We start from the raw sequence: 114,761 nt of genomic DNA, 5'->3' as shown, positions 1-114,761 counted from the left end.
GTTGTGTTTTTTTTCTGCGTTGATCGCTGATCGCTCTTGTCAAAGGCTCGCGTTTTGCGTAATATTCGCGCCCTATTGTGAATATTTATAGCGCACTCTGAATCATACGAAGAGGTGCGCGGAAGCGGAGTTCTATATGTACGCGGTTTTCCAAAGTGGTGGTAAACAACACCGAGTAAGCGAAGGTCAAACCATTCGCCTGGAAAAGCTGGACATCGCAACTGGCGAAGCTGTTGAGTTCGCTGAAGTGCTGATGATCGCAAACGGTGAAGAAATTAAAATCGGCGTTCCTTTCGTTGAGGGCGGCGTAATTAAAGCTGAAGTTGTTGCACACGGTCGTGGCGAGAAAGTTAAAATCGTTAAGTTTCGTCGTCGTAAACACTACCGTAAGCAGCAGGGCCATCGTCAGTGGTTCACTGATGTGAAAATTACTGGCATCAGCGCCTAAGACCTGAGGAGAGATTTAAATGGCACATAAAAAGGCTGGCGGCTCAACTCGTAACGGTCGCGATTCAGAAGCTAAACGCCTGGGCGTTAAGCGTTTCGGTGGCGAATCCGTTCTGGCGGGTAGCATCATCGTTCGTCAACGTGGTACCAAATTCCACGCTGGCACTAACGTAGGTTGCGGTCGTGACCACACTCTGTTTGCTAAAGCAGACGGTAAAGTGAAATTCGAAGTTAAAGGCCCGAACAACCGTAAATACATCAGCATCGTTGCTGAGTAAGTTTTTCGTGGTCCGGTAACGGATTAAAGCCCCGCAACGTGTTGCGGGGCTTTTTACATTGAAAACCCGGAAAATTTTCTGCAGGGAAAACGGGCATGAAGCAGCAGGCCGGCATCGGCATTATTTTAGCGCTCACCACGGCGATGTGTTGGGGCGCTTTGCCGATCGCAATGAAGCAGGTTCTTGAAGTGATGGAACCGCCGACGGTGGTGTTTTACCGCTTTTTGATGGCAAGTATTGGTCTCGGCGCCATTCTGGCCATGAAAAGAAAACTGCCTCCGCTGCGTATTTTTCGCAAGCCGCGCTGGTTGATACTGCTGGTCATTGCGACGGGTGGTTTGTTCGGTAACTTCATTCTGTTTAGCTCTTCCTTGCAATATCTTAGCCCCACCGCTTCTCAGGTGATTGGCCAGCTGTCCCCGGTCGGCATGATGGTGGCCAGCGTTTTTATCCTTAAAGAGAAAATGCGCGGCACCCAGGTTGCGGGAGCGCTAATGCTGGTGAGCGGTCTGGTGATGTTTTTTAACACCAGCCTGATTGAGATATTTACCCGCCTGACGGACTACACATGGGGGGTAATTTTCGGCGTAGGCGCCGCGACGGTGTGGGTGAGCTACGGCGTCGCGCAAAAGGTGTTATTACGCCGTCTGGCATCGCAGCAAATCCTTTTTTTGCTGTACACTTTATGTACGATATCGCTATTGCCATTAGCAACGCCTTCACAGGTGCTGGCATTAAGCGACTGGCAGCTGGCCTGTCTGGTTTTTTGCGGGCTCAATACCTTGGTGGGCTACGGTGCGCTGGCGGAAGCCATGGCGCGCTGGCAGGCGGCGCAGGTGAGCGCGTTGATTACCTTAACGCCGTTATTTACGCTGCTATTTTCAGATTTATTATCACTGGCCTGGCCCGACGTTTTCGCCAGACCGCTGTTGAACCTGATGGGTTATCTCGGTGCGTTTGTCGTGGTTGCGGGCGCGATGTATTCCGCCGTCGGCCACCGTCTTTGGGGACGGTGGCGTAAGCGAGAAGCGGTTGTGCCGCTCCCCCGCTCAGGCGAATGATTTACGGAGAGTAAAATGAAGTTTGTTGATGAAGCTACGATCCTGGTCGTAGCAGGTGATGGCGGCAATGGTTGCGTTAGCTTCCGCCGCGAAAAATATATCCCGAAAGGCGGCCCCGACGGCGGCGACGGCGGCGACGGTGGTGATGTCTGGCTCGAGGCGGACGAAAACCTGAATACCCTGATCGACTACCGTTTTGAGAAGTCTTTCCGCGCCGAACGCGGGCAGAACGGCCAGAGCCGCGATTGTACCGGCAAACGCGGTAAAGACGTGACGGTGAAAGTGCCGGTAGGGACCCGCGTGATTGACCAGGGCACCGGCGAGACGATGGGTGATATGACCAAACATGGTCAGCGCCTGATGGTCGCCAAAGGCGGCTGGCACGGTCTCGGCAACACCCGTTTCAAATCGTCCGTTAACCGTACTCCGCGCCAAAAGACGATGGGGACGCCGGGCGATAAGCGCGATCTGCAGCTGGAGCTGATGCTGCTGGCGGATGTCGGAATGCTGGGGATGCCTAATGCGGGTAAATCGACCTTCATTCGCGCCGTTTCCGCGGCGAAGCCTAAAGTTGCTGACTACCCGTTCACTACGCTGGTACCGAGCCTCGGCGTGGTGCGTATGGACAACGAGAAGAGCTTCGTGGTGGCCGACATCCCAGGGCTGATTGAAGGCGCAGCTGAAGGCGCAGGCCTCGGCATTCGCTTCCTGAAGCACCTGGAGCGCTGCCGCGTACTGCTGCATCTCATCGATATCGAGCCGATTGACGGTTCCGATCCGGTTGAGAACGCGCGGATCATCATCGGCGAGCTGGAAAAATACAGTGAGAAACTGGCTTCAAAGCCGCGCTGGCTGGTCTTTAACAAGATTGACCTGATGGATAAAGCTGAGGCGGAAGAGAAAGCGAAAGCCATCGCGCAAGCGCTGGGCTGGGAAGATAAGTTCTATCTGATTTCCGCCGCCAGCCAGCAGGGCGTAAAAGACCTGTGCTGGGACGTCATGACCTTTATCATCGAAAACCCGATAGTGCATGCGGAAGAAGCGAAGCCCGCAGAAAAAGTCGAGTTTATGTGGGATGACTACCACCGTCAGCAGCTTGAAGAAGCTGAAGTGGAAGATGATGAAGACTGGGATGACGATTGGGACGAAGACGACGAAGAAGGTGTCGAATTCATCTATAAACGTTAATTCCGGGTAAACTAAAAGGGCCGCAGAAGATGCGGCCCTTTTGCTTAATTATTCTGATACAGGTCTTTATACAAGCGGCTTTCGAAGCGCACCAGCGGAATACGTCGGTTACGCTGGTCGGCCGGAGGCACGGCGTAGCCTGATAAATACTGCACGAACGCCATCTTCTGCCCGCTGGCCGTGGTAATGAATCCAGCCAGGTTATACACCCCCTGCAGTGAGCCCGTTTTCGCCGAAACTTTGCCGTCAACGCCTGCCTGATGCAGACCCGCGCGGTATTGCAGAGAGCCATCGTGGCCAGTCAGGGGCAGCATCGAGATAAAGTTGAGCGCGTTATCATGCTGGGCGATGTACTGTAGCACCTGCATCATCGTCGCTGGCGCGATCAGGTTATGACGCGACAGGCCTGAGCCATCGGCAATGATCGTATTCCCGAGATCGACACCGGCCTGCTGACGCAGGATCTGCCGTACGGCATCGGATCCGGCTCGCCAGGTTCCCGGCACGCCGAAGCGAGCATGGCCAATGGTGCGAAACACTGTATCGGCGATCATGTTGTCCGATTTTTTCAACATAATACGCAGCAAATCGTGCAGCGGCGCAGATTGCGTACTCGCCAGTACGGTACCCGGCTCGTTTGCCAGGGTCTGACGCAGCAGCGTACCGCTCCAGGTGATATCGGCGTCGGTCAGCTCCGCTTTCAGAATCGCGCCGGCATAGCTGGCGCCATCCTGAATGGCAAAAGCCAGCGGTAGCGGCTCGCTGCGCTGCGGTAGACAGCCGGTCAGGGTGTAACGGTTGAGATCGCCGGGAACCACGTCCAGCTCACAGTACTGTGCTTCAGAAGAGCCGCGAGCGAGGGTACGCACCTGGCTGAACATGGTCACCGGGTAATAAGACGCCACGCGGATAAACGCCAAATCGCCCGGCTTTTGCGCGCTATAAAGCGAGATGGAGAAACAGTTTCGATCGACAATCGCCGCCGCCGGAGGTGCGCTAAAGCACTGCGTCATATCGTTCCATGGCCAGCCTGGCGCTTTATCATGACTGGCGAAAATGGAGGTATCGATCAGAACATTGCCTTCAATTCGCTGGACGCCTGCTTTCTTCAGCGTGGCAACCATATTACGAATATCCTGGCGCTTGAGGGTAGGGTCGCCGCCAAAGCGCGCAATCAGGTCTCCTTTCAGGATGCCACCGCTGAGGCTGCCTTTCGTTTCCAGCGTCGTGGTGAAGCGGAAATCCGGACCCAGCTGCAGCAGTGCGGCCAGCGCGGTGATCACTTTTTGGGTGCTGGCGGGTAGCGCCATCTGCTGGCTATGGTAGTCTATCTCCGGCGTCGGGGAGCCTACCTTCTGCGCCATAAAGGCAAGGTTTGCGCCCGCAGGAAGCTGATTGATGTACTCGTCAATATTCGCCGCATGAGCGCTAATCGCTATACCGGCAGTCAATCCGATGATAAATCTGGGAAATCGCATAATCTCGCGCTAACAACCTGAAACCAGTCCGTCATACTACGGTGCAACGCCCTGTAAAGTAAACGATGACCCATAATGAACTTCGGGTTAAAATACGTATCAAATTGAAAATTGCTGCTGGCCTGGGGATCGCTTTCCGGGTCGGTTTTCTTTTGCTCCGGCCATGCTCAAGACTTGACCGGCTGCGGAGCAGCGGCGTCTGCTCCATGAAGGATCGATAAAGAGGTATAACAAATGCAAGCTATTCCGATGACCTTACGTGGCGCTGAAAAACTGCGCGAAGAACTGGATTTCCTGAAGTCCGTACGTCGTCCTGAAATCATCGCGGCTATCGCTGAGGCGCGCGAGCACGGCGATCTGAAAGAAAATGCTGAGTATCACGCTGCCCGCGAACAGCAGGGTTTCTGTGAAGGACGCATCAAGGATATCGAGGCGAAGCTGTCTAACGCGCAGGTCATCGATATCACCAAAATGCCTAACAATGGCCGAGTGATTTTTGGTTCCACAGTCAGCGTTCTGAATCTTGATACCGATGAAGAGCAAACTTATCGTATCGTCGGCGATGACGAGGCCGATTTTAAGCAAAATCTGATCTCTGTAAACTCACCGATTGCGCGTGGTTTAATCGGTAAAGAACAGGATGATGTTGTCGTCATCCGTACACCGGGCGGCGAAGTTGAATTCGAAATTATCAAGGTTGAGTACCTTTAATCCGAATTTAACGCTACGATGTTGATGGATTGTAAAGAAAGGAAAAAGGCCGCGTAGCGGCCTTTTATCAACGTCCGGAGCATGGCATTTTGCTCGTCTACCCGCAGAAAACCCTCGATTTACACAAAGTTGTGTCGATAACCAGGATATTCTTAGCGTGGCAGCGAGATTTTACGCTCTTTAGTCGGGCGGTACAGAACCAGCGTTTTACCGATGACCTGTACATTACAGGCGCCGGTTTCGCGCACGATAGCTTCCACGATCAAGGTTTTAGTTTCGCGATCTTCCGAGGCGATCTTCACCTTGATAAGTTCATGGTGCTCTAACGCTTGTTCAATCTCGGCCAGTACCCCTTCGGTCAAACCATTGTTGCCAAGCATAACTACCGGCTTGAGCGGATGTGCCAGACCTTTCAGGTGCTGTTTTTGTTTAGTACTCAGATTCATCGTATTTTTTTGCTTACGTTGGGATTGAAAACGGTTCATTCTACCGCCATCTCCCATATATCGCCAAACTACCGCGTCGATTTTTACGTCGCGAAGTACGATGAACCCGAAATGGGAATGTTAAATGACAGGTAAAAAGCGTTCTGCCAGCTCAAGTCGTTGGCTTCAGGAACACTTTAGCGATAAATATGTTCAGCAGGCACAGAAAAAGGGGTTACGTTCCCGTGCCTGGTTTAAACTTGATGAAATACAGCAAAGTGACAAGATTTTTAAACCGGGGATGACGATAGTTGACCTCGGCGCTGCACCCGGTGGCTGGTCGCAATACGCGGTTACGCAGATCGGTAACAGCGGCCGCATCATTGCTTGCGATCTTTTACCTATGGATCCAATCGTTGGTGTGGACTTCCTTCAGGGCGACTTTCGTGATGAATTAGTCCTGAAAGCGTTACTTGAGCGTGTAGGTGACAGTAAAGTACAAGTTGTCATGTCCGATATGGCGCCAAATATGTGTGGAACACCGGCGGTGGATATTCCCCGGGCCATGTATCTGGTGGAGCTGGCGCTTGGAATGGCTCGAGATGTATTAGCGCCAGGTGGTAGTTTTGTAGTGAAGGTGTTCCAGGGCGAAGGCTTCGATGAGTATCTAAGAGAGATTCGCTCCCTGTTTACGAAGGTCAAAGTTCGTAAGCCGGACTCTTCTCGCGCCCGTTCGCGTGAAGTGTATATTGTAGCGACCGGGCGTAAACCATAACCGGCAGATTTCAAACGAAAGTTTGAAAGACGCGGGATATAGAGTATCCTGACGCTGTTTTTAACACAGTTGTAATAAGAGGTTAATCCCTTGAGTGACATGGCGAAAAACCTAATACTCTGGCTGGTCATTGCCGTTGTGCTGATGTCAGTTTTCCAGAGCTTTGGGCCCAGCGAGTCGAATGGCCGAAAGGTAGATTATTCAACCTTCCTGCAAGAGGTCAATCAGGACCAGGTTCGCGAAGCGCGTATCAACGGACGTGAGATCAACGTTACCAAGAAAGATAGTAACCGTTACACGACTTACATTCCGGTTAACGATCCGAAGCTGCTTGATAACCTGTTGACGAAAAACGTCAAAGTGGTTGGCGAACCGCCGGAAGAGCCAAGCCTGCTGGCTTCTATCTTCATTTCCTGGTTCCCGATGCTGCTTCTTATCGGCGTCTGGATCTTCTTCATGCGTCAGATGCAGGGCGGCGGTGGCAAAGGCGCCATGTCGTTCGGTAAGAGCAAGGCGCGCATGCTGACGGAAGACCAGATCAAAACCACTTTTGCCGACGTCGCCGGTTGTGACGAAGCGAAAGAAGAAGTCGGTGAACTGGTTGAATACCTGCGTGAACCGAGCCGTTTCCAGAAGCTGGGCGGCAAGATCCCGAAAGGCGTCCTGATGGTCGGCCCTCCGGGTACCGGTAAAACCCTGCTGGCCAAGGCCATTGCAGGCGAAGCGAAGGTTCCATTCTTTACAATTTCAGGTTCTGACTTCGTTGAAATGTTCGTGGGCGTTGGCGCATCTCGCGTGCGCGACATGTTCGAACAGGCCAAGAAAGCGGCACCGTGCATCATCTTTATCGATGAAATCGACGCCGTAGGCCGCCAGCGTGGCGCGGGCTTAGGCGGCGGTCACGATGAACGTGAGCAGACGCTGAACCAGATGCTGGTTGAGATGGATGGTTTTGAGGGTAACGAAGGTATCATCGTTATCGCGGCGACCAACCGTCCGGACGTTCTTGACCCTGCGCTGCTGCGTCCGGGCCGCTTTGACCGTCAGGTTGTTGTTGGTCTGCCGGATGTTCGCGGTCGTGAACAGATCCTGAAAGTGCATATGCGTCGCGTACCGCTGGCGCCGGATATCGATGCGGCAATTATCGCCCGCGGTACGCCAGGCTTCTCCGGTGCTGACCTCGCGAACCTGGTAAACGAAGCTGCGCTGTTTGCCGCTCGTGGCAACAAGCGCGTGGTCTCGATGGTTGAGTTCGAGAAAGCGAAAGACAAAATCATGATGGGTGCGGAACGTCGCTCCATGGTGATGACGGAAGCGCAGAAAGAGTCCACCGCGTACCACGAAGCGGGTCATGCGATTATCGGTCGCCTGGTGCCGGAACACGATCCGGTGCACAAAGTGACAATTATTCCGCGCGGTCGTGCGCTCGGTGTTACCTTCTTCCTGCCTGAAGGCGACGCTATCAGCGCCAGCCGTCAGAAGCTGGAAAGTCAGATTTCGACCCTGTACGGCGGTCGTCTGGCTGAAGAAATTATCTACGGCGTAGAGCATGTTTCTACCGGTGCGTCTAACGACATTAAAGTCGCGACTAACCTGGCGCGTAACATGGTGACCCAGTGGGGCTTCTCTGACAAACTCGGCCCGCTGCTGTATGCCGAAGAAGAAGGCGAAGTTTTCCTTGGCCGCAGCGTCGCGAAAGCGAAACATATGTCCGATGAAACGGCTCGTATCATCGACCAGGAAGTGAAGTCACTGATTGAGCGTAACTACAATCGTGCACGCCAGCTTCTGAACGATAACATGGACATCCTGCACGCGATGAAAGATGCGCTCATGAAATATGAGACCATCGATGCTCCGCAGATTGATGACCTGATGGCTCGCCGCGATGTTCGCCCGCCAGCTGGCTGGGAAGAACCGGGTTCGTCCAACAATTCTGACAATAACGGCACGCCTCGTGCGCCGCGTCCGGTTGATGAACCGCGTACGCCAAACCCGGGTAATACCATGTCAGAACAGCTGGGCGACAAATAAGTTAGCCGTCATTGATGCTGTTGTACTTTTAAAACCCCAGGGCGTTTGCTCCGGGGTTTTTCTTTTTCAATCTTTCTCTGACTCAGGGACATAGCGATGAAACTTGAAGCCCAGGGTTCAACCCTCGATCTCTCCCACCCCCATGTAATGGGAATTCTTAACGTCACCCCGGATTCGTTCTCTGACGGCGGGACTCACAATACGCTGGTAGAAGCCGTTAAACATGCCAATCTGATGATTAATGCCGGAGCGACTATTATTGATATCGGTGGGGAATCGACGCGCCCGGGGGCCGCAGATGTCAGCGTTGAGGAAGAGCTTGCTCGAGTCATTCCGACGGTAGAAGCCATTGCCCAGCGCTTCGAAGTGTGGATCTCCGTTGATACCTCTAAACCGGAGGTGATTCGTGAATCAGCGCGCGTGGGGGCGCATATCGTCAATGATATCCGTTCGTTAACCGAACCGGGAGCGCTGGAGGCTGCGGCGGAAACCGGCTTGCCGGTGTGCCTGATGCATATGCAGGGCCAGCCCAAGACCATGCAGGATGCCCCTAAATACGCGGATGTCTTTGCTGACGTTGAACGCTTTTTTGTCGAACATATTGTGCGCTGCGAGCGGGCCGGTATCGCAAAAGATAAATTGCTGCTCGACCCGGGATTCGGTTTCGGTAAAAATCTTTCCCATAATTATGAACTGCTTGCCCGACTCAGCGAGTTCCATCATTTCGGTCTTCCGCTACTGGTCGGTATGTCGCGTAAGTCGATGGTAGGCCAGTTGCTTAATGTCGGGCCGAAAGAACGCCTGAATGGCAGCCTGGCTTGCGCAGTCATTGCTGCAATGCAGGGCGCGCAGATTATTCGCGTCCATGATGTCAAAGAAACGGTAGAAGCGCTGCGTGTGGTGGAAGCTACCCTGGCCGCTAAGGAAAATAAACGTTATGAGTAACCGCAAATATTTTGGTACTGATGGTATCCGTGGCCGCGTAGGCGATGCGCCAATAACGCCAGAATTTGTCTTAAAGCTGGGCTGGGCGGCTGGAAAGGTGCTGGCGCGCCACGGTTCGCGCAAGATTATTATCGGTAAAGATACCCGTATTTCAGGCTATATGCTGGAGTCCGCGCTGGAGGCTGGCCTGGCTGCCGCAGGGTTATCGGCTTCTTTTACCGGCCCAATGCCAACGCCGGCAATTGCCTATCTGACGCGAACCTTCCGCGCGGAGGCCGGAATTGTGATCTCCGCTTCGCATAATCCGTTCTATGATAACGGCATTAAATTCTTCTCTATCGAAGGGACTAAGCTCCCGGATGAAGTTGAAGAAGCCATTGAAGCCGAAATGGAAAAAGAGCTGACCTGCGTTGATTCCGCCGAGCTGGGCAAAGCCAGCCGTATCGTCGACGCCGCTGGTCGCTATATCGAGTTTTGCAAAGGCACCTTTCCGAACGAGCTGAGCCTCAACTCCTTGAAGGTGGTGGTCGATTGCGCTCACGGCGCGACTTACCATATCGCCCCGAGTGTTTTCCGCGAGCTGGGCGCTCAGGTGATCGCCATGGGCTGTGAGCCTGATGGACTCAACATCAATGAAGAAGTCGGAGCGACGGATGTTCGTGCTCTGCAGGCGCGCGTGCTGGAGGAAAAAGCCGACCTGGGTATTGCCTACGATGGCGATGGCGATCGGGTCATAATGGTGGACCATGAAGGCAATAAAGTCGACGGTGACCAGATCCTCTACATCATAGCTCGCGAAGGTCTGCGCCAGGGGCAACTGCGTGGCGGCGCCGTCGGGACGCTCATGAGCAACATGGGGCTTGAACTGGCGCTCAAACAGCTGGGTATTCCTTTCGTTCGCGCGAAGGTAGGTGACCGTTATGTGCTGGAAAAACTGCAGGAGAAAGGCTGGCGCATCGGTGCCGAAAACTCCGGCCATGTGATCCTGCTGGACAAAACCACCACGGGGGATGGGATTGTCGCCAGCCTGCAGGTGGTGGCGGCGATGGTGCGTAACCATATGAGCCTGCACGATCTGTGTAGCGGAATGAAAATGTTCCCGCAACTGCTGGTTAATGTCCGCTTTACCGAAGGTAGCGGTAACCCGCTGGAACATGAACACGTAAAAGCGGTCACGGCAGAAGTGGAGGCTGAGCTGGGCAATCGTGGCCGCGTCCTGCTGCGTAAATCAGGCACCGAGCCGCTGATTCGCGTTATGGTGGAAGGCGAGCATGAAGAAAAGGTGCACGAGTTCGCCCATCGTATCGCTGATGCCGTAAAAAGCGTGTAATTTGTCTGGCTAAGTAATTAAAAAGGCGACGCTTGCCGCCTTTTTAATCGACAAAAAATCGCTTTTTGCTGTTTTTTTCCGCACTTGATACAATGCGTTGAAATTGCCCTTGCGAAGGTCATTCGCTTTGGTTAGTATTCACACCCGCTTCAGTGGGAAACGTTAATACGTCCCGCTTTATTGGTCGAAGCACTTGGTATGCGGCGAATCCGCAAGGAACAGGTTGATTATGTACGAAGCTCTTTTAGTTGTTTTCCTTATTGTGGCAATTGGCCTTGTTGGTCTGATTATGCTGCAGCAAGGTAAAGGCGCTGATATGGGAGCCTCCTTCGGAGCAGGCGCTTCCGGCACTCTGTTTGGATCCAGCGGTTCTGGTAACTTCATGACCCGCATGACTGGTATCCTGGCTGCGCTGTTCTTCATCATCAGTCTGGCGCTGGGTAATATCAACAGCAACAAGACCAACAAAGGAAGTGAGTGGGATAACCTGAGCGCTCCGAAAACCGAGCAAACTCAGCCGACAGCTCCGGCACAGCCGAGCAGCGACATCCCGCACTGATAAGTAGTATCCGTACCGAGGTGGTGGAATTGGTAGACACGCTACCTTGAGGTGGTAGTGCCCTAACGGGCTTGTGGGTTCGAGTCCCATCCTCGGTACCAATTTCCTGAAAAAAGACGCTGAAAAGCGTCTTTTTTTTCGTCCAGAGAAAAGTGCGCAGTCGCATAAGCGGCTGATATTCCTCTTCAGTTGGGGGCGGGATTTCACAGCATAAAAAAGGCCGCTTGCGCGGCCTTTACTGTTTTCTCAGGGATGTTACTTAGCTTTATTTTCCAGGTTTTCCACCTGCGGCAAGCCGGTGGCGGAAGAGGCGGTCAGCAGTCCGGACTGAGCGTAGCCAAACAGCTTATCGCGGGTATCGGTGATATCCAGATTGCGCATTGTCAGCTGGCCGATACGGTCCTCAGCGGAGAACATTGAGTCGCCTTTTTCCATGGTCAGGCGTTCTGCTTTATAGGTCAGATTATCTGACACGGTATTCAGGATGGAATAGTCGTTGCCGCGACGCAGTTCAAGGGTCACTTCGCCGGTGATTTGGCTGGCCACCCAGCGCTGCAGGCCGTCGCGTAGCATCAGAGCCTGTGAGTCGAACCAGCGCCCCTGATACAGCAGACGACCCAGCTGACGACCGTGTGCGTGATATTGTTCGATGGTATCTTCATTATGAATACCGGTCAGCAGACGCTCATAGGCAATATGCAGCAGCGCCATCCCGGGGGCTTCATAAATGCCGCGGCTCTTCGCTTCGATGATACGGTTTTCGATCTGATCGCTCATGCCGAGTCCATGGCGGCCGCCGATGCGATTAGCTTCCAGCATCAGCTCAACGTCATCGCTAAAGGTCTGTCCATTCAGCGCAACCGGGTGGCCTTGTTCAAAGCGGACGGTGACTTCTTCCGCAGGAATTTTGACGCTTTCATCCCAGAACTTCACGCCCATAATCGGGTTCACAATCTTGACGCTGGAGTTCAGGAACTCAAGGTCTTTAGCCTCGTGCGTAGCTCCCAGCATATTGGAGTCGGTTGAGTAGGCTTTTTCAACGGACATTTTATAGTCAAACCCGCAGGAAATCATAAATTCTGACATCTCCTGGCGGCCGCCTAACTCGTCGATAAAGTCGCTATCCAGCCACGGTTTGTAAATTTTCAGCTCTGCGTTGGTCAGCAGGCCGTAACGATAGAAACGTTCGATATCGTTGCCTTTATAGGTACTACCGTCGCCCCAGATGTTAACGCCGTCTTCTTTCATCGCGGCAACCAGCATAGTACCGGTCACTGCGCGGCCCAGCGGAGTGGTATTAAAGTAGGTCAACCCGCCGGTGGTGTTATGAAATGCACCGCACTGGATTGCAGCAATACCTTCCGCAACCAGCTGCTTACGGCAGTCGATCAGACGAGCTCCTTCAGCACCATACTCTTTGGCACGACGAGGAATGGCTTCGTAATCGTCTTCGTCTGGCTGTCCCAGGTTAGCGGTATATGCATAAGGGACTGCTCCCTTTTTACGCATCCACAGCAGCGCGGCGCTGGTATCCAGCCCACCAGAAAAAGCAATACCAATACGTTGTCCTACCGGGAGATGCTTGAGAATCGTCGTCATAAAATAAAACCCTGCTAGAGAGACTGTGGTGAGTTTGACTCAACAATCTTTATTGCATGTTTATGCATTAATTGTGAGTTTTCATTTAATCATCTTTTGCTGGTGACAGGAAGAGGCGAAACCGCTTTTTACCAAAAAACCCTGAAATACCAGCACGAACCGAAACCCGCTATGTGAAATTCATGTTGACAAAATATATGAAGTATCAATACAATTCACTATGATTTTATGTCCCGTCTCTCGGTACCAAATCCCAGCAGTATTTGCGTATTTTGCTCAAAACGAGTAAAATATGCCACGTTTCAGGCGCGGGGTGGAGCAGCCTGGTAGCTCGTCGGGCTCATAACCCGAAGGTCGTCGGTTCAAATCCGGCCCCCGCAACCACTTTCCCATTAAGTACTTTTTCAAATATACTGTGAGGACCGGGTCCTTCGTAGACGAATTTGAAAGAATTCTTCTGGAAAGTGTTCCAGATCGCAGTTGCGATCTCAGGGTTCAGTTATCTAAAGCCCCGATTTATCGGGGTTTTTTGTTATCTGACTTCAGAATAACTGGGCTATACGCCCTTTTTTTATGTCTTGGGGGTGGGTTTGTCCACATTAGAGCAAAAATTAACAGAGATGCTCACAGCGCCAGTTGAAGCGCTTGGCTTTGAGCTGGTCGGCATCGAATTTATTCGCGGTCGCACATCCACACTGCGCATCTATATTGATAGTGAAGATGGCATCAATGTTGATGATTGTGCTGATGTGAGTCACCAGGTCAGTGCTGTTATGGACGTAGAAGACCCGATTACAGTCGCTTATAACCTGGAAGTTTCTTCCCCTGGTCTCGATCGTCCTATGTTTACCGCCGAACACTATGAGCGTTTCATCGGCGAAGAAGTTTCGCTGGTTTTGCGCATGGCGGTACAGAACCGACGCAAATGGCAGGGCCTTATCAAAGCGGTAGACGGTGAGATGATCACGGTAACCGTCGAAGGCAAAGATGAAGTGTTCGCGCTGAGTAACATCCAGAAGGCGAACCTGGTTCCCCACTTTTAACAGTCTGGATTGAGGTGAAAGGCCCCGATGAACAAAGAAATTTTGGCTGTTGTTGAAGCCGTTTCCAACGAAAAGGCGCTGCCGCGTGAGAAAATTTTCGAAGCGTTGGAAAGTGCGTTAGCAACGGCTACTAAGAAAAAATATGAACAAGAGATCGACGTTCGCGTAGAAATCGATCGTAAAAGCGGTGATTTCGACACATTCCGTCGCTGGCTGGTTGTGGAAGAAGTCACCCAGCCGACGCGCGAAATCACGCTGGAAGCTGCGCGTTTCGAAGATGAAAGCATGAATCCTGGCGATTACGTCGAAGACCAGATTGAATCTGTCACCTTTGACCGTATCACTACGCAGACTGCGAAGCAGGTTATCGTACAAAAAGTACGTGAAGCCGAACGCGCAATGGTCGTTGATCAGTTCCGTGAGCACGAAGGTGAAATTATCACGGGCGTAGTGAAGAAAGTGAATCGCGACAACATTACGCTGGATCTGGGCAACAACGCTGAAGCCGTGATCCTGCGTGAAGACATGCTGCCGCGTGAAAACTTCCGTCCGGGTGACCGTATCCGCGGCGTACTGTACGCAGTCCGCCCGGAAGCGCGTGGCGCGCAGCTGTTCGTGACGCGTTCCAAGCCGGAAATGCTGATTGAACTGTTCCGCATTGAAGTTCCGGAAATTGGTGAAGAAGTTCTCGAAATTAAAGCGGCGGCTCGCGATCCTGGCTCTCGTGCTAAAATCGCGGTTAAAACCAACGATAAGCGCATCGATCCGGTGGGTGCCTGCGTCGGTATGCGCGGCGCGCGCGTTCAGGCAGTCTCGACTGAACTGGGCGGCGAGCGTATTGATATCGTGCTGTGGGACGATAACCCGGCGCAATTTGTCATTAACGCCATGGCTCCGGCTGACGTCGCCTCTATCGTGGTAGATGAAGACAAGCACACCATGGATATCGCAGTCGAAGCGGGCAACCTGGCGCAGGCCATTGGCCGTAACGGTCAGAACGTCCGTCTGGCGTCTCAGCTGAGCGGCTGGGAACTGAACGTCATGACCGTTGATGACCTCCAGGCTAAGCATCAGGCTGAAGCCCATGCAGCGATTGATACCTTCACTAAATATCTTGATATTGATGAAGATTTCGCCACGCTGCTGGTTGAAGAAGGTTTCGCCACTCTGGAAGAACTGGCCTATGTGCCAATGAAAGAACTGCTGGAAATTGACGGTCTGGATGAACCGACCGTTGAAGCACTTCGTGAGCGGGCGAAAAACGCGCTGACCACGCTGGCGCTGGCCAAAGAAGAGAGCCTGGGAGACAGCAAACCTGCCGACGATCTGTTGAATCTGGAAGGTATGGATCGCACCCTGGCATTCACCCTGGCCGCCCGTGGTGTTTGTACGCTGGAAGATCTCGCCGAGCAGGGCATTGATGATCTGGCTGATATCGAAGGCTTGACCGACGAGAAAGCCGGAGAACTTATCATGGCCGCTCGTAATATTTGTTGGTTCGGCGACGAAGCGTAATAAACTGTAGCAGGAAGGAACAGCATGACAGATGTGACCATTAAAGCGCTGGCCTCAGAGATTCAGACCTCTGTGGATCGCCTGATACAGCAATTTGCTGATGCAGGGATCCGCAAATCGGCTGATGATTCTGTGACCGCGCAAGAGAAGCAAACCTTGTTGACGCACCTGAACCGTGAACACGGCTCAGCGCCCGACAAGCTGACGCTGCAGCGCAAAACGCGCAGCACGTTAAATATTCCGGGTACCGGTGGAAAGAGTAAGTCGGTACAAATCGAAGTCCGCAAGAAACGCACCTTTGTGAAACGCGATCCGCAAGAGGCCGAACGCCTTGCCGCGGAAGAGCAGGCGCAGCGTGAAGCGGAAGAGCAAGCCCGTCGTGAGGCAGAAGAAGCTGCCAAACGCGAGGCGCAATTAAAAGCTGAACGTGAGGCCGCAGAACAAGCGAAACGTGAACTCGCCGATAAAGCGAAACGTGAAGCCGCGGAAAAAGACAAAGTGAGCAATCAACAAACCGACGATATGACCAAAACCGCCCAGGCTGAAAAGCAACGCCGCGAAAACGAAGCTGCGGAGCTGAAGCGCAAATCGGAAGAAGAAGCACGCCGCAAACTTGAAGAAGAAGCGCGCCGTGTAGCGGAAGAAGCACGCCGTATGGCTCAAGAAAACGAAAAGAACTGGACTGAAGCGCCAGAAACGCCTGAAGAGACCACTGACTATCACGTAACAACTTCTCAGCATGCGCGTCAGGCTGAAGACGATAACGATCGTGAAGTTGAAGGCGGTCGCGGCCGTGGACGTAATGCGAAAGCAGCGCGTCCGGCTAAGAAAGGCAACAAACACGCTGAATCGAAAGCCGATCGTGAAGAAGCCCGTGCGGCCGTTCGCGGCGGTAAAGGTGGTAAACATCGTAAGGGTTCGGCTCTGCAGCAAGGCTTCCAGAAGCCGGCTCAGGCGGTTAACCGTGATGTTATCATCGGTGAAACCATCACCGTTGGCGATCTGGCCAACAAGATGGCCGTTAAAGGTTCTCAGGTCATCAAAGCGATGATGAAGCTGGGCGCTATGGCGACGATTAACCAGGTCATCGACCAGGAAACCGCACAGCTGGTTGCCGAAGAGATGGGCCACAAAGTTATCCTGCGTCGTGAAAACGAGCTGGAAGAAGCGGTAATGAGCGACCGTGACACCGGCGCTGCGGCGGAACCGCGCGCACCGGTTGTGACTATCATGGGTCACGTTGACCACGGTAAAACCTCTCTGCTGGATTACATTCGTTCAACGAAAGTGGCCTCTGGCGAAGCGGGCGGCATTACTCAGCATATCGGTGCGTACCACGTCGAAACCGACAACGGTATGATCACCTTCCTGGATACCCCGGGCCACGCCGCGTTCACCTCTATGCGTGCTCGTGGTGCTCAGGCGACGGATATCGTGGTTCTGGTTGTGGCCGCAGACGACGGCGTGATGCCGCAGACCATCGAAGCAATCCAGCACGCGAAAGCGGCGGGTGTGCCGGTCGTGGTTGCGGTGAACAAAATCGATAAGCCGGAAGCGGATCCGGATCGCGTTAAAAACGAACTGTCCCAGTACGGCATTCTGCCGGAAGAGTGGGGCGGTGAAAGCCAGTTCGTCCACGTGTCTGCTAAAGCGGGTACCGGCATCGACGAACTGCTGGACGCAATCCTGCTGCAGGCTGAAGTTCTGGAGCTGAAAGCGGTTCGTAAAGGTATGGCGAGCGGCGCGGTTATCGAATCCTTCCTGGATAAAGGTCGTGGTCCGGTTGCTACCGTTCTGGTACGCGAAGGTACGCTGCACAAGGGTGACATCGTCCTGTGCGGTTTCGAATATGGTCGCGTTCGTGCGATGCGTAACGAACTGGGTCAGGAAGTGCTGGAAGCGGGTCCATCCATTCCGGTGGAAATCCTCGGCCTGTCAGGCGTACCGGCTGCCGGTGACGAAGTGACCGTCGTTCGTGACGAGAAGAAAGCACGTGAAGTTGCGCTGTATCGTCAGGGTAAATTCCGTGAAGTTAAGCTGGCTCGTCAGCAGAAATCTAAACTTGAGAACATGTTCGCCAACATGACCGAAGGCGAAGTTCACGAAGTGAACATCGTCCTCAAAGCGGACGTGCAGGGTTCTGTGGAAGCGATCTCCGACTCCTTGCTGAAACTGTCTACTGACGAAGTGAAAGTGAAGATTATCGGTTCCGGCGTAGGTGGTATCACCGAAACCGACGCAACCCTGGCCGCTGCCTCCAACGCGATTCTGGTTGGCTTTAACGTTCGTGCTGATGCATCCGCACGTAAAGTTATCGACGCGGAAAGCCTGGATCTGCGCTACTACTCCGTCATCTATCATCTGATCGACGAAGTGAAAGCAGCGATGAGCGGCATGCTGTCTCCGGAACTGAAACAGCAGATCATTGGTCTGGCCGAAGTCCGTGATGTGTTCAAATCGCCGAAATTCGGCGCCATCGCAGGCTGTATGGTTACTGAAGGTACGATTAAGCGCCATAACCCAATCCGCGTACTGCGCGACAACGTGGTTATCTATGAAGGCGAGCTGGAATCCCTGCGCCGCTTCAAAGATGACGTTAACGAAGTTCGTAACGGCATGGAGTGTGGTATCGGCGTTAAGAACTACAACGACGTTCGCGTTGGCGATATGATCGAAGTGTTCGAAATCATCGAGATTCAACGTACCATCGATTAATCGTTTAGTAGGCCGGGGAAGCGCAGCGCCACCCGGTTATACAAAATTAAAGGGGGCCGCGTGGCCCCCTTATTTGTCTGGAGAATTTATTATGGCGAAAGAATTTGGTCGCCCGCAGCGCGTGGCTCAGGAGATGCAAAAAGAGATCGCAATCATCCTGCAGCGCGAAATTAAAGACCCGCGTCTGGGCATGATGACCACGGTTTCAGGCGTCGAGATGTCCCGCGACCTGGCCTATGCCAAAGTGTTTGTGACCTTCCTGAACGACAAAGACGAAGCCGCCGTGAAAGCGGGCATCAAGGCTTTGCAGGAAGCGTCTGGTTTTATTCGCTCGCTGCTGGGCAAAGCAATGCGCCTGCGTATCGTGCCGGAACTGACCTTCTTCTACGACAATTCATTAGTCGAAGGAATGCGCATGTCGAACCTGGTGACCAGCGTGGTGAAACATGACGATGAGCGTCGTGTGAACCCGGACGACAGTAAGGAGGACTAATGAGTCGTCCTCGTCGTCGCGGTCGCGACGTGCACGGCGTACTGTTGCTGGATAAACCGCAAGGCGCATCCAGCAACGACGTGCTGCAGAAAGTTAAACGACTTTATAATGCTAACCGGGCAGGGCATACGGGAGCGCTGGATCCGCTGGCGACCGGCATGCTGCCAATTTGCCTCGGGGAAGCGACAAAATTTTCCCAGTATCTGCTCGATTCTGACAAGCGCTACCGCGTGATTGCTAAACTTGGCCAGCGCACCGATACCTCTGATGCCGACGGCCAGGTGGTGGAAGAACGTCCGCTGACTTTTAGTCCTGAGCAGCTGGCAGCCGCGCTCGATGGCTTTCGTGGTGAAACCCAGCAGGTGCCGTCGATGTATTCGGCGCTGAAATACCAGGGGAAAAAACTGTACGAATATGCCCGTCAGGGGATTGAAGTACCGCGTGAATCCCGGCCGATTACGGTTTACGAGCTGCTGTTTATCCGCCATGAGGGGACGGAGCTTGAGCTGGAAATTCATTGCTCCAAAGGCACCTACATTCGCACGATTATTGATGATTTAGGCGAGAAGCTTGGATGCGGCGCGCACGTCACTTTCCTGCGTCGCCTGGCGGTCAGTAAATATCCCGTCGAACGGATGGTGACGCTGGAGCAGCTGCAGGCGCTGGTTGAACAAGCCAATGCGCAGGATATTCCCGCAGCCCAGCTGTTGGACCCGCTGTTGATGCCGATGGACAGCCCGGCTTCGGATTACCCGCTGGTGAATATTCCGGAAACCTCCGCCATCTACTTTAAAAACGGTAATCCGGTGCGGACATCGGGTGCGCCGCTGCAGGGGCTGGTTCGCGTCACTGAAGGTGATGACGAGAAGTTTCTTGGCATGGGGGAAATCGATGATGAAGGCCGCGTGGCGCCTCGTCGTCTGGTGGTTGAATACCCTGCCTGAGCGCTTTCCTTGCGATAAAAGGCTGCTGCGAGTAGAATATCGCCGCTTAACGTCCGCCAAAGTGTTTTAACATTTGCGAGCGTTATATCAGGGGTTGCTGAATTAGAGATCGGCACCCTTTCTTTCTTTTAATTTTGGAGTTCGAAAATGTCTCTAAGCGTTGAAGCTAAAGCAAAAATCGTTTCTGAGTTCGGTCGTGGCGAAAACGACAGCGGTTCTACTGAAGTTCAGGTTGCACTGCTGACTGCACAGATCAACCACCTGCAGGGTCACTTTGCAGAGCACAAAAAAGATCACCACAGCCGTCGTGGTCTGCTGCGCATGGTTTCTCAGCGTCGTAAACTGCTCGACTACCTGAAACGTAAAGATGTTGCACGTTACTCTTCGCTGATCGAGCGTCTGGGTCTGCGTCGCTAATTCTGCGAGTTTCAGAAGAAGGGGCCTCACGGCCCCTTTTTTCGACCGGGCGGCAGCAATTCATTAAAAACTCATGTATTGTTGCTATTAATGATCTTCATGCAGAGGTTCGCGCGGCTAATGAGAGGCTTGACTCGCAGGGGCGGGTAAAGGTTGTCATTAGTCGCGAGGATGCAGAAGATCGGGTCATACGATGTCTTATCGTGGATTTGACATCATCTATAGATAAAAGGATAGAATTTTGCTTAATCCGATCGTTCGTAAATTCCAGTACGGCCAACATACCGTAACGCTGGAGACCGGCATGATGGCGCGCCAGGCAACTGCCGCCGTTATGGTTAGCATGGATGACACCGCGGTATTCGTTACCGTAGTCGGCCAGAAAAAAGCGAAGCCAGGCCAGGATTTCTTCCCGCTGACCGTTAACTATCAGGAGCGTACTTACGCTGCTGGTAAAATCCCGGGTGGTTTCTTCCGTCGTGAAGGCCGTCCGAGCGAAGGCGAAACCCTGATTGCGCGTCTGATTGACCGCCCGGTTCGCCCGCTGTTCCCGGAAGGCTTCGTTAACGAAGTTCAGGTTATTGCGACCGTCGTTTCCGTTAACCCACAGGTTAACCCAGATATCGTCGCGATGATCGGCGCTTCCGCTGCGCTGTCTCTGTCCGGTATTCCGTTTAACGGCCCAATTGGCGCCGCGCGCGTGGGTTATATTAATGACCAGTACGTGCTGAACCCGACCCAGGAAGAGCTGAAGTCCAGCAAACTGGATCTGGTTGTTGCGGGTACTGAAGCCGCAGTATTGATGGTTGAGTCCGAAGCTGAACTGCTGAGCGAAGACCAGATGCTGGGCGCGGTCGTGTTTGGTCACGACCAGCAGCAGGTTGTTATTCAGAACATCAACGACCTGGTGAAAGAAGCCGGTAAACCGCGTTGGGACTGGCAGCCGGAAGTGGTTGATGCCGCGCTGAACGCGCGCGTCGCTGCGCTGGCTGAATCTCGCCTGAGCGATGCGTACCGTATCACCGACAAACAGGAGCGTTATGCTCAGGTTGACGTGATCAAATCCGAAACTATCGCGACCCTGGTTGCGGAAGATGAAACCCTGGACGCTAACGAACTGGGCGAAATCCTGCACGCAATCGAGAAAAACGTGGTGCGTAGCCGCGTACTGGCCGGTGAGCCGCGTATCGATGGTCGTGAAAAAGATATGATTCGTGGTCTGGACGTTCGTACCGGCGTTCTGCCGCGTACCCACGGTTCAGCACTGTTTACCCGTGGTGAAACTCAGGCGCTGGTTACCGCGACCCTGGGCACCGCACGTGACGCGCAGAACATCGATGAGCTGATGGGCGAGCGTACCGACTCCTTCCTGTTCCACTATAACTTCCCTCCGTACTCCGTAGGCGAAACGGGAATGGTCGGCTCTCCGAAGCGTCGTGAAATCGGTCACGGTCGTCTGGCTAAGCGCGGCGTACTGGCCGTGATGCCGACTATCGAAGAGTTCCCGTACACCGTACGCGTGGTTTCTGAAATCACCGAATCGAACGGTTCCTCCTCCATGGCTTCCGTTTGTGGCGCTTCTCTGGCGCTGATGGACGCAGGTGTGCCGGTGAAAGCCGCCGTTGCGGGTATCGCAATGGGTCTGGTGAAAGAAGGCGACAACTTCGTCGTACTGTCTGACATTCTGGGCGATGAAGATCACCTGGGCGATATGGACTTCAAAGTTGCGGGTTCCCGTGAAGGTATCTCTGCTCTGCAGATGGATATCAAAATTGAAGGTATCACCAAAGAGATCATGCAGGTTGCTCTGAACCAGGCTAAAGGTGCGCGTCTGCACATCCTGGGCGTGATGGAACAGGCGATTAACGCGCCGCGCGGCGATATCTCTGAGTTCGCACCGCGTATTCACACGATCAAGATCAGCCCGGACAAAATTAAAGACGTTATCGGTAAAGGCGGCTCCGTTATTCGCGCGCTTACCGAAGAAACCGGCACCACTATCGAAATCGAAGATGACGGTACCGTCAAAATCGCAGCAACCGATGGCGACAAAGCGCAGCACGCGATTCGTCGTATCGAAGAGATCACCGCTGAGATCGAAGTTGGCCGTATCTATAACGGTAAAGTGACCCGCATCGTTGACTTTGGCGCATTCGTTGCCATTGGCGGCGGTAAAGAGGGTCTGGTTCACATCTCTCAGATCGCCGACAAGCGCGTTGAGAAAGTGACCGACTATCTGCAGATGGGTCAGGAAGTGCCGGTTAAGGTTCTGGAAGTTGACCGTCAGGGCCGTGTCCGTCTGAGCATCAAAGAAGCAACTGAACAAACTCAGCCTGCGGCTGCGCCGGAAGCTCCGGCTGCCGAACAGCAGGGCGAGTAAGGTTGCCGTTTGCCCTCCGCATTGCGGAGGGCGCATTGCGGGCAGGAAGCCCTGTTTGCAGCCGGGGAACTGGACGTTCATCCAATCGTTGTCTTCGGGAGTGGGAAATGAAGCCTTTTTTGCGCTGGTGTTTCGTGGCGACAGCTCTCACGCTGGCAGGATGCAGCAACTCTGCCTGGCGTAAGGACGCAGTCCTCGCGGTGCCATTGCAACCGACTTTGCAGCAGGAAGTGATTCTGGCGCGCATGGAACAAATTCTTGCCAGTCGGGCTTTAACCGATGACGAACGCGCACAGCTTTTATATGAGCGCGGAGTGTTGTATGATAGTCTCGGTCTGAGGGCATTAGCGCGAAATGATTTTTCACAAGCGCTGGCAATCCGACCGGATATGCCTGAAGTATTCAATTACTTAGGCATTTATTTAACGCAGGCAGGCAATTTTGATGCTGCCTATGAAGCGTTTGATTCTGTACTTGAGCTTGATCCAACTTACAACTACGCGCACTTAAATCGCGGCATCGCTCTGTATTACGGCGGTCGTGCTAAGTTAGCGCAAGATGATCTGCTGGCGTTTTATCAAGACGATCCCAATGATCCTTTCCGAAGCCTGTGGCTTTATCTCGCTGAGCGTCAGCTCGATGAGAAGCGGGCGCTTGAAGCACTGAGACAGCGCTTAAACAAGTCGGACAAAGAACAATGGGGATGGAACATTGTCGGGTTCTACCTTGGCGACATTAGCGAAAAAGAGCTAATGGACCGTCTGAAGGCAGACGCAACGGATAACACCTCGCTCGCTGAGCATCTCAGTGAAACCAACTTCTATTTAGGTAAGTACTACCTAAGTCTGGGGGACAAGGACAGCGCTACGGCACTGTTCAAACTGGCGGTCGCAAACAACGTTCATAACTACGTTGAGCACCGATACGCATTGTTGGAATTATCGCTCTTGGGCCAGGAGCAAGATGACCTGGCAGAATCGGACCAGCAATAGCTGACGAACACATCAGCCCTTTTTTGATTGCCATCACCTTAGCGGGTGAGGGCGTTGTTGTTCGTTAATACACCTACTTTGAGCCGGTTCACACTTTTCAATGAAAATTACCGTAAATTTTCACGATGAGTTATGTAGACTGGCCGCCATTAATTTTGAGGCACACGTACTACATGGCTGAATTCGAAACCACATTTGCAGATCTGGGCCTGAAGGCTCCCATCCTTGAAGCGCTTAACGATCTGGGTTACGAAAAACCATCTCCGATCCAGGCTGAGTGCATTCCGCATCTGCTGGGCGGCCGCGACGTTCTGGGTATGGCCCAGACGGGTAGCGGTAAAACCGCAGCGTTCTCTTTACCGCTGCTGAACAACATTGATCCTGAGCTGAGAGCACCGCAGATTCTGGTGCTGGCACCGACCCGCGAACTGGCGGTACAGGTTGCTGAAGCAATGACGGAGTTCTCTAAACATATGCGCGGCGTAAACGTGGTTGCCCTGTACGGCGGCCAGCGTTATGACGTGCAGCTGCGCGCACTGCGTCAGGGGCCGCAAATCGTTGTCGGTACCCCGGGTCGTCTGCTGGACCACCTGAAACGCGGTACGCTGGATCTCTCTAAACTGAGCGGTCTGGTACTGGATGAAGCTGACGAAATGCTGCGCATGGGCTTCATCGAAGACGTAGAAACCATTATGGCGCAGATCCCGGAGGGTCATCAGACCGCTCTGTTCTCTGCCACCATGCCGGAAGCGATTCGTCGTATTACCCGCCGCTTTATGAAAGAGCCGCAGGAAGTGCGCATCCAGTCCAGCGTCACGACTCGCCCGGACATCAGCCAGAGCTACTGGACTGCTTACGGTATGCGTAAAAACGAAGCGCTGGTGCGTTTCCTGGAAGCGGAAGATTTTGATGCGGCGATTATCTTCGTTCGTACCAAAAATGCGACCCTGGAAGTGGCCGAAGCGCTGGAGCGTAGCGGCTATAGCAGCGCTGCGCTGAACGGCGACATGAACCAGTCCCTGCGTGAGCAGACTCTGGAGCGTCTGAAAGACGGTCGTCTGGATATCCTGATTGCAACCGACGTTGCGGCTCGTGGCCTGGACGTTGAGCGTATTAGCCTGGTGGTTAACTACGATATCCCGATGGATTCCGAGTCTTACGTTCACCGTATCGGCCGTACCGGTCGTGCGGGTCGCGCTGGCCGCGCGCTGCTGTTCGTTGAGAACCGCGAGCGTCGTCTGCTGCGCAATATCGAACGTACGATGAAGCTGACCATTCCGGAAGTTGAACTGCCGAACGCAGAGCTGCTGGGCAAACGTCGCCTGGAAAAATTTGCCGCGAAAGTTCAGCAGCAGCTGGAAAGCAGCGATCTGGATCAGTACCGCGCGCTGCTGGCGAAAATCCAGCCGTCTGCCGAAGGCGAAGAGCTGGACGTGGAAACGCTGGCCGCAGCGCTGCTGAAAATGGCGCAGGGCGAACGTCCGCTGATCCTGCCGCCGGATGCGCCTATGCGTCCTAAGCGCGAGTTCCGCGACCGTGACGATCGTTTCGAACGTCGTGGCGACCGTAACGATCGTGGCCCGCGCGGCGATCGCGGTGGCGAAGATCGTCCGAAGCGTGAGCGCCGTGACGTTGGCGATATGGAACTGTACCGCATTGAAGTGGGCCGTGATGACGGCGTTGAAGTTCGTCATATCGTTGGCGCCATCGCGAACGAAGGTGATATCAGCAGCCGTTACATTGGTAACATCAAGCTGTTTGGTTCTCACTCCACCATCGAACTGCCGAAAGGCATGCCGGGCGAAGTGCTGCAGCACTTTACGCGTACCCGCATCCTGAACAAGCCGATGAACATGCAGTTGCTGGGCGATGCTCAGCCGCGCCCTGAGCGCAGCGGCGAACGTCGTGGCGGCGGTGAGCGTCGTGAAGGCGGCCGTAGCTTCGGCGGCGGTGAACGTCGTGAAGGTCGTGGTTTCGGCGGTGAGCGTCGCGAAGGCGGCCGTGGTGAAGGTCGCCGTTTCAGCGGTGAACGTCGCGAGGGTGGCCGCGCGCCGCGCCGCGATGATGCTTCAGCGCCGCGTCGTGACGACTCCGCAGGTCGTCGTCGTTTCGGTGGCGATGCATAATTAGCGCTTTCCGCTAACGTAAAGTAAACGATACAGCCCCGATCTTAACGATTGGGGCTTTTTTTATTTCCTTTGTACTCGTGTACTGGTACAGTGCGTCACATTGATAACAAGAAAAGTATTTTCGACTGGAGATTTCGGCAAATGGCGACACTTACCACTACGGCAACCCGACCGTCCTTATTTGGCGGCGTAGTGATTATCGGCGGGACAATTATTGGCGCGGGCATGTTTTCGCTGCCGGTTGTAATGTCCGGCGCATGGTTCTTCTGGTCTCTGGCGGCGCTGGTTTTTACCTGGTTTTGTATGCTGCATTCCGGGTTGATGATCCTCGAAGCGAACCTGAATTATCGGATTGGTTCGAGCTTCGATACCATTACTAAAGATCTGCTCGGTAAAGGCTGGAATCTGGTTAACGGCGTGTCGATCGCCTTTGTACTTTATATTCTGACTTACGCCTATATCTCCGCCAGCGGCTCGATCCTGCACCATACGTTTAGCGAAATGTCGCTGAACGTACCGGCAAGGGCGGCTGGTTTTGGTTTTGCGCTACTGGTGGCGTTTATCGTCTGGTTGAGCACCAAAGCGGTGAGCCGCATGACGGCCATTGTGCTGGGAGCTAAGGTCATTACCTTCTTTCTGACCTTTGGCAGCCTGTTGGGGCACGTCCAGCCGACCACGCTGTTTAACGTGGCTGAACAAAATGCCTCGTATATGCCCTATCTGCTGATGACGCTGCCGTTCTGTCTCGCATCTTTCGGCTATCATGGCAACGTGCCGAGCCTGATGAAGTACTACGGCAAAGATCCGCGCACAATCGTGAAATGCCTGGTTTACGGTACGCTGCTGGCGCTGGGTCTGTACGTGGTGTGGCTGCTGGTGACGATGGGCAATATCCCGCGCCCTGAATTTATCGGCATCGCGCAGAAGGGGGGCAATATAGATGTCCTGGTCCAGGCACTCAGCGGAGTGCTGAACAGCAGGAGTCTGGATCTGCTGTTAGTCATCTTTTCGAACTTTGCCGTTGCCAGTTCATTCCTTGGCGTAACGCTGGGGCTGTTTGATTATCTGGCGGATCTGTTCGGCTTCGATGACTCCGCGCTGGGACGTTTTAAAACAGCGGTACTGACCTTCGTTCCGCCGATGGCGGGAGGCTTGCTGTGGCCGAACGGATTCCTCTATGCGATCGGCTATGCAGGTCTGGCCGCGACGATCTGGGCGGCAATTGTACCGGCGCTGCTGGCTCGCGCATCGCGTAAACGTTTTGGCAGCCCATTGTTTCGCGTTTGGGGTGGAAAGCCGATGATCGCTTTGGTGCTGCTGTTTGGGCTGGGTAACGTTATCGTGCATTTCCTCTCAAGCTTTAACGTATTACCCACCTATCAATAATTGAAAATGCGGCAAAAATGCCGCATTGCTCACTACCCGATCAGCTCTTCTTTCACCTGCATCGCCAAATCAAATGAATGCAGGCGCGCCTGATGATCGAAGATTTGGCCGTTAACCATGATCTCATCAGCCTGGGTCTCCCGTAGAATCGATGCCAGCCCGTGGCGGATTTTCGCTTTATCGCCGACCAGCGACATGCTCAGCGCCTGCTGAACGCCGTACTGCTCTGAAGCGGACCACAGCTGATGCATATTTTGCACCGGCGGCGGCAGTTGTCCGGTCTCGCCCCGGCGCAGTTTGACGAACGCCTGCTGCATGGACGTAAACAGAAATTCCGCATCTCTGTCGCTATCGGCGGCAATAATGTTAATGCATACCATCGCATACGGCTTCTCTAACCGTTCTGACGGCTGGAAGTGGGTGCGGTAGAGGTGCAGGGCCTGGAAGAGCATATCCGGCGCGAAGTGCGAGGCAAAGGCGAACGGCAGCCCCAGCTGCGCCGCCAGCTGAGCGCTGTAAAGGCTTGAGCCGAGCAGCCAGACAGGTATCTTCTCGCCATAGCCGGGAACCGGCCGTACGTGCGGATTAGGATCGCGGGCGTCGAACCAGTCCACCAGCTCCGCGACATCGCGCGGGAAGTTATCAACATCGCCGCTCATATGGCGACGCAGCGCGCGCATGGTCGGCTGATCGCTACCTGGCGCACGCCCAAGGCCGAGATCGATACGACCGGGGTAGAGCGTATTGAGCGTGCCGAACTGCTCGGCAATCACCAGCGGCGAATGGTTAGGCAGCATCACGCCGCCGGAGCCCAGATGCAGAGTGGTGGTATGGGCGGCAAGATAGCCAATCAGCACCGAGGTCGCGGCGCTGGCAATACCGACCATATTATGGTGCTCGGCCAGCCAGTAGCGATGATAACCGCGTTTTTCCGCCAGCTGCGCCAGATCTAAAGAGTGGGAGAAAGCTTCCTTTGCGGAAGATCCTTGCGGGATTGGCGCCAGGTCGAGCACCGAGAATGAAACAGATTTGTCAGTCATAAAGGCTCACTTTGCTACAGCATAGTCATCAGATTGAAGGTCTTCTTCCAGCCTGGCGCATCCGCGATACGCCTGCCAGAAAAGCTGCATCTTTAATAGTGCATTAAAAAGCAGCGATAGCCATTAACAAAGTGAGCGGTTAATCAGCTCTGCAGTTCCAGTCCGGCCAGCCGCCGCCAGTAGCCGTTGCAGTCGCTGTTCGCCGTCAGCGGTAGCGGCGCTGCGCCGTTCTCATTTGCCCGGAAGGCGTCCAGCATCGCAAAGGTCTCGATGCCCAGCGGCGACAGGCGGACCATATCCACCAGCCCGTGCATGGTGCTCAGCTCATTCCCGAGGTTATAGACGTAGCCGCTCATGGTCTGAATGCCGTTGAGGACGAATACCTGCTGGTTCTCCTGTGAGAGCACGTCGCGCCCGTTAGGATATTTAATGCAGCAGGTTTCGCACTCGTCTTTGGGTCGGTCTTCCGAACGGGCGGTAAAGCAGCGGGCGGAGTAGGCCAGCGGCAGATGGCCGTAGCTCAGCACCTCCACCTCAAACTGGTTGCGAATACCCAGTTCGTCGCACTGGGTCAGCAAGTTCGCCAGCCAGTCGCGGGAAAGCTCGACCGGCATACACCAGCGCACCATACCTTGCTTAAGCAGCAGACGCAGGGTGACGGCGTTGTAGCAGTTGAGCGCATGGCCGGCGACGAACGGCAGTTTACGTTCCGCGCACAGGTTAACGACGCCGAGATCGCTGGCTTCAATCAGAAATTCGCCGTTATCGACATAGCGCTTCAGTTCGCCCAGTTCCGAGGACGCCTGCACCAGCGCGAGGGTGGAAAGCACTACCTGTTTGCCGCTTCCCGCCAGCGCTTTCGCCATCTCGATCCAGTCGCCGACTTTGGTGGCGCGGCGTTTGCTGCATACCGCTTCGCCGAGATAAATCGTGTCCGCGCTGCAGCTGGCTGCCTGCTGGTAAAAATCTTCCAGCGTCTCTTTTGGCCAGTAATAAAGCACCGGCCCTAATGAATATTTCATTGCTGTTCTCACTGCCATTTACGGTGATAGGCGCCAAGGGTGGTTTGCGTCCCTTCGGACATCGAACCGAGGGTCTCCATCCACGCGGACTGCGGCACGAAGTTTTGCGGATCGGCTTTGCAGCGATCGATCGCCTGACGCCAGACTTTCGCCACCTGGGTGACGTACGCCGGACTGCGCTGGCGGCCCTCGATTTTGACCGAGGCAATATTTGCCGCCATCAGCTCCGGCAGCAGCTCCAGGGTGTTCAGGCTGGTGGGCTCTTCCAGTGCGTGGTAGCGCTCGCCGTCGACCAGATACCGCCCTTTACAGAGGGTGGGATAGCCGGCATTTTCACCATCTCGATAGCGGTCGATCAGCACTTCGTTAAGGCGTGATTCCAGTCCCTGCGGCGTTTGCTGCCAGCGCACGAAGCGTGCCGGCGAACAGGCGCCGACGGTATTCGGTGATTCGCCGGTCAGATAAGAGGAAAGATAGCAGCGGCCTTCCGCCATAATGCACAGGCTGCCGAAGGCGAAGACCTCCAGCGGCACCGGCGTGGCGCGGGCCAGCTGTTTGACCTGGTGAATCGACAGTACGCGCGGCAGCACCACGCGGGCGATGTCAAAGTTGCGATGATAAAATTTTACCGCTTCTTCGTTAGTGGCCGAGGCCTGAACGGAAACGTGACGCTCGATGTGCGGGTAGCGCTCGGCGGCATACTCCAGCATTGCGATATCGGCGAGGATCAGCGCGTCGGCGCCCAGCTGGGCCGCCATATCTACCGCGCGCTGCCAGCGGGCATAGCCATCAGGATGCGCGAAGGTATTGATGGCAATATGCAGTTTACGACGATGCTGGTGCACAAAGCTGACGGCTTCCTGCAGTTTCTTTTCGGTGAAATTAAGGCCGGCAAAGTGGCGGGCGTTGGTGTCATCTTTCAGCCCGATATAGACGGCATCGGCGCCGTTTTCGATGGCCGCCTTAAGCGCCGGAAGGTTACCGGCTGGGCAGAGCAGCTCCATAATTTTTCCTGAAAAACGCGGCCCGTCAGGGACGCTGGATGGTTAATGAGCTGGGATTTTAGTTAACCTTCTGGTGACAATTTTTGATTTGAGGCAGTTAAAAGCGTATTGGCGGGATCAATACCAGCGGCCCGACATCGTGATTTTGTTGATTTACGCCGCTATGTCGTTTATTTGATATGGCACAATAGAGGAACTATTGCATTCATGGAGTAAAGCTTGTGTTGGATAAACTGCGTTCCCAACTGGTTCACTTTGGCCCGTCGTTAATAAGCGTGCCGGTTAAGCTGGCGCCTTTTGCCCTCAAGCGCCAGGTGCTGGAACAGGTATTAAGCTGGCAGTTTCGCCAGGCGCTGGCGGATGGGGAGCTGGATTTTCTCGAGGGGCGCTGGTTAAGTATTCATGTGCGTGATATCGGCCTGCTGTGGTATACCTCGGTGATTAACGGCCGTCTGGTGGTCAGCCCGGCGGCTGAAGCGGACGTCAGCTTTAGCGCCGACGCCAGCGACCTGCTGATGATTGCGGCGCGCAAGCAGGATCCGGATACGTTGTTCTTCCAGCGTCGCCTGGTTATCGAAGGCGATACCGAGCTGGGTCTTTATGTAAAAAACCTGATGGATGCCATTGAGCTGGAGCAGATGCCCAGGGCGCTGCGTATTATGCTGCTGCAGCTGGCGGACTTTGTTGAAGCAGGCCTGAAAGGCCCGCAGAAACCTGAACAGACATCGGTAGGTGAGGCATGCTGATTCGAGTAGAAATTGGGATTGATGCACCGGGAATCGACGCGCTATTACGTCGTACCTTCGGCAGCGATGCGGAAGCGCAGCTGGTGCACAGCCTACGTGAAGATGGCCTGATCACGCTGGGCGTGGTGGCGACGGATGACGAAGGTCAGGTCGTGGGCTATGCGGCCTTTAGCCCGGTTGCCGTTGAAGGCGAAGAGCTGCAGTGGGTTGGACTGGCTCCGCTGGCGGTCGATGAAAGCTACCGCGGTCAGGGCATCGGTCGTCAGCTGGTCTATGAAGGGCTCGATTCACTGAACGAGTTTGGCTATGCCGCTGTTGTCACCCTTGGCGATCCGGCGCTTTATGGTCGTCTGGGCTTTGAACCCGCAGCGCGTTTTAATCTGCACTGCCGTTGGCCGGATAGCGCGGAAACTTTCCAGGTTCACCGCCTGGCCGATAACGCCCTTGATGGCGTCAGCGGGCTGGTCGAATACAGCGACCACTTTAACCGCTTCTGAGGCTTTCCAGCAGCGCCTCAAACGAACCGTCTCCGGCAACGAGGCGCTCTTTCTGGCGCTTCGTTAGCTGCTTGATACGATACTCCAGTCGTAATGCTAGTGAGTGTTCACCAACTTCCTGGCTGAAGGCCAGCTGAAGCTCTCCCTTACCACGCAGCGCTTTCGCGCCTTTGCCTTCCTGGTGCTGGCAAAAGCGGCGTGAGACATCGGTAGTAATCCCGGTATAAAGGCGATTATCGGCGGTACGAATCAGATAGAGAAACCAGCACACGGTACAGAGGTCGCTATGTTAAGGTGTGAGCACCATAACATACTGGAGAGTAAAGATGGATACGCTCGCCGCTATCAGCCGTTGGCTGGGAAAGCAGCATGTTGTGACCTGGTGCGTCGCCCGCGATGACGAGCTGTGGTGCGCCAATGCCTTTTACGTTTATGACCCGGAAAAGGTCGCCTTTTATTTGCTTAGCGATGAAAAAACGCGCCACGGCCAGATGACCGGGAAAGGCGCCAGGGTGGCCGGAACGGTAAACGGCCAGCCGAAGACCGTCGCCTTGATCCGCGGCGTCCAGTTTAAAGGCCAAATTCGCCGCCTGTCCGGGGAGGAAGAGGCGGCGATGCGTAAGCGTTACGTCAGCCGTTTTCCGGTTGCCCGCATGCTATCGGCGCCCGTCTGGGAGATTCTCCCCGATGAGCTTAAGTTCACCGATAACACGCTGGGCTTTGGTAAAAAGCTGCACTGGCTGCGTGAATCAGGCACCGAGCAGACGTAAAGCTTCTCGATTAAACGCCGGCAGGTCGTCCGGGGTTCTGCTGGTCACCAGCTGCTCGTTGTCGATAACCACTTCCTGATCGTAGAATTCGCCACCGGCGTTTTTCACGTCGACGATGATAGGCTTCACGGCCGTCAGCTTACGCCCGCGAATCACATCGGCGCTAATCAACAGCTGCGGACCGTGACAGATGGCGAATACCGGTTTGCCGCTGTTCACAAAATCGCGGGTGAAGGTGACAAAGCGTTCGTCTCCGCGCAGCGCGTCCGGTGAATAACCGCCCGGTAGCAGCAGAGCGTCGAAGTCGGCAGGGGTGACGTCATCAATGGCTTTATCGATAACGACTTCAGCTTCCCCTTTTTTCCCTTTTACCTTCTTCCCCGCCTGTTTTTCAATCGTCACGACCTCATGACCGGCCAGACGATAGGCGTCCGCGGGTGAGGTGAACTCCGAGTCTTCAAAGTCGTCGGTAATTAAAACGGCTATCTTCTTACTCATTCTTCCTCCAGTGTTTTGGTGTGGAATGAGGCATTTCCCTGATGATGATGGATAATTACCTCGTAGAGTATTAAGTCTGGAACATGAGGCTGGGATCGCAACATAGAAAAATCTGCAAAGGAGTTTCGATGAGTCAGGTACTGATAACGGGGGCAACCGGGTTAGTTGGCGGTCACTTACTTCGAATGCTACTCAACGCGCCGGGCGTTAAGTCCGTTGCCGCCCCGACGCGTCGGCCGCTGGCCGATATCTCCGGCGTCTTTAACCCCCACGATCCGCAGCTAACGGACGCTCTGGCGCAGGTTGTCGATCCGATAGATATCGTTTTTTGCTGTCTGGGGACTACCCGCCGGGAAGCGGGTAGCAAAGAGGCGTTTGTGCATGCTGATTATACGCTGGTCATTGATACCGCGCTGGTGGGAAAAAAGCTGGGCGCGCAGCATATGCTGGTCGTCAGCGCGATGGGGGCCAATGCGCATTCGCCCTTTTTCTATAATCGCGTAAAAGGTGAGATGGAAGAGGCGCTGATTGCGCAGCAGTGGCCGCGCCTGACCATTGCCCGCCCGTCAATGCTGATAGGCGAGCGCGAAAAAAAACGCGCCGGCGAAACGCTCTTTGCGCCGCTTTTCAATCTGCTGCCGGGAAATCTGAAGTCAATAGAGGCGCGGGACGTGGCGAGCGCGCTACTCGCGGAGGCGCTATCGCCCACGCAGGAGGGCGTACAAATTCTCTCTTCGTCGCAGCTGCGCGAAAGGGCGGCACGCTCGGGGGATTACTGATTTCCAAAATTTCCCCGGAGGCGTAGTATTCATGTCCTCAATTTATCATGACACTCCCCGGGGAATGCTATGGCTGGTCAGTCTTCATCTCAGGCGGCATCACCGTTTCAATGGTGGAAGCCCGCGCTCTTTTTTCTCGTCGTTATCGTTGGTCTGTGGTTCGTTAAATGGCAACCCTACTATGGCAAAGCCTTCACCGCCGCAGAGACGCACAGTATCGGCAAATCCATCCTTGCTAACAGAAACGCTAACCCTTTCGCTGCGGCCTGGGATTACGCCCTGGTCTATTTCATGGCCGTATGGAAAGCGGCGGTCCTGGGCGTACTGCTGGGTTCGCTGATTCAGGTGCTGATCCCGCGTGACTGGCTGCTGCGCACGCTGGGGCAGGCGCGTTTTCGCGGTACGCTGCTGGGAACCGTATTCTCTCTGCCGGGCATGATGTGTACCTGCTGCGCCGCGCCGGTGGCGGCAGGAATGCGTAAACAGCAGGTCTCGATGGGCGGCGCGCTGGCGTTCTGGCTGGGCAATCCGCTGCTCAATCCGGCGACGCTGGTGTTTATGGGCTTTGTGCTGGGCTGGCAGTTTGCGCTGGTGCGCCTGCTGGCTGGGCTGGCGACGGTGCTGGTGGTCGCAACGCTGGTGCAGAAATGGGTAAAAGAGGCGGCGACGCAGCCGGTTTCGATGCCTGAACAGCCGGTTGCAACCGTGCAGGACGGTTTCTTTAGCCGCTGGCTGCGCGCTCTCTGGACGCTGTTCTGGAACACTATCCCGGTTTATATTCTGGCGGTGCTGGTGCTGGGAGCCGCGCGGGTGTGGTTATTCCCTCATGCCGATGGGGTGGTGGATAACACGCTGTTCTGGGTGATTGCTATGGCGATTGCCGGCTGCCTGTTTGTTATTCCGACGGCGGCGGAGATTCCGATAGTGCAGACGATGATGCTGGCAGGTATGGGCGTGGCGCCCGCGCTGGCGCTGCTGATTACGCTGCCTGCTGTCAGTGTACCGTCACTGATTATGCTGCGGAAAGCGTTTCCGGCGAAGGCGCTGTGGCTCACCGGCGGGCTGGTGGCGCTGTGCGGCGCGGTGGTTGGCGGGCTGGCTTTAATCTGATGTCCTTCCCGGAGGCGGCGCTGTGCGCCTGTCCGGGCTACGGGCCTACAGCAGGCGATGAACCCGTAGCCCGGCTCAGCAAAGCGCAAGCCGGGAGAGTTAACGTTTACTTGATATAGGTAAAAGCGGTGGTGACGCGAGTCACGCCGCTTACCCGGCTGGCGATATCCGCCGCCGCGCGTCCTTCACGGTCGGTAACCAGACCCATCAGGAACACTTCGCCATTTTCGGTTGTTACCTTCACGTTGGAGGATTTCACCTGGTCGGTACCCAGCAGCTGGGAGCGAACTTTGGTGGTGATCCAGGTATCCGAAGAGGCGGTACCTAAGCCGATCGGCTGGCCCTGACGCACCTCATTAAACACCTCCGTTGTCCCTTCTACGCCCATTGCGATTTGCTTCGCGCGCGCGGAGAGGTCTGGCGTTGGAGACTGACCGGTCAGCAGGACTTTACCCTGGTAGGCGGTCACGTTGATGCGGGCCTGCTTCTTAATTTGTTCATCTTTGGATAGCGCGCTGTTGACGCGTAGCTCCAGCGTGCTGTCATCCACCTGAGTACCTACCGTACGCGGGTCCGTCGCGGCTTTGGTGCCGACCGCTGCCGTGCCAACTACCGCTGCGGCAACGCATCCCTGAAGCAGTAGCGCAGACAGCAGAATGGCGAGGGGCGAGAGAGCCTTCATGTGTTCTCCTTAATCGTCCTGGTGTGGAAAAAGCGTGTTATCGATCAAATCGCACAGACAATTGACGGTGAGCATGTGCATTTCCTGAATTCGCGCGCTGCGATGCGAGGGAATGCGGATTTCGACGTCCTGCTGCCCTAAGAGGCCAGCCAGTTCACCGCCGTCATAACCGGTTAACGCCACGATAGTCATATCGCGGGTGACCGCCGCTTCCACGGCTTTCACGATATCCCGGCTATTGCCGCGCGTAGAAATCGCCAGCAGTACGTCGCCGGCGTGTCCCAACGCACGCACCTGCTTGGCATAGATTTCATCATGCAGGCGATCGTTGGCAATTGCGGTTAAGACCACATTATCGGTATTTAGTGCAATGGCGGGTAAACCAGGGCGTTCAGTTTCGAAACGATTAATCATGCTGGCAGCAAAATGCTGTGCGTTGGCGGCGGAAGTGCCATTACCACAACAGAGAATTTTGTTGCCGTTCAGCAGCGATTGTACGAGCGTCATAGCCGCACGGGAGATGGCGTCCGGGAGTGCTTCCGCTGCTGCAATTTGGGTTTGAATGCTTTCGGTGAAGCAGGCTTTGATTCTGTCGAGCACGGGATCCCTTAATTCATTTTACCCATCATACTTCAGGTTGCTTGTGCGTTGGCTACGCTCGTTCGCCCGAATCACTGACTTGAGTCAGCTCATCGGGACTTTCTCGCTTGCCGCGTTACTCGGCCTGCGGTCTCGCCCCTTCGGGGCCAGCGCCAGCGCTGTTCAAAGCACAAGTGCTTTGTCCTGCAACTCCAATTATTTTGGGTGTACGCTATTCGCCAAAGGCGTTTTTTAGCCATTGGATGTCGTTTCCGGTGAAGGCTACCACATCGAAACGGCAATCCACAGTCTCAAAGCTCCCATTCTGTCGGCAGAGCCACAGACGCGCGGCTTTGAGCAGTCTTTGTTGCTTTTGCGGCGTGACGCTGGAAGCGGCATCGCCGTAGCTTGCGCTGCGACGATAGCGTACTTCGACAAATACGGTGACGCTACCGTCGCGCATTATGAGGTCAATCTCGCCGCCGCGCTCGCGGACGTTGGCGGCGATAAAGCGCAAACCCTGGCGCTCCAGCCAGCGGCGCGCCTGCATTTCCCAGGCATCGCCGGTCTGTTTACTTAGTTGGCTGCGACGATTTGCCCACCCTGGTATTTGAGCCATGACAGTTTCCTGTTGATCACGCAATCCTGCGTGGCCGTAAGATCGCCGGTATTGCCGTTCAGCTCAAAGCCTGGCACCTGGCGCATCTGCGAGAAGTGGTTGGCCAGAGACCAGGCGTCGGCGCCCATGGCGTACAGGCGCGCCAGCGAGTAGTCGTTACGAACGGCGGCCAGCGCCTGCTGCTGCAGCGCCGGGTTGCTTCCCGCCAGCATCGGGATTTCGCTGTATTGCAGGCCTTCCATCTCCAGACGGAAGTCCGGGCCGGAGGTTCCCTGGGCGCTGCGGGAGCTGGCGTACAACGTCACGCCGCTCTGGCTACCGTTACGCAGGGCAATCATCGGCTTGACGTAAGCAATTTGTTCCGGCGTCGCCAGGATGTACGCGGCGTCGACGCCGCCGGTGCTGCTGACCGGCACATCGCTCGGGCTTCCCAGAGCGCTGTCCTGCGCTGACGGCAGGGTAGAAACCGGCGTACCGCTTAATGAAATACCGCTGTTAACGCTGCCGCGCAGCTCGGCCGTGGAACCTAAACGCTGTTGCAGTACCGTGCCGCCCCCCAGCTTCAGCCACTCATTGGCAAAGGCATTAACCACGCGATCGCCCAGCGCGCCGCGCGGTACCAGCAGCAGCGGAGTCTGTTTACCCTGATCGTGTATGTGGTGCGCCGCGTCGCGAGCTTCGTCTTCCGGAGAGAGGGCGAAATAGCAGATATTAATCCGGTTTTCGATTTTCTCCGGCTGGTTGAGCGCCAGCACGTTCAGCGAGGTATTGCTCTTGATGACCTGTTCGACGTTATCTTTCAGCAGCGGGCCGACGACGATGGTCGCGCCGTCCTGCTGTACCTGAGCCAGTAGCTGGCTCATCGGTTGCGTGGTGGTGTCATAGATTTTCAGCTCGGCGGCCGGGTTAGCCGGGGTGGCGGACACAGCCTGAGTCAGCGGTGCCTGTACCGGCTGGCTGGTGGTCTCCGGCGCCGGGGCGGATGTCGCCTCCGGTGCGGTGACCGGCGCCTGAGCTTGCGCCTGGTCGGCAGCTGGCGTTTGTACTGGCGCCTGAGCGCTGTTCGTCGCCGTCAGATCGGTTACTTCCGCCTGCGACGGGCTTACCACTGCGCTATCGGCAACATTCGCCGCCTGGGCGACCTGGGCGGGCACCGCGCTTCCGGAAACGGCAGGCGCGCCGTTTTTCGCCGCTTCAAAGCCCTGCTGGATAGTCCGGCCAAAAATGGCCGCCTGGCCGTTAAGCGGCAGCAGCAGCGCGATTTTATTGGTCGATGCGGCCTGGTAGTTTTGCATATTGACGAGCTGCGTCGGCAGCATTTTCGCGCCCGGGTTTTGCGGATAGCGGGTCTGCCAGTCTTTGATGCCTGCTTTGAGCATCGTCGGATCGCTGCGGTTATCAAACCACATGCGCTGCAGGTCCAGCCAGCCCTGCAGAACGTTCTCGTCGGCGTTAATCACCAGCGCGTAGGCCTGATCTTTGGTCATCGCGGTGAGCGCTTTCCAGGTCGCGTCGATGTTCTTCTGCTTTTGCGCGGCCAGGCTCAGCAGCGGCTGCTGGGCGACCAGGGCCCGCAGCAGGTTCAGCGAAGGCTGCCCCTGGCTGGCGTCAATTTGCGCCTGCCAGTAGCGCGGCAGCTGGTTCTGCTCAAAGCTTGCCGGATCGAGTTTGCTCAGCAGCGCCTGCGCGCCCTGGAAGTCGTTCTGCGCCAGCTTCACTTCTACCGCCAGCAACGACCGTTCGCGACTTTGCGCAGCGTTAAGACCGGACGGCAGCTGGTTGAACAGCTCAACGGCCTGCGGTTTCTTACCTTCTTTCAGCAGTGCACGAATGGCGAGTAATTGCCAGTTGGTCTTGCTATCATTCGAGCTTTGCTGCATCTGTTGCAGATAGTAACTGGAGTCTGCCTGTGCCGTACCCTGCAAATACGCCGTGCTTTGGTCCGGGGTGTGGGTGCCGCAGCCGGCAAAGATCAGAGCGGCCAGCAGTACGGGCAGACAACGCACGGGTTTAGAACGAAGAAATGTTGACGGTACCATATGTGTCCAGTGATATTTTTTTGGCTCAATGCTCAATATTAATTCGGCAATACGGACGAGACAATGAAACAACACGAATCAGCAGATAATTCTCAGGGACAGCTCTATATTGTGCCCACTCCGATAGGGAATCTGTCTGATATCACGCAACGCGCGCTGGAAGTGTTGCAAGCCGTTGATTTAGTTGCGGCCGAGGATACCCGCCATACCGGTTTGCTGCTGCAGCATTTTGCGATTAACGCCCGGTTATTTGCGCTTCATGACCATAACGAGCAGCAAAAAGCGGAAACGCTGGTGGCGAAGCTAAAAGAAGGGCAAAACATCGCCCTGGTTTCCGATGCCGGAACGCCGCTGATTAACGATCCCGGCTATCATCTGGTGCGTACCTGCCGCGAGGCCAATATCCGCGTGGTGCCGCTGCCCGGCCCCTGTGCGGCGATTGCGGCGCTGAGCGCGGCGGGGCTGCCGTCGGATCGTTTCTGCTACGAAGGTTTTTTGCCTGCGAAGTCTAAAGGGCGTCGCGATACGCTGAAGGCGCTGGAAGAAGAGCCGCGCACCATTATCTTCTATGAATCGACCCACCGCCTGCTGGAAAGCCTGGAAGATATCTGCACGGTACTGGGCGAGTCCCGCTACGTGGTGCTGGCGCGGGAGCTAACCAAAACCTGGGAATCGATTCACGGCGCGCCCATCGGCGAGCTGCTGGCATGGGTGAAAGAAGATGAAAACCGCCGTAAAGGCGAGATGGTGCTGATCGTCGAGGGTTTTAAAGCGCAGGAAGAGGCGCTGCCGGCGGTGGCGCTGCGCACGCTGGCCCTGCTGCAGGCCGAGCTACCGTTGAAAAAAGCCGCCGCCCTGGCCGCAGAAATTCACGGCGTGAAGAAAAACGCGCTGTATAAGTATGCTCTGGAGCAGCAGGGATAATATTGCGAATTACCGCCTTTCTGATAGCGCGTCAGGAAAGGCGGATGTGGCTATCTAACCGTTGCGGTGAGGGTAACTGAGCCGTGGAACGGGCCTGGTTGCAGTACTCCGCCGACCAGGTTAATGGGTTGGGCTTGCAGCTGTACAGCGCCTGGAGCTGATTTATCTAAAGTTATAGGTCCACCATTCATAGGAATATCGACGTTTTGGTGCATCATAATACCAACATCAGCAACATTATCTGATTCCCTGCGGCGGGCTGCGAGCACGTACTGACTGACGACGTCATCACCCTGCACAATAAGTTCGAGAGTGTCAGAGTATTGATATAATGACGTATCCCCGCAATCGTAGACAATATCAAACCTTACAGGCGTATATCCGTCGGGCATGTGGTTCTTTTTAGTGAATTTTGAGGCGCGAATTTGCCCAAGGTCGACCCGGATCACGTCCCCTTCGTTGATTTTACAGCTTTGCGGAACGGTAATGCTGCCCTGGAGATAGATATTGGCAATGTCCTGGTAGATGAATCTTGGGTAGGTACTACTACTGCTCCATGCCGACTGTAGGGTAGCAATATGCGTGCTGGGGATCTCCATCCGGCCTAAAAAAGACCTTGTGACGCGAAAGGTAATGCTGACGTTACTGCCTACGGTAAATGCCCCGCGCTGATCCTCAGGATCCCCGCTGCATACGCTATTGCCCTTTGAGGCCTGAAAAGAACCGTCTCCTCTGACCGGTGAATTCACATCTGTGGGAACCTTAAGCGCCGATACCCCGGGTACATCGGTAATCACCGTTTTAATATCCAGACTGTCATTTAATTTTTGAAATCCGGAATAGCCGGGGTTAGCTAACGGCGTGGTGGTGGCATAGTAGAGATTAACCTTGGTGTTGGCGGGGCAGTTGCAAGCCATCTTGTAGCTGCCGCCAGAGGTGGTGCCGGAGGTCAGATCTATTAAAGTCCCGGCGACGTTTTGCTCTTTTGTCCAGTCATTGGCAAAGCTGGTAGTAAAATTAGCAGGCCCGCCCACGGCTTCGCAGCCGCCCTCCTCTGCGCGCGCCGGTGCTGCGGCAAACAGGGCGAGAGCAATGCCGCCGGTTAAAAGATAAATCGCGTTTTTCATGGTGTCATGTTCCTTAGCGGCATGTTGTCGTGGCCCGAATAACGGAGGCTGTGCGCTGGCCGTTAGCGGGCAGGCTAAACGTAAATCGGCACTGCTGATGCTCTTCATTGCCCCAGCGCACGTTCCAGGCCTGCGGCCGTTCGTTGACGCCGGTGAGATAAAGCACGCCGCCTTCATCAACAATGCTCTGCTGCTGCTGGCTTTCGCTGCTGGCCATCGCGCCAAACGGCAGCGGTTTACCGTTTCTGTCGGTCAGCGTCAGCAGCACGCGCTGGCCAATTTTGGCGCTAAACTGCGCGGTCACAGCCGCTCCCTGACTCGGAACCACCAGCTTCATGGTCTGGGTGACGTCGACGTCGTCAGGCATCATGGTGGTATCCAGATAGATACGGTTCTCCTGATAAGAGGTCAGGTAGGGGATCACGGCATAGCCGAAGTAGTCGGTAGCGATTCCGGGATAGTTTTTGACGCGTATACCAGAGGCGCCATCGGCATCAATCAGCGCAAAGGCGTTACCCAGCGGCTGCGACAAGGTGACGCCGTGGCTGTGCGCCACGATGCCGCCGGCCAGGCCATAGCTCATCTGGCGGTTATCGGAACTGTAATCGTAACCGGCGTTGACGGTGCCGTAGGCGGAACGATAGCTGCCGTAGAGGCTGCTGCCGTTGCTGTCGTTATTCTCGCTCTGACGCTGTTTCAGGCTGTAGCTCAGACGGCTATCTTCCAGTAGGGAGCCGTTGATTCCGACTTCATGCTGGGTCGCTTGATCCTTCTGGCTGGTGATCCGCCAGTTGGCGTTAGCGTGCGGCAGCCAGCGGTCCAGCGGTACGCTGAGGCTGATGGACAGCGAACGATCGCTGTCGCGATCGGCATAATCGGTAAACTGGCCGCTGACGTTATAGCTGACACCCCACAGGTTGCCGCTAAGGCCAATCGACAGGTTTTTGTCCTTCTGCCCTTTGTCCCAGTATTCCTGCTGCGAACCGGAAGCGTAAAAACTGACGCCGGTAAACAGATTCTGATTAATGCTGAACTGGATTTCGCTGCTCTGCCGATCGCCGGCGTCGATATCCCGCTGGTTGGCATCTGAGAACGTGAAGTAGCCAGTGCTGGTATAGCGGTAATAGCCCAGCGATAGATTGGTGCCGGTCTCTGGAATATCTTTAATGTACTGGGTGCGCCAGCTGTAGCCGGAATCGCTGTCGCCGTTATCAAAGCGGGTATCCGCCCGGCCAATATCCATCGACAGGGCGCCAAACTCTCCCAGCGTACCGCCGATACCCAGAGTTAACGCCTGGTAATCCTCGGAGCCCGTCAGGCCGCCGTAAAGCGTAAAGGTGTTACTCAGGCCGTAAATCCCCGTAGTTTCAATGAACTCCGGTTCTTTACTGTCCTCCGAGCCTGCCGCCCGAAAGCGCCCGGCGGTGACGCTATATTTGAGGTGCCCCGGCCGCTGCATCATTGGCAGGGAGGAGAAAGGCTGTACAAAATGGCGCGTGGTACCGTCAGCCTCTTCAATCGTCACGTCTAAATCGCCGCTGAATGAGGAGGGGTACAGATCGTTGATCTCGAAAGCGCCGGCAGGCACGGTGCTCTGGTAAATGGTGTAACCGTTCTGACGAACCGTCACGATAGCGCTGGAGTTAGCGATCCCGCGGATCGTCGGCGCAAAGCCGCGCTGGCTGTTAGGCAGCATGCTGTCATCGGAATAGAGCCGCGCGCCGGTAAACTGATAGCTGGAGAACACGCTGCCGTCAGTCGCGCTTTCGCCCATCACCAGCTGCGATTTGAGGCTTTTGATATCCCGCTGCATCCAGGTATTAATGCTGTCCCACTGCGAAGTGTCGCTGTTGTGCGTCCAGGTCGAGTAGTTGCGCAGCCGCCACGGGCCGAGGTTGGCGCCGTTCTGCATGTTCAGATACTGGCGCCTGCTGCGCTCGCCGCCGTCGTAGCGGCTCTCTGAACCGGTAAAGTTATAGTTGGTGAACAGCACCGGGATGCCATTGTCCCAGCGGGAGGGGTCAACATAGCCTCTGGCATCGCGGTAGAGCATAATTTGCGGTACGCTCATGTTCAGCTTACCGTGGTTGAGATCCAGCTCGCTGCTGCTGTTCGGCACCGTTTGCGCGAGGTTGGTGACTTTTGCTGCATCGTCCAGCTTCGCCAGCGCCGGGATCTCATCAACTTTAAAGCCCAGCTCGCGCAGCTGGCCGACGGTAAACTGGGGGATAAGCTGGTGGTTATCTCCGGCGGCAAACGGGATTTTACGCTGCGTCAGCTTCTTATTATTAATATAAATATCAACGATATACTCGCCGGGTAGCTGGGCGCTGTCCTGAGAGAAGGCTGATAGATCTACCGTTTGCAGGCCGCTTTTGTTGGTTTCCAGCAGCGAAGGATCGAAATAAAAGTCATCGGCCTGCGCGACATGACATATCAGGCCGCTGCCGGCCAGCATCATCGGCAAAGCGTGCCTGACCCTGTAAGCAAGGCTTTTAAGCGCCAGCACGTTTTTTTTCCCTGTGGTGTTGCTTTGCATTCCCTGATTGCCCGTATCCGTTATTTATTGTTATTTACGTCTTGCCTGCGTAAGCGTTATTGCAGTACCCGAGTTTCTTTTGCCGTGGTGCCGCCATAGTCATTGATGGCGGCCCACTGCACGGAATTACCCGATGCGGCAGGTAGCGGAATTTGTTTGTGCTCGCCGGGAGCGATATAGTCAACCTGATTGGTTAAATCAGTTTTACCCAATGCGATGCCGGCAAATACCACGTAATAGGCGGATGGGTTATAGATATCTAAGGTATTATTCGTTCGCTTATATTGTATAGATTTCCACGCATCCTGCGGGGCGCCTTTAAGATGCGCCGGGCGATAGAAAAGCTTTATTCTGGTTTTAAATACCAGGGTCAGTGCGTTGGTTTTACCTGCTTCACTTTTCGATTGGGCCGGAATAGCCCGCACGTTAACGTAAAACAGCGACTCTTTATCTTCCGGCATATTGCCTTCGGTTTTAATAATGCGTAATGAGGAGTCGTCGCCGGCATTCAGGCGAAACAGCGGCGGGGTCATAATAAACGGCCCGCGGATTGTTCCTTGCGGATTATCAATCCATGATTGCAATAAATAGGGCATTTTGCTGCTGTGATTGGCAACGGGCAGGGCGGCCTCTTTTTTACTGGCGTCGTAAATCACCCGCGTGGTTTGCAGAACGATCCCGCCGGCCAGGCTTTGGCTGACCCATCCTCCAAGCAACAAGGCCAATGCTACCAGGGTTTTCCCTTTCATCCTGCGGCTCCAATAAAAAGTTTTACCCACCATATGGTGGGTAAAAGCACAACGTGAGAATTAACGATAATCGATGGTAACGTCGACGGAAGCGTTGGCTTCCCCGGCGGTGATGGCCGTGGATTCGACGGTAGAGACGTAGTAAGCCTGCAGATTGACGTCCGTTTGTTCACCCGTAATATCAAAAGTGACCGGGGTGTCGTTCAGTTTATTGAGCGCCAGCTGGGCTCCGTCGGAAGCGCGGTCGATGCGGATACCGACGCCGGTCGCCGGCGTGCCTGAACCGCTTACCGCGACCAGATCGTTATTTGCGCCCGTGGTGCCGCTACGCGGCTCCAGCCAGAGCTGAAAGGCCTTGCTGGTGGTACCGTCAACGTGTTTCCAGGCTTCGGTCGGGCAGTCTTTCAACGGAATGGTGAACGGGGTAGTCGGTGATTTGTCGCCTACGGTTTTAAACTGGGTATTAGAGTAATGGCCCAGTTCAACATTTACCGTATCGCCGTTAGCGAATTCACAGGTAGAGGTGGTGATTTCACCCGTGAATTCAATAGTACCATCGCTTGCCCAGGCGCTGCCTGCAGCCATTGCCAGTAATCCAACTGCAACGGACTTTGCAATTACATTCATTTTTTACCTCATCCATGTATTTTTTTTGGAAAACATCTTTTATGGTGATTAAGCTTTTTTCATAAATCATCACAACGAAGATTATATTGAACTTTTTATGAATTCATATTGGATGAGGTGGGTTTTAGGATTGTATTTATGGTGATTCGCTGTAAAGTTAAATGTGCTTAATTTACGTTTAAATAAAAGTTTTCAGGAATGGGTTTATGAACTGATTTTATTAAAAATGAATTCATGAACGTACCGGTTAGCAAGCTATTTTTATAGATTTTGTTTTTATAATATTAATCAAGTGACAAAAGGCAGATGTTTAATATCTGCCGGGTTGTCTAGACGATTTGTAACTCAATGGGTGTGTTTTTTAACTCAGCGAGATATTCCCCGCTAATCCCGTCATCGGTAATCACGCAGTTTATTTTCTCCATCGGCAGAACCTGGTTGAAGCCGCGACGATTAAATTTGCTGGCATCCAGCACGGCAACGACCTTATGCGCAGCGGCGGCCATGACGCCGCTGATGGAGTAGCCTTCATTGAAGGTCGTGATGCCGTTGGTGGTGTCGATACCGTCCGCGCCGACGAACATGAGATCGGCGCTGATGCCCTGAAGCGAGCGTTCAGCGATGGTGCCGTGCATCGAGTGTGTTTTGTGGCGCACGGTGCCACCGCACACCACCAGGGTGATATCTTTATTTTCTGAAAGCGTAAACGCTGCGGGTAAGCTATTGGTGATCACCGTAATATTGGTCATACGTACCAGCGCCTCGGCAATCAGCAGGGTGGTGCTGCCGCTATCCAGGATCACCGTCATGCCTTCGCTAATCATTGCCGCCGCGGCCTGGGCTATTCGCTTTTTCGGGTCGCTGGCCAGTTGATAACGCTCTTCCAGCACCACTTCCTGGCTATCTCCTTCGGTTAAATTGCTGCCGGGTCTCGCGGCGCCGCCGTGAAAGCGGGTGAGTAATCCCTTTTCCTCCAGCAAGCGGAGATCGGCCCGGATAGTCACTTCGGAGATGCCAAAGAGATTCGAAAGGTCCAGCACCAATACGCTACCCTGCGTATTGACCATTTCGACAATTTTGTTCCTTCGCTCGAATGAGTTCATATTAATTTGCCTGATAATTAACTGATCTTAGTGTAATCGAAGGGTAATGAAAGTTGAACGATAATTTTCGAAAGGTTATGTGAGCCAGCGCAGATTGCTGGCTCAGGCGGTCAGGAGAGTTTAAGCAGGATTTTCCCCTGCATCGGCGCGCCGTTGAGCGCCTGGACTTCGCGGGCAAAGCTTTCGGCATCGCCGATGTGGGCGATAAGCGGGGCAAGCTGAATGCGTTTTTCCGTCAGCAGCCGAGCCGCCGTTTGCCACTCTTCTCCCGGCCACGGACCGGAGTAATTCATCCAGCTACCAACGATAGTCAGCTCTTTACGGAGAATCTGGCCAAAGGTGGCGGAAGGCAGCGTCAAATCATGGTGCAACGTGCCCACCAGCGCCAGCTGCGCACGCGGTCCGGCGACCTCAATGCCCAGCGCCACGGTTTGCGGCGTGCCGGCGGTTTCCAGCACCAGCTGGTCGAATTGAATCTCTTCCAGCGCCGTTTGAATCTGTTTGCCGCTCATCTCCTTACTGTTAAAGACATGCGTTGCGCCGAGCGTTTTTGCCAGCTCCAGCTTCTGCGGGTTGATATCAATAGCCGTAATACTTTTGGCGCCCAGTTCGCGGGCGCACTGCAGCGCCAGCAGGCCAATCGTGCCTGCGCCAATAATAATCACGTTTTTCCCTTCGCAGCCCTGCGCCAGATGAAAGGCGTGCAGACCGACGGTAATCGGTTCAATAAACGCGCCGTCATCAATCGGCATCTGATCCGGCAGACGGAACAGGTTGGCGCGTTTAACCACCACGTACTGCGCATTTCCGCCTTCGCTGCGCGAACCGACAAACTGATACTGCTTGCAGAGAGAGAAATATTCGCGCTGACATTGGGGACAACTAAAGCAGGGGAGCAGAGGCACGCAGGCTACCGCGTCACCCGGTTGCAGGTCGGTCACTGCTGAGCCGTAAGATTCAACATAACCGCTGAACTCGTGACCCAGGGTGATGGGATAGTAGTGGGCGCCTTTGGCGAAGATGCGCGGAATATCAGAACCGCACAATCCAGAGCTGACGACTTTGACCAGGACATCGTTTTCCGTTTGTAGGGCCGGTATCGGGCGTTCTTCAACGCGCACTGTCCCCTCAGCATGGATAACCACTGATTGCATAATATTCTCCAGAAATGTCCGGGGGAGCGAATGCTCCCCCTTGAGATTAAGAAACGCTCGGGCTTTGCTGCGCGGCGGTTGCTTTCTCTGCGGCGGCGAAGCTGCGCGCCCGACGCCACGTCAACAGCACGCCGGCGACATAGATGACGCCGATAACCACAAAACCCACCACGTTTTGCCAGGTGAAGAGCTGAATGAGCAGCCAGGTAACCGGTGAACCGCCCTGGTCCATAGAGGCCACAAGGCCGCCTGTCTTCAGAGCCCCGGCGTTAGCCGCCAGCTGGGTATGCAGGCCGATGGTCTGTGTCGCAATCCATAGCGTGATCCCCATCAGTATGATCCCGGAAATCAGCGTGCGGAACAGGTTGCCCTGGTGTACCGCCACCGCCATGGCGACGAAGAATCCAATGGTCGCGAGATCGCCGAACGGCAGGACCTGGTTGCCCGGCACCACAACCGCGATCAGAATAGTGAGCGGAATAAAGATCAGGCTGGCCGATACGACCGAGGTATGACCAAGCAGTAGCGCCGGATCGAGACCAATCAGGAAATCCTGGCCGCCAAACTTCGCCTGCAGACGTTTACGCGCCTGTTTGGCAATCGGGTTCAGGCCATCCATGATAGGTTTGATAACGCGCGGCATCAGCAGCATGACGGCCGCGGTTTTGACCGCCAGCTGGAGAATTCCCTTCAGGTCGTAGCCCGCCAGCGCGCCGATGACCAGACCCATCACAAAACCGACGGTGACCGGTTCGCCAAACGGACCGAAGCGTTTCTGAATGTCGTCAGCGCTGAAGTGAATGCGGTTCAGGCCGGGGATTTTTTCGATAATCGTATCGACCAGCACCGCTATCGGCCCTAAATAAGCCGAGCTACCGTGCGGTATGGCGATACCATCAAGGCCGAAAAAGTCGCGGGTATCCTTCGCAAACCAGTCGCCGAGCTTGTAAACGAAAGCTGCATGCACCACTACGCCAAGAATACCAATCCAGTAAGAACCGGTCGCGATATGCAGCATGGCGCCGGTAAAGGTCATATGCCAGATGTTCCAGATATCGACGTTCACGACGCGAGTCATCCGGGTGACCAGCATGAAAATGTTGACTGCGATAGCGATAGGAATCGCCACCAGCGCGATTTGCGACGCCCAGGTCATCGGTGACGACCCCGGCCAGCCAATATCAATCACGTGCAGGTTAATCTGGAAATGCTCAGCCATCGCTTTTGCCGCCGGGCCGATAGAGTCGAGCATCAGGCCGATAACCAGGCCGATACCGACAAAGCCAATGCCGATATGCAGGCCAGATTTAAAACAATCCCCGAGCTTCATCCCCAGTATTTTGGAGAAGATAATGATCACGATAGGCAGCATCACCGTCGGACCAAGATCGAGGATATAACGCATGATTTCGCTAAACATGGGCGTTACTCCGTCAGGATGTTCAGGATTTTTTGCTGCAGCTCTTCAATGCCTACGCCGGATATGAAAGGCATACCGTGAACCACCGGAATGTCGCCAAAGGTTCTGTCAACCCGGGCGGTGGTGCAAATGAGGTGTGCGCCGTCCATATAGGTTTCGATTTCATTCACCCGGCACTGCACCAGGTCCAGCTCGATGCTGTGGTCCGCGCACAGATCTTTGATCTCTTCTGCGGCCATGGTCGAGGTGGCGACAGCGCCGCCACAGGCGACGATTACTTTGCGTTTCATAGGGTACCCCTTTTATTATCAGTGTTTTATAAAGCCTGAGCGCTCGGCTCTGACTCAAGGATAGAGCGCCGAAACAGCTCGGGCAGCTGCTCCTGCGGGGCAGCGAGCAATGCTTCAAGCGTGGTCGGGTTCTGTAGCTCACTAAATAACCGGCGCAGCAGCTGTAGCTGTGCAGTCGGATTTTCTACAATCAGCGCGATGATTAACGAAACGTCGATTTCGCCGTCGTCGTCAGCACGCTGAAAAGGGACCGGATTGTCCGGGCGAATCAGGTAGATAGCCGGAGACTTCGCATGTACCGCCTCGCAGTGGGGAATCGCGACCGCATGCTGCTCCAGCGCAATACCGGTTGGGAAAGTCGCTTCTCGTTCGAGCAGCGCCAGCGGATAGCTATCGTGCACGACGCCGCGCGCCAGCATCTCTTCGCCAATGTGTTCCAGCGCCTGCTGGCTGGAACGAAAATGAATGCCGGTACGAACAAACAATTGACTCATAAATCCTCTTTAACTTCAGGCGATTTCAGATGAACAGCCGTAACGGTAGGCACGCAGCACATCCTGAATTTTGTCGAGGATGAGGTCGTGCGGCACGGCGGCGAGTTCGTTTAACGACAGTCGTTCAAACTGCACGGGCATATACTGGCTGATAAGGCCCAAAGGCAGCTTAGTTTCGGTCAGGTTTGCCATTAACTTTTCCACGCTCTGGCGAATACGCGGATGCGGCCAGTAGTAGCGAATGCGATCGGACAGGCTGAAGTGAATATCCACCATTGCCTGGCTCCAGGTCGGACGATAGTACTTCTGCCAGTAGCCCGGTTCGTTAAGCATCACTTCATCAATCACTTCCATTACGCGGCTGCGGGACTCCGGAGCGACCAGTTCATTCTCCATTTGCGCGAGAGCAAAGATGGCTTCACGCAGCGCGAAGGTCAGCGCCGGACCTACTTTCAGGATGGCGTAATGGTCACGTACCAGCGCCCGGTAGGCCTGACGGGACTGGTAGTCAGTCGAGTGCGCTTCGTAGACCATGGGCGTGCTTTCGATCCACGCGGAGAGTGCTTTGGCTGCCTCCGGTTGGTAATGAATAATTTGCGTATGGTCGAACTCAACGCCGGGCTGCACCACGATAGCGATGACGCGATCCAGCGCGGCGTTCAGCCCCAGATTACGAAAGGCGGCTTCATGGGTTTCCAGCGTTGCCGCCGCATCCTGAGCGCGGGTCACGTGGACGCTGCCGATGGTGCTGGCTTCGCCGCCGGGAACCGGAACTTCGGTGCCGATGACGTAGGTCAGATGGCGTTTCTGCTCGTCGGTTGCGGTCTCTTCCGCAGCCTGGCACAGGCGAGCGGCGCGTTCGGCGACGACGGCCGGGTTCAGCGGCACCGGATCATCTGCACAGGACATTGAAGCATCGAGATGGATTTTGCTGAATCCTGCGGCGACGTAGGCTTTAATCAGATCGACTGATTTTTCCATCGCTTCAGCGGCGGGTTCGCCCTGCCAGCAGTTGGGGCCGAGATGGTCGCCGCCGAGGATGATGCGTTCTGACGGGAAACCGACTTCGCGGGCGATTTTATTTACGAAATCACGGAAGTCCGCAGGCTGCATTCCGGTGTAGCCGCCAAACTGGTTAACCTGGTTAGAGGTGGCCTCGATGAGGACCTTATTGTTGGTATGCAGATCGAAACGTAGCGCGGCTTCGATGACCAACGGGTGTGCGGAACAAACTGAGCAGATGCCGATGTGTTCGCCAGCTTTGTGGCGGGAAATAATATCTTTCATTTCAAACCTCCGTTTTCTTTCGAATATATTCGTTATGTTTTGTTTTGCTCGCAAACTCCTTTGTTTTGATTTGTGATCAATCTCGAAAAAAAGAAAGGTAAAACGTAATGTTGCGAAAGTTAGAGATAAAAAAACGCTCTGGCGATGACGGCAGAGCGTTTTTAATTGTTTGAAATTTAACTAAATAATCGAGACAGCCAGCTCCGTTTAGGTTTTTCTACGGGCGGAACGGCACGCTGCGGCTGAGCGGCGATTTCGCCTAATCCGGCATTAAAGGCCGCGCCGATAGCCTCCAGCGCCTGATGAGCATCCTCTCCGCTGGCCATAAAGTGCAGCCGATGGCCCTGTTTTGCACCGAGAGAGACAACCCGCATCAGATTTTTGGCGTCAACAATGGCGGAACGCGTGTCGAGATTTTCCACCCGGATTTGCGATTGCCACTGCTTCACCGCTTTCACCAGTACCGCGCTTGGTCTCGCGTGCAGTCCGTGGGGATTGCGCAGGGTAAAGGTCGCCTCTTCGTCGAACATCGGGGGCGGTTCCGTCTCTTCTCCTCCGGCCGGGAAGATATTGCCGGCCAGTATCTCCAGCACCGCCTGTGGGCTCTCAGCGCGCGAAAGCGCTGCCGGCACGCGCTCATCGCTCAGGGCGTGGGTAAGCTGGCGGAGAATATCAAGGTGTTCGTTATCCTGGGCGGCGATGCCCACAATCAGATAAGCCGTTTGTTCTTCTCCCCAATCCACACCCTGCGGGCAGGCCAGTACTTTGACACCGGTTTTCAGTACCGCATCGCGGCTCTGCGGCGTGCCGTGAGGGATCGCGATACCGTTGCCGAGGTAAGTGCTGATTTGTTCTTCACGGTCGCGCATGCCGCTCAGATAAGCGGGCGTGGTATGCCCGGCTTCGGTTAATTTGCCAATGACGCGTTGCAGCGCTTCATCTTTCGTTTTGATCGCGCGATCGAAATGGATATCTGCGCAAGTCAGTTGCATACATAGCTCCTTATTTAATAGCGCCGGCCAGCGATGTTGCTTCCAGGGCCCGCTTTTGCCACAGCCTCCAGCATCCCAGCATGACCGCGCCGCAGGCGGAACCGGCGAGAATGCACAGCACCCACATCAGTGGTTTGCTCACCAGCGGCAGGATCAGGAAGCCGCCGTGCGGAGCGGGAACCTGAATATGCAGGCTGTAGCTAAGAACCGCAGAGATGGAAGAGGCGATCATCATCATGGGGATAACGCGTAAAGGATCTTTCGCGGCGAACGGAATAGCGCCTTCAGTAATATGGGTGCAGCCGAGAATATAGTTGACCATCCCGGCGGCGCGCTCTTCTTCGCTGAACCCTTTCGGGAAGAAGGTCGTTGCCAGAGCGATAACCAGCGGCGGTGTGATGCAGGCGGCGGAAACCCCGGCCATAAAGAAGTAGTTGCCCTGGCCAAGCAGCAGCGTACCGGTGACGTAGGCGGCTTTATTCACCGGGCCGCCGAAGTCGAAGGAGCACATCGCGCCGACCACAATACCTAACAGAATCGGGTTTGCTTCCTGTAATGAACTTAGCCAGTTCATCATCGCGTTATTGATGGCGGCGACGGGTTGACCGAGGAGGACCATCATTACGCCAATCACCAGCACGCCGATGAGCGGCATAATGAATATCGATTTGAGCCCTTCATACTGTCGCGGCAGGCCGTTGAGCATATTGCGGATCAGCAGCATAAAATAACCGGCGGCAAAACCGGCGATAATTCCGCCGAGAAAGCCTGCGCCGGTCGCATTGGCCAGTAAGCCACCGACGAAGCCCGCGACCATACCGGGACGCCCGGAAATAGACCAGGCAATATAAGCGGTGAAAATCGGCACCATGATTGAGAAGGCTTGTTGGCCCACTTTCATTAGCGTTGCGGCGATCGCGTTATATTGCGGCGAGTTTGGATCGGCGGAGTAGATGCCCCACAGGAAGGAGATGGCAATCAAAATCCCTCCCGCTACGACAAACGGCAGCATGTTGGACACGCCGCTCATCAGGTGCTTATAAACCTGACGGCCGAAAGACTCTTGCTCGTATTTCTCCGTTGACTCGGAGGAAGCAGAAATTCCCTGGCGACGCGCCGCCTGACCGCCGATCACTTTATTAATTAAATCGGCCGGATGGTGAATGGCTTCTTTAACCGGAACCTCAATGACCGGCAGGCCATTAAATCGCTCGGCGTTCACGTCTTTATCGGCGGCGATAATCACGCCATAAATATCTTTTAAGTCCGCGGGGGTAATCGCGTTTTCAACGCCGGAAGCGCCGTTGGTTTCCACTTTAATATCGACATTTAATTTCTTTGCTGCGGTTTTTAAGGCCTCTTCAGCCATAAAAGTATGTGCAATACCCGTAGGGCAGCCGGTAACTGCAATGATTTTTTTCATAATCGGACCTTTATAATTGGACGACCTGAATTTGTTGTAATAATTCTTCTGTGCGTTGTAATTTGCCTAACCCGGCGGAAGCGGCGACATCGGCGCCGGTCGCGCTGGCTAATGCCAGAGCGTGAGTGACATCTTCTTTGTTAAGCCATTTACTGAGAAAAGCACCCAGTGCGGCGTCACCAGCGCAGGCGGAGCTGACCAGTTCAATTTTCGGTGCGGAGCAAAACCACACGCCTTCGCCGTTGGAAAAGTAGAGACCCTCGGCTCCCATCGTCAGCAGCACGTTGCGAGCGCCCAGTTGATGCAGCGTGCGCATGGCCTCACGCACCTGCTGGCGGCTACTGACGTCAAGACCGAAGATTTCCCGCAGCTCGTCATCGTTGGGTTTAATCAACAATGGCCGTAATTCCAGCAGCTGGCGCAGTACCGGATGGCTGATATCGAGAATAACTTCACAGCCTTTCTGCTGGCATAATTCAATGATTTCAGCATAAAATCGGCTTTCAATTCCCGGCGGCAGGCTGCCGCTGATCGCTAAATAATCTCCGGAAGTGACGCATTGCAGATGATGAATAACCTGTTGTTTGCACTCATCATCAATTTTTGCTCCGGGATTAACGAGCTTATATTCCTCAGCTCCGTCATTAATAAAAATATTAATTCGGGTTGGCTCAGAGACCCATGCCGGCGTCACTTTAATGTTTTTCTGACGTAACTCTTCCACAATATAACGGCCAGTGAAACCACCGAAAATGCCCATAATGTGAGTGGGCTGCTGATAGTGATTTAATATCAGCGAAACGTTCACTCCTTTGCCATTCGGGCAATATTCCGTGTGCCGGGTTCGGTTCACTGCCGACGGCTTCAGCGGATCGCAAAAGATATTCATATCGATTGCAGTATTGAGTGTCAGGGTATGGATCACGACGTTGCTCCTTCGATCCGAAAATTACAGTTGTCCTTCACAGCCGCAAACGTGAATGACTTTGCGTACGATATCCTTCATCGCCGCTTTGGCCGGTTTCATATAATGACGCGGATCGTTAGCGTCTGGATTTTCCTCGAAATAGTGCTTCAGGGCATCGGAGAAGGCGATTTTCAGCTCGGTGGCGACGTTGACCTTGCACACGCCCAACGAGATTGCCCGGCGGATATCGCTATCGGCCAGACCCGATGCGCCATGAAGAACCAGAGGAACCTCAACGCGATCGCGAATGGCGGCGAGGCGGTCAAAATCGAGCTTGGGTTCTGCAGCGTACATGCCGTGGGCAGTACCGATAGCGACCGCCAGCGAGTCGATACCGGTGCGGGCGACAAATTCACGCGCCTGTTCCGGGTTGGTATACAGCGCATCTTTTGCATCGACCACGAGATCATCTTCCACACCGCCCAGGCGACCAAGCTCGGCTTCGACGCTGGCATCATAACGGTGGCTCAGTTCAACCACGCTCTTGACTAACGCGACGTTTTCTTCAAAAGGTGCGTGTGAACCGTCGATCATGACCGAGCGGATACCGGCCTGTACTTTACGTGTGATATCGGCCAGATCTTCATGGTGATCGAGGTGGACCGCTAAAGGGAGATCCCAGATCTTAGCCAGATCGCGAGCGATCGCCACCACGTTACCGGTTCCTGCATAGCTATAAGTTCCCGGGGTGCCGGCAAGGATCAGCGGAGAACGCAGCTCGGCCGCCGTCTCTACCACCACCTGCATCGTTTCCAGGTTGTGGATATTAAAGGCCGGAACAGCGTATCCAAGCCGCTGAGCTTTCAACAGCATGTTTTTACTCGAGATAATGTACATTCTTGCTCCTTAACTTTCATTTTGTAAGTTTGTTTGTTGCTTATGCCTTCGTTTTGAAAGTAATGTAGCGATCGCTGCGCTTTGTTGTTGTGATCAATCGCACACTACTGTGATGTTATTTTAAAAATGAAAGTTATATGCTCTTGTTTGTTTTCTTTTTTAAAAGTATCTTAAAAAGCATGATTAAACATAACCTACTGAATTAAATAATTTTAATTCGTCATTCAATGCTTGAAGAAGGCCTGGCGTTTGACAATGCAGCGGGGAAATTTAAAAATGAAAGTTATTCTGGGAGAAAATAAGAAGGCACAACACTGTGGCAAAACCGTCTACAAGTCTGCTGAAAAGGCGCCTGGACATCGCGGAGATCGTGCGCAAAAACGGAGAGATCAAAGTTGACGATCTGGCTGAAATGCTGGCTGTATCTGGGGTAACGATCCGTAATGACCTGAACTACCTTGAACAGCAGGGCTACCTTAAGCGCTCGTTTGGCGGCGCAATTTACACTTCCCAGGCCGGGACTCCGATCGCCCTGGCTCCGGAGGCCCCGGTAGTAACGGATAAAGCCCTGGAGACCGAAATGGCTCGCCAGATCGCCGCGCAAATCGAAGATAGCGAAACGCTCTTTCTGGGGCAGGGGTCGATCTTACGCAAAGTGATCCCGTTTCTTGCTGGCTATGACGAGCTTTGTCTGCTGTTAAACGACCTGGCGCATGTGCCGCTGGCGCAGGAGTTTCTGAATGGGGAAACCGTGCTGCTCGGCGGCGTACTCGGGAGCAGCGGCAAAATAGTCGAAGGCGATCTGGCGCTGAACGCGCTGGGTCAATATCGCCCCTCACGAGCGCTGATCGCTGTCGACCACATTGCGGAAGATGGCACCTTGAGCGTCAGACAGGAAGCCAGCGCTCGCCTGCTGAGCGAAGCGGTGGCGCAAAGTGAGAGGGTGATTGCGGTCGTTGCGCATCGTCCGGTGTATGGCGATAAGCGCTACGCGATTGGCGACTTGCAGCAAATTAGCGGCATCGTGACGCCGCAGGTGGTCGCCGCGGAGTATCACGCCCGCCTTCTCGCCGCTGGCATGACTAACAGCTATACCAACAACGAGTGCCTGACATGGCTCAACCCTGCTTTGCAGAAGGCAAAGTAAAGGAGCGATGATGAATGTGACCATTTGCACCATCGGCGAACTACTGGTGGAGTTTCTGGCAAAAGAAGAGAACCAGGGTTTTTCTCGCCCGGGTGAATTTTGGGGGCCATATCCCAGCGGCGCCCCGGCAATTTTCGCCGATCAGGTGGCAAAGCTGGGGCTGGGCTCGGTGCTTTTCAGCTGTGTCGGCAACGATGCGTTTGGTGAAATGAATATCGCGCGGCTGGAAAGCGACGGCGTAAACGTTAATGGGATCGCCATACTGCAAAAGGCGACCACCGGCAGCGCTTTCGTGAGCTACCGTAGCCAGGCGCAGCGCGATTTTATTTTTAATATGCCGAACAGCGCCTGTGGTTTGCTAACCGCTGACCATATTGACGACCGTCTGCTTAACCAGTGCAATCATTTTCACATTATGGGCTCTTCGCTGTTTTCGTTTCGCATGATCGACGCGATGCGTAAAGCGATTGAAAATATTAAAGCGCGCAACGGCACGGTTTCGTTCGATCCGAATATCCGCAAAGAGATGCTCAACATCCCTGAAATGTCGCAGGCTTTTGAATATATCCTTGATTACACAGATATCTTTTTGCCCAGCGATGGCGAACTGGATTACTTTGGCCTCAACCCTGGGCGCAATGAGCAGGTGCTGGTGGATAAGCTTTTAAAACGCGGCGTTAAGCACGTGGTAATTAAACGCGGCCCGCGCGGAGCGAGCTATTACAGCGCCAGAGAAACGCATCATGCTGCCGGTTTTCATGTCCCGGTTGTCGATCCGACGGGGGCCGGCGACTGCTTTGGCGCCACCTTTGTCAGCCTTTTCCTGTCCGGCGCATCGCCGCAGGAGGCGCTGAGATGGGCCAACGCCAGCGGCTCTCTGGCGATTGCCCGGCGTGGGCCGATGGAAGGGACTTCCACGAAAGCGCAGATAGAGGGGTTTCTCAACGCGCATCAATAACAGAGGTATCCCGCCCGAAGCATCACGAGCGGGATAAGTTGCTGAGTCGATCAGGTCACCGGCGCCGGGTTAAACACCGCCAGTTGATTGTGCAGGCCCCACTGATCTGAGAAAGTCTTCTTGCGGCCGCTGGCGACATCAAGAATAAATTCAAACAGCTTCAGCCCTACCTCTTCGATGGTTTCTTCGCCGGTGGCGATGGTTCCCGCATTGATATCCATTAGGTCATACCAGCGGTTTGCCAGCTCGGTACGCGTCGCCATTTTAATCACCGGTACGGCGACCAGGCCATACGGCGTACCGCGACCGGTAGTAAAGACCTGCACCGTGATCCCGGAGGCCACCTGCTGAGTACCGCAGACGAAGTCGCTCGCCGGCGTCGCGGCGTAAATCAAACCGCGTTTGGTCGGGCGCTGCCCCGGAGAGAGCACTTCGGCAATTGCGCTCTTTCCGGATTTAGCGATAGAACCCAGCGCCTTTTCTACAACGTTGGCCAGACCGCCTTTTTTATTGCCCGGGGAGGGGTTGGCGCTGCGGTCGGTTTTACCCATATCAAGATAGTTATCGTACCAGGCCATCTCCTCCAGCAGGCGTCTGCCGACTTCTTCGTTGATGGCGCGCGGCGTCAGCAGATGAATCGCATCGCGTACTTCGGTGACTTCGGAAAACATGACGGTCGCCCCGCAGCGCACCAGCAGATCGGAGGCATAGCCCACCGCCGGGTTGGCGGTCACGCCAGAAAACGCATCGCTGCCGCCGCACTGCATACCGACCACCAGTTCGGAGGCAGGGCAGGTTTCGCGCTGGCGCTGGTTCAGCTTCTCCAGATGGCGCTCGGCGACCTGCAGAATGTCATCCACCATTGATTTAAAACCGACGTGCTTCTCATCCTGCAGGCTGACGATGCTGGCGCTATCTACGGGAATGCTTTTTACATCGTCGGTGCCTTCCAGCAGGCGCTCCGGCTGCAGTTTCTCGCAGCCAAGGCCAATCACCATCACTTCGCCGCCGAAGTTTGGATTGAGGGCCAGGTTATGAATGGTGCGGATGGGAACGACCGCTGCCGGAGCGTTAATCGCCACACCGCAGCCATAAAGATGGTTCAGACCCACGACGCCATCGACGTTGGGATACTTCGGCAGCAGATCGCGTTCGATAATTTTCACTACGTAATCGACGACTCCCGCCACGCAGTGCACGCTGGTGCTAATACCGAGCAGATTTTTGGTGCCAACGCTGCCGTCGGCGTTGCGATAGCCTTCGAAGGTATAGCCTTCCAGCGGCGGCAGCGGCGCCGGAACTTTGGTCGCCAGAGGTAAGGTGTGCAGAGGCGGCGCCTTCGGCAGTTCCACCAGCGATTCGTCAATCCAGCTGCCCTGCGGAATATCGCGTACCGCGTAGCCAATCACCTCGCCATAGCGGATGATTTCACCGTGTACAGGAATATCGACCAGCGCGACCTTGTGGCCTTGCGGGATATGCTCAACCAGCGTGAGCCCGTCAGGGAAACGCGTTCCGGCTTTTAAACCTCGATCGTTAACAATAATCGCCACGTTATCCGTTTCGTGCACTTTTATATAAAACGCCGTTGGCGATTCTTGTCTAATTTCAATGTCAGCCATTGTCCAGTATTCTCCAGCAAGGTGCGAATAATAAAATAAAACGTTTATACCCGTCATATTTCAAGCTGCATTTGCGTTGGCTTTCCTCGCTCACCCCAGTCACTTACTTTAGTAAGCGCCAGGGGATTCCCTGCGTTGCCGCCTTCATGCAACTCGAAATATTTAGGGTATATTCAATTTCTGATGCGCAGATTTGTGAAATAAAGAATGTCAGGTGTTTGAATTTGAAAATGTGATCTAAATCACCCATTGCTACGCAAGAGAACCCGCACATGGGGGAAATCGCTGGAACTGTGGTTCAGCGCCCATTGATTATTGCATTTGCACAACATTAGAGATAATTAAACGCCATTTACAGGTTGTATGCACAGTGTTTAACGGTCGCAAGCTGATTATACTGAGTCATGCTTGCAATGCGCCGGATGAGTAAATCGATACCTCCTGATATTGATTTCTGAATAATTAAGAATCACACCAAAATAAATAATGGAAGGTGTGTTGTACCTGAGGAATATGAGATGAGTCTGGATGCAACAATAGAACAGAAAAAAAGTGTGCCAACCCGCTATTTAATTCTGTTAATTATTTTTATTGTCACTGCCGTTAACTATGCCGACCGCGCGACGCTTTCGATCGCCGGTACCGAGGTGGCGAAAGAGCTGCAGCTGAGTGCGGTCTCAATGGGCTATATTTTCTCCGCTTTTGGCTGGGCCTACCTGCTAATGCAAATCCCCGGCGGCTGGCTGCTCGATAAATTTGGATCGAAAAAGGTCTACTCTTACAGCCTGTTCTTCTGGTCGCTGTTCACCTTCCTGCAAGGCTTTGTGGATATGTTTCCGCTGGCGTGGGCGGGCATCTCAATGTTTTTTATGCGCTTTATGCTGGGCTTCTCTGAAGCGCCATCTTTCCCGGCAAACGCCCGTATCGTCGCGGCGTGGTTTCCGACGAAAGAGCGCGGCACCGCATCGGCGATCTTTAACTCCGCGCAGTATTTCTCCCTGGCGCTGTTCTCGCCGCTGCTGGGCTGGCTGACCTTTGCCTGGGGTTGGGAGCATGTCTTCACCGTCATGGGCGTGATTGGCTTTGTGCTGACCGGCCTGTGGATAAAACTGATCCATAATCCCACTGACCATCCGCGCATGACGCAAGAGGAGCTGAAGTTTATCTCCGAGAATGGCGCAGTCGTTGATATGGACCATAAAAAGCCCGGCAGCGCGGCGGCCAGCGGTCCGAAGCTTCACTATATCAAGCAGCTGTTGACCAACCGCATGATGCTGGGCGTATTCTTCGGTCAATATTTTATCAATACCATTACCTGGTTCTTCCTCACCTGGTTTCCGATTTATCTGGTGCAGGAAAAGGGTATGTCGATTCTGAAAGTGGGTCTGGTCGCATCGATTCCGGCGCTGTGCGGTTTTGCCGGCGGCGTGCTGGGCGGCGTGTTCTCTGACTATCTGATTAAACGCGGTTTTTCCATCACCGTGGCGCGTAAGCTGCCGATCGTCCTCGGAATGCTGCTCGCTTCCACCATCATTCTGTGTAACTACACCAATAATACCGCGCTGGTGGTCACCCTGATGGCGCTGGCATTCTTCGGTAAAGGGTTTGGCGCGCTGGGCTGGCCGGTGATTTCCGATACTGCGCCGAAAGAGATTGTTGGCCTGTGCGGCGGCGTATTTAACGTATTTGGTAACGTTGCTTCCATCGTAACCCCGCTGGTTATCGGTTACCTGGTGAGCGAACTGCACTCATTCAACGCAGCGCTGGTCTTTGTTGGATGTTCCGCCCTGATGGCGATGGTTTGCTATCTGTTTGTGGTCGGCGACATCAAACGTATGGAACTGCAGAAATAATTAACGGTTAAGTGACAAGGTATAAGTGATGAATAACGATATCTTCCCGAATAAATTTAAGGCGGCCCTGGCGGCGCATCAGGTTCAGATTGGCTGCTGGTCCGCGCTGGCGAGCCCAATTAGCACCGAAGTTTTAGGCCTGGCCGGTTTCGACTGGCTGGTACTGGACGGCGAACATGCGCCGAACGATATCTCTACCTTTATCCCGCAGCTGATGGCGCTGAAAGGCAGCAACAGCGCGCCGGTCGTTCGCGTACCGACCAACGAACCGGTGATCATTAAACGCCTGCTGGATATCGGTTTTTATAACTTTCTGATCCCGTTTGTAGAAACGGAAGAGCAGGCGATTAACGCCGTTGCCTCAACCCGCTATCCGCCTGAAGGCATTCGCGGCGTATCCGTCTCGCACCGCGCTAATATGTTTGGCACCGTGCCGGATTACTTCGCGCAGTCGAACAAAAATATCACCATTCTCGTGCAAATCGAGAGCCAGCAGGGCGTGGATAACGTTGATGCGATAGCCGCCACGCCTGGCGTGGACGGTATATTTGTCGGCCCAAGCGATTTGGCTGCTGCGCTGGGTCATCTGGGCAATGCTTCCCATCCGGAAGTTCAAAAAGCAATCCAGCACATTTTTGCCAGCGCGAAGAAGCACGGTAAGCCGAGCGGTATTCTGGCGCCGGTTGAAGCCGACGCGCGCCGCTATCTGGAATGGGGCGCGACCTTTGTCGCCGTCGGCAGCGACCTGGGCGTTTTCCGTTCTGCCACGCAGAAGCTGGCTGACTCCTTTAAGAAATAACCACCACCGAAACTAGAGAGATAAAGACATGACAATGAAAGTTGGTTTTATTGGCCTCGGTATCATGGGTAAACCAATGAGTAAAAACCTCCTCAAGGCGGGTTACTCGTTGGTGGTTGCTGATCGTAATCCGGAAGCGATTGCCGAAGTGATTGCCGCAGGCGCAGAAACCGCCGCATCAGCGAAAGCGATTGCCGAGCAGTGCGATGTGATCATCACCATGCTGCCGAACTCCCCGCACGTGAAAGAGGTCGCGCTGGGCGAAGGCGGGATCATTGAAGGCGCGAAGCCGGGCACCGTTTTGATTGATATGAGCTCCATCGCGCCGCTGGCGAGCCGCGAAATCAGCGAAGCGCTGAAAGCGAAGGGCGTCGATATGCTGGATGCCCCGGTCAGCGGCGGCGAACCGAAGGCTATCGACGGTACGCTGTCGGTGATGGTGGGCGGTGATAAAGCGATTTTCGATAAATATTACGATCTGCTGAAAGCGATGGCGGGATCCGTGGTACACACCGGCGAGATCGGCGCGGGCAACGTCACCAAGCTGGCCAACCAGGTGATTGTGGCGCTGAACATTGCGGCGATGTCCGAAGCGCTGACGCTGGCGACTAAAGCGGGCGTGAACCCGGATCTGGTTTATCAGGCCATCCGCGGCGGGCTGGCCGGGAGCACCGTGCTGGATGCCAAAGCGCCTATGGTGATGGATCGTAACTTTAAGCCGGGCTTCCGTATCGATCTGCATATTAAAGATCTGGCAAATGCGCTGGATACTTCTCACGGCGTGGGCGCTCAGCTGCCGCTGACCGCCGCAGTAATGGAGATGATGCAGGCGCTGCGCGCTGATGGTCTGGGTACCGCCGACCATAGCGCACTTGCATGCTACTACGAAAAACTGGCGAAAGTGGAAGTCACTCGCTAACAAGAAGGGCGCGGATGCGCGCCCTGTAATTCTTGCCTTGCGCGGCACTGTCAGGCTACATAACTATGAAAATCGTAATCGCCCCAGACTCTTATAAAGAAAGCCTCTCGGCCACCGAGGTTGCTCAGGCTATAGAAAAAGGTTTTCGGGAAATTTTCCCCGATGCGCTCTACGTGAAGGTTCCTCTCGCTGATGGCGGAGAAGGTACCGTTGAGGCGATGATTGCCGCGACGCAGGGAACCGAGATGAGCGCCTGCGTGACGGGGCCGCTGGGTCTCCCGGTTGATGCCTGCTGGGGGCTTTCCGGTGACGGCAAAACCGCGTTTATCGAAATGGCTGCGGCCAGCGGGCTGGGGCTCGTGCCGCCCGTACAGCGTAACCCGCTATTGACGACATCGCGCGGTACCGGCGAGCTGATTCTGCAGGCGCTGGATCACGGGGCGAAAAATATCATCATTGGCATTGGCGGCAGCGCCACCAACGATGGCGGCGCAGGAATGGTGCAGGCGCTGGGCGCGCGGCTTTGCGATGCCAACGGCGCGGAGATTGGCAACGGCGGCGGTAGTCTGTGTAGCCTCAATTCGATAGATATCTCCGGTCTTGATGCCCGACTGCATGATTGCGCTATTCGGGTCGCCTGCGATGTCACCAATCCGCTGATCGGCGATAGCGGCGCGTCAAGAATTTTTGGCCCGCAGAAAGGGGCTACCGAAGCGATGATCCGCGAGCTGGACAGCAATCTGGCGCACTACGCCGATATTATTAAGGCCGATCTGCATGTCGATGTGAAGCAGGTTGCCGGTGCGGGCGCGGCGGGCGGTATGGGGGCAGCGCTGATGGCGTTTCTGAAGGCTGAATTACGCAGCGGGATTGAAATCGTGACCCAGGCGCTGAACCTGGAAGAGCATATCCTTGATTGTTCGCTGGTGGTGACCGGCGAAGGTCGGCTGGATAGCCAGAGTATTAACGGTAAAGTGCCGGTTGGCGTGGCAAGCGTGGCGAAAAAGTATCATAAGCCGGTGATTGGCATCGCCGGCAGTCTGACCCGGGACGTCGGTGTGGTTCACCAGTATGGGATTGATGCGGTGTTTAGCGTGCTGACCAGCGTAACGACGCTCGAAGAGGCGTTTCGCGGCGCGGCGGACAATATTTATCATGCGTCGCGTAATATTGCGGCGACATTGCAGGTTGGGATGGCGACGGAAGGATGACAACCGTCGGTAAACCCTCTATACTTCGCGCCGAAGCTGACCAGACAGTCGCCGCTTCGTCGTCGTCCTCTTCGGGGGAGACGGGCGGAGGGGAGGAAAGTCCGGGCTCCATAGGGCAGGGTGCCAGGTAACGCCTGGGGGGCGCAAGCCCACGACCAGTGCAACAGAGAGCAAACCGCCGATGGCCCACGCAAGTGGGATCAGGTAAGGGTGAAAGGGTGCGGTAAGAGCGCACCGCGCGTCTGGTAACAGTTCGCGGCACGGTAAACTCCACCCGGAGCAAGGCCAAATAGGGGTTCACAAGGTACGGCCCGTACTGAACCCGGGTAGGCTGCTTGAGCCAGTGAGCGATTGCTGGCCTAGATGAATGACTGTCCACGACAGAACCCGGCTTAACGGTCAGCTTCAACTTTTCAGCAAAACCCCTGCCAGCAATGGCGGGGGTTTTTGCTTCTGGCTTCGGGTTGAAACACGGGCAGATGAATGACTGTCCACGACGCTATACCCGAAAGAAAGCGGCTTAACGGCCAGCTTCCTCATTCAAAGAAAACCCTCGTCAGCAATGGCGGGGGTTTTTGCTTCTGGCTTCGGGTTGAAGCAAAGGCAGATGAATGCCTGTCCACGACGCTATACCCGAAAGAAAACGGCTTAACGGTCAGCTTCCTCATTCAAAGAAAACCCTCGTCAGAAATGGCGGGGGTTTTTGCTTCTGGCTTCGGGTTTGAACAAAGAAAGCGGGCAGTATGTGGGAAACCGGGCTGCCATCAACCGCATCATGACTCATACGGCCATGCATTCTCCTCGCCTGGTTTTATATATTTTAAATAAATGAATTGAATTATAGCATTCGTATTTATTATATATCACTGATTTAACTACATTTATACGTACTATTTCTTACATTTCGTCATTAGCTTCTGAAAAATAATAGACCGCCACATCGACGATAATTAATCAGGATACAACAATGAAATTAATGACCCGCATTGCATTAACAGCCGCTCTCGCCACTGGGTTCTCCATGGCGGCTCAGGCTGCGGATGTTAAGGCTGCACCCGCTCCGGCGCAGGACCCGATTGTCCAGCACTTAAAACTGACTAACGATCAGATAACGAAAATTAAAAGCCTGCATCAGCAGCTGGAAAAAAACGTTCAGCAGATTTCCCAGAAAGATATTAAAGACGGCGTGTTGTTTGAGGTTATTGATTCTGGAAAATGGAACGAAAAGGCGGTCAAAGAGCAGCTGGCGGCATTTAGCCAGGTAGAGCAGCAGGCTCGCTATTATCGCGTGAAGTACTATTTTGATGTGAACCAGGTGCTGACGCCAGAACAGCGTAAGCAGGTACAAAAAGACTTAGCTCAGGAGCTGAGTGAGTAAATCCATCGGCCCCGCGCCCGGGGCCGATATTTGCATCAGGCGACGCTCTCTTCTTCCTGGAGCCGTATCTCCGCTTCCGCGACGATCGCCTCCAGCTCGCTTAACATCTCTTCATAGCCAAAACTCATCGTAGTGACGGTTTCCGATTGCGGCTGTTGCGCCGATAGCGCCACTTTTTTTGTTTTCTTCTTGCCCACTGACATACTCCCTTACTGCCGTTGTTACACTGGTAAATCTATCAGCAAAGCGCGCAGCGGCGTATCAGCAACGAGGGTAATGTTAGCTTCGTCACGAATAAAAGCGCCATCGCCGCAGGTCAGAGCCTGCTTCTCTTCTTCCTGCACCCGCGCATGCACCGTACCGTGAATCGACTGCAGGTAGGCGCGGGGGCCGTGAAGCTGCACGTTAAGCTGCTCGCCTTTCGCCAGGTCGATATGGTGGATCCATACCTGCTGGCGCAGCTGGAGGCTATGCTGGCTGCCGTCCGGCGAAGCCAGCAGCTGCTGCGATCCGGCGGCGATAGCGATTTTTTGCACCAGCGGGTTTTCGTGCTGTGGACAGGCATCCAGCCACAGCTGCATTCGCGTCAGCGAGCGATCTTTACTCAGGTTATGCTCGCTGTAGCTTACGCCAGGCTGAGTTGATATCAGCAGCGCTTCGCCGGCTTTTGCCTGAATATGGTTGCCATCGCTGTCGCGGTATTCCGCTTCACCTTCCAGAATCAGGTTCAGAATGTCGACTTTCGGGTAGGTCCGCGGCTGAAACGACGCGCCGGGCGCCAGAACTTCCTGATTGAGCACGCGCAACGATGCGTAGCCCAGCAATTTGGGGTCGAAGTAGTGGCCAAAGGAAAAGGTGTAGCGGGCCTGCAGCCAGCCGAAGTCTGCTTGACCGCACTGTTTGGCTGTTCGGGTTGTAATCATCTTCTTGACCTCTCTTTACACTAAATCAATGGTAAAGGTATGGACGCTGTATTGTTAGCCAGATATTCTGCCCGGTATATTCAAATTTCCTGAATGAGACTGCGATGGCTAAAGAGAGAGCATTAACGCTGGAAGCATTGCGCGTTATGGATGCAATTGACCGACGCGGAAGCTTTGCGGCGGCGGCCGATGAGCTGGGTCGGGTGCCTTCAGCGCTGAGCTATACCATGCAAAAGCTGGAAGAGGAGCTGGACGTCGTGCTGTTTGACCGTTCAGGTCATCGAACAAAATTCACTAACGTGGGCCGAATGTTGCTGGAGCGCGGGCGCGTACTGCTGGAGGCGGCCGATAAGCTGACGACGGATGCCGAAGCGCTATCGCGCGGTTGGGAAACGCACCTCACTATCGTCACCGAGGCGCTGGTGCCCACCACCGACCTTTTTCCTTTAATTGAAAAGCTGGCGACCAAATCGAATACTCAACTGTCGATTATTACCGAAGTACTGGCCGGGGCATGGGAACGCCTTGAGCAGGGGCGGGCGGATATTGTCGTTGCGCCGGATATGCATTTTCGCTCCTCTTCGGAAATCAACTCCCGCAAGCTCTATTCGGTGATGAGCGTCTATGTTGCCGCGCCGGATCACCCTATTCACCAGGAGCCGGAGCCGCTTTCTGAAGTTACGCGCGTTAAGTACCGCGGCGTGGCGGTCGCGGATACCGCCCGCGAGCGCCCGGTGTTGACCGTGCAGCTGCTCGATAAACAGCCGCGCTTAACCGTGAGCACCATCGAAGATAAGCGTCAGGCGCTGCTGGCAGGATTGGGCGTTGCGACGATGCCGTATCCGCTTGTAGAGCAGGATATTGCCGAAGGGCGTCTGCGGGTGGTCAGTCCGGAATACAGCAACGAGATCGACATTATCATGGCCTGGCGTCGCGACAGCATGGGTGAGGCGAAGTCATGGTGTCTGCGGGAAATCCCGAAGCTGTTTATGGGAAGATAAAACAAAATGCGCCCCTTTTTTGTCGAGGGGCGCATCGTTAGTAAGAAGTCGGTTTAGGATCCGGCCCGAAGCGATTATTTCCTGGGGTGCCGTTCTGGCAATTGAAGACCAGGATCACCAGCCAGCCGATAACGGGAATCAGCAGCAATAACAGCCACCATGCCGAGCGGTCGGTATCGTGCAATCGACGGAACTGCACGGCCCACCACGGTAAGAATATCAGCACGCCATAGATAGTGGTCAGAATCCCTTCTCCTCCGGCGCGCTGCCATCCCAGCATCTTATCAATGATGCTGAGTACGCCGGTGAGGATGATGTTGACCAGAATAAACATCCAGTACTCTTTGCGCCGGGCGCGGCCGCCAAATCCAATGTAGTTTTTTAATACTTTAAGATACCAGTCCATTTCTACGCCTCTGTTAACCGTCAATCACTTGTTTTTAAAGCGATCGAAATAAGAATAGACGTGAATGAAATGATGGTAAATATTTGTTTTGTGAATTATTGGGCGCAGCAAATCGCGCCCAATTGCTTAGCGGAAACGAAGATCGCGGCCGTGAGGTTCGTTAAGATCCTGCTGCGGACCAACGGAGATAATCCCGGTCGGGTTGATGGTTTTATGGCTACGGTAGTAATGGTTGCGGATATGGGCGAAGTCCACCGTTTCCGCAATGCCCGGCATCTGGTAGATATCGCGCAGGAAGCCATACAGGTTGAGGTAATCGCTGATGCGGCGTTTGTCGCATTTAAAGTGGGTCACGTACACCGGATCGAAACGAACCAGGGTGGTCCACAGGCGAATATCAGCTTCCGTCAGTTGGTTACCCGTCAGGAAACGATGCTGGCCAAGGATTTGCTCCAGACGCTCCAGAGCGGTAAACACTGCATCAACCGCTTCATCATAGGCCTGCTGGCTGGTAGCGAACCCGGCTTTATAGACGCCGTTATTCACGTTGTCGTAGATCCAGCCGTTCAGCTCATCAATCTGATCGCGCAGCTCAGGCGGGTAGTAATCTCCTGCGCGGCCGCCCAGCCCATCGAAGGCGGTATTAAACATGCGGATGATTTCCGCCGACTCATTGCTGACGATGGTGTGCTGCTTTTTGTCCCACAGCACCGGCACCGTAACGCGCCCGCTGTAGTGGGGATCGGCATGCAGATAAAGCTGATAAAGATATTCGTGCTGGTAGAGCGTATCGCCGGTGGCTGCCGGGAAGCTATCGTCGAAAGTCCAGCCGTTCTCGAACATCAAGGGATTAACCACGGAGACGGAGATAAACGGCTCCAGTCCTTTCAGGCTACGCAGAATTAAGGTGCGATGCGCCCATGGGCAGGCAAGAGAAACGTACAGATGATAGCGATCTTTCTCCGCAGCGAATCCGGCTTCGCCGCTTGGGCCCGGCGCGCCGTCGGCGGTTAACCAGTTGCGAAAGGCGGAAACAGAACGCTTAAATCGCCCTCCGGTGGATTTGGTGTCATACCAGGTGTCGTGCCAGACGCCGTCAACTAATTGTCCCATTATTTCCTCCTTTATACCCGTCATACTTCAAGTTGCTTGTGCGTTAGCCGCGTTACTCGGCCTGCGGTCTCGCCCCTTCGGGGCCAGCGCAAGCGCTGTTCAAAACGGTTAACCGTTTTGTTCTGCAACTCGAATTATTTAGGGTATAGATAATAAAAGCGAGGAGATGTCTCCTCGCTTTATATTTATTCAGTATAGTGCTCTTACCACTTTTTATTCAGTACGCGGTCGATACTAAAGGCGCCTGGACCGGTGATAGCCAGCAGCAGGAAGCCGCCCGCGATGGTCAGGTTTTTCATGAACATCAGCGAGTTCACGCCTTCAGCAAAGTTGCTGTGGAACAGGAACGCGGTCAGCACGGTGAAGCCGGCGGTGAACAGCGCGGTAGTGCGGGTCAGGAAACCGAACAGGATTGCCAGACCGCCGCCGAATTCAAGCAGGATCACCAGCGGCAGCATAAACCCAGGGACGCCCATGGCTTCCATATATTGTTGTGTACCCGCATACCCGGTAATTTTTCCCCAACCTGCGGTAATGAACAGAATGGGCATCAGAATGCGCGCTACCAGTACACCAACATCTTCTAATTTTTTCATTTCCTACTCCAGAAAACCCAAAGGGCGGCGATTTTGTTTTTCAAAGTAATCCAGCGTGTTACGCGGGGTTGCTGTCGATGGAGTGAATATTAGCGGGGCCGTGACGGAATTGTTAGCAAGGAAAACTGTAGATCTTCTTCAAAGATTCTGAGTGATTATTGATAAACCAAATGAATAGAAGAACCGCTATAGCGGCGCTGAAGATGAGAAAAGAAGAAATGAGAAGCGATGCGGCTGTCATGAAATTAAAGGGGAAGCAGATCTGCTCATGATGCCGGGAGGCGGCTGGCGCCTGACCCGGCTTATATCATTCCGCTATGAACACTAGCCTCAGCGTGATGACGACTGGCGCAGCAGATTGCGGGCCATCCGCCAGGTGCTCCAGATACCGAGGCTGCGTTTTGCCCAGCGCATCAAAAAGCGCGGATGACGAACTGACCATATTGCCACGAGGCCGCTGCCGACCATTGCCCATGAACGCAGATTCAGCAGGGTATTCCAGCCCCGATCAATGGGCGCAGTTGCCTCAAGCCAATGGCGGTGGCTGGCGCTAAGGTCCAGCCGCTGCTGTTGGATCAGGCGCAGCAAAAGCGCTTTTTGTCGTTCGCGTTCCTGCTGTTCGCGGCTCATGGCTTATCGTCCTCCAGCAATGCGCGGTCGTTTGCCAGCTCCTGACGCGTGAAGCGCAGGAACGTTGAACGTCGGGCTTTGCGTAAGGTCCAGATACCGCCAATGAGCGCTGCCAGCAGCAGAACCGCCGTGGTGCCGATCATCACGTTTAATCGATATTGCGCATCGACCGCCCAGATGATCAGAACCAGCATGCTCATCAAACCAAACGCGGCGAACAGCAGCGTCAATCCGAGCATCAAGAATAGCTGGATGAGGTTGGCTTTCTCCTCTTCCAGCTCCACGACGACCAGGCGCAGGCGCGTTTCCACCATCTCAACCAGCAAAGTGACGATGCGCTGACCGATGCCGAAAACGCTTTGTCCGGGGCCTTGCGTGCTTTTAGAATTCGCCATAATTAACGACGCGTCAGCAGGACACCCAGCACCAGCCCGACGGCAGCACCAATTCCCACGCCGGTCCACGGGTTTTCACGGACGTATTCATCTGCACGCGCAGCGGTTTCTCGCGTTTGCTTCATGAGAGCGTCGCTGGTTTCACCCAGGCGTACACGGCTTTCCTTCAGCGCGCTTTCGGCTTTACTACGTAGCTTACCGATCTCTTCTTTCGACTTATCCGTGGAGGAGTTCAGCACTTCTTCCAGGGTATCAGCCAGCGTCTTCAGTTCCGCACGCAGGTCTTCTGCAACGTTATCTTTAGCCATGTTTATCTCCTGTTAAAGTGGTCCATATTGGTCTTGCTTAAGCGATTAGTACTCGCGAGATTGCAGCTCTTTCAGTTCTTGCTGCGCTTCTTCAAGTTTACGCTGGCGCTTGCTGATTTTATCAGCATCGCCTTTCTGTTCGGCTTCGCGCAGGTCGTTGCGGCGTTCGGCAATTTCTTCCTGCTGTTTGGCGATTTTTTTCTGGTGATCGGCTTTGAGCTGGCTGTCGCTGCAGTGAGCTTTCACTTCGCTCAGCGCCTTTTTCAGACCGTCAATACGATGCTGATTATTATGCTTTTCTGCGTAGCTGATCTCCCGCTGGATATCCTGCTCTTTTTCCTGGCAAGGGGAGATGGCAAAGGCGCTGGCGCTAAGTGATGACAGAACCAGGAGCAAAGCGATGCGGTGTTTCATGGATACTACCTTCCATTGTGCGGGGGAATAACCCCGATCCAGTTGATAAACGTGAGTCTGGTGACTTCCGCAAACTTAATGATAGTAAGTAAACCGGGAAATCACCAAACCGGGTGAAAATATTCGGAATTTTCGTTGATTACCCGAATCTGTGTGGCGTATCGCGCAGGCGGGAAATCCAGGCCGTCGGCGAATCATCATCTTCCACTAAAGCGATAATATAACCATGCGGCAGAGCGCGACCCAAAACTTCTTTGGCGGCGGCTCCCTGAGCGCTGGAGTCAAACTTGATGAGCAGACCGTCATTCTGTGGCGTAATGCTCTTAAAACGGATGCCGTTGGCATCGAGATGGTGCCAGACGGAAAAACCGTCCGGCATGCTAATACCCTGGCTAACGGGACGAATAGCCAGGGTTGATTCCTGCTGCTGCACGGTGAGCCAGAGCCAGAACAGGCCGCACAGGAGTAACGAACCGCCCAGCATCCAGCTTATCTGACGTAGAGAGGCGCGCTTTATCGCCATTGTCAGCCCCGGCTCCTGTATTTTTTCTTCCACAGGACGATCAGCGAGCCAATCAGGCCGAATACCAGCAGCGCGACGGGCAGCAGCATCAGGCAGGACATCAGCTGATCTTCATATTTCAGGAATACCGGCGTTTTCCCCAACAGATATCCCAGCGAAGTCAGAATCAGCACCCACAGCAGCCCGCTCATCCAGTTAAAAAACTGGAAACGCGCGCTGCTCAGGCCCGACAGGCCGGCAATGGTCGGCAGCAGCGTGCGCACGAAAGCGATAAAACGGCCAATCAGCAGGGCGGAAAGCCCGTGCTTATGGAACAGATGATGCGCGCGCTGGTGGTAGTGCGAAGGGAGATGCGACAGCCAGTTTTGTACGATACGCGTATTGCCCAGCCAGCGGCCCTGAATATAACTTAGCCAGCAGCCCAGGCTTGCCGCCGCGGTAAGTAGCAGCAGCGTTTGTGGAAAACCCATCGCGCCTTTGGCAATCAGTACGCCCACCAGAACAAGCAGGCTATCGCCTGGTAAGAAGGCGGCGGGCAGCAGACCGTTCTCAAGGAATAAAATCATAAATAAGACAAAGTACAGCATGCCAATCATGGAGGGATTAGCGAGAGTTTCGTAATCCTGAGCCCACAAGGCATTCAATAATTGGGTTAATAGTTCCATTCACGATTCCTGGTACATCGGTTAACGGCACGTCTGAACGCGGCATATGCATGGCGACATAGCTTCTTATTGGATTATGGTCGCTACTGCGCTCTGAACGGTTCCCTGTTTAAAAGTGAAGTAAGCAAAAGCTTACTCTCAGAACGACAAAATGCATCTAATTGTAACAAACCCGCTGACTTTACGTCAGAGAAATTGCAGTTTGTTGCATTCTGATTTTGCTGATTGCGGCGGAGGGTGGCGAGTGTATTTACACAGGCTGACACTATATATGCTTTGCTTACCCTGAGGGCTTTTCGGGCAGCGCAGGAGTTGCTGCCCGGCAGGGAGATAAAGGGCTATTTTGCGCCGTTGGCGGCCGTATCGAGATGAACTACCGGATTATCGGCAAACAGGTAGCGATCGGCATTGAATTCAAAGTCATCGCTGGTTTCATTGAATAACATCAGCTTGGTATTTTCCAGATGCTGCCACATGGCCAGCTTAGCCGCATGGGGATCTTTGCGAATCAGCGCTTTCAGAATTTGATCGTGATCGTCGCACCAGTTATCGACGGTACGCGAGTCGATATGGTCATGCAGCTTTTTCCAGTACGGGTTATGTACGCGCTGGGTCCACATCTTTTCCACGATAGCGGCGAGGGCGGTGTTTTGCGTTGCCAGCGCCACCTGCACATGAAACTGAAGATCCCATTCGGAATCGCGAAAACACTTCTCTTTACGCGCTTTTTCCTGGATTTCCATCAACTTCATGATGTCCTGCTTGGTCACCTGAGTGGCGGCGAATTCGGCAATGTTGCTTTCGATCAGCTGGCGGGCCTGCAACAGCTCAAAAGGACCATAATTGGCGAATTCCAGCGATTCATCGGCAATTTGCTGATGTTTCGGATGATTGGAGATAACGTGGATACCGGAACCTTTGCGGACTTCAACGTAGCCTTCCACTTCCAGCATAATGATGGCTTCGCGAACGACGGTACGACTTACGCTTTTTTCGTCAGCGATAAACCGCTCTGCGGGTAGCTTATCGCCTACAAGGTAGACACCTTGTTCAATACGCGTCTTAAGCTCAGCGGCAAGCTGCTGATACAAACGACGCGATTCAGTGATTTCCATATTCGCTCCCGGGAGATGGCGACAATATTGGATTTGTTATACCACTTTTACGCGCTTCTCACCACAAGAAGAAATGAAAAAGCCGCCTTCATCAAGGCGGCTTCGGGAGGGGGGAGCCCGCGTTTAACTAGCTTTGCGTGGCAGGCTTACTGGTTTCCAGCGGAGTGCTGTCGTCATCCGCAGATTTATTTTTTAGTACGGTCCAGATGACCACCGCGCCCAGCACATCGAAGATGGCCAGTACGGCGAACAGCGGGCTAAAGCCGATAGTATCCGCCAGCGCGCCAACCACCAGGGCAAACATGGTGCTGGCCAGCCATGCGGCCATGCCGGTCATACCGTTCGCGGTTGCCACTTCGTTACGACCAAATACGTCGGAAGAGAGCGTGATCAGCGCACCGGACAGCGCCTGGTGAGCAAAACCGCCGACGCACAGCAGGGCAATAGCGACGAACGGGCTGGTGAACAGACCGATCATCCCTGGGCCAATCATCAGCAGCGCGCCCATCGTCACGACCATTTTACGGGAAACAATCAGGTTCACGCCAAACCAACGCTGGAACAGCGGCGGCAGGTATCCACCGATAATACAGCCGAGGTCGGCAAACAGCATCGGCATCCAGGCGAACATGGCGATTTCTTTCAGGTTAAAGCCGTAGACTTTAAACATGAACAGAGGGATCCAGGCGTTAAAGGTCCCCCATGCCGGTTCGGCAAGGAAACGCGGCAGGGCGATACCCCAGAACTGACGGTTACGCAGAATCTGCCACGGAGACATTTTCTTGCCGTTGTTAGTCTGGTGATGAGACTCCTGGCCACCGATGATGTAGTCGCGTTCTTCGTCAGTTAATTTTTTCTGATCGCGCGGGTGTTTATAGAACACCAGCCACGCCATTGCCCAGGCAAAGCTCAGTACGCCGGAGATGATAAAGGCCATCTGCCAACTGTGCATAACGATAGCCCAAACCACCAGCGGCGGAGCAATCATAGCGCCGATAGAGGAGCCGACGTTGAAGTAGCCGACGGCGATAGAACGCTCTTTCGCCGGGAACCATTCGGAACTGGCTTTCAGACCCGCCGGGATCATTGCCGCTTCGGCGGCACCCACCGCGCCGCGCGCCAGCGCCAGACCGCCCCAGCTTCCCGCCAGCGCGGTAGAGCCGCAGAACACGGCCCAGGCGATAGCAAAGAAGGCATAGCCGATTTTGGTACCTAAAATATCCAGTACGTAGCCGGCGACAGGCTGCATGACGGTATAGGCAGCGGAATAGGCCGCGATGATATAGGAATACTGTTGGGTGGAGATGTGTAACTCTTCCATCAGAGTCGGCGCAGCTGCCGCCACAGTGTTACGCGTCAGGTACCCCAGCACGGTGCCTAAGGTCACCAGTGCGATCATGTACCAACGTAACCCTTTAATTTTACGCATGTAAACCTCATCGTTTGTTATATATCCGCAGCGGGTGCGGCTATCTTCTTGCCTGTAACGGTGGCGAAGAAGGTGAAACGGAGGGTTCAGGAGAGGAAACCTCGTATGGCCCGAACCTTGCCATTAACTGTTGTGTCTAATTCGGTGTCCATACCGGTAAATCCGACGTGATATTTCGTCGGTAATGCATTCCGTCGGTTTATATGTTTCGACGGCAGCAAGATAACTTGTCATACAACTTCAAAAGTTGAGTAACGTCACAAAAGTGGGAAAGTTTGTGTGGGCATTCGTTCATGCGAGAAAGGCCAGAGCTGGCGCGCTCTGGCGGGCCGTTTACTCCTTTCATGGTACTTTTTTTGTCATCGTTTATTGATCTAACTCACGAAAAATACTTCGGTCTGTAGAAATTGGTGTGATAACTTTGTCAGCATTATAGTCAATCATCTGATGGGCTCCCCCGGGGGCGAAGAGGACACGAAAATGACACCGTTTATGACCGAAGATTTCCTGCTTGATACCGAGTTTGCCCGCCGTCTGTACCACGATTACGCGAAAGACCAGCCGATTTTCGACTACCATTGCCACCTGCCGCCGCAGCAGATTGCGGAAAATTACCGCTTTAAAAATCTGTATGACATCTGGCTAAAAGGCGATCACTATAAATGGCGTGCGATGCGTACCAACGGCGTAGCCGAGCGTCTGTGCACCGGTGATGCTTCCGATCGCGAGAAATTTGACGCCTGGGCGGCCACCGTACCGCATACTATCGGTAACCCGTTATACCACTGGACGCATCTTGAGCTGCGTCGTCCTTTTGGTATTACAGGTAAAGTCCTCTCTCCGGCTACGGCGGACGAAATCTGGAATCAGTGCAACGATCTGCTGGCGCAGGAGAGCTTCTCCGCTCGCGGCATCATGCAGCAGATGAATGTGAAAATGGTCGGCACCACCGACGATCCGGTCGATTCTCTCGAGCATCACGCTTCCGTCGCTAAAGACAGCTCCTTCACCGTGAAAGTGCTGCCAAGCTGGCGTCCGGACAAAGCCTTCAATATCGAACAGGCGACCTTCAACGACTACATGGCGAAGCTGAGCGAAGTGTCTGACACCGATATCCGCCGCTTTGCCGATCTCCAGTCCGCGCTGACTAAACGTCTGGATCACTTCGCCGCTCACGGTTGTAAAGTTTCTGACCATGCGCTGGACGTGGTGCTGTTTGCCGAAGCCAACGAAAGCGAGCTGGATAGCATCCTGGCGCGTCGTCTGGCGGGCGAGGCCCTTAGCGAGCATGAGGTTGCGCAGTTCAAGACGGCGGTTCTGGTTTTCCTCGGCGCGGAATACGCCCGTCGCGGCTGGGTACAGCAGTATCACATCGGCGCGCTGCGCAACAACAACCTGCGCCAGTTCAAACTGTTAGGGCCGGATGTGGGTTTTGACTCCATCAACGACCGTCCGATGGCGGAAGAGCTGTCCAAACTGCTCAGCAAACAGAACGAAGAAAACCTGCTGCCGAAAACTATCCTCTACTGCCTGAACCCGCGCGACAACGAAGTGTTGGGCACCATGATCGGCAACTTCCAGGGGGAAGGTATGCCGGGCAAGATGCAGTTCGGTTCCGGCTGGTGGTTTAACGATCAGAAAGACGGTATGGAACGTCAGATGACCCAGCTGGCGCAGCTTGGCCTGCTGAGCCGCTTTGTCGGGATGCTGACCGATAGCCGCAGCTTCCTCTCCTACACCCGTCATGAATATTTCCGTCGCATCCTGTGCCAGATGATTGGTCGCTGGGTTGAAGCGGGAGAAGCCCCGGCGGACATTCAGCTGCTGGGCGAGATGGTGAAAAATATTTGCTTTAACAATGCGCGTGACTACTTCGCCATTGAACTGAACTAAGACCAGAGGTCGGTTGATATGCAATACATTAAAATCCATTCGCAAGATAACGTCGCGGTAGCGTTGGCGGATATGGCGGCAGGCACGGTAGTCACCATTGACGGCGATACGGTCACGTTGGCTCAGGATATTGCGCGCGGGCATAAGTTTACGCTGCGCGGCATTGCGAAGGGAGACAACGTCATTAAGTACGGTCTGCCGATAGGGCATGCGCTGGCGGATATCGCGCCGGGGGAACATATCCACTCCCATAATACGCGTACTAACTTAAGCGATCTCGACGCGTACAGCTATCAACCGGATCTTATCGAACCCGCCGCGCAGCCGGCGGATCGCGATATCCAGATTTATCGTCGCGCCAACGGCGAAGTCGGCGTGCGCAACGAGTTGTGGATCCTGCCGACCGTCGGCTGCGTCAACGCCATGGCGCGTCAAATGCAGAATCGATTCCTGAAAGAGACGAATGACGCGGAAGATATTGACGGCGTACATCTCTTCAGTCACACCTACGGCTGCTCACAGCTCGGTGACGATCACATCAACACCCGTACCATGCTGCAAAACATGGTGCGCCATCCGAACGCGGGGGCGGTGCTGGTGGTCGGCCTGGGCTGCGAAAACAATCAGGTTGATGCATTTCGCGAAACGCTGGGCGAGTTCGACCCTGACCGCGTCCACTTTATGATCTGCCAGCATCAGGATGATGAAGTGGAAGCCGGGCTGGAGCATCTGCGTCAGCTATATAACGTGATGCGCCACGATAAGCGCGAGCCGGGTAAGCTGAGTGAACTGAAGTTTGGTCTCGAGTGCGGCGGTTCAGACGGTCTGTCCGGCATCACCGCTAACCCGATGCTGGGCCGTTTCTCGGACTACCTGATTGCTAACGGCGGAACTACCGTGCTGACCGAAGTACCGGAAATGTTCGGCGCCGAACAGCTGCTGATGAGCCACTGTCGCGATGAAGAGACGTTTGGCAAGCTGGTGACGATGGTTAATGATTTCAAACAGTACTTTATCGCTCATGACCAGCCGATTTATGAGAACCCATCGCCGGGCAACAAAGCGGGCGGCATCACTACGCTTGAGGATAAGTCGCTGGGCTGTACGCAGAAAGCGGGCTCCAGCCAGGTGGTTGACGTCCTGCGCTACGGCGAGCGGCTGAAAGTGCACGGTCTTAACCTGCTGAGCGCGCCGGGCAACGATGCGGTAGCGACCAGCGCCCTGGCCGGCGCGGGCTGCCATATGGTGCTCTTCAGCACCGGACGCGGCACGCCATACGGCGGTTTCGTTCCGACGGTGAAAATTGCCACCAACAGCGAACTGGCGGCGAAGAAAAAACACTGGATCGACTTCGATGCCGGTCAGCTGATTCACGGTAAAGCGATGCCGCAGCTGCTGGAAGAGTTTGTCGATACCATTGTGGCCTTTGCCAACGGTAAGCAAACCTGCAACGAGCGTAATGATTTCCGCGAACTGGCGATATTCAAAAGCGGCGTCACCCTTTAAGTACTCGTTATCTTTCACGCCACAGCTGCGGCGTGAAACCTTATTGAGTAATAAAGGGAGGCGTTTCAAAAGCGGCGTTTCTGAGTATGATGCGCCGTTTTGTCTTATACCCTAAATAATTCGAGTTGCATGACAAAGCACTTGTGCTTTGAACAGCGCTGGCCCCGAAGGGGCGAGACCGCAGACCGAGTAACGCGGCTAACGCACATGCAACTTGAAGTATGACGGGTATATAAGGATTTCCCATGACCGCATACTGGCTTGCCCAGAGCGTTGGCGTTATCGCCTTTCTGATCGGTATTACGACATTTTTCAATCGCGATGAGCGCCGCTTTAAGCTCCAGCTAGCCGTTTATAGCGCCACCATTGGCGTGCATTTCTTTTTGATGGGCGCCTGGCCGGCGGGTATGAGCGCCGAGCTGAATACCGTTCGTACCCTCGTCTCCATGCGCACCCGCAGGCTGTGGGTGATGACCCTGTTTATTGTGCTCACGCTGGTACTGGGGCTGGCGAAGCTGCAGCACGCTATGGAGCTGCTGCCGATTATTGGCACCCTGGCCAGTACCTGGGCGCTCTTTCGCTGCTCCGGGCTCACCGTCCGCTGCGTGATGTGGTGCGCAACCGCCTGCTGGGTGATCCACAACTTCTGGCTGGGTTCGATCGGCGGCACTCTGATTGAAGGCAGCTTCCTGCTGATGAACGGCCTGAATATCATTCGTTTCCGGCGGATGCAGAAGCGCGGTATCGATCCGTTTAAAGTGGAAAAGGCGGTACAGAAGGAAACCCCCTCCGCGCGTTAGCGGAGGGGGGGAGATTAACTGCGCAGGGCGTTCTTCGCCAGCTGTTCGTCTTCAGCGATACAGGCGGCAGCGGTGAACAGCGCATCGGTTGAGGAGTTCAGTGCGGTTTCGCAGGAGTCCTGCAGGACGCCGATAATAAAGCCGACGGCGACCACCTGCATGGCGATATCGTTCGGGATACCAAACATATTACAGGCCAGCGGGATCAGCAGCAGCGACCCGCCCGCCACGCCGGAAGCGCCGCAGGCGCACAGCGAAGCAACGACGCTGAGCAGCAGCGCGGTCGGCAGATCGACCGGAACGTTCAGCGTGTGCACTGCCGCCAGGGTCAGTACCGTAATGGTAATCGCCGCGCCGGCCATGTTGATGGTCGCGCCCAGCGGAATAGAGACCGAATAGGTATCGCGATCCAGATTAAGCTTTTCGCACAGCGCCATATTCACCGGAATGTTGGCGGCGGAGCTGCGGGTAAAGAAGGCGTATACGCCGCTTTCGCGCAGGCAGGTCATCACCAGCGGATAGGGATTGCGGCGGATTTTCCAGAACACCAGCAGCGGGTTAATCACCAGCGCCACCAGCAGCATACAGCCAACCAGCACCAGCAGCAGCTGGGCGTAGCCCCACAGGGTTTCAAACCCGGTCGTCGCCAGCGTTGACGCGACCAGCCCAAAGATACCCAGCGGCGCAAAGCGAATCACCACCTTAACGATAAAGGTCACCGCGTGGGACATATCGTTGATCAGATTTTTGGTGGTTTCATTGCCGTGGCGCAGCGCGAACCCTAAACCGACGGCCCAGACCAGAATCCCGATGTAGTTAGCGTTCAACAGGGCGTCAATCGGGTTAGAAACCATGCTCATCAGCAGCCCGCGCAGGACTTCAACGATGCCCGACGGCGGAGTAATGCTCTCTGCCGCTGCGTTCAGGTGCAGCGTTGACGGAAAGAGGAAGCTAAACAGCACCGCGGTTAACGCGGCGGCAAAAGTCCCCAGCAGATAGAGGAACAGAATCGGGCGGATGCTGGTTTTTTGCCCCTGCTGATGATTGGCGATGGAGGCCATAACCAGCATCAATACCAGCACCGGCGCTACCGCTTTCAGCGCGCCGACGAACAGCGTACCCAGTAGTCCAACCGCGACGGCGGCCGGTTTTGAGACCGTCGCCAGTAGTACGCCGAGTACCAGACCGATTAAAATTTGTTTGACCAGACTGCCCTGAGCCAGCCGCCGTAGCAGGGTCGATCGGGGTGATGGAGTTGCCATAATTCATTCCTTCCAGTGATGTCGCTGTCCGTCCCGGCTACGTATTATTTGTAACGTTTATGTCCGGATGTAAATAGATGTTTGCCTGGTTGAGTATACGGAAAGAACGCTATTGGGGAAGGGTAAAATGCTGTTTATCGCGCTGAGATCTTATTTTTTAACTATGCATTAACTATTTTGTGACATGAGTAAGAATAATGCGCGGCGAACGTTGCCGACCGGGTGAAACGGGTCTTCACCCGGTCGTTTACCTTTTATTGCAGCTGTTTTTTCTTATCGTTCTGCTTGTTGACCCAGGCGTTGATAAGCAGGGTCAGCACCAGAATACCGCCGACCACGCCCAGAGAAATGCTGATAGGAATATGGAAGAAATCGACAATCAGCATCTTGATGCCGATAAACACCAGAATCACCGACAGGCCATATTTCAGCATCGAGAAGCGCTCCGCGACGCCCGCCAGCAGGAAATACATCGCGCGCAGGCCAAGTATCGCGAACAGGTTGGAGGTCAGCACGATAAACGGATCGGTGGTCACGGCGAAGATGGCCGGAATACTGTCCACGGCAAAGATAACGTCGCTCAGCTCGACCAGGATCAGCACCAGCAGCAGCGGCGTGGCGTAGATAACGCCGTTTTTGCGGGTAAAGAAGCGCTCACCCTCGATTTTATCCGTCATGCGCAGATGATTGCGGATCCAGCGCACCAGCGGTTTATCGCCGATCCCGGAATCATCCTCTTTCGCCAGGGCCATCTTCACGCCGGTAAACAGCAGGAAGGCGCCGAAGACGTAGAGCAGCCACTCAAACTGAGAGATCAGCCAGCTACCGGCGAAGATCATGATCGTACGCAGCACGATCGCGCCCAGTACGCCGTAAACCAGCACTCTGCGCTGTAGCGCAGGCGGAACGGCAAAGTAGCTGAACAGCATCAGCCAGACGAAGACGTTATCCACGGCCAGCGCTTTTTCAATCAGATAGCCGGTGAGGAACGCCAGCGCTTGCGGGTCGGCCACGGCGCGACCTTCGGTCTGCACCAGATACCACCAGAAAGCGGCGTTAAACAGCAGCGAGAGGGTAACCCAGAGAATTGACCAGCCAGCGGCCTGCTTCATGGTCATGCTATGTGCACCACGCCGTCCCTGCAGCAGCAGATCGATAGCCAGCATAATGACCACGACCACTGCGAATCCGCCCCATAACAACGGTGTGCCGACAGTATTCATTACTATTTTCCTTACATAAAAACAAAACGGCTGACGTCGGAAGACGGCAGCCGCTGCGCTTTTATGCATAGACCTCGCCTTCCGGCAAGGTCTCACTTACAACAAGAATCTGTTGCCCGGCGACCGGATGCGGTTTTTCACGCATCGTAATGACGATCGGCCGGCAAGGAAGTTACTCCCCTTTGCGCGTAACAAAGTATTACAGGTTATAAATGGCGTCAATGGAGGCCGACGGACCATTTACACAGCTTTACGCCACCGGTTGACTATCCGCCGGGAACACGACCCCGGTCTGGCGACGAATTTCGCTCAGCAGCTTCGCCGTGATGCGGCTCACTTCCAGACCCGGATGAACCACCTCGTTGGCTTCGACCAGACGCGCGAACTCCTCCGCTTCATACAGCATCGTATTGATATGCTGCGGCTGGGTGAGATCCTGAGGCTTGCCGCCGCGCGGCACGAAACACACTTTCTGGCATTCGGAGATTTTTTCGATCACTAACGCGCCGGCTTCGCCCTGAATTTCGCTGGGGATCGCCGAGTCGCTGACCTTTGAGTGGTGCAAAGTGACATCAAAATCCCCGTAGCTGAGAACGACCGTGCCCTGGCCATCGACGCCGCTCTCCAGCAGGCTGGCGGTTGCGTGCACCGCGCGAGGCTCGCCCCACAGCGCGACCGCCGAGGCCAGGCAGTAAAAGCCGATGTCCATAATCGAGCCGTTAGAGAAGGCCGGATTGAAGGTGTTGGGATTTTCACCGTCGAGATAGCGCTGATAGCGGGAAGAGTACTGGCAGTAGTTAATAAAGGCTTTGCGCAGCTTGCCGATCTTGTCGAATGATTGTTTAAGCAGCAGGAAGTTTGGTAGGCTGGCGGTTTTGAACGCTTCGAAGAGCACCACGTTATTTTCCCGCGCCGTCTTAATGGCGGCTTCCACTTCCTGCAGATTCGAGGCCAGCGGTTTTTCGCAAATGACGTGCTTTTTATGGCGCAGAAACAGGCGGGTTTGCGGAAAGTGCAGCGAGTTTGGGCTGGCGATATAGACCGCGTCAACGTCAGGACTTTGCGCTAAATCTTCCAGCGAAGTGAAGAGATGTTCGACGGGATAGTCGCTGGCGAAAGCCTGGGCTTGCTCAAGGCTGCGGGAGTAGATGGCGATGAGTTTATATTTGCCGGTTTCATGGGCGGCATCGACAAACTGCTTGGTTATCCAGTTTGTGCCAACAACTGCGAAACGTATCATAAACGTTGACGAACTCCGTAAAAGGGACCTTTCGTCACTGTAACACGCCATCATGACAAAACCAGTGCGCTATGGCGCAGAACGCTCTAACGAAAGCTGGGTCAGCCACAGGCGGGTATCAAACTCCAGCTGATGGTACTGCGGCTCCATATGGCAGCACAGCTGATAGAACGCTTTGTTGTGCTCTTTTTCCTTCAGGTGCGCCAGCTCGTGCACCACGATCATCCGCAGAAAATCCTCCGGCGCATCGCGAAAGACGGTGGCGACGCGAATTTCGGCTTTGGCCTTCAGCTTGCCGCCCTGAACGCGGGAGATGGCGGTATGCAGGCCGAGCGCGTTGTTAAGCACGTGGATCTTGTTGTCGTACATTACTTTGTTAATAGGCGCCGCGCCGCGCAGATAGCGGGACTTCAGATCCTGGGTGTACTGATACAGCGCTTTATCGTTGTTGATATCGTGGCCCTGCGGATAGCGCTTTTTCAGCACCTCGCCGAGACGGTTCTGTTCGATTAACGCGGTGACCTGCGCCAGCAGGGATTCAGGGTAGCCCTGGAGATAGGTTAAAGTGCTCATGCGGCCTGTTTGCGTAATTCAGCGACAACAGCCGCGGATTCTAGCACCCCGCGCGGGCAGGATGCCAGAAAGGCAGCGTTACTCGATTATCGCGTCTTCGACCGCCCGGTAGCTAAAGAAGTCAAACAGCGCCTCTTTACGATGCAGCATGCTATCCACGCAGGCCATGCCGACAAACGCGCCGGTAAACTCGCCATAGCGGCTGTATTCATCGGAAAAACGCGAGGTGTCGTAGACCGCGCCGATGTTGAGGTATTTTTCGCCATCCACGGACCACGAGCACTGTATCTCCCGGCCATTAATCGCCATCGCCAGATAGATTTCCCCCTCCGTAAGGCAGATTTTCTGCGGGTCGTCGTGACGCTCACCGTTGTCCATATAAATGATGGCCAGCTGCGCTGCGCCGGAGGCTTCATCCCTGGTTTTATGCAAAAACAGATAGTTCATATTGTCGTAGTAAAGCGCCAGGCCCGCGCTATGCTGATAAATCTCCGGGCTGAAATCCATTTTCGTGGTGATGGTGGCGTATACCGAGGTGAGCTTTTTCGCCAGCAGGCTGACTTTATTCAGCGAGCTCAGCGACTCCTGACCGCGTAAGGCAAGGTAACCCGCTTTACGCTCAAGGCTGGTAAAGCGCTGAAAGCGGATCCGCGGCGCATAGAAGGCGTTATCCAGCGTCTGCCCATCAAAATCATCCCTGTCTGGTTTAGCCGGAAACGGCTGAGAAGGCAGATTAGACTCTTCCACCTGGTGCTGAGCGAGGTTCCCCCCGGCCGCCATGCGCAGCCAGCCATCGTCGCTCCATACCATCTTTTGTATCGCCGTCTCGCGGCCTAGCGGGCAGCGCAACTCCTGGCGGAAGGGTCTGCTGCAAAGGTGGGTTAACCAGACTTCCCCCGTCGGGGTCTCGACGTAGCTGCCGTGCCCGGCCTTTTGCAGATAGGTTTGCGGATTGAAGTAGTGTGGTTTGAGATGACCTGCATCGTGGCGCTCGTTAAAATTCTCCGGCCAGGCGGTGACGATAGGATTTTGCGGATCGCCTTCATAGGGGCCAGCGACCTGCGTTGCGCGCGCCATAGTGACCGCATGGCCGTAACCGGTGCCGCCTTCAGCGACCATCAGATAGTAATAGTCGCCGCGGCGCGTCAAATGCGGTGCTTCTATACAACCGCGATCGGTCCCGCCGCGCCAGATCCGCTGCGGATAGCCGACAACGCTTTGCCTTTGCGGTGAATACTCCACCAGGCAAATGGCGCCCGGTTTTTCGTAACCTTCGCGGGTTTCCCACTCCAGTGAAACGATCCATTTTTTACCGTCGCTGTCGTGCAGGATAGAAGCATCGAAGCCGGCCGAGTGAAGATAAACCGGCTCACTCCACGGGCCGCTGATTTCACTGGCGGTAATAAGATAGTTATCTACATCAAAATAACGCGAATTCATGGAATTCATTACGCCATAAATAACGTAGAACAGCTTTTCCTCTTCACACCAGGTAAGGCTTGGCGCCCAAATACCTTTGGCGGAGGGCAGCTTTTTTAAATCCGGATTCGTATCATCGGTGAGAACGTGGGTGAGTAATTGCCAATGTTTGAGATCTCTCGAATGGTAAATCGGCAAGCCGGGAAACCATTCAAAGGAAGAGACAGCTACATAATAATCATCGCCGCGCCGACAGATACTGGGGTCCGGATTAAAACCTTTAAAAACAGGATTCTGAATCATCGTATTTACCCTTAATGCGCAAAATATAGCGATGATTGTAAACAGGCGATAGCAAAGGGGATATATAGACTCTGGCTATTTATATAATAAACGTCTACTTATCAGGTGACGGCGCTCACAAAACCGCGTTATTTCTCCGCCCGGCTGCCTACGGCATCGGTGCTTCTGACTTTATGACGGAAGGCCAGCGGGGTGTCGTTCATCATCTCCTTAAACTTGAGGCAGAAGTAGGCGCTGTCGGTGAAGCCGGCGCTTTGCGAGATATCGCTGATCTTCAGGTCGGTATTGGTCAGCAGGTTGATAGCGATATTGAGTTTTCGCAGCAGCATAAATTTTTTGAAGCTGATACCGAAGGCGGATTTAAAGGTGCGGGAAAACCAGGATTTCGACCACCGGCAGCGGCGGGCGGCTTCTTCTGTCGTCATCTCAAAATTTTCATTTTCATCAATGGATTGCAGAAGTTCAATCAGCTCGCTGAGGTAGCGGTGGTTGGTCCGTTCGGTAATGGGGACGGAATCTTTCAGGCTGTTAAAGGCATGCAGCAGCACGCTCTGCATCAGGGAACGGAACAGCGAATCGGCAAAGTCGCTGAACTCGCCGCACCAGCTCAGGAGCAGCTCCAGACGCTCGGCTTCCTCGCCGGAAAGGTAAGCGACTGCGCCGCAGTGCGCGGCGGGTAGCGACAGGTCATATCCCTCAAGCCACTCTTTTTCGAATTGCATAAGATAACGCTTGTGGCTGGCAGCGGCCGGCAGCGTCATTTCATGGATCAATAAGGCAGGGACGAAAACCAGGGTATTGTTTTTTATCGTAAATTTCTCATCACCAATCGAATAGCTGCCTGCCGACTCTCTGAACCACATCAGTTCGTCCATCATATGAAAATGGGGGACTACGTTTATGCCATTGAAATCATTTATGTTATCTACCCGTAAGGTAAATAGCTCGCCGGCGCCCACGGGGATCTTTTCGAAAACGGGAGATTCGTCACTCATCGGGTACACTCTTCTTATATTTAACAGGATGATTTATACATAATCGGTAGGCCCTTCGCAATAACGTACAGAGGACAAATATTAACGATGTTTCTGGCGGAGGCGCGATGAACACTGCCCGTATCAGTATTAAAGAAAAATTTAGCTATGGGTTAGGGGATACCGGCTGTAATTTAGTCTGGCAAACAGTGATGCTGTTTATGGCCTGGTTTTATACCGATGTATTTGGTTTAAGTCCGGCGCATATGGGAACCATGTTTCTCGCGGTAAGGGTATTAGACGCGGTGACCGATGTATTAATGGGGGCGGTGGCGGATCGTACCCGAACTAAATATGGGCAATTCCGTCCTTATATTTTATGGTTCGCCATTCCTTTTGGCGTTCTTTGCTGCTTAACTTTTTATACGCCGGATTTCGGCTATACCGGCAAGCTCATTTATGCCTATGTTTCTTATACCTTATTATCGCTGGTCTATACGGCGATTAACGTTCCGTATTGCGCGATGATCAATAATATTTCTAACGACTCCCGCGAGCGCGTATCGCTCCAGTCCTGGCGCTTTGCGCTCAGTACGCTTGGCGGCCTGATTGTTTCGCTGACCGCGCTACCGCTGGTGGCGTGGTTGGGCCAGGGGAACGTACAAAACGGTTATTTTTACACCATGATCGTAATGGGGGGCCTGAGCATCATCCTGTTCTTTATCTGTTTTGGCCTGACGAAAGAGCGTTACACCACGGATATCGCGGTCAACAACCAAAGCAGCATTCTTGACGATCTAAAAACTCTGCTCGCCAACAAGGACTGGCGCATTTTGTTCGCGCTCAACGTCGTTAACCTGATTGCGGTGCTGTTTAAAGGCGGGACCACGCTCTATTACGTCAACAACATTATGGGGCGGGCGGATCTGGGTAGCCTGCTGCTGACCACCACCCTGGCCTCGGGCGTGCTGGGGGCGATGCTCTCACCGTTTATCTTTAAAAATATTGATAAAGTGAAAGGGTTTAAAATCTCGATGGCCATCGAGGCGGCGCTGCTGACGGGCATGTACTTCGTCCCGGCGGGGAACGTAGCCGCTATCTTTGCGCTGGTGATTATCATCAATATTATTCAGCTGGCCGCCACGCCGCTGCAGTGGAGCATGCTGTCCGATATCATCGATGCGGAAGAAAAACGCAGCGGTAAAAAGCTCAGCGGGATCGTTTTTTCAACGAACCTGTTTGCCATCAAGCTGGGGATCGCCATCGGCGGCGCGCTGGTGGGCTATATGCTGGCCTGGGGCGACTACGTCGGCGGCGCAGCCCAGCAAACCGAGTCCGCGCTGCAGATGATTAAGCTGTTGTTTACCGTCTTCCCCGGCGTGCTGGTGGCGCTGCTGATTGTTATCATGAGCAAATATAGTCTGGACGATAAGCGCCTGTCGCGCATGGCGCAGGACGACCTCCCGGCGTAACGGGCTATCGCCCGGAAGAAGGAGATAATCGGCGCATCTCTATTCTACTGGGCGGAGTTTGCGTATAAACTCGCGGGTTTTAGAGTTCCGGAGGCACAAAGGCGATGAGCCAGGTAGAGTTAAACGGTGAGTTATTCACATTAGAGCGGTTCCCGCCGAATGCTGAAGAGGAAGCGCTTCAGGCGTGGGAAGCGGCGGATGAATATCTGCTGCAACAGGTGAATGATGTCGACGGCCTGACGCTCATTTTCAATGACAGCTTCGGCGCGCTGGGTTGCGCGCTGGCGGAACGCAATCCGGTCAGCATCAACGATTCCTACGTCTCTGAGCTGGCGACCCGCTACAACCTGCGGATGAACGGCATTGATGAAGAGAGCGTACGTTTTCAGGATCCCTTGAGCGAACTGCCCGCAGCTCCGGCACTGGTGCTCATTAAAGTACCAAAACAGCTGGCGCTGCTGGAGCAGCAGCTGCGCGCTCTGCGCGCGGTTGTCACGCCAGAAACCCGCATCATTGCCGCTGCGAAAGCTCGCGACGTCCACAATTCCACCCTGGCGCTGTTTGAGAAAATCCTTGGCACCACCACCACATCGCTGGCCTGGAAAAAGGCGCGGCTGATTTTCTGTACCTTTACCGCGCCTGAGGTAGCCGATGCGCCGCAAACTTACAGCTGGCAGCTGGACGGTACACCGTGGACGATTCACAACCACGCCAATGTGTTTGCCCGCAGCGGCCTGGATATTGGCGCGCGCTTCTTCCTGGAACACTTGCCAGTAAATATTGAAGGCGAGATCGCCGATCTCGGCTGCGGCAATGGCGTGATTGGCCTGAAAGCGCTGGCTTTAAACCCCGACGCCCGGGTGATGTTTACCGATGAGTCCTATATGGCGGTCGCTTCCAGCCGACTGAACGTCGAAACCAATCTGCCGGATGACCTCGAGCGCTGCGAGTTTATGGTGAATAACGCGCTGTCCGATATTGAACCGGACCGCTTCGCCGCCATCCTCTGCAACCCGCCGTTCCATCAGCAGCATGCGATCACCGATCATATTGCCTGGCAGATGTTTAACGATGCCCGTCGTAGCCTGAAGTACGGCGGCGAGCTGTATGTCGTCGGTAACCGCCACCTCGATTATTTCCGCAAGCTGAAGCGCGCGTTCGGTAACTGCACGACGATCGCCACCAATAATAAATTTGTGGTTTTAAAAGCGGTGAAATTGCGTAAGGCGCGTTAAAAGATAATAATCTCGTTCCTGGATAAGCAGGCCGCTATGGCCTGTTTATTTATATTAATCGGACAGGGATTATTAATATGAATCATCAGGAAGATGAATACAATAACGGAGCCGCCACTCCGCGCAAAATTGTCTTAGGCAGGCATCCTGCCGTATTTGTTTGCGTTATACAATGCATAGTTTATATATACATCACTGGCTCTGGCTGGCTCGGGTTTAGTGATAATACCGGTGGAGGGTATAATCTGCTATTCGCTGTCCTGTGGGCAGCAATGGCCTTCGGAATCTATAAATATAGCCGCGCCTGCGCTGCCATGGCGCTGGTTCTTTATTTTATCGATCAACTGGCGGTGGAGTTATTTCCGCCCGGACGCAGCTTTAATGTGGCCTGGCTGGCAGGGACCACGATCTGGTTACTCTGTTTTTGCCGCGGAATCATTGCCTGCTGGATGCGGCGTAAACATAAAGTCATCGGGATTGATGACAGTACATATATTAATAAGCGAACGTTAACGCTGTATCTCATTGTGCTCGTGCTTTTCCATTCATCCTGTCTGGGCCTGAAACAGGCGCAGAAGCACACCCGCAATATCCTCTGGCAGGCGTTTTATCAATCGGTCATGGAAGATAAGAGTAAGATCCCGCTGCCGATAAAAATCGATAATAATACTTCCCTCACCGACATCTATTTTGATCAGCACACCTTGATTGTTGAACACCATGTTCGCCAGACAAAGCTGGCCGATTTACCGATGGCGCTCTACTACGCGCACGCTAAAAAACTTTACTCGCGTTATTGCGCCAACGATGTGGCGAGCTCGCTTGATTTAAAAATGATAGTCCGCTTTGCGCAGGGGTATGAGACGCGTGACCTGTCGTTTACGCCAAAAGACTGTCAATTTTAAGATGGGGAAAATCGCTGAGTGAAGCTATCGCTGCCAGCAATATCAAGATTGCCGTTTGTATCAGGCTGGGGCGATAGTGATGTACCGACTCACGCAGGGAAATGACAATCGCGAGTTGACCTATGGCGCTCGCGATTGTCTGAGCATGAACGTTTAAATCGACAGCGCCAGCCGGGTGCCCTGAGCGATAGCCCGCCGGGCGTCCAGCTCCAGCGCCACGTCGCAGCCGCCGATCAAATGTACCGTTTTACCCGCCGCCCGCAGCGGATCGGCCAGCTCGCGGCGGGGATCCTGACCGGCGCAGATAATCACATGATCAACGTTAAGCACCTGAGATTCGCCGCCGATCGTCACATGTAAGCCGGCATCATCGATCCGTTGATAGCTGACGCCGGGGATCATTTTGACGCCGCGGGCCAGCAGGGTAGCGCGATGGATCCAGCCGGTAGTTTTCCCCAGCCCGTCGCCGGGCTTGCTGGTTTTGCGCTGCAGCATCACGATCTGGCGCGGGCTTTTAGCCAGCTGCATCCCCTCCGGGCGCAGTCCGCCGGCGTTCTGCAGGCTGGTATCGATCCCCCATTCTGCACAGAACTCGCCGATATTCTGGCTGGTGGCAATGCCGGACTGGCTGAGGTACATGGCCGTATCAAAGCCGATCCCGCCGCAGCCGATAATCGCCACCTTCTCGCCTACCGGCGCTTTATCGCGCAGGACATCGAGGTAGCTCAGCACTTTGGGATGCTCGATCCCGGCGATATCCGGCATCCGCGGGGCGATCCCGGTGGCGAGGACGATTTCATCAAATGCCCGCAGATCCCCGGCCGTGACGTGGGTATTCAATCGCAGATCGACAGCGTGAAGATCGAGCATCTGGCGATAGTAGCGCAGGGTTTCGTAGAACTCCTCTTTGCCGGGGATCTGTTTGGCGATATTAAACTGGCCGCCAATCTCGCAATGACCATCAAAAAGGGTAACCTGATGTCCGCGCGAGGCGGCGTTAACCGCAAAGGCCAGCCCGGCAGGACCAGCGCCGACCACCGCCAGCCGCTTCGGCGTGGTCGCGGGCGCTATCGGCATCAGGGTTTCATGGCAGGCGCGCGGGTTGACCAGGCACGAGGTGACCTTGCCGGCGAAGATCCGATCGAGGCAGGCCTGGTTGCAGCCGATGCAGGTATTGATCTCTTCCGCCCGTCCGCTTTGTGCTTTGGAGAGAAATTCGCTGTCGGCGAGGAAAGGGCGGGCCATCGATACCATATCGGTGTCTCCGCGAGCCAGGATCGCTTCCGCCACATCGGGATCGTTAATCCGATTGGTGGTGACCAGCGGGATCGACACCGCGCCTTTCAGCTTACGGGTGACCCAGCTAAAGGCGCCGCGCGGTACCGGTGTGGCGATGGTGGGAATACGCGCCTCGTGCCAGCCGATACCGGTATTGATAATCGTTGCCCCTGCGGCCTCAATGGCTTTTGCCAGCTCGGTGACTTCCGCCAGGGTGCTGCCGCCGCTGACAAGGTCAAGCATTGACAGACGATAGATAATAATAAAGTCGTTGCCTGCGCGCTCCCGTACGGCTCTGACCACCTCTATGGCAAAACGCATGCGTCGGGCGTAGTCGCCGCCCCACTGGTCGTCGCGAAGGTTGGTGCGCGCGGCAAGAAATTCGTTAATCAGATAGCCTTCCGAGCCCATCACTTCGACGCCGTCGTACCCGGCTTCTCGCCCCAGCTGGGCGCAGCGGGCAAAATCATCGATCAGCTGTAAGATCTCCTCGTGGCTCAGTTCGTGAGGCGTAAAGGGGTTGATCGGCGCCTGCAGCGCGGAAGGGGCCACCAGCTTCGGTTGGTAGCTGTAGCGCCCGGTATGCAGGATCTGCAGGGCGATTTTGCCGCCCTCCTCGTGTACCGCGTCGGTAATATAGCGATGATGGGAGAGGTGGCTGGCGTCGTTAAGCACCGCCCCGCCCGCCATGGTGACGCCGGAAGGGGCGGGGGCAATTCCGCCGGTGACGATCAGCGCTACCCCGTGGCGGGCGCGCTCGGCGTAAAAAGCCGCCAGCCGCTGCGCGCCATCCGGGAGCTCCTCCAGGCCAGTATGCATTGAGCCCATCAACACGCGGTTTTTGAGCGTAGTGAACCCCAGCTCAAGCGGGGCGAAAAGCGACGGGTAGCGGCTCATAATCTCTTCCAGTGTAAAATTATTGTTATGTGGTCGGATGAGTTACTAATTTAGCCGCCGCGGGCAAAAAGGGAAAAGGGGAGTGCGGCGATTGTGATGGGATTCAAAGAACGGCGGAAGGTTCTCCCTTCTCCCACCGGGAAAGGGAGAAGGGCGGAATAGCGCAGGGGGCCAGTGAAGCCCGGACTGTTCTCTCTCCTGTCGGGGAGAGGCTTAGGGTGAGGGGGCAACGCGCGCGCGGCGCGCCAGACCCGGCGCCTGCCACATGGAGGTCGTCAATCCGCTGTCCACCAGACCGAGCTGCTCGGCGTACACCGACTGCCATTTGGTCATCATCTCCTGATACAGTTCCCGATGCGCGGGATTAGGCGTAAATTCCCGGTACCAGCTCACCAGTTTCTCACCCGTTGTCGCCATATCGGCGTATAGCCCAGCGCCGGTGCCGGCGGCGATCGCGCAGCCGAGCGCCGTCGCTTCGCGGACCTCCGGCACCCGCACCGGCAGACCGGTGACATCGCTGAGGATCTGGCTCCACAGCGCCCCTTTTGCACCGCCGCCGGCAAAGACCAGGCTATCAAACTGCACGCCGGAAAACTGCGAAATCTGCGCCAGGTTGCAGGCGGAGACAATTGCCGCGTTCTCTTCCAGCGCACGGAAAAGCGTGGCCTTATTGCATTTTTCCGGGTCGATGGAGAGGTTAATAAACGATGGTGCAGCGTGGTACCACTGCTTAAAGTGCATGGCGTCAGAGAAAATCGGCATCACCCCGTGGGAACCCGCCGGTACGCGGCTGGCCATCTCTTCGAGCAGGCTGTAGGCGTCAACGCCGAGGCGCTCGGCAATGAGCTTCTCTTCTGCGCAGAAAGCATCACGGAACCAGCGCATGGTCAGGCCGGTAAAAAAGCTGATGGACTCCGCCTGCGCCATGCCGGGTATGACGTGCGGGTTAACGCGAATATTCATCTCCGGGTCAGTACGGACTTCCGGCAGGTTAACCACCTGCTGCCAGAAAGTGCCGCCGAGCACCGCCGTCTGCCCGGCGCGCACCACGCCGAGACCCAGGCAGCCGAGCTGGACGTCGCCGCCGCCCATCACCACCGGCGTGCCTGCGCGCAGCCCGCTTTGCGCCGCCGCCGCGTCGGTCACCGCCCCCAGTACGCTGCCGGTCTCCTTGACCGGCGAGAGAATATCGGCCCGCAGTCCGGCCATATCCAGCAGCGCCGGGCGCCAGTCGCGGCTGAACAGGTCGAGCATGCCGGTGGTTCCGGCGTTAGAAGGGTCGACCGCCAGCTCGCCGGAGAGCTTCGCCGCCAGCCAGTCGCTGATCATGGTGATGGTCGCCGCTTTGCGGTAGATATCCGGGCGATGGTGGGCCAGCCAAAGCAGGCGTGGCATGGCGCTCAGCGCCAGGGTCTGCCCCGACACGCTGTACACTTCGGATTCAAAACGGTCGTCGTGGATCTCTTTGAGCTCCGCCACCTCGCGGCTGGCGCGAGCGTCAACGTTGGCGCAGGCCCAGATGGCCTCGCCGTTGCGGTCGTAAAGCACGATGCCTTCACGCATCGAGCAGCAGGCCACGGACTGAATATCCGCCGCAGAGAGATGGGCGGCGGCCAGCGCCTGGCGGATACACTGACAGGCCAGCTGCCAGTTGACGCTGAGATCGAACTCCATTGAGCCGGGGACATTCTCAACGCTCAGGTGCTTCCATTCGGCCTGACCGACCGCAATCTGACGGCCCTGGAGATCGAATACGACCGCCCGAACGCTGCCGGTCCCGGCATCTAACGCTAACAGGTAACTCATGACATGCGCCTCGCTCGTGTTGCGCGGCGCAGGGCCATTTATGAGGCCAGCGTCAGCACCGCGCGTGCTGTTGTCTCTTCCGTTACCAGGCCATTAATCCGCTTGCCGATAAGGGCCGCGTAAATCGCCTGCGCTTTTTCTGTGCCCCCGGCGACGCCAACGATAGTCGGCAGCTGCGCCAGTTCATCAAGGGTGACGCCAAGCAGTTCCCGATGGATCTCCAGCCCTTCAACCGGTTTACCGTCGGCCTGCAGGAAATAACCTAAAATGTCGCCGACCGCGCCTTTGCGGGCGTACATCAGCTGCTCGCCTTCGCTGATGTAGCCGGAGCGCAGGATGGTGGCGTCCCGGCGCTGGTCAATGGCCCCGATACCTACCACTGCCGCATCCGCCGCCGTGGCGGCCAGGATCACATCGCGTACGCTCGATTCCCGGCGCAGGATCTCCGCTACATCCGCCGATGACACCCTCAGCGGCGCGGGGATCATGCTGACGCTACAGGCGGCATCCAGCTGGCCAATGCCGGTCATATACGGACCTACGCCGCCGGAAAGCGTCACCAGCCGAACCTGTTGGGAACCGATAAACCCGCTCAGATGCTGCAGGCAGCTCATGGTGGCTTCGCCAAAGCCCACCGCCAGCAGTTGTCCTGGCTCCAGCACGCCCATTAACGATTGCGCCGCGCCAATCCCCAGGCGGGTGTTCATCGGCGGGGTATTGAGCGCCGGCAGCACGCGGGCGATTTTCAGGCCAAAGCGCTGCTGGAGTTCGGTTTCCAGCGCCAGACAGCCCTCATAGCGCGAATTAATCTGTACGCGGATCACTCCCGACTGGCGGCCTTTTTCCAGCAGGCGGGAGATTTTTAACCGCGGCAGCCCTAAACGCTCGCCGATGTCGTTCTGCGTCAGGCCGTCGTGGTAGTAACACCACGCCACTCGCGCCACCAGCTCTTCCTCGGCTAACGCCAGCCCGGCGTAGCGGCTCTCTTCCGTAATGCGTTTTTCGCTCATAAAGTGAACTCTTATAAAAATTTAGATCATATGTTCGTTATTGCGTGGTCGGAAAATGTGAGCCGACTGGCAAAACCGATCTTTCGTTGTTCGCTGGTTTTATTCAAACGATCGAAAGCATAAAACTGTGATCGTTGCACGGTTGTAAATATAGTTCACCGTCTACGCTTTTGAACATTATTAATTTAAAAAATCTTTTGTTCAAATCGAGGCGCGATGATGAAGCCACTGCTTGAAGCTCGCCAAATCTGCAAACAGTTCTCCGGCGTGACCGTGCTGAAGCATATTGATTTCACGCTGCTTTCCGGCCAGGTGCACGCGCTGATGGGCGGCAACGGCGCCGGAAAATCGACGCTGATGAAGATTATTGCCGGGGTAGAGACCCCTGACAGCGGTGAGCTCATCCTCGGCGAACGTACATTTGCGCGCCTTACTCCCGCCCAGGCCCATCAGCAGGGCGTGTATCTGGTGCCGCAGGAACCGATGTTATTCCCCAATCTGACGGTGCGGGAAAATATTCTTTTTCGTCTGCCGAAGCGGGCGGATAACGAGGCCCATCTGCAGGAAAAGCTTCAGCAGCTTAATTGCCAGCTTAACCTTGAGGCGGCGGCCAGCACGCTGGAAGTGGCCGATCAGCAAATGGTGGAGATCCTGCGCGGGCTGATGCGCGACGCGCAGATCCTGATCCTCGATGAGCCCACCGCCTCATTGACGCCGGGAGAAACCGATCGCCTGTTTCGCCAGATCCGCTCTTTGCAGGCGCTCGGTGTCGGGATCGTGTTTATCTCGCACAAGCTGCCGGAGATCCGCCAGGTCGCCAGCCACGTCTCGGTGATGCGCGATGGCGCGGTGGTGCTGAGCGGGGAAACCGCGCACTACGGCGACAACCAGCTGATTGGCGCAATGACGCCCGTCAGTCGCGATCGAGCCCTGAGCGACACGCAAAAGTTGTGGCTGGCGCTGCCGGGCAATCGTCGCACTCAGGCGCAGGATTTTCCGGTGCTGCGGGTCGAAGATCTGACCGGAGAGGGCTTTATCGATCTCAATCTGGAGATCCGCGCCGGGGAGATCGTCGGCCTCGCCGGGCTGGTCGGATCCGGGCGTACCGAATTTGCTGAAACGCTCTATGGTCTGCGGCCAGCTCGCGCAGGGCGGGTGTGGCTGGAAAACCGCGATATCAGCCGCGACAGCACGCGCGCCAGGCTGGCCAGCGGGCTGGTCTATCTGCCGGAGGACAGACAGGTTTCCGGTCTGTTTCTCGATGCGCCGGTGCGCTGGAACACGGTGATGTTTAACCAGCCGTCGCTGTGGCAGCAGAACCGGCGCGAAGCGGCGGTGGTGGAGCGCTATCACCGGGCGCTGGGGATCAAAATGGCCGATGGCGATCGCCCGGTGCGCACGCTCTCCGGCGGTAACCAGCAGAAGGTACTGCTGGCGCGCTGCCTGGAGGCTAACCCGCTGCTGCTGATCGTCGATGAACCGACCCGCGGCGTGGACGTTTCCGCCCGCGCCGACATCTATCAGCTGCTGAAAAGCGTCGCCGCGCAGAACGTGGCGGTATTGATGATCTCCAGCGATCTCGACGAGTTCGTTGGCCTGGCCGATCGGGTGATTGTAATGCATCAGGGCAGGCAGAGCGGCGAGCTGGCGCAGCAGGCGGTCAGCGTTGACCGGATGATGACCCTGGCCTTCGGAGGGCAGGCATGAAAACGTTATTAAAGAATCGCGAACTGAGCGCCTTCCTCGCCATCGTGGTGCTGTTTGCCGGGCTGGTGGCGCTCAACCCGGCTTATTTCAGCTTACAAACCCTGGGCATGATTTTCGCCAGCTCGCAAATCCTTTGCCTGCTGGCGCTGGGGGCGACGCTGGTGATGCTCACCCGCAATATTGACGTTTCGGTGGGCTCCACCGTTGGCCTGAGCGCTATCGCGACAGGCGTGGCGCTAAATAGCGGGTATGGGCTGATGACCGCCATCGCCTTTGCGCTGGCGATCGGCGCGCTGGCTGGCGCCTTTAACGGCCTGCTGGTGGTGGGGCTGCGCATCCCGGCGATTGTCGCCACCCTCGGCACCCTCGGCCTTTATCGCGGGGTGATGCTGCTGTGGACCGGCGGTAAGTGGATTGAAGGTTTGCCGAACAGCCTGAAAGCGCTGTCGGAACCGGCATTCATCGGCATTTCTCCGCTGGGCTGGCTGGTGCTGGCGCTACTGCTGGCGGGCGGCGGGATACTATCGCGTACTGCCTTTGGCCGTGATTTTTACGCCGTCGGCGATAACCTTGCCGCTGCCCGCCAGCTTGGGGTGGCGGTGAACCGCACGCGGATGCTGGCATTCACCCTTAACGGCATGCTGGCGGCCTGCGCCGGGATTGTGTTCGCCGCGCAGATTGGATTTGTGCCCAATCAGACCGGCAGCGGCCTGGAGATGAAAGCCATCGCCGCCTGCGTGCTCGGCGGGATCTCGCTGCTGGGCGGTACCGGCACGCTGCTCGGCGCTTTTCTCGGCGCCTTCTTCCTCACCCAAATCGATACCGTGCTGGTGCTGTTTCGTCTCCCGGCGTGGTGGAACGACTTCATTGCCGGCCTGGTGCTGCTCGGCGTACTGGTGCTCGACGGGCGGCTGCGTCAGGCGCTGGCCCGCCATCAGCGGGCGCTGAAATACAGTCGCTTTCAGCCCGGCAATAAAGGGGGCAAGCGCGTGGCCCCGTTTCCTGAACGCAAAAATAAAGAGGTGGCGTAAATGAAGCTCAACTGGGAAAGCGCGCTGTTGGGATTACTGGTGGTGGAGATCCTGCTGTTTGGCGCCCTGAATCCGCGCATGCTGGATCTCAATATGCTGCTGTTCAGCACCAGCGACTTTATCTGCATCGGCATCGTGGCGCTGCCGCTGACGCTGGTGATCATCAGCGGCGGGATTGATATTTCGCTCGGTTCCACCATCGGCCTGTGCGCCATCGCGCTGGGGGTGATGATGCAGGCGGGCTGGCCGATGAGCCTCGCGATCCCCCTGACGCTGCTGCTCGGCCTGCTGTGCGGGCTGCTGAACGCGGCGCTGATTCACTACACCGGCATTAGCCCGCTGGTGATTACCCTTGGCACCCTGTACCTCTACGGCGGCGGCGCGCTGCTGCTTTCGGGCATGGCCGGGGCGACCGGCTACGAAGGCATCGGCGGATTCCCGGATAGCTTTACCGCCTTCGCCAATCTGACCCTGTTCGGCCTGCCAATACCGCTGGTGCTGTTCGCCGTTATCACCTTTTTTTTCTGGCTGCTGGCCCACCGCGGGCGCTTTGGGCGGCACCTTTTTCTGCTCGGGCAGAACCCGCGCGCCGCGCGCTACGCCGCGCTTTCCGTTAACGGGATGCCCTACGCGCTGTATGGCCTGGTGGGCGTGGCGTCGGCGGTGGCGGCGCTGGTAATGGTCTCCTATTTCGGCTCGGCGCGCTCGGACTTAGGCCGCGACCTGCTGATGCCGGCGCTGACCGCCGCAGTGCTCGGCGGGGCCAATATCTACGGCGGTTCCGGCTCGATCGTCGGCACGGCGCTTGCCGCGCTGCTGGTGGGCTATTTACAACAAGGTTTGCAAATGGTCGGCATCCCCAACCAGGTGTCGAGCGCGCTGTCAGGGGCGCTGTTGGTTGTGGTGGTGATGGGGCGTTCGCTGAGTCTGCACCGTGAGTGGGTGCGGATGACCTGGCGGCGTCTTTCTCGCGCATAAGACAATCGGAGCATAAACATACGATGAAAACCAAACGAATCCTGCAAACGAGCGCCCTGGCGCTGGCGTTAAGCGTGGCAACCGCTCAGGCGGCGGACCGCATCGCCTTTATTCCTAAGCTGGTCGGCGTCGGCTTCTTTACCAGCGGCGGTAACGGCGCGAAAGAGGCGGGCAAAGCGCTCGGCGTGGACGTCACCTATGACGGCCCGACCGAACCGAGCGTCTCCGGCCAGGTACAGCTGATCAACAACTTCGTCAACCAGGGCTACAACGCGATTATCGTCTCCGCCGTATCGCCGGACGGCCTGTGCCCGGCGCTGAAGCGGGCGATGCAGCGCGGGGTCAAGGTTCTGACCTGGGACTCCGATACCAAACCGGAGTGCCGCAGCATCTATATCAACCAGGGGACGCCGCAGCAGCTTGGCGGCCTGCTGGTGGAGATGGCGGAAAAACAGGTGACGAAACCCACCGCCAAAGTCGCGTTTTTCTACTCCAGCCCAACGGTGACCGATCAGAACCAGTGGGTAAAAGAGGCGAAAGCCAAAATTGAAAAAGCGCATCCGCAGTGGGAAGTGGTGACCACGCAGTTTGGCTATAACGATGCTACCAAATCGCTGCAAACCGCCGAGGGGATCTTAAAAGCGTACCCGGATCTCGACGCCATTATCGCCCCGGACGCCAACGCGCTTCCGGCCGCCGCCCAGGCGGCAGAGAACCTTAAGCGCCAGGGCGTGGCGATTGTCGGCTTCAGTACCCCGAACGTGATGCGCCCCTATGTAGAGCGCGGCACGGTAAAAGCCTTCGGCCTGTGGGACGTGGTACAGCAAGGCAAGATCGCGGTTAACGTCGCCGATCGTCTGCTGAAAAAGGGCGATCTTAACGTCGGCGACAGCGTTGATGTGAAAGATCTCGGCACCCTGAAAGTCGAGCCCAACAGCGTGCAGGGTTATCAGTATGAAGCGAAAGGCAACGGCATCGTGCTGCTGCCGGAGCGGGTGGTGTTCACCAAAGAGAATATCAATAACTACGATTTCTGATGGAGGATGAGATGGCTGATTTAGACGATATCAAAGAGGGAAAAAACTTCGGCTTAGACCGTCCGCAGCAGAACACGCTCTATACGCTGAAGGGCTGTGGGTCGCTGGAGTGGGGGATGCAGTCGCGGCTGGCGCGTATCTTTAATCCGCAGAGCAATCGCACGGTGATGCTGGCTTTCGATCACGGCTATTTTCAGGGGCCGACTACCGGTCTGGAGCGTATCGATCTCTCTATCGCGCCGCTGTTCGAGGAGACCGACGTGCTGATGTGCACCCGCGGCGTACTGCGCAGTCAGGTGCCGGCCGCGACCAACAAACCGGTGGTGCTGCGCGCTTCCGGCGGCAACTCGATCCTCAGCGAACTTTCCAACGAGTGCGTGGCGGTGGCGATGGAAGATGCGCTGCGCCTGAACGTCTGCGCGGTGGCGGCGCAGGTCTATATCGGCAGCGAACATGAGCATCAGTCCATCAACAACATCATCAAGCTGGTGGACGCCGGCAACCGCTACGGTATGCCGGTGCTGGCGGTAACCGGGGTGGGTAAAGAGATGGCCCGCGACGCCCGCTACTTCTCGCTGGCCAGCCGCATTGCCGCTGAAATGGGGGCGCAGTTTGTAAAAACCTACTTTGTTGAGGAAGGCTTTGAGAAAGTGACTGCCAGCTGCCCGGTGCCGATCGTCATCGCCGGGGGCAAAAAGCTGCCGGAGCAGGAGGCGCTCGAGATGTGCTGGCGGGCGATTGACCAGGGCGCATCCGGCGTCGATATGGGGCGGAATATCTTCCAGTCCAGCGCGCCGCGCGCGATGCTGAAGGCGGTGAAAAAAGTGGTGCATGAGAACCTGAGCGCCCGCGAGGCGTATCAGTTCTGGCAGGAGGAAAAACAGGGAGAGCTACAATGAACGTAACGCTGGTAGAAATCAATATCAAACCGGAACGGGTCGACGAGTTTCTTGAAGTATTCCGCGCCAACCACGAAGGGGCGCTGCAGGAGCCGGGCAATCTTCGCTTTGATGTCCTGCAGGACCCGGAGGTGAAGACGCGCTTTTTTATTTATGAAGCCTATAAAGATGATGAAGCGGTGTTGGCGCACAAGAAAACCCCGCACTATCTGGCCTGCGTAGAGAAGCTGGAGGCGCTGATGTCGCAGCCGCGGCAGAAACGCAGCTTTATCGGCCTGCTGCCGGAGGTGTAAGACGAGTCCTCTCCTACGGGAAGAGGGGAAAAGAGGAGCCGTCTGTTAAATCGGGAGCCGGACCGTTCCCTCTCCCTGTGGGAGAGGGTTAGTAGCCTATGGTTTACGGAAAAACTCGTTATACAGCATGTACAGATGCGCCGCGCTCCAGGAGAAGTTCGGCGCGCCTTGCTGAGCGCCGGTGAGCGGATTGTAGTTCTCCTGAATCGGGCCATCGGAGGTGAGCCCCCGGGCGTGCCTGAAGAAGGCGTCCGCCAGCTGCAGCGCCTCTTCGCGGTGGCCGTAGCGCTCCATCCCCTTCAGGCCGAACCAGAACTGGTCCACCCACACGCGGCCGCGCCAGTAAATATCCGCGCCAAACGCCGGATTCGTTAATGCGGCGGTACCCAGCGGTACGAACGTGTTGAACTCTTTGGCGTCCAGCATCACCGAAATGACGTCATCGGCATGCGCCTGAGTGGCCGCGCCGTTGAACAGCGGCGACCAGCCCTCCGGGCCTTTGCCGCGCTCGACGATCGGCCTACCGGCGCAGCCGTTTGCCAGCGGCTGCGCTTCAATGCGAATGTCGTAATAGAATTTGCTCTGCGGGTCGAACATGCAGGTGTTGATATAGTCGGCGAGCTTTTTCGCCAGCGCCCGGTAGCGTTTTGCCTCCTCCGGCTTGCCGAGAAGGGCCGCCATCTCCGCCAGATAGTGGTTGTCGCTGTACATGTAGCTGGCCTGATCGACCGACTCCTGCAGCAGCGAATAGCCGAGCAGATTGCCGCTTTTATCCCGGTTTTCAGCAAATTTCACCGTCCAGTCGCTACGCTTGCCGCCGCCGGCGATGTACTTATCCAACTGATCTTTATCGATAAAGCCGAAAACCGCCGCGTCGTCGCGCCCCGACTCCCAGGAGGCGGCCACCTGCGCCGGGATCTCCAGGCTATCGTAATCGCCTTTCGCCGTCACCTGCTCGTAGGTTTTCAGGCCGGAAAGCGTCCGTTCTTTATCGCCCTTTTTCACGGTAAACAGCATCGCGCCATCGGCGGTGTTGTGCGCTTTATCGCGGGTCGCGCCGTACTCCGGCACGCCGTTGCCGTTGTGGTCGCGGTTGCGCAGCCACCAGTCATGGTAGGCCTCCAGCTTCGGATACATCTCCGCCAGCCAGGCTTTATCTTTCGTAACGTTATAGACTTCCATCACCGACCAGGCCGCCAGGCTCGGTTTGGTATTTCGCTCGTTCCAGTTGCTGCCGTCGCCGCCGCGTTCCGGGCTCAGGTTCCAGGCGATCAGATCCGGAATGAACCCGGCATCCTGCGGCCGCACTTTATCGTCGGCGGCAATCTGCCAGGAGAAGACGGCACGGATGTTCTCTTTCGCGATCTCCGGGTTGAAGTGGGCCATGGCGTAGGCTTGCTTCCAGGTATCCCACGGCCAGGTCTGGTTGCCTGAGAACCAGCGCCCGGTTACCGACGGCGTGACGGTGTTGTGCTTAACGGCGCCGCCCGGCGCGCGCCAGTTACCGTTAAGGGTTTCGATCGCTTTTACCGCCACCCGGGTTTGCTGCGCCGTAGCATCAGGATTGGTCAGCCCCTTTTGCAGATAGCCGTTCCAGCGCGCCTCGGAAGCGCGCAGATAGTGTACCGGTCGCGCAAGAATATCGCGGATTTGCGCTTTCTCGAGCCGAATCTGCTCGGCGTTCAGCAGGTGCGAGTAGGTGGTATAGAGCGTGGTCGAGCCGTTGATTTGCGCGCTGCTGGTGAACCGATGGCCGTCGATTTGGGTGACCGTCGGCAGGGAGCGATGGATCTGATACTGCGATTCGCCGGAGGTCATTAAATCCGATGCGGAGCGGACTTTGCCGAAGCTGACGGTCAGGCCGTCGTGGGTCGCGCTCAGGCGGCGCTGATAGTCCGGGAAAGCCTGGTCGATGGTTTGCGTTGACTGCGGTTTCCCCTCTTTGGCGGAGAGTTTCTCCAGCAACTCGCCGTCCCAGACCAGCTTAAGCGGGCTGCTACTGGTGATTTTAGTCTCCAGTAAAGAGGTGTGCGCGCTGGCAAAGCGCAGGGTCATCTCGACCTGTACGCCGGCCGCGGAGAGCTTTTGCACCAGCGCGCCGGGCAGGCTCCAGGCCTGCAGGGTGAAGGCGACTTTCTTGCCGTTCTGGTATACCGTCAGGCGATCGAAATTGGTCGCCATAAAGTTGATGTACTCCTCGGTGAGCAGCGCGGGCCCCGGAAATCCGCCCATGGTGGCCGGACCATCAGGCAGCAGATGCCCATGCCATGCGCCCAAATCGAAAAACGGGTTGAAGCGCTGGTGGTCATCGTTATCAAAATCCTGCATCGCCTGCGGCGCGCCGCTGCGGTTGATAACATTTTTAAAGTCATCCGCGGTCAGCGCGTGGGCGGAAAAGCTTAGCAGTAGGGCGCAGGCCAGCGGCGTAAGAGTAGTGGTAATCTTCACGGTATCTGTATTCCTTTTACCAATAGAAATATTGCATCAGGAAAACCTGATCGCTCGGGTCGCCGGAGGCATTTTTCATGTAGAAGCGGCTGTCCGCAGCGGTGGCAAAACGTCCGCCGCCGTATTCGTACCAGATGCCGAACTGCATAAACGAGGTGGTTTCCTCGGCGGCGCGATCCGGGCGGTGTTTGGCGTAGCTATAGGCGGTAGAGAGATACACGCCCTTGAGCGCTTCATACATAGCGCTGGCCATAAAGCCGGTCTCCGTTCCCGGCACGTCTTTTCCCCTGGCGCGCCCGGTATGATGCCAGGCGCGGGCGGCGAGGTTGGGGGTGAGAATACCGGTCAAAAATAGCTGGCCGGTCCCATCCGTCACCTCAAGCCCATTCATCCAGGTCACCTCGTTCGCGAGATCGTACTGGATGTAGCCGTTGACCATCGCCGGGTAGGTATATTTATCGTCGTAGCGGTCGTATTTGCCGAAATGGAGCCATGCTTTGCCTTCATCGTGGTGCCCGGAGGGGGTCGCGGTCACGCTGTAGCGAAAATCTCCCGCCAGGTTCTGCACCTTGAGCGCGTACATGATATCGCGCGTATTGGGGATCACGTAGCCGAGGTCGGGCGTGAAATCGCCCCACCACTGCAGATCGTCGAGCGATGAATCCTGGCGCAGGCTGAGCATAATCTCGGTGCTGCTCTCGGTTTTATATCCGCCGTAGAAGCGGTTTATTCCACCTTCAAATCCGCCCCAGCCATGGTCCGCTACCCAGGCATTTCCCTGACGATCGGCCTGAACCGTCCAGCCTTCGCCATAAATTAAACCAAACCAGCTGCCATGCTTTATTTCCAGTCCGCCTTCAATATAGGTGCCATCACTATATTTATGCTTGTCCTCGCCTTCTAGATCCATATATCCGCCAACCCCCAATTCACCGTAAAAACGGTATGAGGTGGCATTAAGTTCAGGCGTTTTCATGTCATCATGTTCCGCCGGATGCGCCACATCGACGGCAATAGCCGGTGTGCAAAAAGCCAGGGCGGCAAGCGCCCAGTAAATAGGCCTGTTCTTTTTCATCATTTTATTTAGAGGTACTGTGGTTTTTTGTTTAAGAAAAATAGATTAAGACGCGTCAGAGGCTGGCGCTGCTTCAATTCTTTTTTCTTCCCGAGTTAATCCCTTTACGTATTTGCTGTATTTCCACCATGCAAATCCGAGGAAGATAACGATTCCGCCGACGTTATAGAAAATAATCGTCAGAATATTGCCGCCGGTGGGAAAGGTTGAGGCGACGAAGCCGATAGCGAAAATAACAATCAGCATGGAGACCACCGTAATACCGGTGGTGCGGGAACCCATTTTAAAATCGCGCGGCAGATGATCGAGCTTGCGGCGCAGATTAAGGTACGCCAGCATGATAAACAGCGGCGGCAGCATCGAGGCGGCGGCGGTCATATTGATGATGGTATTCATTAAATCCTGCACGGTACTGGAGCCCATCATCGGAATTATCATTAGCGGAATCACAATCAGGAACTGGATCCACGCCGCGCGCGCCGGTACGCCGTTTTGATTGAGCTCAACGGTTTTTTTACCAAATATTCCGGGCGGGATTTCGGAGAAAAAGATTTTGACCGGCGTCGCGGTCCACATTAATAACGAACCAAACATGGCGGTAAAGGAGACCAGGCCGACAAAACGGTTGACCACGATTTCGGGCAGGCCAAACCATACCGCCATACCGTGGAAGACCTGTACCGATCCGCCGGTAAATTTCAGATCTTTACTGCTGATAAACACGTTTATCAGTACCGAGGAAATGGAGTACAGCACGCCAATCACGATCCCGGCGAGGATAATGACCTTAACAAATGATTTCGATCCGCCTTTCACGTCATTGACGTACACCGCGACGGACTCCGCCCCTCCGGCCGCCATAAAGATCCAGGTGGTGATGCCGAGGAATGCCCAGTTAAAGTTCGGGATCATTGCATCCACGGTAATCGGATCCGCTGGTTGAATACCGCCCACCAGCGCGCCGCCGGAAAGCAGAATGTAGGAGAGCGTCAGCAGCAGCATTAACGATGAGGTGACCGAGGTGATTGGGCCCAGCATTTTTGCGCCGTTGGTGGAAACCCAGGTCGACAGGGCGAACAGCGCCATGCTCAACATCGTGGTGGCCACGGGCGTCAGAATGTACTCATATCCGAGGAAAGCGTAGGAGGCATAAGCGATTACCCTCGGCAGCAGCGAGGTAAAAAAGAACAGATTCACGAACCAGTAGGTATAGGCGGTAATAAAGGCCCAGCGCCCCCCTAGCGAGCTTTTTACCCAGGCATAAACGCCCGCTTCGGAGTTTTTATTCAGCGAAACGAATTCCGCGATGATCAGACAGAAAGGAACAAAGTAGAGCAGGGTTGCAAGGAAGAACATCGGCGCCGACGCCAGTCCCAGCTCAATATTGTTATTGATCACGTTATTAAAACTGAAGACGGCGGCGAAGGTTAGCGACAGCAGGCCAAACTTGCCGATGGTATTACGTTTGATATCAGACATAACACATCTCCACACATTGTCCTTCAGAGAATGGCCGAAGGGGATTGTGTTGTTTGTAGGGTAGAGGTAGTTAAGTATTGTGGTTAATTTTAGTAAAATATTTAGTAAATAAAAGCGGTAAAAATGAATTGCTTTAACTCGATCACGAAAATGGTCGGGCGACAGATCATGGCTTGTGGGTAAAAAAATCCCGCCAGGGGATATACCGCTGGCGGGGGCAACGGTGGCTTATTTCACCGTATTTGCCGCTGATTTCAGGCCTGGTTGTTGATTCTTGCGCTGTTTTTTCTCAAAGCGGGTTATCCACCACCATGCGAGTCCGGAGAAGACTGCGGTCATAAAGACGTTAATGAAGAAGGCGTTCACCAGGTCGACTCCCGGCGGGAAAGCGGAGGCGGTCATGCTGACCAGGAAAATAACGATAAGCATCGACACCACGGCCATCCCAACTTTTCTTGAACCCATGCGGAAGTCGCGCGGCGTGTCGTCATGTTTCCAGCGGAAAACAAAGTAGGCGGCCATGATAAACAGCGGCGGTAGCATTGCGGTCCCGGCGGTCAGGTTGATGGCGGTGTTCATCATTTGCTGAACGCTGGCGGAGCCGAAACCATTCACGATGAGCATCAGAAAGACGAAGACAAATTGCCACCAGGCGGCGCGCACCGGCACGCCGTGGACGTTCAGCTCGGTGGTTTTTTTGCCATAGATGCCGGCAGGAATTTCCGAGAAGTGAATTTTTACCGGTGCGGCGGTCCACATCATCATGCTGCCGAAAATGGCGATAAACAGAATGATGCCGACGAAGCGGCCCATCAGCGCTTCGGAAATATGGAAATAAGCGCCGAGACCGGTGAAAATTTCCACCATACCGGCTGCATAGGTCAGGTCTTCCCGTGCCACAAAGACGTTGACCAGCAGAGAACCCAGCGCATACATGCCGCCAATCAGGATCCCGGCGGTGATGATGACTTTAATAAACGATTTCTGCCCGCCTTTAGTATCGTTCAGATATGCGGCAACGGTTTCAGCCCCGCCAGCCGCCTGGAAGATCCAGCACATAATCCCCAGCGTCGCCCAGTTGATGGTAGGCGCCATGGCGTGCAGCGTAATCGGCTGCGCGGGGACATGGCCCGCGCCCAGCGCGGTAATAGCACCGACCACGTAAATCGCAAAGAGCGCGAAGACGCCATAAGCCACGCATTCGGAGATTTTCCCCAGCCAGGTCGCTCCTTTGGTGGAAATGTGGGTGGCCATGGCGAACAGAACGATAGAGATCAGCGAAGTGACCATCGGCGAGAAGGGAATGGCGTAACCCATAATGGCGTACGAGGCGTAGGCCACCACGTTCGGCAGCAGCGACAGGAAAAAGAACAGGTTCACAAACCAGTACAGGAACGAGCCGAGATAGGCCGCGCGGGTACCTAAAGGCTGCTTCAGCCAGGCGTACATACCTGATTCGGAATTTTTATTCGCTGACACGAATTCGGCGATGATAAAGACAAACGGAATAAAATAGACCACCGTGGCAAACAGAAAGATAGGGGCGGAACTGAGCCCTAACTCGATGTTATTATTAACGATATTTCGTACGTTAAATACGGCGGCAAACGCCATCGACAGTAGGGCGAACTTCCCTATTTTGGCACGAACTGATTCGGACATAAGTCCTCCGGAAAATGATCTGGCCCGCATTGAGGGCTGGGACCGGGAAGGCCAACTAGTCGATCCGCTGGCCTCATCTTGCGTAACGCGGGCTTACTTATTCAGGAAGTAGCCGTCTTCGATAGTCACTCTGAGCACCACCTTTTTGACCGGCGAGTCACAGATAAAGCGATAAGCTTCGTGGGTATCGCAAATCACCATTTGTCCTTCATGGACCTGCACGGTTTCACCAATGCCTTTCAAATATTCACGGTCAGTTTCATCGCGATAGCAGGCGACGGTCTGCAGCTGCTCTTTAGCGGCAAACTCAATTTTTTGCTGACCCTGGAGGTAGTAATGCACCTCGAAATAGCGGCGGTTGCCAACGAACAGCGCATCCGTGGTGCTGTCGCTTGCCACGCGATAGGAGAGCGAATCGCCTATCGAGTGGGCAACTCCAGGCCGGATATTATCGACATTATTGATAGCTTCTATGCAGCGCTGCCATTTACGTCCACTGTGATAAATTTGCCTAAATTGTTCTAAATTATCGAGAATTCTCATTTTTCAGCCTCGCTGTGTGAATCGGAGGAAAAGAAACCGGCGCCAAAGCTATGATTCGCCAGCGTCTGCGAGGAAGCGCTCCCGCCTTCCAGCGGCAGCAGCGTAAAGCCATAGTTGAACGGTTTGAGCCACACCCGCCAGCTATCCAGCACCTCGCTCCCCCAGGAGTTAGAGCCCAGGCCGAGCAGTTGGGCGTCGATATTCAGGGTGATGTCATCGCTGCGACGCAGTTCGTTACAGTGCTGCGCGGCGTGCAGATTCTCCGCCGTATAGTGCCAGGCGCTGATGTTGAGCGGATCGCGCGGGACCACCATCAGGCCGCTGCCGTGACGGTCGGTAAACGCGGCCCAGCGGACGTGCTGGCGGTTGCCGTTGTTCTGCGGGAACGGGTAGTTCACGAACATGTCGTCCACGGTGGTGCGCCAGACATCAATGATGTTGCTCTGCTGGCTGTCGGCGTAGTTTTCACCGGGACCGCGACCGTAGTAATTCACCTGTTCAAACTGACCGTTAATGCCCAGCATAAAACCGATGCACGGCACGATATGCGGATAGTCGCCATAACGTTCCCCCGCAAGTTCAACGTTAATATGGCCCTGCGGGGTAATCTGCCAGCGATAGGTACAACGCATGCCAAAATCGAAAACCGGCGGAGCGATAATGCTACGGGTGGTGATAATCACCGTGTCTCCACGCTGTTCGGCGCTGAATTCACGCAGATGCTCCTGCATAATTTGCAGGTGACTGGGCTGCCACAGCCCCTCATATTCCTGCTTGTGGTTATCAATCATCGGCTTGAAGAAGTTAATCTTCGGCTCACGGGTCACCTGGTCTACGCCGTTCACCTGCCATTCGCTCAGTTTGCCGCTGACTTTAGAGAAGACTACGCGGAAGTTATGCCCGGTGATGCTGTAGCTCAGTCGTTCATCAACTATCTGTAGCGGGGTTGCGCTGGCATTCATCAGCGGCGATTTCGTTGCCGTCTGTTCTTTTAGCTGGAACTGGTAAACGGCGATCGGATGGTTGGCCTCGCTATACGGCGTGCGCGAGTCTTTGGTCACCAGGATGTTGAGGAAGGTTTCGCGATCGTCCAGCTCCGGCAGGTCAATGGTGATATCGCGGCCGCTGTTTGGCGCAAGATCGCGCACCTTAAGCTGCTGGCTGGCAAGCGTAGCCCCTTCGGCGCGCACTTCCACGCGCAGGGTGTAGTCATCCAGCGTCGAGAACCAGAGCTTATTATCGATGCGCAGTTCGCCGCGGGCGATGTCGGTCGCCTGAACTTTTACCGGAGCGATAACCTGTTTGTACTCTCTGAGGCCGGGCCCAGGCGTCTGGTCGGAGAAAATCAGACCGTCAAGACAGAAGTTGTAGTTATTAGGATAGTCCCCGTAGTCGCCGCCGAATTTGTACCAAACCGCGCCGCTGTCATCGGTGGCCTGAATCCCGTGATCGCACCACTCCCAGACGTAGTGGCCCTGAATACTGTCGTGTTGATAGAACACGTTCTGGTATTCGCTCAACCCGCCGGGACCGTTGCCCATCGCATGGGCGTATTCGCAGATAATTCGCGGCTTGGCATGCGGATATTCCCCGAATTCATTCATCAGCGGCACGCGGGTATACATGGTGGAGATGATATCCACCACCTCCGCGTCGCGATCCTCTTCGTAATGCACCAGACGGGTATCGTCGATCGCTTTAGCGGCGTGATACATCGCCCGAATGTTGCAGCCGTAGCCGGACTCGTTACCCAGCGACCAGATAATGATCGACGGATGGTTTTTCTGCGCGTGAATGTGGCGCACGATTCGTTCGACGTATATATGCTCCCATGCCGGATCATCGGTGATGGCGCTCAGATTGCCGACGTTGGCGAAGCCGTGGGATTCGACATCGGTTTCCGCCATCACGAACAGACCGTAAATGTCGCACATCTCATAGAAACGCGGGTCATTGGGGTAGTGGGCGGTGCGTACCGAGTTGATATTGTGCTGCTTCATCAGCAGCAGATCTTTCTCAACGCGGTCCATCCCTACGGCGCGACCCTTCAGATGGTCGTTGTCGTGGCGGTTAACGCCGTGCAGCATCACGTAGCGGTTATTGATGTAGAACAGGCCGTTGCGCACTTTGATATCGCGAAAACCGACGCGCTGCGGGATAACTTCGATAATCTCTCCGGCGGCGTTTTTCAGCGTCATCACCAGGTGATAGAGATAAGGATTTTCCGCCGACCACTGCTGCGGCGCCTTCACGTCGATCGCAAAGTTGACGTTCAGCTGCTGGCTGATGCTCAGGCGCGGCGTTACGCCTTCATACAGCGCCTTTTCGCCGTCGAACAGCGCGTATTCCAGTGTGGCTGCGCCCGGCTGCGCGGCGAGATTTTCCAGCACCAGCTGGCAGGAGAGGGTGGCGTCGACGTAGTCATCGTTAAAATCGGTGCGCAGAGTGAAGTCCTGGACGTGAAGCGGGTTTTTGCCCACCAGATACACGTCACGGAAGATACCCGCCGACCACCACATATCCTGATCTTCTATATAGGTGGAGTCCGCCCACTGCATGACGCGCACGCAAAGCAGGTTGTCGCCGGTTTTTACCGCGTGACTAATATCAAACTCCGCCGTCAGGCGGCTGCCTTTGCTGAAACCGATGTACTGACCGTTAACGTAAATTTCAAAATAGGTCTCAACGCCATCAAATTTAATCAGAGTCTGCTGGTCCTGCCAGCCCTCGCTGAGGGTAAAGATGCGCTGATAGGCGCCGGTAGGGTTGTCGGTCGGCACGTAGGGAACGTCAATCGGGAAGGGAAAGCCTTCGTCGGTATACTGTAGCTGGCCGTGTCCTTCCATCTGCCACATTCCCGGTACGGTAATCGGCCCCCAGTCGCTCATGTATTGCGAGGTGAACGCTTCCGGCACCCGCAGCGGGTTGTTAAAGAAGCAGAATTTCCACTGTCCGCTAAGGGACAAAAAGCGGCTGCTGGTTTCACGGGCGAAGGTTCGCGCCTGGGCCTGCGAATCGTAAGAGAAGAAATAGGCGCGCGGAGGCAGCCGGTTTTCATGAGTGAGTTGAAGATTTTCCCAGCGATTCATATCGCCTCCCTGAACGGACTAAACGGATAGAAAGTATTTTAGTAAAAGTTTTACTAAATTAAACCGCCAGGAGTGATTTACTTTAACTCGATCACAAAATGAGCGGGTTGGCCGCCAGCGGTCAGGATGGGGAAAAGGTGCAGAGGATGGGGGATGGAGGAAAATCCCGGAGGCGGCGCGCTGCGCCTGTCCGGGCTACCGTTTGGCAGACGGCGGTGAACCCGTAGCCCGGGCAAGGCGCGATAAGCGCCGCCCCCGGGAGCCAGGCGCAGAGGATTTAGCGTCAGAACGGGGGATTAGCGGGTGGTGCCGCGCAGCTTCAGCACGCTGGGGACAAAGACGTTTAGCGGCAGCGCACGGCCATCGCGGGCTTTTTCAACTAGCAGATTAACGCCCTGGCTGCCCATCATTTCTGAATGAATGCGCACCGTGGAGAGCGGCGGAAAAGTAAAACGCGCGGTGGGGATATCGTTAACGCTAATGAGCGAGATATCTTCCGGGATCGCGAGGCCGCGTTCATGAATAGCCCGCAGCACGCCGATGGCGATAGAGTCTGACGCGACGAACAGCGCGGTGGGGAAATCCGCCCTGGCCAGCATCGTTTTTGCCAGCTCATAGCCGGAGGAGCTGGAAAACCCGCCGCGCCAGATATCTTCTTCCGAAACCACCCCCTTCAGGCGGCCATATTCGACGAAGGCCACTTCGCGAATGTCGGCTTTACCCGGCTCATCCTGGCCACCAATAAAGCCGATGCGCCGCGCGCCCTGGGCGATAAAAAAGTCGATAACTTCTTTGGCAATACGCACCAGATCGATATCGACGGCGTCGTAGCTGCTGCCTGGCTCATGGAAATCAATAAAGCAGACGTTGTCGGTTAACGCCGTGGCTGCGTCGCGAATCGCCCGCGAAGGCTGGCCGACAATCAGAACGCCGGTCACTTTTTTCAGCTCGGGTAGCGCGTTGTTAAAGTAGCAGTTGGTCAGCTCAATACCGAGCTTTTCACACTGCGTTTCGATACCGTGGCGGATCGCCAGATAGTAAGGATCGTTGATTTCCAGATCCTGCTGGTAGCTGTAGATAGCCAGAATATGATGGTGGCCGACGGAATGAACCTGAGTCTTACGCGAGCTGGTGCTTTTATATTCCAGCTTTTCCGCCACCTCAAGAATGCGGTGCTTTGTCTCTTCTTTCACGTTCAGAGTGGGGTCGTCGTTTAATACCCGGGAAACCGTCGCCAGTGAAACGCCTGCTTCGGTCGCGATATCTTTTAGTGTGGCCATTGTTTTCCTTATCTGACGTTGCACCATCGACGCAAACCATTGTAAAGCAAGCGCGGGCCGCTGCATCTCTTTTCAGTAAATTTCCCCCGTATTATTCATCAGCATCGGGAAGTTTATAGCGAACTAAAAAGTGATGGATCTAACATTCCTTACTCTATTATGCGGAAACCTCGCCGACTTTTGTTATCTTTTACTAAATTTTTACCTGAGGGGTGCAAGATGGAAACGGTGCTTTATGATGATTTTGCCAGACTGGAAATGCGTACGGGAAAAATTGTAGCTGTAAAACGACATGAGAATGCCGATAAGCTTTATATCGCGCGGATTGACGTTGGCGAGCGCACCTTGCAGACGGTGACCAGCCTGGTGCCCTATTACCGAGAAGAAGAGTTGCTGGGAAAAACGGTCGTGGTCCTGTGCAATCTGGCGAAAGCCAAAATGCGCGGTGAAACGTCGGAGTGCATGCTGTTATGCGCCGAAACCGACGATGGCGGCGAAAGCGTACTGCTTACGCCGGAAAGAGGGATGCCTGCGGGCGTGCGCGTCGTATAGCAAACGCCCTCTCCCGGAGCGGGAGAGGGCAAGCCATTACGCCTCTTCCACCGAAACCCTCAGCGCCGCCAGCGCCAGGCGGGCCGCTTTTAGCACCTGTTCACACTGCTCAGGGGTCAGCGTCAGCGGCGGCTCAACGCGAATCGTTCTTGCGTTGTTGAGCGTTCCGGCCACCAGCACGCGCTGGCGAAACATTTCGCTGGCAAAGTCATAGCCGATTTCGTTATCAATAAACTCAATCGCCATCAGCATACCTTTGCCGCGCACGTCATTCACCAGATCCGGATATTCGCGGGCCAGCTGACGGAAGCCGTCCAGCAGCATATCGCCTTTCTGCTCCGCCTGCGCGGGCAGGTTTTGCGTCAGCAGTACGTTAATGGTCGCCAGCGCCGCCGCGCAGGCCAGCGGGTTGCCGCCAAACGTGGTGGTATGCAGGAACGGGTTATCGAACAGTACCGAGAACACCTCTTCGGTGGCGACCGTGGCGCCAATTGGCATGACGCCGCCACCCAGCGCTTTGGCAAGGCACAGAATATCCGGCTGAACGTTTTCGTGCTCGCAGGCGAACATCTTGCCGGTGCGCCCCATGCCGGTTTGGACTTCATCGAGGATCAGCAGCGCGCCAAACTCATCGCATAGCTTGCGTACCGCGGGCAGATAGCCCGGCGGCGGCAGAATCACCCCGCCTTCGCCCTGAATAGGCTCAAGGATCACCGCCGCGACGTCATCGCCGGTCTTTTGGCACTCGCTCAGCAGCGTGCGCATCGCATTGATATCGCCAAAAGGTACATGACGGAATCCCGGCAGCAGGGGCATAAAGGGCTTACGGAAAGTGGATTTCGCAGTGGCTGAAAGCGCGCCCAGCGACTTACCGTGAAACGCGCCGCTGGTGGCGACGAAGGTAAACTTGCCGCGCGGAGACTGGTAGGCCTTCGCCAGCTTTAACGCCGCTTCGACCGACTCGGTACCGCTGTTGCTAAAGAAGCTGTATTTCAGTTTGCCCGGCGTTAAGGCCGCCAGGGTTTTAGCCAGCATGGCCCGCAGCGGGTCCAGCAGTTCCTGACTATGAAGGGGTTGTTTAGCGAGCTGATTTTCGACGGCGGAAACGACAACTGGATTACGGTGCCCTACATTAAAAATCCCAAACCCACCCAGGCAGTCAATAAACTCCTGTCCCTGAGTGTCGACAAGCGTATTTAATCCTCCCGCTTGCCACTCTACGGCTCCGTAATCCCCGCCAGCAGTGACCGATTTTCGATACGCTAAAAACCCCGGATTCACATGCTCTTTAAAGTATTCCCTGACCTCCTGGTTAAGTGATTTCATCTCTTCATGATCGAGCGTTCGCTTCTCAATAAGATTCAGTGCGTGTGCGCTGCAGGCCAGAGCCGATGCGCTTGAAGGTAACCTGTTCAAAATATGCTCCTGGGCGGGGCGTATCACATGATACTGAATTAAGTATTGCAGGGATTACGCCACTTCGGCGCGGGCCCGGAAAATCGGGATAAACGCAACGTGAAATCGCAATTGAGCAAAATTTAATCTTATCGCGAAATTATTGGCATGTTTTACTCCTGAAGGCGTAAAACGATGCGCTGAAGGGTTACCGCCGCGTGCTTCGCGGCGGTGCAGGCTGCCCGATAATGAGGCAAAGGATTAGTCGAGCTGGGAGATCTCCATCGCCGCGCGGTCAATCACGCCGACAATCTGCTTTAGCTGCGCTTCGGTTATTTCCTGCTGGTTAACTTTTAAATCCAGTACCGCCTTAAAATTCTCCAGCGCGCGCTTCATCTGCGGGTTTTTACGTAGCTCACAACCCACCATTCGCGCCTGCAGTCTGGCCTGAATCTGCTCCAGCGGCTGCTGGTTTTCCGCGTGCAGCTGGCTGCCTTCGGCGGTGATGGCGATTTTTTTGCGACCGTTTTCGTCAGCCACGCTGATTAATCCCTGATCCTGGAGTAAATCGAGCGTCGGGTAGATGACGCCGGGGCTGGGACTGTAGTTGCCCTGGGTCATGGTTTCGATCTCTTTAATCAGTTCGTAACCGTGGCTGGCATTACGGGTGAGGATGTCCAGAATGACCAGGCGCAGCTCGCCATGGCCAAAGAAGCGCTGCCGGCGTCCGCCGCCTCTGCGACCGTGTTCACCATGTTCGCCGTGGCGTCCGCGTTGCCCACGGCCTTCTTCGTGATGATCTCTCATGATTTTTTCCTTTGAGTTTTTTGATATATCTAATTTATATCTAAAAATACTCAAGCCACAACCTTGTGGCGAATTTATTTTTTTATATAATTGATAATTAGAGATTTAATTCTATTTTTTGACTTTTGTGGCGTTTTGCTATGGCTATATCAAAAAATGCTTGCATTCTTTTTTAATGGCAATCATTATCATTTGCAATATTTTTAGATATATCTATTCCGTTCACCAAGGCGATGAAAGATGACAACGAGCAGGCATCCTGAATACCCGCAGCGCGTGCGTAATGAGCTGCGTTTCCGTGAGTTAACCGTATTGCGCGTCGAGCGTATCGGCAGCGCATTCCAGCGTATCGTGCTGGGCGGAGAGGCGCTGGAAGGCTTTGTCTCCCAGGGTTTCGACGACCATACCAAGCTTTTTTTCCCCACTGCGGGTGCTGCGTTTACGCCGCCGGAGGTGACGGATGAAGGCATTAACTGGGGCGAAGGCGTACGTCCGGCGACCCGCGATTATACGCCGCTTTACGACGCCGACCGTCATGAGCTGGCGTACGACTTTTTTATTCACGATGGCGGTATAGCCAGCAGCTGGGCGCTGGCGGCGAAACCGGGCGATAAGCTGGTCATCGGCGGCCCGCGCGGTTCGCTGGTGGTGCCGGAAGATTACGCCTGGCAGCTGTATGTGACTGATGAGTCAGGTATGCCCGCGCTGCGCCGCCGTCTGCTGGGATTGCGGCAGCTTCCGACGCGCCCGCAGGTCACGGCGATCGTGACCATTGGCGATGAGTCTTATCAAGATTACCTGGCCGATCTCGATGGTTTTCATATCGAGTGGGTGGTGGGACATCACTCCTCTGCCGTGGCCGAGCGTCTGGCGCAGGTTGTGGTTCCAACCGAAGATTATTTTATCTGGGTGACCGGGGAAGGCGCGGTGGTGAAATCACTGCTGGCGCATTTTGAAGGTCCGGAGATTGACCCGCAGCTGGTGCGTTCGCAGGCCTACTGGCACAGCAAGTAAGCGCGGGAGAAAACCCGGGTTGCGGCTGGCGCCTGACCCGGGCTACCAGACCTGCAGACGGCGGTGAACCTGTAGCCCGGGCAAGGCGCGTTAAGCGCCGCCCCCGGGA

Annotated in this window: 107 protein-coding genes, 2 tRNA genes, 1 other RNA gene and 1 pseudogene; 53 read left to right on the top strand and 58 right to left on the bottom strand. The window is 55.3% G+C overall.

What is annotated here, in order from left to right; genetic code table 11:
* The first annotated feature begins 136 nt into the window (after positions 1-136).
* The 4 genes from rplU to cgtA all read left to right on the top strand — a co-directional run bounded on the left by rplU (position 137) and on the right by cgtA (position 2,974).
* A complete protein-coding gene (gene rplU, locus ABLV11_RS19685) occupies positions 137-448 on the top strand; it encodes a 50S ribosomal protein L21 (RefSeq protein ID WP_004106123.1) in 312 nt (103 codons plus the stop codon).
* Positions 449-467: 19 nt separating this feature from the next.
* Positions 468-725, top strand: a complete 258-nt coding sequence (gene rpmA, locus ABLV11_RS19680; RefSeq protein WP_003861831.1) for a 50S ribosomal protein L27 — start codon at positions 468-470, stop codon at positions 723-725.
* Positions 726-820: 95 nt separating this feature from the next.
* Positions 821-1,786, top strand: coding sequence for a DMT family transporter (locus tag ABLV11_RS19675; protein WP_004106120.1), 966 nt, complete (start codon positions 821-823; stop codon positions 1,784-1,786).
* A gap of 15 nt (positions 1,787-1,801) precedes the next feature.
* Entirely contained in the window at positions 1,802-2,974 is a 1,173-nt protein-coding gene (cgtA, locus tag ABLV11_RS19670; protein WP_004106119.1) for an Obg family GTPase CgtA, read from the top strand.
* A gap of 44 nt (positions 2,975-3,018) precedes the next feature.
* On the opposite strand, the gene dacB is transcribed toward cgtA, so the two are convergent.
* Complete coding sequence (dacB, locus tag ABLV11_RS19665; protein ID WP_126489593.1) at positions 3,019-4,452, bottom strand: serine-type D-Ala-D-Ala carboxypeptidase; 1,434 nt, start codon at positions 4,450-4,452, stop codon at positions 3,019-3,021.
* Between the two features lie 234 nt (positions 4,453-4,686).
* On the opposite strand from dacB, the gene greA reads away from it, so the two are divergent.
* The gene (gene greA / locus ABLV11_RS19660; protein ID WP_004106115.1) at positions 4,687-5,163 is read left to right on the top strand and encodes a transcription elongation factor GreA; all 477 of its coding nucleotides are present in this window, start codon (positions 4,687-4,689) and stop codon (positions 5,161-5,163) included.
* A 152-nt stretch (positions 5,164-5,315) separates the two neighbouring features.
* On the opposite strand, the gene yhbY is transcribed toward greA, so the two are convergent.
* Positions 5,316-5,609, bottom strand: a complete 294-nt coding sequence (yhbY, locus tag ABLV11_RS19655) for a ribosome assembly RNA-binding protein YhbY (RefSeq protein ID WP_004139797.1) — start codon at positions 5,607-5,609, stop codon at positions 5,316-5,318.
* Between the two features lie 124 nt (positions 5,610-5,733).
* On the opposite strand from yhbY, the gene rlmE reads away from it, so the two are divergent.
* The 6 genes from rlmE (at position 5,734) to ABLV11_RS19625 (ending at position 11,332) form a co-directional block, all read left to right on the top strand.
* Entirely contained in the window at positions 5,734-6,363 is a 630-nt protein-coding gene (rlmE, locus tag ABLV11_RS19650) for a 23S rRNA (uridine(2552)-2'-O)-methyltransferase RlmE (protein WP_004106110.1), read from the top strand.
* 99 nt (positions 6,364-6,462) lie between these two features.
* A complete protein-coding gene (ftsH, locus tag ABLV11_RS19645) occupies positions 6,463-8,397 on the top strand; it encodes an ATP-dependent zinc metalloprotease FtsH (RefSeq protein WP_004854549.1) in 1,935 nt (644 codons plus the stop codon).
* 96 nt (positions 8,398-8,493) lie between these two features.
* A complete protein-coding gene (folP, locus tag ABLV11_RS19640) occupies positions 8,494-9,342 on the top strand; it encodes a dihydropteroate synthase (protein WP_126489592.1) in 849 nt (282 codons plus the stop codon).
* Positions 9,335-10,672, top strand: a complete 1,338-nt coding sequence (glmM, locus tag ABLV11_RS19635; RefSeq protein WP_004106105.1) for a phosphoglucosamine mutase — start codon at positions 9,335-9,337, stop codon at positions 10,670-10,672. The genes folP and glmM overlap by 8 nt, the downstream gene beginning before the upstream one ends.
* A gap of 229 nt (positions 10,673-10,901) precedes the next feature.
* Positions 10,902-11,231 (top strand): preprotein translocase subunit SecG, encoded by a 330-nt coding sequence (gene secG, locus ABLV11_RS19630; protein ID WP_004106103.1) that lies wholly within the window; start codon positions 10,902-10,904, stop codon positions 11,229-11,231.
* Positions 11,232-11,245: 14 nt separating this feature from the next.
* Positions 11,246-11,332 (top strand) — tRNA-Leu (locus ABLV11_RS19625).
* Between the two features lie 154 nt (positions 11,333-11,486).
* On the opposite strand, the gene argG is transcribed toward ABLV11_RS19625, so the two are convergent.
* Positions 11,487-12,830, bottom strand: a complete 1,344-nt coding sequence (argG, locus tag ABLV11_RS19620) for an argininosuccinate synthase (RefSeq protein ID WP_004106101.1) — start codon at positions 12,828-12,830, stop codon at positions 11,487-11,489.
* 307 nt (positions 12,831-13,137) lie between these two features.
* On the opposite strand from argG, the gene ABLV11_RS19615 reads away from it, so the two are divergent.
* The 12 genes from ABLV11_RS19615 to mtr all read left to right on the top strand — a co-directional run bounded on the left by ABLV11_RS19615 (position 13,138) and on the right by mtr (position 26,844).
* Positions 13,138-13,214, top strand: a tRNA-Met gene (locus ABLV11_RS19615).
* Positions 13,215-13,420: 206 nt separating this feature from the next.
* The gene (rimP, locus tag ABLV11_RS19610; RefSeq protein ID WP_004125659.1) at positions 13,421-13,873 is read left to right on the top strand and encodes a ribosome maturation factor RimP; all 453 of its coding nucleotides are present in this window, start codon (positions 13,421-13,423) and stop codon (positions 13,871-13,873) included.
* 27 nt (positions 13,874-13,900) lie between these two features.
* A complete protein-coding gene (nusA, locus tag ABLV11_RS19605; protein WP_004106094.1) occupies positions 13,901-15,388 on the top strand; it encodes a transcription termination factor NusA in 1,488 nt (495 codons plus the stop codon).
* A gap of 24 nt (positions 15,389-15,412) precedes the next feature.
* Positions 15,413-18,103 carry a translation initiation factor IF-2 gene (gene infB, locus ABLV11_RS19600; protein WP_004106093.1) on the top strand — a complete coding sequence of 897 codons (2,691 nt, stop codon included), beginning with the start codon at positions 15,413-15,415 and terminating at the stop codon, positions 18,101-18,103.
* 91 nt (positions 18,104-18,194) lie between these two features.
* Complete coding sequence (gene rbfA / locus ABLV11_RS19595) at positions 18,195-18,596, top strand: 30S ribosome-binding factor RbfA (RefSeq protein WP_004106092.1); 402 nt, start codon at positions 18,195-18,197, stop codon at positions 18,594-18,596.
* Positions 18,596-19,540 carry a tRNA pseudouridine(55) synthase TruB gene (gene truB, locus ABLV11_RS19590; RefSeq protein ID WP_004106091.1) on the top strand — a complete coding sequence of 315 codons (945 nt, stop codon included), beginning with the start codon at positions 18,596-18,598 and terminating at the stop codon, positions 19,538-19,540. The genes rbfA and truB overlap by 1 nt, the downstream gene beginning before the upstream one ends.
* A gap of 147 nt (positions 19,541-19,687) precedes the next feature.
* Complete coding sequence (rpsO, locus tag ABLV11_RS19585) at positions 19,688-19,957, top strand: 30S ribosomal protein S15 (RefSeq protein WP_004106090.1); 270 nt, start codon at positions 19,688-19,690, stop codon at positions 19,955-19,957.
* A 241-nt stretch (positions 19,958-20,198) separates the two neighbouring features.
* Positions 20,199-22,337, top strand: a complete 2,139-nt coding sequence (gene pnp, locus ABLV11_RS19580; RefSeq protein ID WP_004106089.1) for a polyribonucleotide nucleotidyltransferase — start codon at positions 20,199-20,201, stop codon at positions 22,335-22,337.
* A gap of 107 nt (positions 22,338-22,444) precedes the next feature.
* On the top strand, positions 22,445-23,329 hold the full coding sequence (gene nlpI, locus ABLV11_RS19575; RefSeq protein WP_004106088.1) for a lipoprotein NlpI: 885 nt from the start codon (positions 22,445-22,447) through the stop codon (positions 23,327-23,329).
* A gap of 100 nt (positions 23,330-23,429) precedes the next feature.
* Positions 23,430-23,510 carry a protein YrbN gene (yrbN, locus tag ABLV11_RS19570; protein ID WP_085903200.1) on the top strand — a complete coding sequence of 27 codons (81 nt, stop codon included), beginning with the start codon at positions 23,430-23,432 and terminating at the stop codon, positions 23,508-23,510.
* On the top strand, positions 23,503-25,455 hold the full coding sequence (locus tag ABLV11_RS19565; RefSeq protein ID WP_016809829.1) for a DEAD/DEAH family ATP-dependent RNA helicase: 1,953 nt from the start codon (positions 23,503-23,505) through the stop codon (positions 25,453-25,455). Before yrbN ends, ABLV11_RS19565 begins: the two co-directional genes overlap by 8 nt.
* Before the next feature lie 144 nt (positions 25,456-25,599).
* Entirely contained in the window at positions 25,600-26,844 is a 1,245-nt protein-coding gene (gene mtr / locus ABLV11_RS19560) for a tryptophan permease (RefSeq protein ID WP_017145353.1), read from the top strand.
* Between the two features lie 32 nt (positions 26,845-26,876).
* Here mtr and ABLV11_RS19555 read toward each other — a convergent pair whose 3' ends face one another.
* From ABLV11_RS19555 to ABLV11_RS19545, 3 genes are all read right to left on the bottom strand, one after another.
* A complete protein-coding gene (locus ABLV11_RS19555) occupies positions 26,877-27,884 on the bottom strand; it encodes an LLM class flavin-dependent oxidoreductase (protein ID WP_004106061.1) in 1,008 nt (335 codons plus the stop codon).
* A gap of 143 nt (positions 27,885-28,027) precedes the next feature.
* The gene (locus ABLV11_RS19550; protein WP_004106060.1) at positions 28,028-28,906 is read right to left on the bottom strand and encodes a U32 family peptidase; all 879 of its coding nucleotides are present in this window, start codon (positions 28,904-28,906) and stop codon (positions 28,028-28,030) included.
* Between the two features lie 8 nt (positions 28,907-28,914).
* Positions 28,915-29,910, bottom strand: a complete 996-nt coding sequence (locus tag ABLV11_RS19545; RefSeq protein WP_126489591.1) for a peptidase U32 family protein — start codon at positions 29,908-29,910, stop codon at positions 28,915-28,917.
* 221 nt (positions 29,911-30,131) lie between these two features.
* On the opposite strand from ABLV11_RS19545, the gene ABLV11_RS19540 reads away from it, so the two are divergent.
* Together ABLV11_RS19540 and ABLV11_RS19535 are read left to right on the top strand one after the other, a co-directional pair.
* Complete coding sequence (locus tag ABLV11_RS19540) at positions 30,132-30,656, top strand: SCP2 domain-containing protein (RefSeq protein WP_004106057.1); 525 nt, start codon at positions 30,132-30,134, stop codon at positions 30,654-30,656.
* Positions 30,650-31,153, top strand: coding sequence for an N-acetyltransferase (locus ABLV11_RS19535; RefSeq protein ID WP_004106056.1), 504 nt, complete (start codon positions 30,650-30,652; stop codon positions 31,151-31,153). Before ABLV11_RS19540 ends, ABLV11_RS19535 begins: the two co-directional genes overlap by 7 nt.
* On the opposite strand, the gene ABLV11_RS19530 is transcribed toward ABLV11_RS19535, so the two are convergent.
* Positions 31,140-31,424 carry a GIY-YIG nuclease family protein gene (locus ABLV11_RS19530; protein ID WP_004106055.1) on the bottom strand — a complete coding sequence of 95 codons (285 nt, stop codon included), beginning with the start codon at positions 31,422-31,424 and terminating at the stop codon, positions 31,140-31,142. The genes ABLV11_RS19535 and ABLV11_RS19530 overlap by 14 nt on opposite strands.
* Before the next feature lie 55 nt (positions 31,425-31,479).
* Here ABLV11_RS19530 and ABLV11_RS19525 point away from each other — a divergent pair, with 55 nt between their 5' ends.
* Complete coding sequence (locus ABLV11_RS19525; protein WP_004106054.1) at positions 31,480-31,923, top strand: YhbP family protein; 444 nt, start codon at positions 31,480-31,482, stop codon at positions 31,921-31,923.
* Here the strand turns inward: ABLV11_RS19525 and ABLV11_RS19520 are convergent.
* Positions 31,903-32,421 (bottom strand): type 1 glutamine amidotransferase domain-containing protein, encoded by a 519-nt coding sequence (locus tag ABLV11_RS19520; RefSeq protein WP_004106053.1) that lies wholly within the window; start codon positions 32,419-32,421, stop codon positions 31,903-31,905. The genes ABLV11_RS19525 and ABLV11_RS19520 overlap by 21 nt on opposite strands.
* Before the next feature lie 128 nt (positions 32,422-32,549).
* On the opposite strand from ABLV11_RS19520, the gene ABLV11_RS19515 reads away from it, so the two are divergent.
* Together ABLV11_RS19515 and ABLV11_RS19510 are read left to right on the top strand one after the other, a co-directional pair.
* Positions 32,550-33,200: an NAD(P)H-binding protein gene (locus ABLV11_RS19515; RefSeq protein WP_017145358.1), complete on the top strand. Its 651-nt coding sequence runs from the start codon at positions 32,550-32,552 to the stop codon at positions 33,198-33,200.
* A 69-nt stretch (positions 33,201-33,269) separates the two neighbouring features.
* Positions 33,270-34,310, top strand: a complete 1,041-nt coding sequence (locus ABLV11_RS19510; protein WP_348855668.1) for a permease — start codon at positions 33,270-33,272, stop codon at positions 34,308-34,310.
* A gap of 106 nt (positions 34,311-34,416) precedes the next feature.
* Here ABLV11_RS19510 and dolP read toward each other — a convergent pair whose 3' ends face one another.
* From dolP to ABLV11_RS19490, 4 genes are all read right to left on the bottom strand, one after another.
* A complete protein-coding gene (gene dolP / locus ABLV11_RS19505) occupies positions 34,417-34,992 on the bottom strand; it encodes a division/outer membrane stress-associated lipid-binding lipoprotein (RefSeq protein WP_004106049.1) in 576 nt (191 codons plus the stop codon).
* A 9-nt stretch (positions 34,993-35,001) separates the two neighbouring features.
* Positions 35,002-35,592 carry a DnaA initiator-associating protein DiaA gene (gene diaA, locus ABLV11_RS19500; protein ID WP_002918211.1) on the bottom strand — a complete coding sequence of 197 codons (591 nt, stop codon included), beginning with the start codon at positions 35,590-35,592 and terminating at the stop codon, positions 35,002-35,004.
* Positions 35,593-35,803: 211 nt separating this feature from the next.
* On the bottom strand, positions 35,804-36,190 hold the full coding sequence (locus ABLV11_RS19495; RefSeq protein ID WP_004106044.1) for a YraN family protein: 387 nt from the start codon (positions 36,188-36,190) through the stop codon (positions 35,804-35,806).
* The gene (locus ABLV11_RS19490; RefSeq protein ID WP_126489589.1) at positions 36,148-38,229 is read right to left on the bottom strand and encodes a penicillin-binding protein activator; all 2,082 of its coding nucleotides are present in this window, start codon (positions 38,227-38,229) and stop codon (positions 36,148-36,150) included. The genes ABLV11_RS19495 and ABLV11_RS19490 overlap by 43 nt, the downstream gene beginning before the upstream one ends.
* Positions 38,230-38,292: 63 nt before the next feature.
* Here ABLV11_RS19490 and rsmI point away from each other — a divergent pair, with 63 nt between their 5' ends.
* On the top strand, positions 38,293-39,153 hold the full coding sequence (gene rsmI / locus ABLV11_RS19485) for a 16S rRNA (cytidine(1402)-2'-O)-methyltransferase (RefSeq protein WP_016809836.1): 861 nt from the start codon (positions 38,293-38,295) through the stop codon (positions 39,151-39,153).
* 50 nt (positions 39,154-39,203) lie between these two features.
* Here the strand turns inward: rsmI and ABLV11_RS19480 are convergent, their stop codons facing one another.
* The 14 genes from ABLV11_RS19480 to ABLV11_RS19415 form a co-directional block, all read right to left on the bottom strand.
* Positions 39,204-40,280, bottom strand: a complete 1,077-nt coding sequence (locus tag ABLV11_RS19480) for a fimbrial protein (protein WP_105889243.1) — start codon at positions 40,278-40,280, stop codon at positions 39,204-39,206.
* Positions 40,281-40,293: 13 nt separating this feature from the next.
* Positions 40,294-42,819 carry a fimbria/pilus outer membrane usher protein gene (locus ABLV11_RS19475; protein ID WP_126489588.1) on the bottom strand — a complete coding sequence of 842 codons (2,526 nt, stop codon included), beginning with the start codon at positions 42,817-42,819 and terminating at the stop codon, positions 40,294-40,296.
* 56 nt (positions 42,820-42,875) lie between these two features.
* On the bottom strand, positions 42,876-43,568 hold the full coding sequence (locus ABLV11_RS19470) for a molecular chaperone (protein WP_126489587.1): 693 nt from the start codon (positions 43,566-43,568) through the stop codon (positions 42,876-42,878).
* Between the two features lie 60 nt (positions 43,569-43,628).
* Entirely contained in the window at positions 43,629-44,195 is a 567-nt protein-coding gene (locus ABLV11_RS19465) for a fimbrial protein (RefSeq protein WP_126489586.1), read from the bottom strand.
* Positions 44,196-44,524: 329 nt separating this feature from the next.
* Positions 44,525-45,298, bottom strand: coding sequence for a DeoR/GlpR family DNA-binding transcription regulator (locus ABLV11_RS19460; protein WP_004106029.1), 774 nt, complete (start codon positions 45,296-45,298; stop codon positions 44,525-44,527).
* A gap of 110 nt (positions 45,299-45,408) precedes the next feature.
* The gene (gatD, locus tag ABLV11_RS19455) at positions 45,409-46,452 is read right to left on the bottom strand and encodes a galactitol-1-phosphate 5-dehydrogenase (RefSeq protein ID WP_126489585.1); all 1,044 of its coding nucleotides are present in this window, start codon (positions 46,450-46,452) and stop codon (positions 45,409-45,411) included.
* Between the two features lie 46 nt (positions 46,453-46,498).
* Positions 46,499-47,872 (bottom strand): galactitol-specific PTS transporter subunit IIC, encoded by a 1,374-nt coding sequence (locus ABLV11_RS19450; RefSeq protein ID WP_017145366.1) that lies wholly within the window; start codon positions 47,870-47,872, stop codon positions 46,499-46,501.
* A 5-nt stretch (positions 47,873-47,877) separates the two neighbouring features.
* A complete protein-coding gene (gene gatB, locus ABLV11_RS19445; protein ID WP_004106023.1) occupies positions 47,878-48,162 on the bottom strand; it encodes a PTS galactitol transporter subunit IIB in 285 nt (94 codons plus the stop codon).
* A gap of 26 nt (positions 48,163-48,188) precedes the next feature.
* The gene (gatA, locus tag ABLV11_RS19440) at positions 48,189-48,656 is read right to left on the bottom strand and encodes a PTS galactitol transporter subunit IIA (RefSeq protein ID WP_004106021.1); all 468 of its coding nucleotides are present in this window, start codon (positions 48,654-48,656) and stop codon (positions 48,189-48,191) included.
* A gap of 15 nt (positions 48,657-48,671) precedes the next feature.
* Positions 48,672-49,943, bottom strand: coding sequence for a tagatose-bisphosphate aldolase subunit GatZ (gene gatZ / locus ABLV11_RS19435; protein WP_004106019.1), 1,272 nt, complete (start codon positions 49,941-49,943; stop codon positions 48,672-48,674).
* 176 nt (positions 49,944-50,119) lie between these two features.
* A complete protein-coding gene (locus ABLV11_RS19430) occupies positions 50,120-50,935 on the bottom strand; it encodes an HPr family phosphocarrier protein (RefSeq protein ID WP_017145367.1) in 816 nt (271 codons plus the stop codon).
* 10 nt (positions 50,936-50,945) lie between these two features.
* Positions 50,946-52,358 (bottom strand): PTS fructose transporter subunit IIBC, encoded by a 1,413-nt coding sequence (locus ABLV11_RS19425; protein WP_049101492.1) that lies wholly within the window; start codon positions 52,356-52,358, stop codon positions 50,946-50,948.
* A 10-nt stretch (positions 52,359-52,368) separates the two neighbouring features.
* The gene (gene pfkB / locus ABLV11_RS19420) at positions 52,369-53,283 is read right to left on the bottom strand and encodes a 1-phosphofructokinase (RefSeq protein WP_004115752.1); all 915 of its coding nucleotides are present in this window, start codon (positions 53,281-53,283) and stop codon (positions 52,369-52,371) included.
* 24 nt (positions 53,284-53,307) lie between these two features.
* Positions 53,308-54,162, bottom strand: coding sequence for a tagatose bisphosphate family class II aldolase (locus ABLV11_RS19415; RefSeq protein WP_004106011.1), 855 nt, complete (start codon positions 54,160-54,162; stop codon positions 53,308-53,310).
* Positions 54,163-54,514: 352 nt separating this feature from the next.
* Between ABLV11_RS19415 and ABLV11_RS19410 the strand changes: the two genes are divergently transcribed.
* Together ABLV11_RS19410 and ABLV11_RS19405 are read left to right on the top strand one after the other, a co-directional pair.
* Positions 54,515-55,309 carry a DeoR/GlpR family DNA-binding transcription regulator gene (locus ABLV11_RS19410; RefSeq protein WP_163524817.1) on the top strand — a complete coding sequence of 265 codons (795 nt, stop codon included), beginning with the start codon at positions 54,515-54,517 and terminating at the stop codon, positions 55,307-55,309.
* Positions 55,310-55,319: 10 nt separating this feature from the next.
* Positions 55,320-56,267, top strand: coding sequence for a sugar kinase (locus ABLV11_RS19405; protein ID WP_016809844.1), 948 nt, complete (start codon positions 55,320-55,322; stop codon positions 56,265-56,267).
* Between the two features lie 50 nt (positions 56,268-56,317).
* Here the strand turns inward: ABLV11_RS19405 and garD are convergent, their stop codons facing one another.
* Positions 56,318-57,889, bottom strand: a complete 1,572-nt coding sequence (gene garD, locus ABLV11_RS19400; protein ID WP_004106006.1) for a galactarate dehydratase — start codon at positions 57,887-57,889, stop codon at positions 56,318-56,320.
* Positions 57,890-58,407: 518 nt separating this feature from the next.
* Between garD and garP the strand changes: the two genes are divergently transcribed.
* The 7 genes from garP to ABLV11_RS19365 all read left to right on the top strand — a co-directional run bounded on the left by garP (position 58,408) and on the right by ABLV11_RS19365 (position 64,049).
* Entirely contained in the window at positions 58,408-59,742 is a 1,335-nt protein-coding gene (gene garP, locus ABLV11_RS19395) for a galactarate/glucarate/glycerate transporter GarP (protein WP_004106004.1), read from the top strand.
* Between the two features lie 28 nt (positions 59,743-59,770).
* Positions 59,771-60,541 carry a 2-dehydro-3-deoxyglucarate aldolase gene (gene garL, locus ABLV11_RS19390; RefSeq protein WP_004115747.1) on the top strand — a complete coding sequence of 257 codons (771 nt, stop codon included), beginning with the start codon at positions 59,771-59,773 and terminating at the stop codon, positions 60,539-60,541.
* A 28-nt stretch (positions 60,542-60,569) separates the two neighbouring features.
* On the top strand, positions 60,570-61,460 hold the full coding sequence (gene garR, locus ABLV11_RS19385) for a 2-hydroxy-3-oxopropionate reductase (RefSeq protein ID WP_004105999.1): 891 nt from the start codon (positions 60,570-60,572) through the stop codon (positions 61,458-61,460).
* Positions 61,461-61,525: 65 nt separating this feature from the next.
* Positions 61,526-62,671: a glycerate 2-kinase gene (garK, locus tag ABLV11_RS19380; RefSeq protein WP_004105997.1), complete on the top strand. Its 1,146-nt coding sequence runs from the start codon at positions 61,526-61,528 to the stop codon at positions 62,669-62,671.
* A 32-nt stretch (positions 62,672-62,703) separates the two neighbouring features.
* Positions 62,704-63,082: RNase P RNA component class A (gene rnpB / locus ABLV11_RS19375), an RNA gene on the top strand.
* A 72-nt stretch (positions 63,083-63,154) separates the two neighbouring features.
* Positions 63,155-63,499, top strand: a complete 345-nt coding sequence (locus ABLV11_RS19370; protein WP_224250530.1) for a hypothetical protein — start codon at positions 63,155-63,157, stop codon at positions 63,497-63,499.
* A gap of 139 nt (positions 63,500-63,638) precedes the next feature.
* Positions 63,639-64,049: a Spy/CpxP family protein refolding chaperone gene (locus tag ABLV11_RS19365; RefSeq protein ID WP_023330073.1), complete on the top strand. Its 411-nt coding sequence runs from the start codon at positions 63,639-63,641 to the stop codon at positions 64,047-64,049.
* 35 nt (positions 64,050-64,084) lie between these two features.
* Here the strand turns inward: ABLV11_RS19365 and ABLV11_RS19360 are convergent, their stop codons facing one another.
* Together ABLV11_RS19360 and ABLV11_RS19355 are read right to left on the bottom strand one after the other, a co-directional pair.
* Positions 64,085-64,246: a hypothetical protein gene (locus ABLV11_RS19360; protein ID WP_004105990.1), complete on the bottom strand. Its 162-nt coding sequence runs from the start codon at positions 64,244-64,246 to the stop codon at positions 64,085-64,087.
* Between the two features lie 24 nt (positions 64,247-64,270).
* Positions 64,271-64,972 carry a pirin family protein gene (locus tag ABLV11_RS19355; protein WP_004115739.1) on the bottom strand — a complete coding sequence of 234 codons (702 nt, stop codon included), beginning with the start codon at positions 64,970-64,972 and terminating at the stop codon, positions 64,271-64,273.
* Between the two features lie 104 nt (positions 64,973-65,076).
* Between ABLV11_RS19355 and ABLV11_RS19350 the strand changes: the two genes are divergently transcribed.
* A complete protein-coding gene (locus tag ABLV11_RS19350) occupies positions 65,077-65,973 on the top strand; it encodes a LysR family transcriptional regulator (protein WP_004105985.1) in 897 nt (298 codons plus the stop codon).
* Between the two features lie 37 nt (positions 65,974-66,010).
* Here ABLV11_RS19350 and ABLV11_RS19345 read toward each other — a convergent pair whose 3' ends face one another.
* From ABLV11_RS19345 to ABLV11_RS19295, 11 genes are all read right to left on the bottom strand, one after another.
* On the bottom strand, positions 66,011-66,379 hold the full coding sequence (locus ABLV11_RS19345; RefSeq protein WP_004105984.1) for a DUF805 domain-containing protein: 369 nt from the start codon (positions 66,377-66,379) through the stop codon (positions 66,011-66,013).
* Positions 66,380-66,505: 126 nt separating this feature from the next.
* Positions 66,506-67,492 carry a glutathione S-transferase family protein gene (locus tag ABLV11_RS19340; RefSeq protein ID WP_017145380.1) on the bottom strand — a complete coding sequence of 329 codons (987 nt, stop codon included), beginning with the start codon at positions 67,490-67,492 and terminating at the stop codon, positions 66,506-66,508.
* Positions 67,493-67,695: 203 nt separating this feature from the next.
* Positions 67,696-68,088, bottom strand: coding sequence for a DoxX family protein (locus tag ABLV11_RS19335; RefSeq protein WP_004105982.1), 393 nt, complete (start codon positions 68,086-68,088; stop codon positions 67,696-67,698).
* Between the two features lie 330 nt (positions 68,089-68,418).
* The gene (locus ABLV11_RS19330; RefSeq protein WP_004105981.1) at positions 68,419-68,718 is read right to left on the bottom strand and encodes a YqjK-like family protein; all 300 of its coding nucleotides are present in this window, start codon (positions 68,716-68,718) and stop codon (positions 68,419-68,421) included.
* Positions 68,715-69,113, bottom strand: coding sequence for a phage holin family protein (locus tag ABLV11_RS19325; RefSeq protein ID WP_004105980.1), 399 nt, complete (start codon positions 69,111-69,113; stop codon positions 68,715-68,717). Before ABLV11_RS19325 ends, ABLV11_RS19330 begins: the two co-directional genes overlap by 4 nt.
* Positions 69,114-69,115: 2 nt before the next feature.
* Positions 69,116-69,421 (bottom strand): YqjD family protein, encoded by a 306-nt coding sequence (locus tag ABLV11_RS19320; RefSeq protein WP_004105979.1) that lies wholly within the window; start codon positions 69,419-69,421, stop codon positions 69,116-69,118.
* 45 nt (positions 69,422-69,466) lie between these two features.
* Positions 69,467-69,835 carry a DUF1090 domain-containing protein gene (locus ABLV11_RS19315; protein WP_004105978.1) on the bottom strand — a complete coding sequence of 123 codons (369 nt, stop codon included), beginning with the start codon at positions 69,833-69,835 and terminating at the stop codon, positions 69,467-69,469.
* A 139-nt stretch (positions 69,836-69,974) separates the two neighbouring features.
* A complete protein-coding gene (gene mzrA, locus ABLV11_RS19310) occupies positions 69,975-70,352 on the bottom strand; it encodes an EnvZ/OmpR regulon moderator MzrA (RefSeq protein WP_160886235.1) in 378 nt (125 codons plus the stop codon).
* A gap of 8 nt (positions 70,353-70,360) precedes the next feature.
* Positions 70,361-71,023 carry a DedA family general envelope maintenance protein YqjA gene (gene yqjA / locus ABLV11_RS19305; protein WP_004105976.1) on the bottom strand — a complete coding sequence of 221 codons (663 nt, stop codon included), beginning with the start codon at positions 71,021-71,023 and terminating at the stop codon, positions 70,361-70,363.
* Between the two features lie 338 nt (positions 71,024-71,361).
* On the bottom strand, positions 71,362-72,138 hold the full coding sequence (exuR, locus tag ABLV11_RS19300; RefSeq protein ID WP_004105974.1) for a transcriptional regulator ExuR: 777 nt from the start codon (positions 72,136-72,138) through the stop codon (positions 71,362-71,364).
* Between the two features lie 127 nt (positions 72,139-72,265).
* The gene (locus ABLV11_RS19295) at positions 72,266-73,567 is read right to left on the bottom strand and encodes an MFS transporter (protein ID WP_004115725.1); all 1,302 of its coding nucleotides are present in this window, start codon (positions 73,565-73,567) and stop codon (positions 72,266-72,268) included.
* Between the two features lie 480 nt (positions 73,568-74,047).
* Here ABLV11_RS19295 and uxaC point away from each other — a divergent pair, with 480 nt between their 5' ends.
* From uxaC to ABLV11_RS19280, 3 genes are all read left to right on the top strand, one after another.
* The gene (gene uxaC, locus ABLV11_RS19290) at positions 74,048-75,460 is read left to right on the top strand and encodes a glucuronate isomerase (protein ID WP_017145382.1); all 1,413 of its coding nucleotides are present in this window, start codon (positions 74,048-74,050) and stop codon (positions 75,458-75,460) included.
* An 18-nt stretch (positions 75,461-75,478) separates the two neighbouring features.
* Positions 75,479-76,966 (top strand): altronate dehydratase family protein, encoded by a 1,488-nt coding sequence (locus ABLV11_RS19285; RefSeq protein WP_004115722.1) that lies wholly within the window; start codon positions 75,479-75,481, stop codon positions 76,964-76,966.
* A 245-nt stretch (positions 76,967-77,211) separates the two neighbouring features.
* A complete protein-coding gene (locus ABLV11_RS19280; RefSeq protein ID WP_004105965.1) occupies positions 77,212-77,766 on the top strand; it encodes a YgjV family protein in 555 nt (184 codons plus the stop codon).
* Between the two features lie 14 nt (positions 77,767-77,780).
* Here the strand turns inward: ABLV11_RS19280 and sstT are convergent, their stop codons facing one another.
* The 6 genes from sstT to ABLV11_RS19250 all read right to left on the bottom strand — a co-directional run bounded on the left by sstT (position 77,781) and on the right by ABLV11_RS19250 (position 84,781).
* Positions 77,781-79,028, bottom strand: coding sequence for a serine/threonine transporter SstT (sstT, locus tag ABLV11_RS19275; RefSeq protein ID WP_004105963.1), 1,248 nt, complete (start codon positions 79,026-79,028; stop codon positions 77,781-77,783).
* A gap of 254 nt (positions 79,029-79,282) precedes the next feature.
* On the bottom strand, positions 79,283-80,251 hold the full coding sequence (locus ABLV11_RS19270; protein WP_004105962.1) for a TerC family protein: 969 nt from the start codon (positions 80,249-80,251) through the stop codon (positions 79,283-79,285).
* Positions 80,252-80,501: 250 nt separating this feature from the next.
* On the bottom strand, positions 80,502-81,491 hold the full coding sequence (locus ABLV11_RS19265) for a Gfo/Idh/MocA family oxidoreductase (RefSeq protein WP_348855658.1): 990 nt from the start codon (positions 81,489-81,491) through the stop codon (positions 80,502-80,504).
* Between the two features lie 69 nt (positions 81,492-81,560).
* Positions 81,561-82,064: a M48 family metallopeptidase gene (locus ABLV11_RS19260; RefSeq protein ID WP_014839612.1), complete on the bottom strand. Its 504-nt coding sequence runs from the start codon at positions 82,062-82,064 to the stop codon at positions 81,561-81,563.
* 78 nt (positions 82,065-82,142) lie between these two features.
* Positions 82,143-83,786 carry a glycoside hydrolase family 43 protein gene (locus ABLV11_RS19255; protein WP_053064444.1) on the bottom strand — a complete coding sequence of 548 codons (1,644 nt, stop codon included), beginning with the start codon at positions 83,784-83,786 and terminating at the stop codon, positions 82,143-82,145.
* 128 nt (positions 83,787-83,914) lie between these two features.
* Entirely contained in the window at positions 83,915-84,781 is an 867-nt protein-coding gene (locus tag ABLV11_RS19250; protein WP_004105950.1) for an AraC family transcriptional regulator, read from the bottom strand.
* 107 nt (positions 84,782-84,888) lie between these two features.
* On the opposite strand from ABLV11_RS19250, the gene ABLV11_RS19245 reads away from it, so the two are divergent.
* From ABLV11_RS19245 to ABLV11_RS19235, 3 genes are all read left to right on the top strand, one after another.
* Positions 84,889-86,232: a glycoside-pentoside-hexuronide (GPH):cation symporter gene (locus tag ABLV11_RS19245; protein ID WP_004105949.1), complete on the top strand. Its 1,344-nt coding sequence runs from the start codon at positions 84,889-84,891 to the stop codon at positions 86,230-86,232.
* Positions 86,233-86,336: 104 nt separating this feature from the next.
* On the top strand, positions 86,337-87,467 hold the full coding sequence (gene rlmG / locus ABLV11_RS19240) for a 23S rRNA (guanine(1835)-N(2))-methyltransferase RlmG (RefSeq protein ID WP_004115706.1): 1,131 nt from the start codon (positions 86,337-86,339) through the stop codon (positions 87,465-87,467).
* Between the two features lie 77 nt (positions 87,468-87,544).
* Positions 87,545-88,372, top strand: coding sequence for a hypothetical protein (locus ABLV11_RS19235; RefSeq protein WP_029496779.1), 828 nt, complete (start codon positions 87,545-87,547; stop codon positions 88,370-88,372).
* A gap of 153 nt (positions 88,373-88,525) precedes the next feature.
* On the opposite strand, the gene ABLV11_RS19230 is transcribed toward ABLV11_RS19235, so the two are convergent.
* The 3 genes from ABLV11_RS19230 to lsrR form a co-directional block, all read right to left on the bottom strand.
* A complete protein-coding gene (locus ABLV11_RS19230) occupies positions 88,526-90,547 on the bottom strand; it encodes an NADPH-dependent 2,4-dienoyl-CoA reductase (RefSeq protein ID WP_126489580.1) in 2,022 nt (673 codons plus the stop codon).
* Positions 90,548-90,760: 213 nt separating this feature from the next.
* A complete protein-coding gene (gene lsrK / locus ABLV11_RS19225) occupies positions 90,761-92,353 on the bottom strand; it encodes an autoinducer-2 kinase (protein WP_105889228.1) in 1,593 nt (530 codons plus the stop codon).
* 38 nt (positions 92,354-92,391) lie between these two features.
* Positions 92,392-93,363, bottom strand: a complete 972-nt coding sequence (lsrR, locus tag ABLV11_RS19220) for a transcriptional regulator LsrR (RefSeq protein WP_004105944.1) — start codon at positions 93,361-93,363, stop codon at positions 92,392-92,394.
* Between the two features lie 219 nt (positions 93,364-93,582).
* On the opposite strand from lsrR, the gene lsrA reads away from it, so the two are divergent.
* The 6 genes and pseudogenes from lsrA to lsrG all read left to right on the top strand — a co-directional run bounded on the left by lsrA (position 93,583) and on the right by lsrG (position 99,308).
* Positions 93,583-95,070 (top strand): autoinducer 2 ABC transporter ATP-binding protein LsrA, encoded by a 1,488-nt coding sequence (gene lsrA / locus ABLV11_RS19215; protein WP_023321659.1) that lies wholly within the window; start codon positions 93,583-93,585, stop codon positions 95,068-95,070.
* Entirely contained in the window at positions 95,067-96,101 is a 1,035-nt protein-coding gene (gene lsrC, locus ABLV11_RS19210; protein ID WP_126489579.1) for an autoinducer 2 ABC transporter permease LsrC, read from the top strand. Before lsrA ends, lsrC begins: the two co-directional genes overlap by 4 nt.
* Positions 96,102-97,095: pseudogene (lsrD, locus tag ABLV11_RS19205) on the top strand (autoinducer 2 ABC transporter permease LsrD).
* Positions 97,096-97,102: 7 nt separating this feature from the next.
* On the top strand, positions 97,103-98,116 hold the full coding sequence (gene lsrB / locus ABLV11_RS19200; RefSeq protein ID WP_004105940.1) for an autoinducer 2 ABC transporter substrate-binding protein LsrB: 1,014 nt from the start codon (positions 97,103-97,105) through the stop codon (positions 98,114-98,116).
* 11 nt (positions 98,117-98,127) lie between these two features.
* Positions 98,128-99,015 (top strand): 3-hydroxy-5-phosphonooxypentane-2,4-dione thiolase, encoded by an 888-nt coding sequence (gene lsrF, locus ABLV11_RS19195; protein ID WP_004105939.1) that lies wholly within the window; start codon positions 98,128-98,130, stop codon positions 99,013-99,015.
* On the top strand, positions 99,012-99,308 hold the full coding sequence (gene lsrG, locus ABLV11_RS19190) for a (4S)-4-hydroxy-5-phosphonooxypentane-2,3-dione isomerase (RefSeq protein ID WP_004105938.1): 297 nt from the start codon (positions 99,012-99,014) through the stop codon (positions 99,306-99,308). The genes lsrF and lsrG overlap by 4 nt, the downstream gene beginning before the upstream one ends.
* Positions 99,309-99,404: 96 nt before the next feature.
* On the opposite strand, the gene ygjK is transcribed toward lsrG, so the two are convergent.
* The 7 genes from ygjK to ebgR all read right to left on the bottom strand — a co-directional run bounded on the left by ygjK (position 99,405) and on the right by ebgR (position 110,884).
* Positions 99,405-101,756 carry an alpha-glucosidase gene (ygjK, locus tag ABLV11_RS19185; protein ID WP_126489578.1) on the bottom strand — a complete coding sequence of 784 codons (2,352 nt, stop codon included), beginning with the start codon at positions 101,754-101,756 and terminating at the stop codon, positions 99,405-99,407.
* 16 nt (positions 101,757-101,772) lie between these two features.
* Positions 101,773-102,831: a protein YgjJ gene (ygjJ, locus tag ABLV11_RS19180; protein WP_064373421.1), complete on the bottom strand. Its 1,059-nt coding sequence runs from the start codon at positions 102,829-102,831 to the stop codon at positions 101,773-101,775.
* A gap of 45 nt (positions 102,832-102,876) precedes the next feature.
* Positions 102,877-104,310 (bottom strand): amino acid permease, encoded by a 1,434-nt coding sequence (locus ABLV11_RS19175; RefSeq protein ID WP_148407973.1) that lies wholly within the window; start codon positions 104,308-104,310, stop codon positions 102,877-102,879.
* Between the two features lie 228 nt (positions 104,311-104,538).
* Complete coding sequence (locus ABLV11_RS19170) at positions 104,539-105,972, bottom strand: amino acid permease (RefSeq protein WP_004105934.1); 1,434 nt, start codon at positions 105,970-105,972, stop codon at positions 104,539-104,541.
* A gap of 93 nt (positions 105,973-106,065) precedes the next feature.
* On the bottom strand, positions 106,066-106,515 hold the full coding sequence (locus ABLV11_RS19165; RefSeq protein WP_016808023.1) for a beta-galactosidase subunit beta: 450 nt from the start codon (positions 106,513-106,515) through the stop codon (positions 106,066-106,068).
* Positions 106,512-109,604 carry a beta-galactosidase subunit alpha gene (ebgA, locus tag ABLV11_RS19160; RefSeq protein ID WP_224329709.1) on the bottom strand — a complete coding sequence of 1,031 codons (3,093 nt, stop codon included), beginning with the start codon at positions 109,602-109,604 and terminating at the stop codon, positions 106,512-106,514. The genes ABLV11_RS19165 and ebgA overlap by 4 nt, the downstream gene beginning before the upstream one ends.
* Before the next feature lie 296 nt (positions 109,605-109,900).
* Positions 109,901-110,884: a transcriptional regulator EbgR gene (gene ebgR, locus ABLV11_RS19155; RefSeq protein WP_224330921.1), complete on the bottom strand. Its 984-nt coding sequence runs from the start codon at positions 110,882-110,884 to the stop codon at positions 109,901-109,903.
* A 219-nt stretch (positions 110,885-111,103) separates the two neighbouring features.
* On the opposite strand from ebgR, the gene ABLV11_RS19150 reads away from it, so the two are divergent.
* Positions 111,104-111,436, top strand: coding sequence for a tRNA-binding protein (locus tag ABLV11_RS19150; RefSeq protein WP_348855653.1), 333 nt, complete (start codon positions 111,104-111,106; stop codon positions 111,434-111,436).
* 36 nt (positions 111,437-111,472) lie between these two features.
* Here the strand turns inward: ABLV11_RS19150 and ygjG are convergent, their stop codons facing one another.
* Together ygjG and ABLV11_RS19140 are read right to left on the bottom strand one after the other, a co-directional pair.
* On the bottom strand, positions 111,473-112,852 hold the full coding sequence (ygjG, locus tag ABLV11_RS19145; protein ID WP_004105929.1) for a putrescine aminotransferase: 1,380 nt from the start codon (positions 112,850-112,852) through the stop codon (positions 111,473-111,475).
* Between the two features lie 240 nt (positions 112,853-113,092).
* A complete protein-coding gene (locus ABLV11_RS19140) occupies positions 113,093-113,638 on the bottom strand; it encodes a PadR family transcriptional regulator (protein WP_163530714.1) in 546 nt (181 codons plus the stop codon).
* Between the two features lie 240 nt (positions 113,639-113,878).
* On the opposite strand from ABLV11_RS19140, the gene ABLV11_RS19135 reads away from it, so the two are divergent.
* Complete coding sequence (locus ABLV11_RS19135; RefSeq protein ID WP_163530712.1) at positions 113,879-114,652, top strand: siderophore-interacting protein; 774 nt, start codon at positions 113,879-113,881, stop codon at positions 114,650-114,652.
* Positions 114,653-114,761 lie beyond the last annotated feature (109 nt).

The organism is Klebsiella sp. GW_Kp181, assembly GCF_040062315.1.
Taxonomy (GTDB): domain Bacteria; phylum Pseudomonadota; class Gammaproteobacteria; order Enterobacterales; family Enterobacteriaceae; genus Klebsiella; species Klebsiella oxytoca.
Note: the sequence above shows the minus strand (reverse complement) of the source record. Positions and strands in the feature narration are given on the sequence as shown.

Bases quoted from the DNA above. Each gene is read 5' to 3' on its own strand.
- rplU (WP_004106123.1), top strand. From the start codon at position 137: ATGTACGCGGTTTTCCAAAGTGGTGGTAAACAACACCGAGTAAGCGAA.
- rpmA (WP_003861831.1), top strand. From the start codon at position 468: ATGGCACATAAAAAGGCTGGCGGCTCAACTCGTAACGGTCGCGATTCA.
- ABLV11_RS19675 (WP_004106120.1), top strand. From the start codon at position 821: ATGAAGCAGCAGGCCGGCATCGGCATTATTTTAGCGCTCACCACGGCG.
- cgtA (WP_004106119.1), top strand. From the start codon at position 1,802: ATGAAGTTTGTTGATGAAGCTACGATCCTGGTCGTAGCAGGTGATGGC.
- dacB (WP_126489593.1), bottom strand. From the start codon at position 4,452: ATGCGATTTCCCAGATTTATCATCGGATTGACTGCCGGTATAGCGATT.
- greA (WP_004106115.1), top strand. From the start codon at position 4,687: ATGCAAGCTATTCCGATGACCTTACGTGGCGCTGAAAAACTGCGCGAA.
- yhbY (WP_004139797.1), bottom strand. From the start codon at position 5,609: ATGAATCTGAGTACTAAACAAAAACAGCACCTGAAAGGTCTGGCACAT.
- rlmE (WP_004106110.1), top strand. From the start codon at position 5,734: ATGACAGGTAAAAAGCGTTCTGCCAGCTCAAGTCGTTGGCTTCAGGAA.
- ftsH (WP_004854549.1), top strand. From the start codon at position 6,463: ATGGCGAAAAACCTAATACTCTGGCTGGTCATTGCCGTTGTGCTGATG.
- folP (WP_126489592.1), top strand. From the start codon at position 8,494: ATGAAACTTGAAGCCCAGGGTTCAACCCTCGATCTCTCCCACCCCCAT.
- glmM (WP_004106105.1), top strand. From the start codon at position 9,335: ATGAGTAACCGCAAATATTTTGGTACTGATGGTATCCGTGGCCGCGTA.
- secG (WP_004106103.1), top strand. From the start codon at position 10,902: ATGTACGAAGCTCTTTTAGTTGTTTTCCTTATTGTGGCAATTGGCCTT.
- argG (WP_004106101.1), bottom strand. From the start codon at position 12,830: ATGACGACGATTCTCAAGCATCTCCCGGTAGGACAACGTATTGGTATT.
- nusA (WP_004106094.1), top strand. From the start codon at position 13,901: ATGAACAAAGAAATTTTGGCTGTTGTTGAAGCCGTTTCCAACGAAAAG.
- infB (WP_004106093.1), top strand. From the start codon at position 15,413: ATGACAGATGTGACCATTAAAGCGCTGGCCTCAGAGATTCAGACCTCT.
- rbfA (WP_004106092.1), top strand. From the start codon at position 18,195: ATGGCGAAAGAATTTGGTCGCCCGCAGCGCGTGGCTCAGGAGATGCAA.
- truB (WP_004106091.1), top strand. From the start codon at position 18,596: ATGAGTCGTCCTCGTCGTCGCGGTCGCGACGTGCACGGCGTACTGTTG.
- rpsO (WP_004106090.1), top strand. From the start codon at position 19,688: ATGTCTCTAAGCGTTGAAGCTAAAGCAAAAATCGTTTCTGAGTTCGGT.
- nlpI (WP_004106088.1), top strand. From the start codon at position 22,445: ATGAAGCCTTTTTTGCGCTGGTGTTTCGTGGCGACAGCTCTCACGCTG.
- yrbN (WP_085903200.1), top strand. From the start codon at position 23,430: ATGAAAATTACCGTAAATTTTCACGATGAGTTATGTAGACTGGCCGCC.
- ABLV11_RS19565 (WP_016809829.1), top strand. From the start codon at position 23,503: ATGGCTGAATTCGAAACCACATTTGCAGATCTGGGCCTGAAGGCTCCC.
- mtr (WP_017145353.1), top strand. From the start codon at position 25,600: ATGGCGACACTTACCACTACGGCAACCCGACCGTCCTTATTTGGCGGC.
- ABLV11_RS19555 (WP_004106061.1), bottom strand. From the start codon at position 27,884: ATGACTGACAAATCTGTTTCATTCTCGGTGCTCGACCTGGCGCCAATC.
- ABLV11_RS19550 (WP_004106060.1), bottom strand. From the start codon at position 28,906: ATGAAATATTCATTAGGGCCGGTGCTTTATTACTGGCCAAAAGAGACG.
- ABLV11_RS19545 (WP_126489591.1), bottom strand. From the start codon at position 29,910: ATGGAGCTGCTCTGCCCAGCCGGTAACCTTCCGGCGCTTAAGGCGGCC.
- ABLV11_RS19535 (WP_004106056.1), top strand. From the start codon at position 30,650: ATGCTGATTCGAGTAGAAATTGGGATTGATGCACCGGGAATCGACGCG.
- ABLV11_RS19525 (WP_004106054.1), top strand. From the start codon at position 31,480: ATGGATACGCTCGCCGCTATCAGCCGTTGGCTGGGAAAGCAGCATGTT.
- ABLV11_RS19520 (WP_004106053.1), bottom strand. From the start codon at position 32,421: ATGAGTAAGAAGATAGCCGTTTTAATTACCGACGACTTTGAAGACTCG.
- ABLV11_RS19515 (WP_017145358.1), top strand. From the start codon at position 32,550: ATGAGTCAGGTACTGATAACGGGGGCAACCGGGTTAGTTGGCGGTCAC.
- ABLV11_RS19510 (WP_348855668.1), top strand. From the start codon at position 33,270: ATGGCTGGTCAGTCTTCATCTCAGGCGGCATCACCGTTTCAATGGTGG.
- dolP (WP_004106049.1), bottom strand. From the start codon at position 34,992: ATGAAGGCTCTCTCGCCCCTCGCCATTCTGCTGTCTGCGCTACTGCTT.
- ABLV11_RS19495 (WP_004106044.1), bottom strand. From the start codon at position 36,190: ATGGCTCAAATACCAGGGTGGGCAAATCGTCGCAGCCAACTAAGTAAA.
- ABLV11_RS19490 (WP_126489589.1), bottom strand. From the start codon at position 38,229: ATGGTACCGTCAACATTTCTTCGTTCTAAACCCGTGCGTTGTCTGCCC.
- rsmI (WP_016809836.1), top strand. From the start codon at position 38,293: ATGAAACAACACGAATCAGCAGATAATTCTCAGGGACAGCTCTATATT.
- ABLV11_RS19480 (WP_105889243.1), bottom strand. From the start codon at position 40,280: ATGAAAAACGCGATTTATCTTTTAACCGGCGGCATTGCTCTCGCCCTG.
- ABLV11_RS19475 (WP_126489588.1), bottom strand. From the start codon at position 42,819: ATGCAAAGCAACACCACAGGGAAAAAAAACGTGCTGGCGCTTAAAAGC.
- ABLV11_RS19470 (WP_126489587.1), bottom strand. From the start codon at position 43,568: ATGAAAGGGAAAACCCTGGTAGCATTGGCCTTGTTGCTTGGAGGATGG.
- ABLV11_RS19465 (WP_126489586.1), bottom strand. From the start codon at position 44,195: ATGAATGTAATTGCAAAGTCCGTTGCAGTTGGATTACTGGCAATGGCT.
- ABLV11_RS19460 (WP_004106029.1), bottom strand. From the start codon at position 45,298: ATGAACTCATTCGAGCGAAGGAACAAAATTGTCGAAATGGTCAATACG.
- gatD (WP_126489585.1), bottom strand. From the start codon at position 46,452: ATGCAATCAGTGGTTATCCATGCTGAGGGGACAGTGCGCGTTGAAGAA.
- ABLV11_RS19450 (WP_017145366.1), bottom strand. From the start codon at position 47,872: ATGTTTAGCGAAATCATGCGTTATATCCTCGATCTTGGTCCGACGGTG.
- gatB (WP_004106023.1), bottom strand. From the start codon at position 48,162: ATGAAACGCAAAGTAATCGTCGCCTGTGGCGGCGCTGTCGCCACCTCG.
- gatA (WP_004106021.1), bottom strand. From the start codon at position 48,656: ATGAGTCAATTGTTTGTTCGTACCGGCATTCATTTTCGTTCCAGCCAG.
- gatZ (WP_004106019.1), bottom strand. From the start codon at position 49,943: ATGAAAGATATTATTTCCCGCCACAAAGCTGGCGAACACATCGGCATC.
- ABLV11_RS19430 (WP_017145367.1), bottom strand. From the start codon at position 50,935: ATGCAACTGACTTGCGCAGATATCCATTTCGATCGCGCGATCAAAACG.
- ABLV11_RS19425 (WP_049101492.1), bottom strand. From the start codon at position 52,358: ATGAAAAAAATCATTGCAGTTACCGGCTGCCCTACGGGTATTGCACAT.
- ABLV11_RS19415 (WP_004106011.1), bottom strand. From the start codon at position 54,162: ATGTACATTATCTCGAGTAAAAACATGCTGTTGAAAGCTCAGCGGCTT.
- ABLV11_RS19405 (WP_016809844.1), top strand. From the start codon at position 55,320: ATGAATGTGACCATTTGCACCATCGGCGAACTACTGGTGGAGTTTCTG.
- garD (WP_004106006.1), bottom strand. From the start codon at position 57,889: ATGGCTGACATTGAAATTAGACAAGAATCGCCAACGGCGTTTTATATA.
- garP (WP_004106004.1), top strand. From the start codon at position 58,408: ATGAGTCTGGATGCAACAATAGAACAGAAAAAAAGTGTGCCAACCCGC.
- garL (WP_004115747.1), top strand. From the start codon at position 59,771: ATGAATAACGATATCTTCCCGAATAAATTTAAGGCGGCCCTGGCGGCG.
- garR (WP_004105999.1), top strand. From the start codon at position 60,570: ATGACAATGAAAGTTGGTTTTATTGGCCTCGGTATCATGGGTAAACCA.
- garK (WP_004105997.1), top strand. From the start codon at position 61,526: ATGAAAATCGTAATCGCCCCAGACTCTTATAAAGAAAGCCTCTCGGCC.
- ABLV11_RS19370 (WP_224250530.1), top strand. From the start codon at position 63,155: ATGACTGTCCACGACGCTATACCCGAAAGAAAGCGGCTTAACGGCCAG.
- ABLV11_RS19365 (WP_023330073.1), top strand. From the start codon at position 63,639: ATGAAATTAATGACCCGCATTGCATTAACAGCCGCTCTCGCCACTGGG.
- ABLV11_RS19355 (WP_004115739.1), bottom strand. From the start codon at position 64,972: ATGATTACAACCCGAACAGCCAAACAGTGCGGTCAAGCAGACTTCGGC.
- ABLV11_RS19350 (WP_004105985.1), top strand. From the start codon at position 65,077: ATGGCTAAAGAGAGAGCATTAACGCTGGAAGCATTGCGCGTTATGGAT.
- ABLV11_RS19345 (WP_004105984.1), bottom strand. From the start codon at position 66,379: ATGGACTGGTATCTTAAAGTATTAAAAAACTACATTGGATTTGGCGGC.
- ABLV11_RS19340 (WP_017145380.1), bottom strand. From the start codon at position 67,492: ATGGGACAATTAGTTGACGGCGTCTGGCACGACACCTGGTATGACACC.
- ABLV11_RS19335 (WP_004105982.1), bottom strand. From the start codon at position 68,088: ATGAAAAAATTAGAAGATGTTGGTGTACTGGTAGCGCGCATTCTGATG.
- ABLV11_RS19330 (WP_004105981.1), bottom strand. From the start codon at position 68,718: ATGAGCCGCGAACAGCAGGAACGCGAACGACAAAAAGCGCTTTTGCTG.
- ABLV11_RS19325 (WP_004105980.1), bottom strand. From the start codon at position 69,113: ATGGCGAATTCTAAAAGCACGCAAGGCCCCGGACAAAGCGTTTTCGGC.
- ABLV11_RS19320 (WP_004105979.1), bottom strand. From the start codon at position 69,421: ATGGCTAAAGATAACGTTGCAGAAGACCTGCGTGCGGAACTGAAGACG.
- ABLV11_RS19315 (WP_004105978.1), bottom strand. From the start codon at position 69,835: ATGAAACACCGCATCGCTTTGCTCCTGGTTCTGTCATCACTTAGCGCC.
- yqjA (WP_004105976.1), bottom strand. From the start codon at position 71,023: ATGGAACTATTAACCCAATTATTGAATGCCTTGTGGGCTCAGGATTAC.
- exuR (WP_004105974.1), bottom strand. From the start codon at position 72,138: ATGGAAATCACTGAATCGCGTCGTTTGTATCAGCAGCTTGCCGCTGAG.
- ABLV11_RS19295 (WP_004115725.1), bottom strand. From the start codon at position 73,567: ATGCGTAAAATTAAAGGGTTACGTTGGTACATGATCGCACTGGTGACC.
- uxaC (WP_017145382.1), top strand. From the start codon at position 74,048: ATGACACCGTTTATGACCGAAGATTTCCTGCTTGATACCGAGTTTGCC.
- ABLV11_RS19285 (WP_004115722.1), top strand. From the start codon at position 75,479: ATGCAATACATTAAAATCCATTCGCAAGATAACGTCGCGGTAGCGTTG.
- ABLV11_RS19280 (WP_004105965.1), top strand. From the start codon at position 77,212: ATGACCGCATACTGGCTTGCCCAGAGCGTTGGCGTTATCGCCTTTCTG.
- sstT (WP_004105963.1), bottom strand. From the start codon at position 79,028: ATGGCAACTCCATCACCCCGATCGACCCTGCTACGGCGGCTGGCTCAG.
- ABLV11_RS19270 (WP_004105962.1), bottom strand. From the start codon at position 80,251: ATGAATACTGTCGGCACACCGTTGTTATGGGGCGGATTCGCAGTGGTC.
- ABLV11_RS19265 (WP_348855658.1), bottom strand. From the start codon at position 81,491: ATGATACGTTTCGCAGTTGTTGGCACAAACTGGATAACCAAGCAGTTT.
- ABLV11_RS19260 (WP_014839612.1), bottom strand. From the start codon at position 82,064: ATGAGCACTTTAACCTATCTCCAGGGCTACCCTGAATCCCTGCTGGCG.
- ABLV11_RS19255 (WP_053064444.1), bottom strand. From the start codon at position 83,786: ATGATTCAGAATCCTGTTTTTAAAGGTTTTAATCCGGACCCCAGTATC.
- ABLV11_RS19250 (WP_004105950.1), bottom strand. From the start codon at position 84,781: ATGAGTGACGAATCTCCCGTTTTCGAAAAGATCCCCGTGGGCGCCGGC.
- ABLV11_RS19245 (WP_004105949.1), top strand. From the start codon at position 84,889: ATGAACACTGCCCGTATCAGTATTAAAGAAAAATTTAGCTATGGGTTA.
- rlmG (WP_004115706.1), top strand. From the start codon at position 86,337: ATGAGCCAGGTAGAGTTAAACGGTGAGTTATTCACATTAGAGCGGTTC.
- ABLV11_RS19235 (WP_029496779.1), top strand. From the start codon at position 87,545: ATGAATCATCAGGAAGATGAATACAATAACGGAGCCGCCACTCCGCGC.
- ABLV11_RS19230 (WP_126489580.1), bottom strand. From the start codon at position 90,547: ATGAGCCGCTACCCGTCGCTTTTCGCCCCGCTTGAGCTGGGGTTCACT.
- lsrK (WP_105889228.1), bottom strand. From the start codon at position 92,353: ATGAGTTACCTGTTAGCGTTAGATGCCGGGACCGGCAGCGTTCGGGCG.
- lsrR (WP_004105944.1), bottom strand. From the start codon at position 93,363: ATGAGCGAAAAACGCATTACGGAAGAGAGCCGCTACGCCGGGCTGGCG.
- lsrA (WP_023321659.1), top strand. From the start codon at position 93,583: ATGAAGCCACTGCTTGAAGCTCGCCAAATCTGCAAACAGTTCTCCGGC.
- lsrC (WP_126489579.1), top strand. From the start codon at position 95,067: ATGAAAACGTTATTAAAGAATCGCGAACTGAGCGCCTTCCTCGCCATC.
- lsrB (WP_004105940.1), top strand. From the start codon at position 97,103: ATGAAAACCAAACGAATCCTGCAAACGAGCGCCCTGGCGCTGGCGTTA.
- lsrF (WP_004105939.1), top strand. From the start codon at position 98,128: ATGGCTGATTTAGACGATATCAAAGAGGGAAAAAACTTCGGCTTAGAC.
- lsrG (WP_004105938.1), top strand. From the start codon at position 99,012: ATGAACGTAACGCTGGTAGAAATCAATATCAAACCGGAACGGGTCGAC.
- ygjJ (WP_064373421.1), bottom strand. From the start codon at position 102,831: ATGAAAAAGAACAGGCCTATTTACTGGGCGCTTGCCGCCCTGGCTTTT.
- ABLV11_RS19175 (WP_148407973.1), bottom strand. From the start codon at position 104,310: ATGTCTGATATCAAACGTAATACCATCGGCAAGTTTGGCCTGCTGTCG.
- ABLV11_RS19170 (WP_004105934.1), bottom strand. From the start codon at position 105,972: ATGTCCGAATCAGTTCGTGCCAAAATAGGGAAGTTCGCCCTACTGTCG.
- ABLV11_RS19165 (WP_016808023.1), bottom strand. From the start codon at position 106,515: ATGAGAATTCTCGATAATTTAGAACAATTTAGGCAAATTTATCACAGT.
- ebgA (WP_224329709.1), bottom strand. From the start codon at position 109,604: ATGAATCGCTGGGAAAATCTTCAACTCACTCATGAAAACCGGCTGCCT.
- ebgR (WP_224330921.1), bottom strand. From the start codon at position 110,884: ATGGCCACACTAAAAGATATCGCGACCGAAGCAGGCGTTTCACTGGCG.
- ABLV11_RS19150 (WP_348855653.1), top strand. From the start codon at position 111,104: ATGGAAACGGTGCTTTATGATGATTTTGCCAGACTGGAAATGCGTACG.
- ABLV11_RS19140 (WP_163530714.1), bottom strand. From the start codon at position 113,638: ATGAGAGATCATCACGAAGAAGGCCGTGGGCAACGCGGACGCCACGGC.
- ABLV11_RS19135 (WP_163530712.1), top strand. From the start codon at position 113,879: ATGACAACGAGCAGGCATCCTGAATACCCGCAGCGCGTGCGTAATGAG.